Source organism: Nocardioides pinisoli, from assembly GCF_024199985.1.
In the GTDB taxonomy this organism is placed as follows: domain Bacteria; phylum Actinomycetota; class Actinomycetes; order Propionibacteriales; family Nocardioidaceae; genus Nocardioides; species Nocardioides pinisoli.
In genome coordinates this window covers 507515-618147 of sequence record NZ_JANARS010000002.1, presented here as the reverse complement: position 1 = coordinate 618147, position 110633 = coordinate 507515, and the positions used below count along the sequence as shown (strand labels likewise).

The 110633-nt window shown below is 72.7% G+C and carries 116 protein-coding genes, 1 tRNA gene and 1 riboswitch (1 of these 118 cut by a window edge); of the genes, 39 read left to right on the top strand and 78 right to left on the bottom strand.

What is annotated here, in order from left to right:
• Window positions 1-352 precede the first annotated feature (352 nt).
• Genes NCI01_RS07095 through argC form a run of 9 tightly spaced genes read right to left on the bottom strand, consistent with a single transcriptional unit; the run spans window position 353 to window position 9607 of the window.
• Complete coding sequence (locus tag NCI01_RS07095) at window positions 353-919, bottom strand: DNA-3-methyladenine glycosylase (protein ID WP_254180763.1); 567 nt, start codon at window positions 917-919, stop codon at window positions 353-355.
• Complete coding sequence (gene argH, locus NCI01_RS07090) at window positions 903-2360, bottom strand: argininosuccinate lyase (protein ID WP_254180762.1); 1458 nt, start codon at window positions 2358-2360, stop codon at window positions 903-905. The genes NCI01_RS07095 and argH overlap by 17 nt, the downstream gene beginning before the upstream one ends.
• Window positions 2360-3790: an argininosuccinate synthase gene (gene argG, locus NCI01_RS07085; RefSeq protein WP_254180761.1), complete on the bottom strand. Its 1431-nt coding sequence runs from the start codon at window positions 3788-3790 to the stop codon at window positions 2360-2362. Before argG ends, argH begins: the two co-directional genes overlap by 1 nt.
• Window positions 3787-4380, bottom strand: a complete 594-nt coding sequence (locus NCI01_RS07080; protein WP_254180760.1) for an arginine repressor — start codon at window positions 4378-4380, stop codon at window positions 3787-3789. The genes argG and NCI01_RS07080 overlap by 4 nt, the downstream gene beginning before the upstream one ends.
• Window positions 4356-5282 carry an ornithine carbamoyltransferase gene (gene argF, locus NCI01_RS07075; protein WP_254180759.1) on the bottom strand — a complete coding sequence of 309 codons (927 nt, stop codon included), beginning with the start codon at window positions 5280-5282 and terminating at the stop codon, window positions 4356-4358. Before argF ends, NCI01_RS07080 begins: the two co-directional genes overlap by 25 nt.
• Entirely contained in the window at window positions 5279-6472 is a 1194-nt protein-coding gene (locus tag NCI01_RS07070; RefSeq protein WP_254180758.1) for an acetylornithine transaminase, read from the bottom strand. Before NCI01_RS07070 ends, argF begins: the two co-directional genes overlap by 4 nt.
• The gene (gene argB / locus NCI01_RS07065; RefSeq protein WP_254180757.1) at window positions 6469-7434 is read right to left on the bottom strand and encodes an acetylglutamate kinase; all 966 of its coding nucleotides are present in this window, start codon (window positions 7432-7434) and stop codon (window positions 6469-6471) included. The genes NCI01_RS07070 and argB overlap by 4 nt, the downstream gene beginning before the upstream one ends.
• Window positions 7431-8582 (bottom strand): bifunctional glutamate N-acetyltransferase/amino-acid acetyltransferase ArgJ, encoded by a 1152-nt coding sequence (gene argJ, locus NCI01_RS07060; RefSeq protein WP_254180756.1) that lies wholly within the window; start codon window positions 8580-8582, stop codon window positions 7431-7433. The genes argB and argJ overlap by 4 nt, the downstream gene beginning before the upstream one ends.
• Window positions 8579-9607, bottom strand: coding sequence for an N-acetyl-gamma-glutamyl-phosphate reductase (argC, locus tag NCI01_RS07055; protein ID WP_254180755.1), 1029 nt, complete (start codon window positions 9605-9607; stop codon window positions 8579-8581). Before argC ends, argJ begins: the two co-directional genes overlap by 4 nt.
• A 92-nt stretch (window positions 9608-9699) precedes the next feature.
• On the opposite strand from argC, the gene NCI01_RS07050 reads away from it, so the two are divergent.
• Complete coding sequence (locus NCI01_RS07050; protein ID WP_254180754.1) at window positions 9700-10515, top strand: maleylpyruvate isomerase N-terminal domain-containing protein; 816 nt, start codon at window positions 9700-9702, stop codon at window positions 10513-10515.
• Window positions 10516-10610: 95 nt separating this feature from the next.
• Here the strand turns inward: NCI01_RS07050 and pheT are convergent, their stop codons facing one another.
• From pheT to NCI01_RS07015, 7 genes are all read right to left on the bottom strand, one after another.
• Window positions 10611-13097 carry a phenylalanine--tRNA ligase subunit beta gene (gene pheT / locus NCI01_RS07045; RefSeq protein WP_254180753.1) on the bottom strand — a complete coding sequence of 829 codons (2487 nt, stop codon included), beginning with the start codon at window positions 13095-13097 and terminating at the stop codon, window positions 10611-10613.
• 16 nt (window positions 13098-13113) lie between these two features.
• On the bottom strand, window positions 13114-14211 hold the full coding sequence (pheS, locus tag NCI01_RS07040) for a phenylalanine--tRNA ligase subunit alpha (RefSeq protein WP_254180752.1): 1098 nt from the start codon (window positions 14209-14211) through the stop codon (window positions 13114-13116).
• A 152-nt stretch (window positions 14212-14363) separates the two neighbouring features.
• Complete coding sequence (locus tag NCI01_RS07035) at window positions 14364-16982, bottom strand: DUF4153 domain-containing protein (RefSeq protein WP_254180751.1); 2619 nt, start codon at window positions 16980-16982, stop codon at window positions 14364-14366.
• On the bottom strand, window positions 16979-17701 hold the full coding sequence (locus NCI01_RS07030; protein WP_254180750.1) for a response regulator transcription factor: 723 nt from the start codon (window positions 17699-17701) through the stop codon (window positions 16979-16981). Before NCI01_RS07030 ends, NCI01_RS07035 begins: the two co-directional genes overlap by 4 nt.
• Window positions 17702-17774: 73 nt before the next feature.
• The gene (locus tag NCI01_RS07025; RefSeq protein ID WP_254180749.1) at window positions 17775-18860 is read right to left on the bottom strand and encodes a sensor histidine kinase; all 1086 of its coding nucleotides are present in this window, start codon (window positions 18858-18860) and stop codon (window positions 17775-17777) included.
• 23 nt (window positions 18861-18883) lie between these two features.
• Window positions 18884-19162, bottom strand: a complete 279-nt coding sequence (locus NCI01_RS07020; RefSeq protein WP_254180748.1) for a DUF4031 domain-containing protein — start codon at window positions 19160-19162, stop codon at window positions 18884-18886.
• A gap of 86 nt (window positions 19163-19248) precedes the next feature.
• Window positions 19249-20367, bottom strand: a complete 1119-nt coding sequence (locus tag NCI01_RS07015) for an epoxide hydrolase family protein (RefSeq protein WP_254180747.1) — start codon at window positions 20365-20367, stop codon at window positions 19249-19251.
• Window positions 20368-20438: 71 nt separating this feature from the next.
• Between NCI01_RS07015 and NCI01_RS07010 the strand changes: the two genes are divergently transcribed.
• Complete coding sequence (locus NCI01_RS07010; protein WP_302181752.1) at window positions 20439-21434, top strand: helix-turn-helix transcriptional regulator; 996 nt, start codon at window positions 20439-20441, stop codon at window positions 21432-21434.
• Window positions 21435-21437: 3 nt separating this feature from the next.
• Here NCI01_RS07010 and NCI01_RS07005 read toward each other — a convergent pair whose 3' ends face one another.
• The 5 genes from NCI01_RS07005 to NCI01_RS06985 all read right to left on the bottom strand — a co-directional run bounded on the left by NCI01_RS07005 (window position 21438) and on the right by NCI01_RS06985 (window position 24574).
• Window positions 21438-22217, bottom strand: coding sequence for a TrmH family RNA methyltransferase (locus tag NCI01_RS07005; RefSeq protein WP_254180746.1), 780 nt, complete (start codon window positions 22215-22217; stop codon window positions 21438-21440).
• Window positions 22218-22222: 5 nt separating this feature from the next.
• The gene (gene rplT / locus NCI01_RS07000) at window positions 22223-22609 is read right to left on the bottom strand and encodes a 50S ribosomal protein L20 (protein WP_090971165.1); all 387 of its coding nucleotides are present in this window, start codon (window positions 22607-22609) and stop codon (window positions 22223-22225) included.
• A 74-nt stretch (window positions 22610-22683) separates the two neighbouring features.
• Window positions 22684-22896, bottom strand: coding sequence for a large ribosomal subunit protein bL35 (locus tag NCI01_RS06995; RefSeq protein WP_056606600.1), 213 nt, complete (start codon window positions 22894-22896; stop codon window positions 22684-22686).
• Window positions 22897-23026: 130 nt separating this feature from the next.
• Complete coding sequence (gene infC, locus NCI01_RS06990) at window positions 23027-23692, bottom strand: translation initiation factor IF-3 (protein ID WP_308213197.1); 666 nt, start codon at window positions 23690-23692, stop codon at window positions 23027-23029.
• Between the two features lie 315 nt (window positions 23693-24007).
• Window positions 24008-24574 carry an SseB family protein gene (locus tag NCI01_RS06985; RefSeq protein WP_254180745.1) on the bottom strand — a complete coding sequence of 189 codons (567 nt, stop codon included), beginning with the start codon at window positions 24572-24574 and terminating at the stop codon, window positions 24008-24010.
• A gap of 67 nt (window positions 24575-24641) precedes the next feature.
• Between NCI01_RS06985 and NCI01_RS06980 the strand changes: the two genes are divergently transcribed.
• The 4 genes from NCI01_RS06980 to NCI01_RS06965 all read left to right on the top strand — a co-directional run bounded on the left by NCI01_RS06980 (window position 24642) and on the right by NCI01_RS06965 (window position 27837).
• Window positions 24642-25097 (top strand): hypothetical protein, encoded by a 456-nt coding sequence (locus tag NCI01_RS06980; protein WP_254180744.1) that lies wholly within the window; start codon window positions 24642-24644, stop codon window positions 25095-25097.
• Window positions 25094-26311 (top strand): amino acid deaminase/aldolase, encoded by a 1218-nt coding sequence (locus NCI01_RS06975; protein WP_254180743.1) that lies wholly within the window; start codon window positions 25094-25096, stop codon window positions 26309-26311. Before NCI01_RS06980 ends, NCI01_RS06975 begins: the two co-directional genes overlap by 4 nt.
• Entirely contained in the window at window positions 26301-26867 is a 567-nt protein-coding gene (locus tag NCI01_RS06970; RefSeq protein WP_254180742.1) for a nucleoside/nucleotide kinase family protein, read from the top strand. Before NCI01_RS06975 ends, NCI01_RS06970 begins: the two co-directional genes overlap by 11 nt.
• A 64-nt stretch (window positions 26868-26931) precedes the next feature.
• The gene (locus NCI01_RS06965) at window positions 26932-27837 is read left to right on the top strand and encodes an aldose 1-epimerase family protein (protein WP_254180741.1); all 906 of its coding nucleotides are present in this window, start codon (window positions 26932-26934) and stop codon (window positions 27835-27837) included.
• 31 nt (window positions 27838-27868) lie between these two features.
• Here the strand turns inward: NCI01_RS06965 and NCI01_RS06960 are convergent, their stop codons facing one another.
• From NCI01_RS06960 to NCI01_RS06945, 4 genes are read right to left on the bottom strand one after another with little or no spacing between them, the layout of a single operon-like run.
• Entirely contained in the window at window positions 27869-29161 is a 1293-nt protein-coding gene (locus NCI01_RS06960; RefSeq protein WP_254180740.1) for an esterase-like activity of phytase family protein, read from the bottom strand.
• Window positions 29162-29221: 60 nt separating this feature from the next.
• Window positions 29222-29692: a PH domain-containing protein gene (locus NCI01_RS06955; protein ID WP_254180739.1), complete on the bottom strand. Its 471-nt coding sequence runs from the start codon at window positions 29690-29692 to the stop codon at window positions 29222-29224.
• Window positions 29676-30521, bottom strand: coding sequence for an ATP phosphoribosyltransferase (gene hisG, locus NCI01_RS06950; protein WP_254180738.1), 846 nt, complete (start codon window positions 30519-30521; stop codon window positions 29676-29678). The genes NCI01_RS06955 and hisG overlap by 17 nt, the downstream gene beginning before the upstream one ends.
• 16 nt (window positions 30522-30537) lie before the next feature.
• Entirely contained in the window at window positions 30538-30801 is a 264-nt protein-coding gene (locus NCI01_RS06945) for a phosphoribosyl-ATP diphosphatase (protein WP_254180737.1), read from the bottom strand.
• Between the two features lie 107 nt (window positions 30802-30908).
• On the opposite strand from NCI01_RS06945, the gene NCI01_RS06940 reads away from it, so the two are divergent.
• Complete coding sequence (locus NCI01_RS06940; RefSeq protein ID WP_254180736.1) at window positions 30909-31205, top strand: DUF3072 domain-containing protein; 297 nt, start codon at window positions 30909-30911, stop codon at window positions 31203-31205.
• Here the strand turns inward: NCI01_RS06940 and ribH are convergent.
• The 6 genes from ribH to NCI01_RS06910 all read right to left on the bottom strand — a co-directional run bounded on the left by ribH (window position 31202) and on the right by NCI01_RS06910 (window position 37076).
• Complete coding sequence (gene ribH, locus NCI01_RS06935) at window positions 31202-31681, bottom strand: 6,7-dimethyl-8-ribityllumazine synthase (RefSeq protein WP_254180735.1); 480 nt, start codon at window positions 31679-31681, stop codon at window positions 31202-31204. The two genes, NCI01_RS06940 and ribH, sit on opposite strands and share 4 nt — an antisense overlap.
• The gene (locus NCI01_RS06930) at window positions 31678-33015 is read right to left on the bottom strand and encodes a bifunctional 3,4-dihydroxy-2-butanone-4-phosphate synthase/GTP cyclohydrolase II (RefSeq protein WP_254180734.1); all 1338 of its coding nucleotides are present in this window, start codon (window positions 33013-33015) and stop codon (window positions 31678-31680) included. Before NCI01_RS06930 ends, ribH begins: the two co-directional genes overlap by 4 nt.
• Complete coding sequence (gene pnuC / locus NCI01_RS06925) at window positions 33012-33713, bottom strand: nicotinamide riboside transporter PnuC (protein WP_254180733.1); 702 nt, start codon at window positions 33711-33713, stop codon at window positions 33012-33014. Before pnuC ends, NCI01_RS06930 begins: the two co-directional genes overlap by 4 nt.
• Window positions 33710-34369 (bottom strand): riboflavin synthase, encoded by a 660-nt coding sequence (locus tag NCI01_RS06920; RefSeq protein ID WP_254180732.1) that lies wholly within the window; start codon window positions 34367-34369, stop codon window positions 33710-33712. The genes pnuC and NCI01_RS06920 overlap by 4 nt, the downstream gene beginning before the upstream one ends.
• A complete protein-coding gene (ribD, locus tag NCI01_RS06915) occupies window positions 34370-35431 on the bottom strand; it encodes a bifunctional diaminohydroxyphosphoribosylaminopyrimidine deaminase/5-amino-6-(5-phosphoribosylamino)uracil reductase RibD (protein ID WP_254180731.1) in 1062 nt (353 codons plus the stop codon).
• 85 nt (window positions 35432-35516) lie between these two features.
• A riboswitch (FMN riboswitch) is annotated at window positions 35517-35646 on the bottom strand.
• An 86-nt stretch (window positions 35647-35732) separates the two neighbouring features.
• Window positions 35733-37076 (bottom strand): M20/M25/M40 family metallo-hydrolase, encoded by a 1344-nt coding sequence (locus tag NCI01_RS06910; RefSeq protein WP_254180730.1) that lies wholly within the window; start codon window positions 37074-37076, stop codon window positions 35733-35735.
• A gap of 80 nt (window positions 37077-37156) precedes the next feature.
• Between NCI01_RS06910 and NCI01_RS06905 the strand changes: the two genes are divergently transcribed.
• Window positions 37157-37242 (top strand) — tRNA-Leu (locus NCI01_RS06905).
• 405 nt (window positions 37243-37647) lie between these two features.
• Window positions 37648-38730, top strand: coding sequence for a matrixin family metalloprotease (locus NCI01_RS22650; protein ID WP_254180729.1), 1083 nt, complete (start codon window positions 37648-37650; stop codon window positions 38728-38730).
• Between the two features lie 54 nt (window positions 38731-38784).
• Here NCI01_RS22650 and NCI01_RS06895 read toward each other — a convergent pair whose 3' ends face one another.
• The 3 genes from NCI01_RS06895 to NCI01_RS06885 form a co-directional block, all read right to left on the bottom strand.
• Complete coding sequence (locus NCI01_RS06895) at window positions 38785-39240, bottom strand: VanZ family protein (RefSeq protein ID WP_254180728.1); 456 nt, start codon at window positions 39238-39240, stop codon at window positions 38785-38787.
• Between the two features lie 28 nt (window positions 39241-39268).
• Window positions 39269-40201 (bottom strand): universal stress protein, encoded by a 933-nt coding sequence (locus tag NCI01_RS06890; RefSeq protein ID WP_254180727.1) that lies wholly within the window; start codon window positions 40199-40201, stop codon window positions 39269-39271.
• A gap of 120 nt (window positions 40202-40321) precedes the next feature.
• On the bottom strand, window positions 40322-41719 hold the full coding sequence (locus tag NCI01_RS06885; protein ID WP_254180726.1) for an MBL fold metallo-hydrolase RNA specificity domain-containing protein: 1398 nt from the start codon (window positions 41717-41719) through the stop codon (window positions 40322-40324).
• Window positions 41720-41895: 176 nt separating this feature from the next.
• Between NCI01_RS06885 and NCI01_RS06880 the strand changes: the two genes are divergently transcribed.
• From NCI01_RS06880 to NCI01_RS06850, 7 genes are all read left to right on the top strand, one after another.
• Window positions 41896-42873 (top strand): Acg family FMN-binding oxidoreductase, encoded by a 978-nt coding sequence (locus NCI01_RS06880; protein WP_254180725.1) that lies wholly within the window; start codon window positions 41896-41898, stop codon window positions 42871-42873.
• Between the two features lie 24 nt (window positions 42874-42897).
• Window positions 42898-44538, top strand: a complete 1641-nt coding sequence (locus tag NCI01_RS06875; RefSeq protein ID WP_254180724.1) for a bifunctional 3'-5' exonuclease/DNA polymerase — start codon at window positions 42898-42900, stop codon at window positions 44536-44538.
• 95 nt (window positions 44539-44633) lie between these two features.
• Window positions 44634-45965 (top strand): hypothetical protein, encoded by a 1332-nt coding sequence (locus NCI01_RS06870; RefSeq protein WP_254180723.1) that lies wholly within the window; start codon window positions 44634-44636, stop codon window positions 45963-45965.
• On the top strand, window positions 45962-46474 hold the full coding sequence (locus NCI01_RS06865) for a flavodoxin family protein (RefSeq protein ID WP_254180722.1): 513 nt from the start codon (window positions 45962-45964) through the stop codon (window positions 46472-46474). The genes NCI01_RS06870 and NCI01_RS06865 overlap by 4 nt, the downstream gene beginning before the upstream one ends.
• An 82-nt stretch (window positions 46475-46556) precedes the next feature.
• Complete coding sequence (locus tag NCI01_RS06860) at window positions 46557-48344, top strand: BCCT family transporter (RefSeq protein ID WP_254180721.1); 1788 nt, start codon at window positions 46557-46559, stop codon at window positions 48342-48344.
• Window positions 48345-48369: 25 nt separating this feature from the next.
• Window positions 48370-48951, top strand: coding sequence for a LysR substrate-binding domain-containing protein (locus NCI01_RS06855; protein WP_254180720.1), 582 nt, complete (start codon window positions 48370-48372; stop codon window positions 48949-48951).
• A 34-nt stretch (window positions 48952-48985) separates the two neighbouring features.
• Window positions 48986-50053 carry an NAD-dependent epimerase/dehydratase family protein gene (locus tag NCI01_RS06850; protein ID WP_254180719.1) on the top strand — a complete coding sequence of 356 codons (1068 nt, stop codon included), beginning with the start codon at window positions 48986-48988 and terminating at the stop codon, window positions 50051-50053.
• On the opposite strand, the gene NCI01_RS06845 is transcribed toward NCI01_RS06850, so the two are convergent.
• The 9 genes from NCI01_RS06845 to NCI01_RS06805 all read right to left on the bottom strand — a co-directional run bounded on the left by NCI01_RS06845 (window position 50031) and on the right by NCI01_RS06805 (window position 58440).
• Window positions 50031-50879, bottom strand: a complete 849-nt coding sequence (locus tag NCI01_RS06845) for a hypothetical protein (protein ID WP_254180718.1) — start codon at window positions 50877-50879, stop codon at window positions 50031-50033. The genes NCI01_RS06850 and NCI01_RS06845 overlap by 23 nt on opposite strands.
• Entirely contained in the window at window positions 50876-51028 is a 153-nt protein-coding gene (locus NCI01_RS06840; protein ID WP_254180717.1) for a hypothetical protein, read from the bottom strand. The genes NCI01_RS06845 and NCI01_RS06840 overlap by 4 nt, the downstream gene beginning before the upstream one ends.
• Window positions 51029-51065: 37 nt before the next feature.
• Window positions 51066-51593: a P-loop nucleotide/nucleoside kinase family protein gene (locus tag NCI01_RS06835; protein ID WP_254180716.1), complete on the bottom strand. Its 528-nt coding sequence runs from the start codon at window positions 51591-51593 to the stop codon at window positions 51066-51068.
• A 191-nt stretch (window positions 51594-51784) separates the two neighbouring features.
• Entirely contained in the window at window positions 51785-53266 is a 1482-nt protein-coding gene (locus tag NCI01_RS06830) for an HNH endonuclease signature motif containing protein (RefSeq protein ID WP_254180715.1), read from the bottom strand.
• Window positions 53267-53691: 425 nt separating this feature from the next.
• The gene (locus tag NCI01_RS06825) at window positions 53692-54240 is read right to left on the bottom strand and encodes a nucleosidase (RefSeq protein ID WP_254180714.1); all 549 of its coding nucleotides are present in this window, start codon (window positions 54238-54240) and stop codon (window positions 53692-53694) included.
• Complete coding sequence (locus NCI01_RS06820) at window positions 54233-54904, bottom strand: sulfotransferase (RefSeq protein ID WP_254180713.1); 672 nt, start codon at window positions 54902-54904, stop codon at window positions 54233-54235. The genes NCI01_RS06825 and NCI01_RS06820 overlap by 8 nt, the downstream gene beginning before the upstream one ends.
• A complete protein-coding gene (locus tag NCI01_RS06815; protein WP_254180712.1) occupies window positions 54901-56337 on the bottom strand; it encodes a GuaB1 family IMP dehydrogenase-related protein in 1437 nt (478 codons plus the stop codon). The genes NCI01_RS06820 and NCI01_RS06815 overlap by 4 nt, the downstream gene beginning before the upstream one ends.
• An 11-nt stretch (window positions 56338-56348) precedes the next feature.
• The gene (locus tag NCI01_RS06810; protein WP_254180711.1) at window positions 56349-56966 is read right to left on the bottom strand and encodes a hypothetical protein; all 618 of its coding nucleotides are present in this window, start codon (window positions 56964-56966) and stop codon (window positions 56349-56351) included.
• 34 nt (window positions 56967-57000) lie between these two features.
• A complete protein-coding gene (locus tag NCI01_RS06805; RefSeq protein ID WP_254180710.1) occupies window positions 57001-58440 on the bottom strand; it encodes a pyridoxal phosphate-dependent decarboxylase family protein in 1440 nt (479 codons plus the stop codon).
• Window positions 58441-58537: 97 nt separating this feature from the next.
• On the opposite strand from NCI01_RS06805, the gene NCI01_RS06800 reads away from it, so the two are divergent.
• Entirely contained in the window at window positions 58538-58825 is a 288-nt protein-coding gene (locus NCI01_RS06800) for a YiaA/YiaB family inner membrane protein (protein ID WP_254180709.1), read from the top strand.
• Between the two features lie 103 nt (window positions 58826-58928).
• Here the strand turns inward: NCI01_RS06800 and NCI01_RS06795 are convergent, their stop codons facing one another.
• Together NCI01_RS06795 and NCI01_RS06790 are read right to left on the bottom strand one after the other, a co-directional pair.
• Window positions 58929-60140: an acyl-CoA dehydrogenase family protein gene (locus NCI01_RS06795; RefSeq protein WP_254180708.1), complete on the bottom strand. Its 1212-nt coding sequence runs from the start codon at window positions 60138-60140 to the stop codon at window positions 58929-58931.
• Window positions 60140-61507, bottom strand: a complete 1368-nt coding sequence (locus tag NCI01_RS06790; RefSeq protein ID WP_254180707.1) for an acyl-CoA dehydrogenase family protein — start codon at window positions 61505-61507, stop codon at window positions 60140-60142. Before NCI01_RS06790 ends, NCI01_RS06795 begins: the two co-directional genes overlap by 1 nt.
• A gap of 86 nt (window positions 61508-61593) precedes the next feature.
• Between NCI01_RS06790 and def the strand changes: the two genes are divergently transcribed.
• Genes def through NCI01_RS06775 form a run of 3 tightly spaced genes read left to right on the top strand, consistent with a single transcriptional unit; the run spans window position 61594 to window position 63666 of the window.
• A complete protein-coding gene (def, locus tag NCI01_RS06785; protein WP_254180706.1) occupies window positions 61594-62244 on the top strand; it encodes a peptide deformylase in 651 nt (216 codons plus the stop codon).
• Window positions 62245-62250: 6 nt separating this feature from the next.
• The gene (locus NCI01_RS06780) at window positions 62251-63045 is read left to right on the top strand and encodes a TrmH family RNA methyltransferase (RefSeq protein ID WP_254180705.1); all 795 of its coding nucleotides are present in this window, start codon (window positions 62251-62253) and stop codon (window positions 63043-63045) included.
• Between the two features lie 15 nt (window positions 63046-63060).
• Entirely contained in the window at window positions 63061-63666 is a 606-nt protein-coding gene (locus NCI01_RS06775; RefSeq protein ID WP_254180704.1) for a DedA family protein, read from the top strand.
• A gap of 4 nt (window positions 63667-63670) precedes the next feature.
• Here the strand turns inward: NCI01_RS06775 and NCI01_RS06770 are convergent, their stop codons facing one another.
• Window positions 63671-64465, bottom strand: coding sequence for a TrmH family RNA methyltransferase (locus NCI01_RS06770; RefSeq protein ID WP_254180784.1), 795 nt, complete (start codon window positions 64463-64465; stop codon window positions 63671-63673).
• A 55-nt stretch (window positions 64466-64520) separates the two neighbouring features.
• Entirely contained in the window at window positions 64521-65756 is a 1236-nt protein-coding gene (gene cobA / locus NCI01_RS06765; RefSeq protein WP_254180703.1) for a uroporphyrinogen-III C-methyltransferase, read from the bottom strand.
• A gap of 49 nt (window positions 65757-65805) precedes the next feature.
• On the opposite strand from cobA, the gene NCI01_RS06760 reads away from it, so the two are divergent.
• The 5 genes from NCI01_RS06760 (at window position 65806) to NCI01_RS06740 (ending at window position 69866) form a co-directional block, all read left to right on the top strand.
• Window positions 65806-66327 carry a YbhB/YbcL family Raf kinase inhibitor-like protein gene (locus tag NCI01_RS06760; RefSeq protein WP_254180702.1) on the top strand — a complete coding sequence of 174 codons (522 nt, stop codon included), beginning with the start codon at window positions 65806-65808 and terminating at the stop codon, window positions 66325-66327.
• A gap of 330 nt (window positions 66328-66657) precedes the next feature.
• Window positions 66658-67170, top strand: coding sequence for a CAP domain-containing protein (locus NCI01_RS06755; RefSeq protein ID WP_254180701.1), 513 nt, complete (start codon window positions 66658-66660; stop codon window positions 67168-67170).
• Window positions 67171-67253: 83 nt separating this feature from the next.
• Window positions 67254-68051: an ABC transporter permease gene (locus NCI01_RS06750; RefSeq protein WP_254180700.1), complete on the top strand. Its 798-nt coding sequence runs from the start codon at window positions 67254-67256 to the stop codon at window positions 68049-68051.
• Complete coding sequence (locus NCI01_RS06745) at window positions 68044-68856, top strand: ABC transporter permease (protein ID WP_254180699.1); 813 nt, start codon at window positions 68044-68046, stop codon at window positions 68854-68856. Before NCI01_RS06750 ends, NCI01_RS06745 begins: the two co-directional genes overlap by 8 nt.
• A gap of 5 nt (window positions 68857-68861) precedes the next feature.
• Window positions 68862-69866, top strand: a complete 1005-nt coding sequence (locus NCI01_RS06740; RefSeq protein WP_254180698.1) for an ABC transporter ATP-binding protein — start codon at window positions 68862-68864, stop codon at window positions 69864-69866.
• Here the strand turns inward: NCI01_RS06740 and NCI01_RS22645 are convergent.
• Window positions 69863-71014, bottom strand: a complete 1152-nt coding sequence (locus NCI01_RS22645) for a PP2C family protein-serine/threonine phosphatase (RefSeq protein ID WP_254180697.1) — start codon at window positions 71012-71014, stop codon at window positions 69863-69865. The two genes, NCI01_RS06740 and NCI01_RS22645, sit on opposite strands and share 4 nt — an antisense overlap.
• Before the next feature lie 76 nt (window positions 71015-71090).
• On the opposite strand from NCI01_RS22645, the gene NCI01_RS06730 reads away from it, so the two are divergent.
• Window positions 71091-72083 carry an alpha/beta hydrolase gene (locus tag NCI01_RS06730; protein ID WP_254180696.1) on the top strand — a complete coding sequence of 331 codons (993 nt, stop codon included), beginning with the start codon at window positions 71091-71093 and terminating at the stop codon, window positions 72081-72083.
• A gap of 13 nt (window positions 72084-72096) precedes the next feature.
• Here the strand turns inward: NCI01_RS06730 and NCI01_RS06725 are convergent, their stop codons facing one another.
• From NCI01_RS06725 to NCI01_RS06710, 4 genes are read right to left on the bottom strand one after another with little or no spacing between them, the layout of a single operon-like run.
• Window positions 72097-72858 carry a sulfite exporter TauE/SafE family protein gene (locus NCI01_RS06725; RefSeq protein ID WP_254180695.1) on the bottom strand — a complete coding sequence of 254 codons (762 nt, stop codon included), beginning with the start codon at window positions 72856-72858 and terminating at the stop codon, window positions 72097-72099.
• Between the two features lie 10 nt (window positions 72859-72868).
• Complete coding sequence (locus tag NCI01_RS06720) at window positions 72869-74017, bottom strand: SPFH domain-containing protein (protein ID WP_254180694.1); 1149 nt, start codon at window positions 74015-74017, stop codon at window positions 72869-72871.
• Window positions 74018-74056: 39 nt separating this feature from the next.
• Window positions 74057-74518 carry an NfeD family protein gene (locus tag NCI01_RS06715; protein ID WP_254180693.1) on the bottom strand — a complete coding sequence of 154 codons (462 nt, stop codon included), beginning with the start codon at window positions 74516-74518 and terminating at the stop codon, window positions 74057-74059.
• Window positions 74519-74547: 29 nt separating this feature from the next.
• On the bottom strand, window positions 74548-75354 hold the full coding sequence (locus NCI01_RS06710; protein ID WP_254180692.1) for an ABC transporter ATP-binding protein: 807 nt from the start codon (window positions 75352-75354) through the stop codon (window positions 74548-74550).
• A 77-nt stretch (window positions 75355-75431) separates the two neighbouring features.
• Here NCI01_RS06710 and NCI01_RS06705 point away from each other — a divergent pair, with 77 nt between their 5' ends.
• Entirely contained in the window at window positions 75432-76145 is a 714-nt protein-coding gene (locus NCI01_RS06705) for an Rv1486c family protein (protein WP_254180691.1), read from the top strand.
• A 174-nt stretch (window positions 76146-76319) separates the two neighbouring features.
• Window positions 76320-77537, top strand: coding sequence for a phosphoserine phosphatase SerB (gene serB, locus NCI01_RS06700; protein ID WP_254180690.1), 1218 nt, complete (start codon window positions 76320-76322; stop codon window positions 77535-77537).
• Here serB and NCI01_RS06695 read toward each other — a convergent pair.
• Together NCI01_RS06695 and NCI01_RS06690 are read right to left on the bottom strand one after the other, a co-directional pair.
• Entirely contained in the window at window positions 77527-78318 is a 792-nt protein-coding gene (locus tag NCI01_RS06695) for a putative protein N(5)-glutamine methyltransferase (RefSeq protein ID WP_254180689.1), read from the bottom strand. The genes serB and NCI01_RS06695 overlap by 11 nt on opposite strands.
• Window positions 78315-78860: a SixA phosphatase family protein gene (locus tag NCI01_RS06690; RefSeq protein WP_254180688.1), complete on the bottom strand. Its 546-nt coding sequence runs from the start codon at window positions 78858-78860 to the stop codon at window positions 78315-78317. Before NCI01_RS06690 ends, NCI01_RS06695 begins: the two co-directional genes overlap by 4 nt.
• Before the next feature lie 33 nt (window positions 78861-78893).
• On the opposite strand from NCI01_RS06690, the gene NCI01_RS06685 reads away from it, so the two are divergent.
• From NCI01_RS06685 to NCI01_RS06675, 3 genes are read left to right on the top strand one after another with little or no spacing between them, the layout of a single operon-like run.
• A complete protein-coding gene (locus NCI01_RS06685) occupies window positions 78894-79874 on the top strand; it encodes a cyanophycinase (RefSeq protein ID WP_254180687.1) in 981 nt (326 codons plus the stop codon).
• Complete coding sequence (cphA, locus tag NCI01_RS06680) at window positions 79871-82648, top strand: cyanophycin synthetase (protein ID WP_254180686.1); 2778 nt, start codon at window positions 79871-79873, stop codon at window positions 82646-82648. The genes NCI01_RS06685 and cphA overlap by 4 nt, the downstream gene beginning before the upstream one ends.
• Before the next feature lie 11 nt (window positions 82649-82659).
• Window positions 82660-83025, top strand: coding sequence for a cupin domain-containing protein (locus NCI01_RS06675; protein ID WP_254180685.1), 366 nt, complete (start codon window positions 82660-82662; stop codon window positions 83023-83025).
• Between the two features lie 13 nt (window positions 83026-83038).
• Here the strand turns inward: NCI01_RS06675 and NCI01_RS06670 are convergent, their stop codons facing one another.
• From NCI01_RS06670 to NCI01_RS06650, 5 genes are read right to left on the bottom strand one after another with little or no spacing between them, the layout of a single operon-like run.
• The gene (locus NCI01_RS06670) at window positions 83039-83689 is read right to left on the bottom strand and encodes a class I SAM-dependent methyltransferase (RefSeq protein WP_254180684.1); all 651 of its coding nucleotides are present in this window, start codon (window positions 83687-83689) and stop codon (window positions 83039-83041) included.
• Complete coding sequence (locus NCI01_RS06665) at window positions 83686-85386, bottom strand: Mur ligase family protein (protein WP_254180683.1); 1701 nt, start codon at window positions 85384-85386, stop codon at window positions 83686-83688. Before NCI01_RS06665 ends, NCI01_RS06670 begins: the two co-directional genes overlap by 4 nt.
• Window positions 85387-85417: 31 nt before the next feature.
• On the bottom strand, window positions 85418-86188 hold the full coding sequence (gene fabI, locus NCI01_RS06660; protein ID WP_254180682.1) for an enoyl-ACP reductase FabI: 771 nt from the start codon (window positions 86186-86188) through the stop codon (window positions 85418-85420).
• Window positions 86189-86232: 44 nt separating this feature from the next.
• On the bottom strand, window positions 86233-86970 hold the full coding sequence (gene fabG / locus NCI01_RS06655; protein WP_254180681.1) for a 3-oxoacyl-[acyl-carrier-protein] reductase: 738 nt from the start codon (window positions 86968-86970) through the stop codon (window positions 86233-86235).
• A gap of 45 nt (window positions 86971-87015) precedes the next feature.
• Window positions 87016-87228, bottom strand: coding sequence for a dodecin (locus NCI01_RS06650; protein WP_254180680.1), 213 nt, complete (start codon window positions 87226-87228; stop codon window positions 87016-87018).
• Window positions 87229-87303: 75 nt separating this feature from the next.
• Between NCI01_RS06650 and NCI01_RS06645 the strand changes: the two genes are divergently transcribed.
• Entirely contained in the window at window positions 87304-87594 is a 291-nt protein-coding gene (locus tag NCI01_RS06645) for a DUF3099 domain-containing protein (RefSeq protein ID WP_254180679.1), read from the top strand.
• 207 nt (window positions 87595-87801) lie between these two features.
• Window positions 87802-88005: an acetone carboxylase gene (locus NCI01_RS06640; RefSeq protein WP_254180678.1), complete on the top strand. Its 204-nt coding sequence runs from the start codon at window positions 87802-87804 to the stop codon at window positions 88003-88005.
• A gap of 30 nt (window positions 88006-88035) precedes the next feature.
• Here the strand turns inward: NCI01_RS06640 and moaA are convergent, their stop codons facing one another.
• Window positions 88036-89025: a GTP 3',8-cyclase MoaA gene (gene moaA / locus NCI01_RS06635; protein ID WP_254180677.1), complete on the bottom strand. Its 990-nt coding sequence runs from the start codon at window positions 89023-89025 to the stop codon at window positions 88036-88038.
• Between the two features lie 70 nt (window positions 89026-89095).
• Here moaA and NCI01_RS06630 point away from each other — a divergent pair, with 70 nt between their 5' ends.
• Complete coding sequence (locus NCI01_RS06630; protein WP_254180676.1) at window positions 89096-89992, top strand: SURF1 family cytochrome oxidase biogenesis protein; 897 nt, start codon at window positions 89096-89098, stop codon at window positions 89990-89992.
• Here the strand turns inward: NCI01_RS06630 and NCI01_RS06625 are convergent.
• The 4 genes from NCI01_RS06625 to NCI01_RS06610 form a co-directional block, all read right to left on the bottom strand.
• Window positions 89936-90706, bottom strand: coding sequence for an SDR family oxidoreductase (locus NCI01_RS06625; RefSeq protein WP_254180675.1), 771 nt, complete (start codon window positions 90704-90706; stop codon window positions 89936-89938). The two genes, NCI01_RS06630 and NCI01_RS06625, sit on opposite strands and share 57 nt — an antisense overlap.
• A gap of 111 nt (window positions 90707-90817) precedes the next feature.
• Window positions 90818-92707 (bottom strand): ABC transporter ATP-binding protein, encoded by a 1890-nt coding sequence (locus NCI01_RS06620; RefSeq protein WP_254180674.1) that lies wholly within the window; start codon window positions 92705-92707, stop codon window positions 90818-90820.
• A gap of 92 nt (window positions 92708-92799) precedes the next feature.
• A complete protein-coding gene (locus NCI01_RS06615) occupies window positions 92800-93585 on the bottom strand; it encodes an enoyl-CoA hydratase/isomerase family protein (RefSeq protein WP_254180673.1) in 786 nt (261 codons plus the stop codon).
• A gap of 28 nt (window positions 93586-93613) precedes the next feature.
• The gene (locus tag NCI01_RS06610; protein WP_254180672.1) at window positions 93614-95212 is read right to left on the bottom strand and encodes an ABC-F family ATP-binding cassette domain-containing protein; all 1599 of its coding nucleotides are present in this window, start codon (window positions 95210-95212) and stop codon (window positions 93614-93616) included.
• Between the two features lie 111 nt (window positions 95213-95323).
• Here NCI01_RS06610 and ypfJ point away from each other — a divergent pair, with 111 nt between their 5' ends.
• A complete protein-coding gene (ypfJ, locus tag NCI01_RS06605; RefSeq protein ID WP_254180671.1) occupies window positions 95324-96244 on the top strand; it encodes a KPN_02809 family neutral zinc metallopeptidase in 921 nt (306 codons plus the stop codon).
• Between the two features lie 19 nt (window positions 96245-96263).
• On the opposite strand, the gene NCI01_RS06600 is transcribed toward ypfJ, so the two are convergent.
• The 3 genes from NCI01_RS06600 to NCI01_RS06590 all read right to left on the bottom strand — a co-directional run bounded on the left by NCI01_RS06600 (window position 96264) and on the right by NCI01_RS06590 (window position 99063).
• Window positions 96264-97193 (bottom strand): aminoglycoside phosphotransferase family protein, encoded by a 930-nt coding sequence (locus NCI01_RS06600; RefSeq protein WP_254180670.1) that lies wholly within the window; start codon window positions 97191-97193, stop codon window positions 96264-96266.
• A 246-nt stretch (window positions 97194-97439) separates the two neighbouring features.
• Window positions 97440-98045, bottom strand: coding sequence for an acVLRF1 family peptidyl-tRNA hydrolase (locus tag NCI01_RS06595; protein ID WP_254180669.1), 606 nt, complete (start codon window positions 98043-98045; stop codon window positions 97440-97442).
• 43 nt (window positions 98046-98088) lie between these two features.
• Complete coding sequence (locus NCI01_RS06590; protein WP_254180668.1) at window positions 98089-99063, bottom strand: AraC family transcriptional regulator; 975 nt, start codon at window positions 99061-99063, stop codon at window positions 98089-98091.
• A 128-nt stretch (window positions 99064-99191) separates the two neighbouring features.
• Between NCI01_RS06590 and NCI01_RS06585 the strand changes: the two genes are divergently transcribed.
• Window positions 99192-99842 (top strand): NAD(P)-dependent oxidoreductase, encoded by a 651-nt coding sequence (locus tag NCI01_RS06585; RefSeq protein WP_254180667.1) that lies wholly within the window; start codon window positions 99192-99194, stop codon window positions 99840-99842.
• A 6-nt stretch (window positions 99843-99848) separates the two neighbouring features.
• On the opposite strand, the gene NCI01_RS06580 is transcribed toward NCI01_RS06585, so the two are convergent.
• From NCI01_RS06580 to NCI01_RS22640, 3 genes are all read right to left on the bottom strand, one after another.
• Window positions 99849-100394 carry an NYN domain-containing protein gene (locus NCI01_RS06580; RefSeq protein WP_254180666.1) on the bottom strand — a complete coding sequence of 182 codons (546 nt, stop codon included), beginning with the start codon at window positions 100392-100394 and terminating at the stop codon, window positions 99849-99851.
• Window positions 100395-100490: 96 nt separating this feature from the next.
• A complete protein-coding gene (locus NCI01_RS06575) occupies window positions 100491-100889 on the bottom strand; it encodes an ASCH domain-containing protein (RefSeq protein WP_254180665.1) in 399 nt (132 codons plus the stop codon).
• A gap of 17 nt (window positions 100890-100906) precedes the next feature.
• Complete coding sequence (locus NCI01_RS22640; protein ID WP_254180664.1) at window positions 100907-101689, bottom strand: aminoglycoside adenylyltransferase domain-containing protein; 783 nt, start codon at window positions 101687-101689, stop codon at window positions 100907-100909.
• 120 nt (window positions 101690-101809) lie between these two features.
• Here NCI01_RS22640 and NCI01_RS06565 point away from each other — a divergent pair, with 120 nt between their 5' ends.
• The gene (locus tag NCI01_RS06565; protein ID WP_254180663.1) at window positions 101810-102775 is read left to right on the top strand and encodes an SMP-30/gluconolactonase/LRE family protein; all 966 of its coding nucleotides are present in this window, start codon (window positions 101810-101812) and stop codon (window positions 102773-102775) included.
• 118 nt (window positions 102776-102893) lie between these two features.
• Here the strand turns inward: NCI01_RS06565 and NCI01_RS06560 are convergent, their stop codons facing one another.
• The 8 genes from NCI01_RS06560 to NCI01_RS06525 all read right to left on the bottom strand — a co-directional run bounded on the left by NCI01_RS06560 (window position 102894) and on the right by NCI01_RS06525 (window position 109557).
• The gene (locus tag NCI01_RS06560) at window positions 102894-103277 is read right to left on the bottom strand and encodes a metal-sulfur cluster assembly factor (RefSeq protein ID WP_302181619.1); all 384 of its coding nucleotides are present in this window, start codon (window positions 103275-103277) and stop codon (window positions 102894-102896) included.
• Window positions 103274-103741: a Fe-S cluster assembly sulfur transfer protein SufU gene (gene sufU / locus NCI01_RS06555; RefSeq protein ID WP_254180662.1), complete on the bottom strand. Its 468-nt coding sequence runs from the start codon at window positions 103739-103741 to the stop codon at window positions 103274-103276. The genes NCI01_RS06560 and sufU overlap by 4 nt, the downstream gene beginning before the upstream one ends.
• A gap of 1 nt (window position 103742) precedes the next feature.
• Window positions 103743-104978 carry a cysteine desulfurase gene (locus NCI01_RS06550; protein WP_254180661.1) on the bottom strand — a complete coding sequence of 412 codons (1236 nt, stop codon included), beginning with the start codon at window positions 104976-104978 and terminating at the stop codon, window positions 103743-103745.
• 100 nt (window positions 104979-105078) lie between these two features.
• On the bottom strand, window positions 105079-105837 hold the full coding sequence (sufC, locus tag NCI01_RS06545; protein WP_254180660.1) for a Fe-S cluster assembly ATPase SufC: 759 nt from the start codon (window positions 105835-105837) through the stop codon (window positions 105079-105081).
• The gene (locus tag NCI01_RS06540) at window positions 105834-106169 is read right to left on the bottom strand and encodes a non-heme iron oxygenase ferredoxin subunit (protein WP_254180659.1); all 336 of its coding nucleotides are present in this window, start codon (window positions 106167-106169) and stop codon (window positions 105834-105836) included. Before NCI01_RS06540 ends, sufC begins: the two co-directional genes overlap by 4 nt.
• Complete coding sequence (gene sufD / locus NCI01_RS06535) at window positions 106169-107392, bottom strand: Fe-S cluster assembly protein SufD (protein ID WP_254180658.1); 1224 nt, start codon at window positions 107390-107392, stop codon at window positions 106169-106171. Before sufD ends, NCI01_RS06540 begins: the two co-directional genes overlap by 1 nt.
• Before the next feature lie 48 nt (window positions 107393-107440).
• Window positions 107441-108859, bottom strand: coding sequence for a Fe-S cluster assembly protein SufB (sufB, locus tag NCI01_RS06530; protein ID WP_254180657.1), 1419 nt, complete (start codon window positions 108857-108859; stop codon window positions 107441-107443).
• A complete protein-coding gene (locus tag NCI01_RS06525; protein ID WP_254180656.1) occupies window positions 108856-109557 on the bottom strand; it encodes a helix-turn-helix transcriptional regulator in 702 nt (233 codons plus the stop codon). The genes sufB and NCI01_RS06525 overlap by 4 nt, the downstream gene beginning before the upstream one ends.
• A 123-nt stretch (window positions 109558-109680) precedes the next feature.
• Between NCI01_RS06525 and NCI01_RS06520 the strand changes: the two genes are divergently transcribed.
• Window positions 109681-110574: a lysylphosphatidylglycerol synthase domain-containing protein gene (locus tag NCI01_RS06520; protein ID WP_254180655.1), complete on the top strand. Its 894-nt coding sequence runs from the start codon at window positions 109681-109683 to the stop codon at window positions 110572-110574.
• A gap of 50 nt (window positions 110575-110624) precedes the next feature.
• Window positions 110625-110633, top strand: partial view of a phosphatase PAP2 family protein gene (locus NCI01_RS06515; protein WP_254180654.1) — the 5' portion only. Its footprint extends 714 nt past the window's final position; only the first 9 of its 723 coding nucleotides appear in the window; it begins with the start codon at window positions 110625-110627; its stop codon lies beyond the right edge, outside the window.

Genomic DNA, 110633 nt, shown 5'->3' with positions numbered 1-110633 from the left:
CCGCGACACCAACAACCCCACACCCAAAAAAGGCGCAGAACAAGTTGACGTCAACGGGGCATAACAAACTAATTCGTCGACTAATCAAACACACTGTTGAGTTCTCAAGTATCAGACGCACCCGTTCCTCACCGACTGAGTCGGCTTGGTCGCGGGGCAACCTGCAGAAACTTACCGGGCGCTCCGTCCCGCGTCAAACTGTGCGGTTCGTCGTGCTTCGGTGGTCGCAGCTGGTCTCCTACTCAGCTGGCCTTCTGGCCAGGAGCGGCGCCGCTTGCGGCGACAGGTGAAACATTAGACGACGTTCGGCCGCCATGACAAACCGGGGGGCCACCTCACGCATAACCGCAGGTCAGCGGCCTGCGCGGCGTCTCGGGGCGGCCGGGCGGTAGGTGCTGACAGTGGGGTCGTCAGTGATCCAGAACCGCCACGGGCGGTCCGCTGCGAGCCGCAACCCCACCCTCGGCCCGGTGCTGACGTCGCTCACCGTGTCCCCCGCGACCAGGTCGGGTCGCGTCCCGTTGTGCGACAGGTCGATGCCGAGCACCCGGCACAGCCGCGCGGGACCGCGCGCCAGGTCGCGGTCGCTGCTGGCGGGGCGGCGCTCGCGTGCGACGTCGTGCCCGGCCACCACCTCGCCCGCACGGAGCAGGACGGCGCCCGGGTCCCCCTCGGGACCGGTCACCAGGTTGGCGCAGAAGTGCATGCCGTAGACGAAGTAGACGTACAGGCGCCCGGGTGGACCGAACATCACCGCGTTGCGCGCGGTCTGGCCCCGGTGGGCGTGGGAGCCGGGGTCGCGCGGGCCGGCGTACGCCTCCACCTCGGTGAGCCGGACGGAGACGCCGCCGTGGGTCAGCACGGCGCCGAGAAGACGGGGCGCGACCTCGAGCGGGTCGCCCTCAGCCCAGGCGGTCACGGTGGCCGGTGGTCGCCGCGACCACCTCGTCGAGCTGCTCGCGGACCCGAACAGGAGCGGTCCCCCCGCGACCGGAGCGGGACGCCACCGAGCCGGGCACGGTCAGCACCGACCGCACCTGCGGCGTCAGGGACGGCGAGATGGCGGCGAGCTGGTCGTCGGTGAGGTCGGGCAGGTCGCAGCCGAGCTCCTCGCAACGGCGTACGCACGCGCCGGCGAGCTCGTGCGCATCACGGAAGGGGACGCCCTCGCGCACCAGCCACTCGGCGACGTCGGTCGCGAGCGAGAAGCCCTGCGGCGCCAGCTCGGCCATGCGGGCGCCGTTGAAGGTCAGCGTCGCGACCATCCCGGTCATCGCGGGCAGGAGCACCTCGAGCGTGCGGACCGAGTCGAAGACCGGCTCCTTGTCCTCCTGCAGGTCACGGTTGTAGGCGAGCGGGAGGCCCTTGAGGGTCGCCATCAGTCCGGACAGGTTGCCGATCAGGCGACCCGACTTGCCGCGCGCGAGCTCGGGGATGTCGGGGTTCTTCTTCTGCGGCATGATGCTCGACCCGGTCGACCAGGAGTCGTGCAGCGTCGCGAAGTCGAACTCCCGGGTCGTCCAGAGGATGACCTCCTCGGCGAGGCGGGACAGGTCGACGCCCACCTGGGCGGTCACGAACGCGAACTCGGCGGCGAAGTCGCGCGCCGACGTGCCGTCGATGGAGTTGGCCGACGAGCCGGTGAACCCCAGCTCCGCCGCGACCGCCTCCGGGTCGAGGCCGAGCGTCTGCCCGGCCAGGGCGCCCGAGCCGTAGGGCGAGTCGCCGGCCACGCGTGCGTCCCAGTCGCGCAGCCGGTCGACGTCGCGCAGCAGCGGCCAGGCGTGCGCCAGCAGGTGGTGCGCGAGCAGCACCGGCTGGGCGTGCTGGAGGTGGGTGCGTCCGGGCATGACCGTCTCGGCGCCCGGGGCGAGGTGCTCCCCCGCCTGGGCGGCCAGGACGTCGACCAGGTCGAGGACGAGTCCCGAGATGGTGCGGGCGTGGTCGCGGAGGTAGGCACGGAAGAGCGTGGCCACCTGGTCGTTGCGGGACCGTCCGGCACGCAGGCGCCCGCCGACCTCGGGGCCGACCTCCTCGAGCAGCAGCCGCTCGAGGGCGCCGTGGACGTCCTCGTCGGTGGGCGCCGGGTGCAGGTCGCCAGCGTCGTAGCGCTCCCCCAGCACCGCCAGCCCCCGCAGCAGCTCGGCGTGGTCGGCGTCGCTGAGCAGCCCGGCGCGGTGCAGGGCGTTGGCGTGCGCCCGTGAGCCGGCCAGGTCGTACGGCGTCAGCTGCCAGTCGAAGTGCGTCGACCGCGACAGCTCTTGGAGCTCGGGCGACGGCCCGCTCGCGAAGCGGCCTCCCCACAGCGAGCCCTCGTTGGTCGTGCCGCCGCTCGCCGGTGTGCCGGTCAGGTCAGCCATCAGTCGGTCCCGAACTCCATCGCTGCGTGCTCCAGGGCGGACTCGTCGGCCGCCTGGGCCGCCGGGTTGTCAGTGATCTTGTCGTAGCCGCCGGCCTCGATGGCACCGTAGAGGGTGCCGTTCTCGACGAGCACCTGGCCCTGGTCGAGCGGCTGGGCGGCGTAGAGCTCGAGCTTGGCGCGCGAGTCGGCGATGTCGAGGTTGCGCATGGTGAGCTGGCCGATCCGGTCCGTGGGGCCGAAGGCGGCGTTGTCGGTGCGCTCCATCGACAGCTTGTCCGGGTGGTACGAGAACGCGGGGCCGTCCGTGCGCAGGACCGAGTAGTCCTCACCGCGCCGCAGCCGCAGCGTCACCTCACCGGTGACCAGCGAGGCGATCCAGCGCTGGATCGACTCGCGGATCATCAGCGCCTGGGGGTCGAGCCACCGGCCCTCGTAGAGCAGGCGACCGAGCTTGCGGCCCTCGTTGTGGTACTGCGCGACGGTGTCCTCGTTGTGGATGGCGTTGACGAGTCGCTCGTAGGCGATGAAGAGCAACGCCATCGCGGGGGCCTCGTAGATGCCGCGCGACTTGGCCTCGATGATGCGGTTCTCGATCTGGTCGGACATGCCCAGCCCGTGGCGCCCACCGATCGCGTTGGCCTCGTGGACCAGCGCGACGGGGTCGTCGTGGTGGACGCCGTTGATGGCGACGGGGCGGCCCTGGTCGAAGCGGATGGTGACGTCCTCGGTCTCGATCGCGACGGACGGGTCCCAGAACTTCACGCCCATGATCGGGTCGACCGTCTCGAGCGAGACGTCGAGGTGCTCGAGGGTCTTCGCCTCGTGGGTGGCGCCCCAGATGTTGGCGTCGGTGGAGTAGGCCTTCTCCTGGCTGTCGCGGTAGGGCAGGCCGTGCTCGGTCAGCCACGCGCTCATCTCGTTGCGGCCGCCGAGCTCGGTGACGAAGTCGGCGTCCAGCCACGGCTTGTAGATGCGCAGGTCGGGGTTGGCGAGCAGGCCGTAGCGGTAGAACCGCTCGATGTCGTTGCCCTTGAAGGTCGAGCCGTCGCCCCAGATGTTGACGTCGTCCTCGTGCATGGCACGCACGAGCATCGTCCCGGTGACCGCGCGGCCGAGCGGCGTCGTATTGAAGTAGACCCGGCCCCCGGAGCGGATGTGGAACGCGCCGCAGGCCAGGGCGGCGAGGCCCTCCTCGACCAGCTGGGTCTTGCAGTCCACGGCGCGCGCGAGCTCGGCGCCGTACTGCAGGGCACGCGACGGCACGCCGGAGATGTCGGGCTCGTCGTACTGACCGATGTCGGCGGTGTAGGTGCACGGGACCGCTCCCTTGTCGCGCATCCAGGCGACGGCGACCGAGGTGTCGAGGCCGCCGGAGAACGCGATGCCGACGCGCTCGCCGACCGGGAGGGAGGTGAGGACCTTGCTCACAGGGAGTCCTTTGCAGAGGTGGGGGTGGGTGCCGAGGGGCTGGGGTTGTTGCCGGGGCTGTGCCGGAAGTCGTTGGCGAGGTCGAGGAACCGCTGGGCGAGCGCGTCGCCTCCGGCGGGGTCGCGTCCGATGACGAGCAGGGTGTCGTCGCCGGCGATGGTGCCGAGGATGTCACCGAGGTCGGCCTTGTCGAAGGCGCTGGCGAGGAACTGGGCCGCGCCGGGCGGCGTACGCAGCACGACGAGGTTGGCGCTCGCCTCGGCGCTCACCAGCAGCTCGGCGCAGAGACGGGCGAGGCGGTCGCGGCCGGCGGCGCTCTCGCGCGGGGCCGAGACGCTGCGGTCGCCTCCCTCCCCCGGCACGGCGTAGACCAGGGCACCGTCGGCGTTGCGCACCTTGACGGCGTCGAGCTCGACGAGGTCGCGGCTCAGCGTGGCCTGGGTGACGCGGACGCCGAGGTCGGCCAGCAGGTCGGCCAGCTCGGTCTGCGAGCGCACCGGGTGGGTGGTCACGATGTCGATGATCCGCTGGTGGCGCGCGCTCTTGGTCAGCGGCGACACGGCGCTCATGGTGAGCGCTCCAGCAGCCATGTCAGCACCGCCTTCTGCGCGTGCCGCCGGTTCTCGGCCTCGTCCCAGACGACCGAGTGCGGGCCCTCGATGACCTCCTCGGAGATCTCCTTGCCCCGGTAGGCCGGCAGGCAGTGCAGGACGATGGCGTCGGCCGCGGCGTGGGCGAGCAGGTCGTCGGTCACACCGTAGGGCGGGAAGATGCGTAGCCGCTCCTCCGACTCCTCCTCGCGGCCCATGCTGACCCACGAGTCGGTGACCACGACGTCGACCCCCGTGGCCGCCTCGACCGGGTCGGCGGTCAGGTCGATCGACCCGCCGGTGTCCTGCGCGAGCTCGCGGGCCCGGGCCACCACGTGCGCGTCCGGCATGAAGCCGTCGGGGGCGCCGACGACGACGTGCAGGCCGGCAGAGGCCCCGGCGAGGACCCACGAGTTGCCCATGTTGCAGGCGCCGTCCCCGACGAAGGCGACCCGCAGCCCGGCCAGCCTGCCCTTGTGCTCGCGCACGGTCTGGAGGTCGGCCAGCAGCTGGCAGGGGTGGAACTCGTCGGTCAGCGCGTTGAGCACCGGGACACCGGCGTACGCCGCCATCGTGACGACGTCGGCCTGGTGGGCGGTGCGCCAGACGACCGCCGCAGCCTGGCGCCCCAGGATGCGCGCCACGTCCTCGACGCCCTCGCGCGACCCCATGGCGGCGAGCCCGCCGTCGACGGTCATCGGGTTGCCGCCGAGCTCGGCGATCCCAGCAGCGAAGGAGACCTGCGTGCGCAGCGTCGGGCGGTCGAAGACCAGCGCGACGGTCCGGGGACCCGCCAGCGGCTTGTGGTCGAACGGCTCGGCCTTCATCCGGTCGGCCAGGTCGAGGACCTCGAGCAGCTCGGCCGGCGACAGGTCGTCGTCGCGGAGGAAGTGACGGGTCATCGGCTGGACTCCTGTGCAGCGGTGCGAGCGGTCTCGAGGATGGCGGGCAGGGCGGCGGCGAGGGCGTCGAGGTCGGCGGCGGTGACCACGAGTGGTGGGACGAACCTCAGCCGGGTGGGGCCGGTCGCGTTGAGGATGAAGCCGGCGTCGCGTCCGGCCGCCACGGCCTGCGGGGCGTAGGGACCGTCGAGCTCCGCACCCAGCATGAGCCCGGCGCCGCTCACCTCGCGGACGCCTGCCTGCGCGCGCAGGACGGCCTCGAGCTGGGCACCCCGGGCGACCGCGGCGTCCATGAGCCCGTCGCTCTCGATCGTGTCGAGGACCGCGAGCGCGGCCGCCGTCGCGACCGGGTTGCCGCCGAAGGTGGTGCCGTGGTTGCCGGGCTGCAGCAACGTCGCCGCCGCTCCCCCGGCGACCGTCGCCCCGACGGGGATGCCTCCGCCGAGGCCCTTGGCCAGGGTGACGACGTCAGGCCGCACCCCCTCGAGCAGCTGGTGGGCGAACCACGCGCCGGTGCGCGCGATGCCCGTCTGCACCTCGTCGAGCCACAGCAGCGCACCGTGGTCGTGGGCGATGCGCTGGGCGGCGGACAGGTAGTCGGCGGACGGCACGACGACGCCGGCCTCGCCCTGGATCGGCTCCAGCACGACCGCGGCGACGGTGTCGTCGACCGCAGCCTCGAGCGCGGCCACGTCGTCGTAGGGCACGAAGGTGACGTCGCCGGGGAGCGGCTCGAACGGCTCGCGGTAGGCGGCCTTGGAGGTCAGCGCGAGGGCGCCCATCGTGCGGCCGTGGAAGGACCCCTCGGCGGCGACGAGACGGGTGCGGCCGGTGCGCCGGGTGAGCTTGAGCGCGGCCTCGTTGGCCTCGGCGCCGGAGTTGCTGAAGAACACGCGGGCGTCGTCGGACCAGCCGAGCAGGCCGACGAGCCGCTCGGCCAGGGCCACCTGCGGCTCGGTGGCGAAGAAGTTGGAGACGTGGCCCAGCGTGCGCAGCTGGGTGGTCACGGCCTCCACGAGGGCGGGGTGGGCGTGGCCGAGGGCGTTGACGGCGATGCCGCCGAGCAGGTCGACGTACTCCTTGCCGTCGGTGTCCCACACGTGGGCGCCCTCACCGCGGGCGAGGGCGAGCGCGGGTGGGCCGAAGGTGTTCATGACCGCGCCGGCGTAGCGGTCCCGGACGTCGTTCATGCGTCCTCCTCGCTCGGGTAGGGCTTGCGCATCCGCGTCGCGACGCCGGGCAGCACCTGGGTGCCGACGCCCTCGTCGGTGAAGATCTCGAGCAGCACCGAGTGGGGCTCGCGGCCGTCGACGACCGTCGCCCGCGGCACGCCACCGGTGACCGCCTCGTAGCAGGCACGCATCTTGGGGACCATGCCCGCGTCGAGGGACGGCAGCATCTCGCCGAGCGCCTCCGGGCTGATCTCCTGGATGAGGTCGTCGGAGTTGCCGTAGTCGCGGTAGAGGCCCTCCACGTCGGTGAGGACCAGCAGCTTCTCGGCTCCCAGGGCGACCGCGAGCGCCGCGGCGGCGGTGTCGGCGTTGACGTTGTGGACCACGCCGTCGACGTCGGGCGCCACCGAGCTGACGACGGGCACCCGGCCGGCCTGGATCAGGTCGAGGACGGCCTCGGGCCGCACGCGGGCCACCTCGCCGACGAGGCCGAGGTCGACCTCCTCGCCGTCGACGACCGTGTTGGTCGGCTCGGCGGTGAAGAGGCCGGCGTCCTCGCCGGAGAGCCCGACCGCGAGCGCGCCGTGCTGGTTGATGAGCCCGACGAGCTCGCGCTGCACCTGCCCGACGAGCACCATGCGGACGACGTCCATCGCCTCGGGGGTGGTCACCCGGAGCCCGCCCCGGAACTCGGACTCGATGCCGAGCTTGTCGAGCATCCGGGAGATCTGCGGGCCGCCGCCGTGCACGACGACGGGCTTGAAACCCGCGAAGCGGAGGAAGGCGATGTCCTCGGCGAACGCCACCTTGAGCGAGTCGTCGGTCATCGCGTTGCCGCCGTACTTCACCACGATGGTGCGCCCGTGGTAGCGCTTGAGCCACGGCAGCGCCGCGGCCAGGGTGCGGGCCTTGGCCGGGTCGGGGCGGCGCGGGTTCTGGACGGTGTCCGGGCCGGTCGGGGGGCTGGTCTGTTCGCTCATGAGCTGTAGGCGCTGTTCTCGTGGACGTAGGCGTGGGTGAGGTCGTTGGTCCAGACGGTGGCACGCGCGTCGCCGGACTTGAGGTCGATGGTCACGCTCACCTCGCGGCCGGTGAGGTCGACACCGGCCGGGTCCTCGGCTGGCGTGGACTGCCGGCACACCCAGACGCCGTTCATCGCGACGTCGAGGTCGGCGGGGTCGAACTGCGCCTGCGTGGTGCCGATGGAGGCGAGCACGCGCCCCCAGTTGGGGTCGTTGCCGAAGACCGCGGCCTTGAAGAGGTTGCTGCGCGCGACGCTCCGGCTCACCTCGACCGCCTCCTCCTCCGTCGCCGCGTGGACGGTGGTGATCGCGATCTCGTGGTCGGCGCCCTCGGCGTCCTTGAGCAGCTGCATCGCGAGGTCGGTGCAGGCCTGGGTCAGCGCGGCGGTGAAGTCCTCCGGGGTGGGCGTGATGCCGCTGGCACCGCTCGCCATGACCGTGACGGTGTCGTTGGTGGACATGCAACCGTCGGAGTCGAGCCGGTCGAAGCTGACCCTGGTCGCGGCGCGCAGGGCGGCGTCGAGGTCGGCGGCGGGGACGACGGCGTCGGTGGTGAGGACGACGAGCATGGTGGCCAGCTGCGGGGCCAGCATGCCCGCGCCCTTGGCCATCCCGCCGATGGACCAGCCGGCACCCTCCACGACCGTGTTCTTGCTGACCGAGTCGGTGGTCATGATGGCCTCGGCCGCGTGGGCGCCCCCATCGGCAGAGAGCGCAGAGGTGGCGGCCTCGACGCCGGCGAGGAGGTCGTCGCGGTCGTTGGCGAGGCCGATGAGGCCGGTCGAGCAGACGACCACGTCGATGGCACCGATGCCGAGGCCCTCGGCGACCTTCTCGGCGACCGCGTGGGTGGTCTGGAAGCCGTCGGGGCCGGTGTAGCAGTTGGCGCCGCCGGAGTTGAGGACGACCGCCTTGACGGTGCCGTCCTTCACGACCTCCTGGCTCCAGAGCACCGGGTTGGCCTTGCAGCGGTTGGCCGTGAACACGGTCGCGGAGTCGAAGGTGGGGCCCTCGTTGACGACGAGGGCGAGGTCCTTGCCGCCGCTGGACTTGAGTCCGGCCGCGACGCCGGCGGCGGTGAAGCCGTGGGGGTGGGTGACTGTCATGGTGCGAGTCCGATCGTGGTGAGCCCGGCGGCCTCGTCGAGACCCAGGGCGAGGTTCATGCACTGGACGGCGGCGCCGGCGGTGCCCTTGGCCAGGTTGTCGACCACGGCCACCGCCACCAGTCGTCGTACGCGCTCGTCGACCGCGACCTGCACCTGCACCGCGTTGGAGCCGAGCACGGACTGGGTCTGCGGCCACTGGCCCTCGGGGAGGAGGTGCACGAACGGCTCGGTGTCGTACGCCGTCGCGTAGGCGTCGCGGACCTGCGCCGGGGCGACCCCGTCGAGCAGGGGCGCCTGGACCGTGGCGAGGATGCCGCGCGACATCGGGACCAGCAGCGGCGTGAAGCCCACCTTCACGGGGGCGCCGGCGACGCCGCTGAGGTTCTGCACGATCTCCGGCGTGTGCCGGTGCGTGCCGCCCACGCCGTAGGCGCTCGCGTTGCCCATCACCTCGCTGCCGAGGAGGTGGGGCTTGGCGGCCTTGCCGGCACCGCTCGTGCCCGATGCCGCGACGACCGTGACGTCGGGCTCGACGAGCCCGGCGGCGAGGGCCGGCGCCACCGCGAGGGTCGAGACGGTCGGGTAGCACCCGGGCACGGCGATCCGCCGGGCACCGCGCAGCAGGTCGCGCTGGCCGGGCAGCTCGGGGAGCCCGTAGGGCCACGAGCCGGCGTGCTCGCCGCCGTAGAACGCCTGCCACTCCCCCGGGTCGGTGAGCCGGAAGTCGGCACCGCAGTCGATGACGACGGTGTCGTCGCCGAGCGCCTGGGCGATCGCGGCCGACTGGCCGTGCGGCAGGCCGAGGACCACCACGTCGTGCCCGGCCAGGGTGTCGACCGTGGTGTCGGCCAGGACGCGGTCGGCGAGCGGCAGCAGGTGCGGCTGGAGGGCGCCGAGCCGCTCCCCCGCGTTGGAGCCCGCGGTCAGCGTGCCGACCTCGACCTCCGGGTGCGCCAGGAGGAGGCGCAGGACCTCACCACCGGCGTACCCACTGGCTCCGGCGACGGCGACTGTTGCAGGCATGTGCATGACTATACATTACTTTGCATGTCCTCCCGCACGGAGGTCGCACAAATGCGGCGCGCGGCGTCGGTCGCCTCCCCTACGGTGCACGGGTGAGCCCACACCACACCGTGATGTCCCCCGACGCCTACCTCGAGCACCTGCGTGCCGAATCCGCCCGCTCCCGCGAGGTGCTCGCCGGGTGCGACCCGTCATCCCGCGTGCCTGCGTGTCCCGACTGGGACGCCTCCGACCTGCTGTGGCACCTCGCCACGGTGCAGCGGTGGTGGACCGAGGTGCTGACGGCCCGGCCCGTCCGGCCGGAGGAGATCGACCCGCCCCGCCCCGAGTCCTACGACGACCTGCTGCGCACCTACGACGAGTGGTCGGCCGGCCTGGCCGCCGCGCTCGAGGGCGCAGACCCCCGGGAGGAGGCCTGGACCTGGTCGGACGACCACACCGTCGGGTTCATCCTGCGCCGACAGGCCCACGAGGCACTGGTGCACCGCGTCGACGCCGAGCAGGCCGCCGGGCTCGCGAGCGAGGTCGACGCACGGCTGGCGACCGACGGGGTGCACGAGTGCCTCGACGTGATGTACGGCGGCATGCCGCCCTGGGGGTCGTGGGAGCCCGGGGACGGCACCGTGCGGGTCGACGTCACCGACACCGGCGAGTCGTTCTGGCTGCGGTTCGGGGTCTTCGCGGGCACCGATCCGGACAGCGGCACGACCTATGCCGAGGAGGAGGACTTCCACGTGGTCCCGGCGCCGGACGACACCGAGGTCGAACCCGACGTCGTCGTCGACGGGCCCGCGGCGGCGCTCGACCTGTGGCTGTGGAACCGCTCCGACGACACCCGGGTCTCGGTCGCCGGGGACCGCGGCGTCCTCGAGAGGTTCACCGCGGTCGTGGCGTCGCCGATCAACTGAGGACAACCGGTCGAGGCCTCGGAGCGTCTGCACGCGCACTGGGCCTTGAGTCTCCTGGAGACTCAAGGCCCAGTGTCGGCATGGACGGGCGCGGGTCAGGCGCGTTGCACGGCGCCGGTGCGCTGGGCGGCGAGGGCGACCGCTGCGTCACGCGCGGCCGCCGCCTCGCCCTCCTTGAGCGTCCGGTCGGGAGCGCGGAAGCGCAGGGCGTAGGCGAGCGACTTCTTCCCCTCACCGACCTGGTCGCCGGTGTAGACGTCGAAGAGCCGGATCGACTCCAGCAGCTCGCCGGCCCCCTCACGCAGGGCGGCTTCCACGTCCGCAGCCGGCACCGAGGCGTCGACGACCAGCGCGACGTCCTCCTTGGCGACCGGGAAGGACGAGAAGGTCGGCGCCGTGCGCAGGTGCACCGCCCGTGCGATCAGCAGGTCGAGGTCGACCTCCGCGGCGACGGTGCGCTTGGGGAGGCCGAAGGCCTGGCACACCTTCGGGTGGACCTCACCGGCGTGGCCGACGACCTCACCGTCCACGGACAGCTCGGCGCAGCGGCCCGGGTGCCACGGCGCGAGCTCCACGGCTGAGGCGCTGACCTCGAGCCCGAGAGCGGCGGCCACGGCTCGTACGGCCTCGACGGCGTCGGCCCACGAGAACGGACGGGCCTCGCCCCACCAGCCGCCGGACACCGCGTCACCGGTGCCCACCAGGGCGAGGTGGAGGGGCTGGGCGGGCAGGGCGGCGTCGAGGGCCTCGAGCTCGGCCTCGGTCGGGCGCCGGTCGACCGGGAGGATCGGAGCCGGTCCGGCGTGGCGCGGCAGCGTCACCGTGCCGGTCTCGAAGATCGCGACGTCCGTGGTGCCGTGGCCGACGTTCTTGCCCGCCGCGCGCAGAAGGCCTGGCAGGAGCGTGGAGGTCATGAACCCGGCCTCGGCGCTGAGCGGGTTGGACAGGCGCAGCAGGTCGCGGCGCGGGTCGTCGGCCGCGAGGCCCAGCGCGTCGAGGTCGGCCTCACCCACGAACGGGAAGCTCACCACCTCGACGTAGCCCTCGCCGGCGAGGGTGCGGCCGACCCAGCGCCGCAGCTGCTGCGGTCGGGTCAGGCCGCGCCCCGACGGGGGCGTCGGCAGGACCGACGGCACCTTGTCGTAGCCGACGAGCCGGACGACCTCCTCGGAGAAGTCCTGCGCGTCGGTCAGGTCCGGACGCCACGGGGGCGGGGTCACCGACAGCGTCCCCGAACCGGTGACCTCGCAGCCCACCGCGCGCAGGCACTCCACCGACTGCTCCTCGGTGATCGGCATGCCGGAGACCCGGGCGGCCAGGTCGCCCGCGACGGCGACGACGGGCATCTCGGGCGGGCTGCCCACGACGGTCACGCCGGGGTGGGCCGTGCCGCCGCCGTGCTCGACGAGGAGCTCCACGACCCGGTCGGCCGCGGCCTCGCAGATCGTCGGGTCGACCCCGCGCTCGTTGCGCTTGCCCGCCTCCGAGGTGATCCGGTGACGCCGGCCGGTGCGGAACATCGACACCGCGTCCCAGTGGGCCGCCTCGACCAGGATCGACGTGGTGCTGTCGGAGATCTCGGTCGTCTCCCCGCCCATCACGCCGCCGAGACCGATGATCCCGGAGTCGTCGGTGACGACGAGGTCGCCGGGGTCGAGGATGCGGGCGGTCCCGTCGAGGGTGGTGAGCTTCTCGCGCTCGCGCGCACGGCGTACGACGATCGCGCCCTGCAGCTTGTCGGCGTCGTAGCCGTGGATCGGCCGGCCGGTCTCGAGCATCACGTAGTTGGTGACGTCGACGGCCAGCGAGATGGGCCGCATGCCGGCGGCCGTGATGCGCCGGACCATGAAGTCCGGCGTGGGGGCCGCGGGGTCGAAGCCGTCGACGCGCCGGGCCACGAACACCGGACACCCCTCGGCGTCCTCCACGACGACCGGGTGGCCCTCGTCGTTGGCGGCCGGGGTGTCGCGCAGCGCCGGGTCGCGGAAGCCGCTCGCGCCCTCGACGGAGACCAGCACCTCGCGGGCGATGCCGCGCAGGGACAGCGCGTAGGCCCGGTCGGGGTTGACCTCGAACTCGATGGTCTCCTCGTCGAGGCCGAGCACGGGACGCACGTCCTGGCCGGGCTCACCGGCGTCGGGCGGCAGGACGATGATGCCGTCGTGGTCGTCGCCGAGACCGAGCTCGCGGGCCGAGCAGATCATGCCGGCGGACAGGTGCCCGTAGGTCTTGCGGGCGCCGATCTCGAACCCGCCGGGCAGCACGCCGCCCGGCAGCACGGTGACGACGAGGTCGCCCGGCTCGAAGTTGTGGGCCCCGCAGACGATGCCCTGCGGCTCGCCGGTCCCGTTGGCGTCACCCACGTCGACGGTGCACCAGTTGATGGTCTTGCCGTTCTTCTGCGGCTCGGGCTCCTTCGTGAGCACGCGGCCGATGACCAGCGGGCCGGTGATGTCGCGGCCGGGGCTGACGATGGCCTCGAGCTTGAGGCCGGTCAGCGTGAGCCGGTCGGTGATCTCCTCGGTGGTGGTGCCGTCAGGTACGTCGACGAGGTCCAGGATCCAGGACAGGGGTGCCTTCATCGCTCGTTCTCCCCTCTCAGATCTCGGTGCCGAACGCGCTGCTGAACCGGACGTCGCCCTCGAAGAGCGGACGCAGGTCCTCCAGGTCGTGGCGGAACATGAACGACCGGTCGATGCCCATCCCGAAGGCGAAGCCGCTGTAGACCTCGGGGTCGACGCCGCAGGCCACCAGGACGCGCGGGTTGACCACGCCGCAGCCGCCCCACTCGATCCAGCCCTCGCCGCGGCAGGTGCGGCACGAGGCGGAGTCGACACCGCGGCAGACGAAGCAGCGCACGTCCACCTCGGCCGAGGGCTCGGTGAACGGGAAGTAGGACGGGCGGAACCGCGTGGTGATCCCGTCGCCGAACAGCTGCGAGGCGAAGTGGTCGAGCGTGCCCTTGAGGTGCGCCATGGTGATGCCCTCGTCGACCACGAGGCCCTCGACCTGGTGGAACATCGGCGAGTGCGTGGCGTCGTACTCGTCGGTGCGGAACACCCGACCCGGGCAGACCACGTAGATGGGTGGCGTGCGGGTGAGCATCGTGCGCGCCTGCACGGGCGAGGTCTGGGTGCGGAGCACGACGTGGTCCTCGGCCGGCTCGGTCCAGAAGGTGTCCTGCATGGTGCGCGCCGGGTGGTCGGGACCGAGGTTGAGGGCGTCGAAGTTGAGCCACTCGGCCTCGACGACCGGCCCCTCGGCGACCTCGTAGCCCATCGCCACGAACAGGTCGGCGATCAGCTCGGACTGCAGGGTCAGCGGGTGCCGGCCTCCGCGGCGGCGGCGCGTCGTCGGCAACGAGACGTCGACGGTCTCCTCGGCCAGCATCCGCTCCTCGTGCTCGGCCTCGAGCACGGTCTGCCGGGCGGCGAGGGCCTGGTTGACGGCACCGCGGGCCTGACCGACGCGCTGGCCGGCCTCCTTGCGCGCCTGGGGCGGCAGGGCACCGATCTCGCGGTTGGCCAGGGCCAGGGGCGAGCGGTCGCCGGCGTGGTCGATCCGGACCTGCTTGAGGGCGTCGAGGTCGGCGGCGTCGGCGATCGCGGCGAGCGCCGCCTCACGCATCGCCTCGACCTGGTCGGCCTTGAGCGGGGTCACTTCGACGGGGTCGTAGTCGGTGTTGGGGCCGGACATGGCTCCCTTTCTTGCTGCAGCGGGTCGCCGCAGAGTCTAGAAGTGGATGAGCGTCGGGTCGGACGGGGACTCCCCGGACCCGGTGACGTCAGCTGCCCGACGGACCAGGTCCGGGGCGGAGAAATCGCAGGCTCGTGTCCACGACGGTGACTCTACTCGTCGTAGGCGGCCCAGGCGCCACTGCATTCCGGGCCGAGGCCGACCGACACCGGGCCTGCAGGACTCGGCCCCGGCTCGAGGCCGACCCTGGTCAGCGCGTCCTCGGCGCGGGAGCGCGAGAGGTTCCAGGCGCGCGGGTCGTCGAGGACCTCGGACGTCATCGTCTCGTAGGGCAGGTCCGACAGCACGCAACGGGCGACGTCGGCAGGCAGCCGCTCGGCGATCACCGGGGCCGCGTCGGCCGACAAGGTCTGCAGGTAGGACAGGTCCAGCTTGCCCGTGGCGTCGTAGCGGTCGAGGTTGCGCCCGGCCACCCACGCCTCGGGGTTGATCGCGGCCAGACCGACGAGTGCGACGGCTCCCGAGACCAGCGCGATGCGCGGGAGCCAGGCGCCCCGCCGGGCGACGCCGGCCACCATGATCGCCAGCACCACGAACCCGAGCCAGCCCTCGAACACGTCGACGAAGAGCCGCAGGGTCGTGAAGCCGTAGGCGTCCTGGTAGACCGACATCCCGCGCAGCGCGGACGCGACGACCAGCAGCGTGAGCACGCAGAGCAGGCCGAGCGAGCCGAGGAGCCACCGGCGGTCCGCGGCGTCGTCACCGGCCCTCCGCGCGGCGATCCACACGACCAGCACCGTCAGCGCCGTGGCGAGGGTGAGCTGGCCGAAGCCCTGGTGGACGTAGTCGGCATAGGTGAGGCCGGTCGTGGTCTCGATGTAGTCGCGGCCCCCGACCAGGGCCCGCGCCTGCGCGGCGATGAAGGCGATGAACACTGCGTCGACGACGAGCACCGGGACCAGCCACTCGAAGCGGTTGGCCAGCGCCGACGGACGCCGCCCGCCGAGCACCTCGACGTCGGCTGGGTTGAGCGCGAGGTAGGCGGCCCCCAGGGTCGCGGCGAAGCCGAAGCAGGCCAGGAACGCCCGTCCGACGAGGTCGTTGAAGGTCAGGTTGGGCACGAGCTGGTCGACCCAGGACCCGAAGACGGGGTTCGCGCTGGCGAAGATCGTGCCGAAGACCCCGAGGCCCAGCAGTGACCAGGCCGTCGTACGCACCACGGCGGGCGTGCGCGAGCCGGTGCCGGCGAGCCGCAGGGAGCGCCCGAACCACGGCAGGCCCCGCAGCGAGGCGAGCGGCCATGCGATGCCGGACAGCAGGATGCCCGGCATCGTGCGGGCGCCGGTGACGCCGCAGAGGAACACCGCTGCGGCGACGACGAGGCCGAGCATCTGCACCCACCACGCGTCGAGCAGGGTCATCGGGAGCACGAGCAGCACCGCCAGCACGGCGCACAGCAGCGTCCACGGCTCGCGTCGCCGGCGGGCCGTGGCCAGCGCGGCCGCACCGCAGGTCAGGGCGACCAGCGTCCAGGTGATGCCGACCGCGGTGAACGACAGGGCGATCCCGGCGACGAGTCCGGCGACCGCCGCGGCGGCCACCGTCCGGAGCCCGTGCGGACCACCGCGGTCCGGCCAGAACCGGCCGAACAGGCCGTCCAGCCCGGACTGGGGGGCGGCGGCGACCACCGGCGACGACGTCGCGGCGGGCGCCGGTGGTGCGGCCGGGGTGGACGCCGGCGCCGAGGGACCTTGCACGGCGGACGGGGCCGCGGCCGGCGCCGTACGGCCGGCGTCTCCGGGGACCTCCAGCCGCAGGCGGGCGCCGTGCCCCGTCTCGGGGTCGAGGAAGCGCAGCGTGCCGCCGTGGAGCTGCGCCACCCACCGGGCCACGGCGAGGCCGAGGCCGGTGCCGCCCGCCCCGTCGGTGCCGAAGCGCTCGAAGACCCGCTCGCGGTCCTCGGGGGCCACTCCCCCGCCGGCGTCGACGACCTCGAGCCACCACGAGCCGTCGGTGCTCCCGGCGGCGACCCGCACGGACGTCTCGGCGGGCGCGTGCCGCGCCGCGTTGTCCACCACGTTGACGAGGAGCTGGCGCAGCCGGGCCGGGTCGCCAGCCACGACGAGGTCGTCGTCGACGTCGATCGCGACGGCGCCGGCGCTGCCGGCGGCACGCACCTGGGCGACCGAGTCCTCGACGAGTGCCCGCAGCGCCACGTCCTGGCGGTCGAGGTCGACCACACCGGCCTCGAGCCGGGAGAGCTGCAGCAGGTCCTCGACGAGTCGGCCCAGCCGTTGCGCCTCCTCGAGCGCGGCGCCGAGGTGCTCCGGGTCGGCCGGCACCACCTCGTCGGCGAGGTTCTCGAGCAGCGCGGTCATGGCGGTGAGCGGCGTACGCAGCTCGTGGGAGACCGTGGCGATGAGGTCGCGGCGCTCCCGGTCGACCGTCGCGAGGTCCTCGGCCATCCGGTTGAAGGCAGCGGCGAGCTGGCCGACCTCGTCGGTCGCGGACGTCCGCACGCGCCCGGTGTAGTCACCGCGCGCCATCGCCCGCGACACCTCGGTCATCCGCCGCAGCGGGGCCACCATGCCGGCCGCGAGCAGCTGCGTCACCCCGAGCGCGAGGGCGACGCTCACCGGCAGCACGAGCAGCGCCGGGACGTCGGCGGCCGAGCCGAGCAGCGTGAGCAGGACCGCGGTCACGACCGACGCGACCACCAGCAGGCCGAGCTTGGCCTTGAGGCTGGAGACGTTGTCGAGCCAGGCACTCACCGGTGGTCCTCCAGGGCGTAGCCGACGCCGTGCACGGTGCGGATGCGCGAGGCACCCACCTTGCTGCGCAGGGCCTTGACGTGGCTGTCCACCGTGCGGGTCGCGCTCGCGCTGGCCCAGGCGTCACCCCAGTCCCAGACCTCGCGCAGGAGCCGCTCGCGGCTCAGGACCTGCCCGGGCGCCCGGGCCAGGCACAGCAGCAGGTCGAACTCGGTCGGGGTGAGGTGGACGGGCTCCCCGTCGACCGTGGTGCGCCGGGCTCCGGGGTCGAGGCGTACGCCGTCCACCTCGATCGTGGCGGGACGCTCGTCGGCCAGCGCCGCCGCCCGCTCCACGCGTCGCAGCAGCGCGGCCACGCGGGCGACCACCTCTCGCATGGAGAACGGCTTGGTGAGGTAGTCGTCGGCCCCGACCCCGAGGCCCACCAGCACGTCGGCCTCGTCGTCGCGGGCGGTGAGCATCAGCACCGGCACGGGACGCGCGGCCTGGATGCGGCGGCACACCTCGAGACCGTCGAACCCGGGGAGCATCACGTCCAGCAGGACGACGTCGGGACGCACCTCCGCGGCCCTCTCGACCGCGGTGGGCCCGTCGAAGGCCTGCTCGACGGTGTAGCCCTCGGCGCGCAGCCGCTGGGCGAGGGCGTCGTTGATGGTGCGCTCGTCCTCCACCACCAGGGCGGTCCTGGGCCTGGCTGCGGACGTCGGGCGTGAGGTCATGCCACGACCCTAGGAGCGCGGGTGGGTCGGAGGCGGGGACGACTCGTGAAGGTTGTGTGGAGGTCGGCCCTCGTCACTCCGGACGCATGTCCTCCCGCGGCCAGTCGACCATGACGCGAGCGCCTCCGCCGGGCGCGTCGTCGATGGTGACCCAGCCTCCGTGCGCCCGCGAGAGGCCGCCGACGATGTACATGCCCAGCCCGCTGCCGCCGGAGTCGCCGGTGGTCCAGAACTTGGTGAAGACGCGCCGGCGGAGCTCAGCGGGGATGCCCTCGCCCTCGTCGTCCACGGTGATGCGGACCCCGTCGAGGGCGTCGGAGACGGCCAGCCGGACCCGCACCTGGCCCTGGCCGTGCCGGACGGCGTTCTCGACGAGGTTGGTGACGACCTGGGTGAACTTGTCGGGGTCGGCGAACACCTCGGGCAGGTCGGGGTCGACCTCGAGACTGATGCCGCGTGCGGTGCCTGCCTCGATGGAGTCGACGACCCGGCGCACGAGCACCTCCGCGGAGACCTCGCGCGGGTAGAGCTGCAGCCGACCGGTGTCGATCCGCGCCACGTCGAGGAGCTCGGCGATGAGCCGGGCGAGCCGGTCGGCGTCGGCGTTGACCGTGGTGAGCATCAGCTTGCGCTGGTCGTCGGTGAGCTTGTCCCAGCGGTTGAGCAGCGCCTGCACGAAGCCCTTGACCCCGGTCAGCGGCGAGCGCAGCTCGTGCGCGACCGTGGCGACGAGGTCGGAGCGCTCGCGGTCGAGCCGCGCCCGCCCCCGGCCGCTGCGCAGGCCGACCGCGATCCCGATGACGCGGCCGAAGGGCTGCTCGCGCACCAGCCTCGCGGTCGTCAGGACCTCGTCGCCGGAGGCGTTGAGCCACGACTGCTCGGGCACGCCGCGGGTGATCGAGATGGCGTCGAAGGGCCGGTTGACGTCGAGCCAGGTCCGACCGTCCTGGTCGAGCAGCCGGAGCACGTCGGGCAGGGGAAGGCCGAGCGCCTGTTCGGCGTCGACACCCAGCAGTGCGGCGCCCTGGGCGTTGAGGATCGTCACCACGCCGTCGCGACTGGCGCCGAGGATGCCGTCGGGGTAGAAGTCGGCGAGCGTGCGCAGCCGGCTCGGGCGGGCGGAGTCCACCCGGTGGCGCGGGGCGTAGTCGTCTGGCACGACCCGAACCCTAGTCGGAGCGCCTACCGGTCGGACCGGTTCCGCGCCGCCGCCTTGGGGCAGCGCAGACCGGCGGCGCGCAGCGCCACGACGAGCTCGCGCGACGACACCGGGACGGCCCCGGCGGCGACCAGCGCGTCGTAGGCGTCCGCGGGGACGTCGTAGTGGTCGCGGTCCCACCCGCGAGGCGGGACGCCGTGGGCGGCGGCGAAGGCGTGGACCTCCTCGTAGGAGGTGTCGCTGGCCAGGTGCGACCAGAGCCGGTCCCAGCGCGGCACGGCCGGCGGATCGATGAGGATCATCGCCGCCGAGCCTAGGGCATGCGGACGTGCCGCAGCGGCGTGCGACCGGAGGGGTCGTACGCCGCTGGACAGGTGGACGGGTCGGCTCAGGCGTAGAACTCCCGGATCGCTCCGGCGAGGTCCTCCGGCACCTCCATCGCGGCGAAGTGCCCACCGCGCGGGTGCTCGGTCCACGAGACGATGTCGGTGTTGTCGCGCTCGGCGAAGGGGCGCATCGACCGGAAGTCGTCGGCGAACACCGCGACCCCGATCCGGCCCTCGTTGACCCGGGCCTCGCCGTCCCGGTCGGCGTGGTAGACCCGCGCGGCGCCGGCGCTGCTGTTGGTGAACCAGTAGAGGCTGACCTGCGTGAGCACCTGGTCGCGGGTCAGCAGGCTTGTGCCCGTGCCGAAGTTCTCGAACAGCTCGTTGTAGGCGAGCTGGCCCACCGGCGAGTCGCTGAGGGCCGCCGCGATGGTCTGGGGACGCGACGCGTTCATCGCGGCGAAGCCGTTGACGGTCTGGAACCAGCCGGCGAACTCCAGCGCGCCGTAGTCGGCCGGGGTCATCTGCTCGGACTCTGCCGGGTCACCGGACGGGAAGGAGAACAGCTGCAGGACGTGCGCTCCGCGGAACCCCTCGGGCGCGAGCATGGCCAGCTCGCGGGAGACGATCGCACCGTTGTCGGACCCGTGGGCGCCGTACGACTCGTAGCCGAGGCCGCGCATCAGGGTGTCCCACGTCCGCGCGATCCGCCGGGAGTCCCACGCCCCGTCGGCGAGGGGCTGGCTCCAGCCGACGCCGGGGACCGACGGGATCACCAGGTGGAAGTCGTCGGTCAGGTGCGGCACCAGGTCGAGGAAGTCGACGAACGACCCGGGGTAGGTGTGGAGCAGGAGGAGGGGCGTGGCGTCCTCGGCGGCGGAGCGCACGTGCACGAAGTGGACGGTCTGGCCGTCGATCTCGGTGAGGAACTGCGGGTAGGCGTTCATCCGCTCCTCCTGCGCGCGCCAGTCGAAGTCGTTGCTCCAGTGCGCGACCATCTCGCGCAGGTAGGTCACGGGTGCGCCGGCCGACCAGTCGTCGGTGCCGGCCGTGTCGGCCGGCTCGGCGGCGAACCGGGTGCGCGCCAGGCGCTGCTGGAGGTCGTCGACGGCGTCCTGGGGGACGGCCACGGTGAAGGGGCGGAGGTCGAGGGTCTGGGTCTGGCTCTGGTGAGTGGTCATGCCGGTACGGTAGGAAGGGTTCCGGCACGGTTCGCTCCGCTACTCACGCCCGGTCCGACACATTCTCCCGACTGCCTGCAAGGTGTGCGATCCCGCTCCAGACGTCCTCCCGGCTCCTCGCCCTGCTGGGTCTGCTCCAGGCGCGCGCGGTCGTCCCGGCCGCGGACCTGGCGTCCCGGCTCGGCGTGGGCGAGCGCACCGTCCGCAAGGACGTCGAGCGGCTCCGAGAGCTCGGCTATCCGATCGATGCCGTGCGCGGACCGTCCGGCGGCTACCGGTTCGGCGACCACGGACGCCTCCCTCCCCTGCTGCTGGAGGCCGACGAGGCGGTCGCGGTCGCCGTCGGACTGGGCTCCGCCGCCTCGGTGCGGGGCCTCGAGGAGCCGAGCGCGCTGGCGATGGCCAAGCTCGAGCAGGTGCTGCCCGACCGGCTGCGACGCCGGGTGCGCGCCCTCCACGAGAGCACCGACGTGGGTCCGGCCAACACCGCCACCAACGTCGAGGCGCCGGTCGTCGACGTGGGGCTGCTCGCCGACCTGGCGGCCGCGATCCGCGACCACGAGGGCCTGCGCCTGCGGCACCGTCCCGGCGGCGACGTCGACGCCGAGGAGCGGGTGGAGGCCGATCCCTACCGTCTGGTGAGCTGGCAGGAGCGGTGGTACGTCGTCGCCCGCCGCCGCGACGACCGCAGCTGGCGGGCCTACCGCGCGGACTGGATCGAGCTGCGGACGCCGGGCGCCGGGCGCTTCGTGCCCGAGCCGATGGAAGGTGGCGACTACTCGGCGTTCGTGCTGCGCGACGTGGCGTTCTCGGGCTGGTCGGTGCACTGCCGCATCGCGGTGGACGCCCCCGCCGAGGAGGTCCTGCGCCGGATCAACCCGACGGTCGGCGTCGTGGAGACCGTCGACGAGGAGCACAGCGTCCTGGTCACCGGCGCGGACAGCGTCGAGATGGTCGCCGTGTGGATCGGCATGCTCGGCCTCGACTTCCACGTCGACTCCCCGCCGGAGCTGGTCGCGCACGTCGCGACCCTCGCCACGAGGTACGCCGGCGCGCTCCCCCGCTGAACGTCAGGCGCGCTGGGCGCGTGCGCTGGCGTAGAGGCAGACCGCGGCAGCGGTGGAGAGGTTGAGGCTCTCGGCGCGCCCGTGGATCGGGATCGCGACGCGGTGGTCGGCGAGGGCGGCGAGCTCGTCGGGCAGCCCCCAGGCCTCGTTGCCGAAGAGCCAGGCGGTCGGGCCGCTGAGGTGGGCGTCGAACAGGTCGACCTCGCCGGCGCCGTCGGCCGCGAGCACGGTGAGCCCGCGCGCCTGGGCGGCGCGGACCACGACCGCGGGGTCGGCCTCGACCGCGAACGGCAGGTGGAACAGGCTGCCCACGGTGCTGCGCACCGTCTTGGGGTTGTAGGCGTCGACCGAGCTGCCGGCGAGCACGACGGCGTCGGCACCGGCGGCGTCGGCCGTCCGGATCACGTTGCCGGCGTTGCCGGGGTCGCGCACGTCGGCGCAGATCGCCAGCAGCCGTGCGGAGACGTCGAGGACCCGGTCGAGCGGGGCGTCGATGTGGCGGCACAGGGCCACCAGCCCGGCGGGCGACACCGAGTCGGACAGCGACGCGAGGGCCCGGTCGTCCACCAGCGTGACGGTGGCACCCGCCAGCAGGTCGGCGTGCTGCTCGAGCGCGAGGGGCGTCGCGAAGACCTCCACGACGCAACCGTCGACGGCGAGCGCGCCCTCGACGGCCTTCGGGCCGTCGGCAAGGAAGAGCCGCCGCTCGGTGCGCACCGAGCGGCGGCTCAGCTTGCGAGCCTCCTTGACGCGGGTGTTCCCCACCGTCAGCGGAGTGCTCATGTTGCTCAGGCGGAGACCTTGGGCGCGTTGACGTCCTCGGGCAGCGCGGCCTTGGCGGCCTCGACGAGCGCGGCGAAGGCCGGCGCGTCGTTGACGGCGAGCTCGGCCAGGATCTTGCGGTCGACCTCGATGCCGGCCAGGCCGAGGCCCTGGATGAAGCGGTTGTAGGTCATGCCGTTGGCGCGGGCGGCCGCGTTGATGCGCTGGATCCACAGCTTGCGGAAGTTGCCCTTGTTCTTGCGCCGGTCGTTGTAGCTGTAGACCAGGGAGTGGGTGACCTGCTCCTTGGCCTTGCGGTAGAGGCGCGAGCGCTGGCCGCGGTAACCGCTGGCGCGCTCGAGGGTGGTACGACGCTTCTTCTGGGCGTTCACTGCGCGCTTGACGCGTGCCATGGTGCTACTCCTTGTTGCAGGGGAAAGTCAGACGGACGGCGGCCGAGCCACCGGGGTGGTGCGGTGGATCAGGCTCAGATGCCGAGCATCTTCTTGGCGCGCGAGACGTCGCCCTTCTCGAGCTCGACCATGCCGGCGTTGCGGCGGTGCTTCTTGCGGCTGCCCGTGGTCGGCGCGGAGGCGAACGCGGCGCCGGACTTGCGGCCGGCCTGCAGGCGCATGATCTTGCCCGAGCCGGTCACCTTGAAGCGCTTCTTCGCGCCCGAGTGGGTCTTGTTCTTCGGCATGTCTGCCTCAACTTCCTTAGTGCGTGGTGCGGGGTTCGTGGGGGGTCTTCACAGACCCGGCTGAGGTTGGTCGCAACGACTTCGTCGCCGCATGCTCGAGCGAGGCTCTCGCTCCGCTCGAGCCTTGCTCTCAGGCCTCGATCTCAGGATCGAGGTTCTCGGAGCGGCGACGCTCCTTCTTCTGCGCGACCGGTCCGGCGGCGTGGGCTGCCTCGCGCTCGGCGTCCTCCTCGGCCTTGCGGTCCGCGCGCGCCTGCTCCTTGCTGGCGCGGGCGGCGTCGGCGTCGATCTTGGCGTCGGCCTTCTTCTTGTGCGGGCCGAGGACCATCGTCATGTTGCGGCCGTCCTGCTTGGGCGAGGACTCGACGAAGCCGAGCTCCTGGACGTCCTCGGCCAGCTTCTGGAGCAGGCGGAAGCCCAGCTCGGGGCGGTGCTGCTCGCGGCCGCGGAACATGATCGTGATCTTGACCTTGTCACCGGCACCCAGGAACCGCACGACGTGACCCTTCTTGGTCTCGTAGTCGTGCTTGTCGATCTTGGGACGAAGCTTCATCTCCTTGATGATCACGTTCGTCTGGTTGCGACGCGACTCGCGGGCCTTCTGGGCGTTCTCGTACTTGAACTTGCCGTAGTCCATGAGCTTGCAGACCGGGGGGCGTCCCTGGGGAGCGATCTCGACGAGGTCGAGGTCGGCCTCCACGGCCAGCTTGAGTGCCTGGTCGGTCGGCACGATGCCAACGGTCTCGCCGTTGGGTCCTACGAGCCGGACCTCGGGTACGCGGATCCGGTCGTTGATGCGCAGCTCGGTGCTGATGGGTCCTCCAGTGGTTCGGGTGGGTGGGAGTCCCTGCCTCGCCGGTCACTCGGGCCGAAATGGACAATGGCTCCCGCTGTTGCCAAGCGGGAGCCAGTCACGACACGTCCCCTGACGGGGAGCTGAGGTGTCCACGCCCGTCTCGCGACGGTCGTGGCTCTGGACCGGGACCCGACGATCTGTGGTGCTGGGCGATCGGTGCGGGTGGGAGACGGGTGGTGCGTGCCTCCGCTTGGCGGGATCGATGACACCGTGAAGCGTGGTGTCACTGATCGGTCAACACAAGAGGTTAGCGGATCATTCCGCCGACGGGCCAATCCAGCCGTGACCACCCGAGCCGTCGCCGATGGCGACCAGTCGCCAGCCTGCTGCCAGCCGGGTGAGGTCGTCTCCGTCGACGACGTACGTCACGGGGCCGGCGAGGTCGACGAGCAGGGCCTCCGCGCCGTCCTGGATCGCCGCGGTCGCCGCCGTCGCGGCTGGCACGGGCACCGGGCGCGCCCCGGGGTCCCACCGTGCCATCGAGGCGATGGAGGTGAAGGCCAGCAGGCCCTTGCTGCCGTCAGCAGCCTGGACGAGGACGGCCGCCATGTCGGAGGTCTTGTCGTGGGCCAGTCCGCGCTCGTCGACCTCCACCTCGCCGAGCACCGCGACCACCGGCACCAGCAGCCGGGCGTCCTGCAGGAGAGCGAGCACCGTGCCCGAGGTCGCGGCGCCTGCCGCGTGGTCGACCAGCGCGCGGGCCAGCCGCGGGTCGGCGGCACCCGCGTCGTCGGCGAACCCCGGGTCGGGGATCGTGCGCTCCAGCGGCTGGAGCGCGGCGTCGTCCACCGGGTCGGGGCGAGGGGTGTCGTCGTGGGCCACGGACCCATCCTCCCGCAGGCGCCTCGGGTCCCGTGGGGGGCGTGGTCCGCTGTGGGAGTCTGGAGTCGTGGAAGGGACTACCTGGGCAGCACTGACCGCAGCGCTCACCGTCGCGGGGGCCATCTGGACATGGATCGCGTTCCGCCGGCGGGGGTCGGCCAACGGGCTGCGCGCACTGGGCTTCACGCTGCTCCCGGCGGCGGCCTGGCTGACGGGGACGCTCGAGATGGTCGTCGAGATCGCGGGCTCGGTCACCGACTGGGCGACCAGCCTCGTCTTCGACGTGCGCACGTGGGTCGGCGTCGGGCTGGCCGGGCTGGCCGTCGTGCTGTGGGTGGTCAGCGGCATCATCCGCGACCGCCAGCTGGCCCGTGGCCAGGCCGCGGGCGAGGGCCGCAAGGCCGGCGGGCGCGGCGCCCTGCCGGAGGCCTCCTCCACCCGGACCGGACCCACCTCGCGCCCGGCCGTGGACGACGAGATGGCCGACATCGAGGCGCTGCTGCGCAAGCGGGGCATCGAGTGACCGACCGGCTCGTCGACCGCAACCGCCTGTGGTCACGGCTCGACGCCGCGGTGTCCAGCCTCCCCGAGCCGCCGGCCACGCCGATCGCGGTGGTCGACCTCGACGCCTTCGACGCGAACGCGGCCGACCTCGTGCGTCGCGCGGGTGGCAAGCCGCTCCGGGTGGCGTCGAAGTCCCTGCGCGTGCCCGCGCTGCTCGAGCGGGCGCTGGCGCACGACGGGTTCGCAGGCGTGCTGGCCTACACCCTCGCCGAGGCGCTGTGGCTGCACGAGACCGGCATTAGCGACGACGTCCTCGTCGCCTACCCCACGGTCGACGTGGCGGCGCTGCGACGGCTGACCTCGTCGCCCTCGGCAGCAGCCGCGATCACCCTCATGGTGGACGACCCGGCCCACCTCGACGTCGTGGACTCGACGCGCTCCTCACGGGCCGTGCCGGTGCGGGTCGCGCTCGACGTCGACGCCGGGCTCCGCCTCGGCGGCCAGCACATCGGCCCCAAGCGCTCGCCGCTCTTCGACACCGGCGACGTCGTCGCTCTGGCGCGGCAGGTGGTCTCCCGCGACGGGTTCCGTCTCGTCGGCGTGATGACCTACGAGGGCCAGGTGGCCGGCGTGCAGGACTCCGTCCCCGACCAGCGCGCCCGGTCCCACGTCGTACGACGGCTCAAGCGGGCCTCGATGGCACAGCTGGAGGTGCGCCGTCGCGAGATCGCCGAGGCGCTCTCCGAGGTGGTGACGCTCGAGCTCTGGAACGGCGGCGGGTCGGGGTCGGTCGAGGCCACGGCCGCCGACGCGGTGGTCACCGAGATCGCTGCCGGGTCGGGCCTGCTGGTGCCGGGCATCTTCGACCACTACGCGTCGTTCGAGCCCCGCCCGGCGGCGTACTTCGGGCTCCGGGTGACCCGCAAGCCCACGCCGGACATGGCCACCGTCCACGGCGGTGGCCTCATCGCCAGCGGAGCGACCGGTGCGGACCGCTCCCCCGTCCCGTGGGCGCCACCAGGGCTGCACCTGACGGGCCTCGAGGGGGCCGGCGAGGTGCAGACCCCGCTGACCGGCCATCCGGCGGCGCTGCTGCGGATCGGCGACCTGGTGTGGTTCCGCCACGCCAAGTCGGGCGAGCTCTTCGAGCACGTCCGCGACGTGCACCTCGTGCGCGGGGAGACGGTCGTCGACGTGGTGCCGTCCTACCGTGGCTGCGACCGTGCCTTCTGAGGCTCCGCCCGACCCGCACGTCGTCGCCGGTGAGGTCGCCCGCCGGGTGCTGGCCGCTCCCCCGACCCTCGGGACCGGGCGACTGGTGTGCATCGACGGCCCCGCCGGGTCCGGCAAGACCACGCTGGCCGCCGCGATCGCCGACGTCGCGCCCGAGGCGCACGTCGTCCACTGCGACGAGCTCCTGCAGGGGTGGCGTGGGCTCCCCGGCCTCGCCCGCACGGTCGAGACCTTCCTCGAGCCGCTGGCTCGCGGTGAGCAGGGTCGGTGGACGCGCTGGGACTGGGCCGCCGACGCCTGGGCCGAGTCCCACCCCGTGGAGGCAGGCGGCCTGCTCGTGCTGGAGGGGGTCGGCTGCTGGTCACCGGCCGTCGCCCCCCTCGTCGGCGCGCTGGTGTGGGTCGAGGCGGAGTCGTCGCTGCGACTGCGTCGCGGCATGGCGCGCGACGGGGAGCAGATGCGTCCGCAGTGGGAGCAGTGGCGGCTCGACGAGGACGTGCTGTTCGCCCGGTTGGGCACGCGGTCCCACGCCGACCGGGTCGTCGTGACCGGCTGAGCCACCGGCCAACGCACTCGGGGGTCCGGCTCGCGCGGGGCGGGTGGTGTCTAGGGTGACCGCCATGGTGCTTCCCAGTGGCGACCAGTACGAGATCTCGGCAGCGGGCTACACCGCGGTCGTCACCGAGGGCGGGGCGGCGCTGCGGGTGCTCCGGCACCACGGGCGGGACCTGGTGCACGGCTTCGACGAGACCGCGATGTCGACGGGCGGGCGCGGCCAGCTGCTGGTGCCGTGGCCCAACCGGATCCGCGACGGTCGCTACTCCTTCGGCGGGCACGACCTCCAGCTGGGCCTCACGGACCCGCGCACCGGCAACGCCTCGCACGGCCTCGCCCGGTGGGCACCGTGGACGGTGGAGGAGCACACGGCCACGTCGGTCTCGCTGGTGCACCGCCTCATGGCGCAGACCGGCTACCCGTGGGCGCTCGACCTCCATGTGCTCTACGACCTGTCCGCGGAAGGCCTCGTCGTCACGCAGACCGCGACCAACCTCGCGTCCGAGCCCGCCCCCTACGCGAGCGGGGCGCATCCCTACCTCCGCGTCGGCGATGCGATCGAGGACCTCGAGCTGACGCTGCCCGCGAGGGCCCGGCTGGTGCTGGACGAGCGCCAGCTGCCCACCGGCGTCGAGCCCGTGCCCGACGACCTCGACTTCACCTCCGGACGCCGCATCGGTGACGCGGTGCTCGACCACGGCTTCGGGGACCTGCAGCACGTCGAGGGGCGGGCTCGGGTGACGCTGGCCGACCCGGCGGGCGGGCGCGGCGTCGCGCTCTGGGTGGACGAGCACCACCGCTGGCTGCAGGTCTTCACCCCACCCGCCGACGGGCCGCGTCCCGCGGTGGCGGTGGAGCCGATGACGGCACCGGCCGATGCGTTCAACTCCGGCACAGACCTCGTCACGCTCGCACCGGCCGGTGCCACCGGCGACGAGCTGTCGGTGCAGTGGGGCATCCACGCGCTCTGAGCGTGCCCCGCGCCGCCCGGCGCGACCGTGGTCAGCCCCTGGGGAGGAGCCTGCGGTCGACGCGAAGCGGCTCGGGCAGGGCGATCTCGAGGTACTCGTTCTGGTCGGGCGTCGTCGCCGAGCGTCCACCTGCCGCCGGGAAGTTGTTGTCGTTCATCACCGCCAGGGTGCGCGCGTCGAGGACCTCGACGTCCTCGATGGTGAAGAACGGGAACGTGAACGGGTCGCCGTAGGGCGACAGGCCGTCCGGGTCGGCGACGTCCATCAGGTCGACGAGGAGCCGCTTCCCGACCCATCCGTCCCCGTCGCGGTCACGCAGGTCGACGAGGTAGAGGCGCTTGAACACGGCCGTGGCACCCTGCCCGTTGTCCCGCTCGATGACGATCGCCTCGTGCTGGTTGACCTGGATGAAGTCGCCGAGCGCGTGGGCGGGGCTCTCCATGCGGTAGCGGAGGAACCCGTCCGTGAAGGCTCCCTTGCGGACGGTGTAGATGCGCAGGGCGTCCGCAAGGCCGGCGGCCTTGTCCTCGTCGGTCGCGCCCTCGAGCATCGGGCGCAGCACCTTGCCGTTCGGGCTGATCGCCATGCCCTCGAAGCCCTTGCTGTTCGCGAGGTTGGGCGTGCCGCTGCCGAGCGTGGGGTTGGCCGGGCTGCGCACGCCCGGCGTCGGGATCGGGGCCTCGAGCAACCGGCCGCGGGCGTCGAAGTGGAGGACGTAGGGCCCGAGCTCCTCCCCCACCCACAGCGTGCCGTCGGGGGCGACCTGCAGCGACTCGGGGTCGAAGTCCCAGCCGGTGAGCCTCCGGTCGGGCGCCGGGCAGGTGTAGCCCGCGGGGAGCGTCGGCGCCGCCGCACACCCGCCGTCGCGCCAGGTCGTCCAGGGGATCAGGCGGTCGGGGTCGCTGAAGGTCAGCACCGTGCCGTCGTACGTCGTCTCGCGGGCGCCGCCGCCCTCCGGGGTGATGCGGTGCACCGCGAGGAGGAAGTCCGCGCTGTTGGCCTTGCTGCCGAACCCGTTGTCCGACAGGACGAGGTAGGAGCCGTCGGCGAGCGCGTGGGTGCCGGAGAAGCCTTGCACGGGCTGGCCGGGGTAGGGCGCGGGGACCTCCGCGCTGCCGGTGGTCCAGTGCCCGCTGGGCTCGCTGCCGGGGACGTAGGTCGTCGCAGGCAGGACGGACCAGGCCGCGAGCACGGGGGCGTCGGGACCGCCCGGGCGCTCCGGCTTCGCGCCGTGTGCGGCGGATGGCGCGAGGGTGGCCGACGGGGCGAGGGTGGCGGCGGCGAGGAGGGCGGCGAGCGCCCGGGCGCGGTGTCCGAGGGTCATGTCGCCGAGCCAAGCCACCGCGGGTGACCAGCAGGCGACGCGGGGCCGACGGCAGGGTGGCTAGTGGTCGCCGGGTCCGTCGCGGTCGATCAGCGCGCGCAGCTGGCGTACGCCGTCGCGCGCGACCTTGCCGTCGGAGCCTTGGAAGGCCATCGCGGAGATCGTCGTGCCGTCGGCCAGGTCGAGCGTCGCCCACGGGGCACCGGCCGGCAGGTGGACGCCGAGCACCTGCTCCCACTCCAGGCGCCGGGTGCGGAACCCGTTGACCACCACGAGCGCCGACCGCTCGGCGGTCACCCGGGCGCGGCCGAGCGCCCAGCCGATGACCGCGAACCCGCCGCCCATCACGACCAGCGTGATCCGCTGGAGGATGTTGAACTTGGCACGCGTCTCGTCGTCGAAGCCGAACCACGCGGCCGCGCACACGACGAGCAGCATCAGCCCGAAGCCGACCACCGCGAACCGGACGCCCATCGGCCGCCAGGTGTGCGGCAGGACCGGCGGGGCCGGGCGCTCAGAGGCGGCAGGCATGGATGTCGGTGAGGAGGATGGCGCGCGCGCCGATCGACCAGAGCTCGTCCATCAGGCGCTGCGACCCGGCCCGCGGCACCATGACGCGCACGGCCACCCACCCGGCCTTGCCGAGCGGGGAGATGGTGGGACCCTCGCGGCCCGGGGCCAGCTCGGTCGCGCGCTCGAGGTGCGCCTCCTTGATGTCGTAGTCCATCATCACGAAGCTGCGGGCCACGAGGACGCCCTCGATGCGGCGGCGGAAGATCTCGAAGTCCTCGGAGACCTCACCGCCTCGCGTGATGAGCACGGCCTGCGAGTCGAGGATCACCTCGCCGAACGTCTCGAGCCCGGCGGCGCGCAGGGTCGACCCGGTCTCCACGACGTCGGCGATGACATCGGCGACGCCGAGCTGGATGCTCGTCTCGACGGCCCCGTCGAGGCGGGTGACGGACGCCTCGATGCCGTGGCGGAAGAGGTAGTCCTCGACCACGCCGACGTAGGACGTCGCGACGCGCAGGCCGTCGAGGTCCTGCAGCGAGGAGTAGCGCCCGGCGGGACCGGCGAAGTGGAAGCGCGAGCGGCCGAAGCCGAGGTTCATGACCTCCTCGGCCTTGGCGCCGGAGTCGAGCAGCAGGTCGCGCCCGGTGATGCCGACGTCGAGGGTGCCCTCGCCGACGTAGAGCGCGATGTCGCGCGGGCGGAGGTAGAAGAACTCGACGTCGTTCTCGGTGTCGACGAGCGCGAGCTCCTTGGAGTCGCTGCGCTGGCGGTAGCCCGACTCGCGGAGGATGTCGGTGGCGGCCTGGGACAGCGACCCCTTGTTGGGGACGGCGATGCGGAGGGTCATGGCTGGCTCACTGGGGTCACAGGTGGGCGTAGACGTCGTCGAGGGTCAGTCCGGAGGCGAGCATGAGCACCTGCGCGTGGTAGAGCAGCTGGCTGATCTCCAGCGCCGTCGCGTCCTTGCCCTCGTGCTCGGCGGCCATCCAGGACTCGGCGGCCTCCTCGAGCAGCTTCTTGCCGATGGCATGGACGCCGGCGTCGAGCTGCTTCACGGTGCCGGACCCCTCGGGCCGTTGCTCCGCCTTGGCGGAGAGCTCTGCCCACAGCTCCTCGAACGTCTTCACGAGGGGCAAGCCTAGGCGCTGGCACGCGCGGTGCCGCCCACGGGGCCCGCGGACGGACCACCCGTCGGTGTGGTTGCGCTGTCGGCGATGCGGGCTACAGTCGCAGCATGAGTGAATCGAACACGTCTTCGAACGACGAGACCCGTCCCGACACCACAGACGCCACCGGCCCCGGCGGCACCGGCGATGCCGGCCAGGAGGTCCTGGGCGGGCCCCAGGGCGACTCGACGCGCAAGGACCCCGAGGAGTGGGTCACCGGCGACGAGCCCATGACCGGCGCCCAGCGCAGCTATCTCGACACCCTCGCCCGCGAGGCGGGCGAGCAGCTGCCGGCCGACCTGACCAAGGCCGAGGCCTCTGAGCACATCGACCGGCTGCAGGCGGCGAGCGACCGGACCAGCTAGCCCGCGCGCACCGCCCGCACCACGCGGGCGGTGTCGAGCGCGGCGGCCGTCGCCTCCCAGCCCTTGTCCTCGGCGGAGCCCTCGAGGCCGGCGCGGTCGAGCGCCTGCTCCTCGGTGTCGCAAGTGAGCACCCCGAAGCCGACCGGCATCGCGTGGTCGACGCTGACCTGGGTGAGCCCGTCGGTCGCGGCGGAGCAGACGTAGTCGAAGTGCGGCGTGCCGCCGCGGATCACGACACCGAGCGCCACCACGGCGTCGTAGCCCTCCCGGGCGAGTGCAGCCGCGACCACGGGCAGCTCGAACGTCCCGGGCACCCGGATGACCTCGGGCTCGCTGATGCCGTACGCCGCCAGTGCGCGCTCGGCGCCGGCGACCAGGCCGTCCATCACCTGGGTGTGCCAGCTCGCGGCGACGACCGCGACCTTCAGCTCGCTCGCGTCGTAGGGCTGCGAGGTGGGGGCGCCGGCGCCGCTCATGCTGTCTCTCCTTGCTTCTGGGGGTGCTGGTCGGGGTGCTGCTCGGGGTGCTCGGACTGGTGGTCGATCGCCACCGGGGGCAGCTCGACCTCGGGCACGTCGACCGGCGGCAGGTGGTGCCCCATCCGCTCGGCCTTCGTGCGGAGGTAGGCCTGGTTGTGCTCGGTCGGACGGATGCTGAGCGGGACCCGCTCGGCCACGTGGATGCCGAAGTCCTCGAGGCTGGCGGTCTTGTCCGGGTTGTTGGTCATCAGGCGCACCGACTCGATGCCGAGGTCGCGCAGCACCTGGGTCGCCGTGCCGTAGTGGCGGGCGTCGGCGGGCAGGCCGAGGTCGAGGTTGGCGTCGACGGTGTCACGGCCGCCGTCCTGGAGCTGGTAGGCCTGCAGCTTGGCGACCAGGCCGATGCCGCGACCCTCGTGGCCGCGGAGGTAGACCACCACTCCCCTGCCCTCGGCGACGATCGCCCGCAGCGCCTCGTCGAGCTGGGGTCCGCAGTCGCAGCGCTCGCTGCCGAAGACGTCGCCGGTGAGGCACTCGCTGTGCACGCGCGTCAGCACCGGCTCGCCCTTCCGGACGGCCTCCGCGATGTCGCCGTAGGCCAGCGCGACGTGCTCGCTGTCGTCGATGGTGATGCGGTAGCCGTAGGCGGTGAACTCGCCGTGCCGGGTGGGGAGGCGGGTCTGCGCGACGCGCTCGACGTGACGCTCGTGACGCCGGCGGAACCGCACGAGGTCCTCGATGGAGATCATCGCGAGGCCGTGCTCGTCGGCGAACGCGCGCAGCTCCGGGGCGCGCTTCATCGTCCCGTCGTCGTTGACGACCTCCACCAGCACGCCGGCGGGCGTCAGTCCCGCCAGCCGGGCGAGGTCGACGGCGGCCTCGGTGTGTCCGCGGCGCACCAGCACCCCGCCCTCGCGGTAGCGCAGCGGGAACACGTGGCCGGGACGGGTGAGCTCCCACGGCTCGGTGGCGGAGTCGGCCAGCGTCCGCGCCGTGCGGGCCCGGTCGGCGGCGCTGATCCCGGTGCTCACGCCGTCGCGGGCGTCGACCGAGATCGTGTAGGCCGTGCGCAGCTTGTCCTTGTTGTGCGGGGTCATCAGCGGGATCTCGAGCCGCTCGAGCATGTCGCCCGGCATCGGCACGCAGATGACGCCGCTGGAGTGGCGGATGGTGAAGGCCATCAGCTCCGGCGTCGCCTTCGCCGCGGCGAAGATGATGTCGCCCTCGTTCTCCCGGTCCTCGTCGTCGACGACCACGACCGCCTTGCCGGCGGCGATGTCGGCGACCGCCTGTTCCACGGAATCGAGCCGCACGCGGTCCTCGGTGCTCACGCCGACACCGCCTCGGTGCTGGGCTCGGCGTCCGTCGCGTCGACGACGGTGCGGCTGGCCCGGAGCCAGACGACGAAGCCGATCACCACGAAGACGGCGTAGAAGAGGTACATCCCCGCCGTCGGGTAGTAGCCGGCCTGGATCAAGGTGGTGACGCCGACGACGTCCACGAGGATCCAGATGAGCCAGAACTCCACCCAGCCGCGGGCCATGCCGTAGGTCGCGAGCATCGAGCCGGCGAGGATCCACGCCTCGGTGGTCGGGCCCCAGGAGCCGAGCACCTGGGTCAGCAGGACGTACGCCGCTGCGTAGCCGACGACGCCGAGGACGAGCAGCTGGAGGCGCTCGGAGCCCGTCGCCCAGCGCGGCGCGATGGCACCGCCGTCGGACGCCCCGCCGGCGCGGCGCAGGTGCGTCCAGCGCCACCAGCCGTAGAGGGACACCGCGGCGAAGAAGACCTGGCGGCCGGCCTGGCCCCAGAGCGGCTCGTCGATCTGGCCGGAGAGCTCACCGGTGGCGAAGACGGTGAAGAGCAGGATGTTGCCGACCAGGCCGATCGGCCAGGCCCAGACGAGGCGCCGCATGCCGAGGATCGCGCTGGCGAGGCCGAACAGGTTGCCGATCACCTCGCGGGCGCCGAGCTCGCCGCCGGGCACCGGGATCTCGCCGTGGATGAGCCATTCGAGCAGGTCCATCATTCTTCCTCGTCGTGAGAGTGGGGGTGGTGGGAGTGGGGGTGGGGGTGGGCGCCGGCGGGGGCCGGGGCGTAGGCGCCGAGCAGCTTCTCGACGTGCTTGGCGATGACGTCGGCCTCGAGGTTGACCAGGTCGCCGACGCGGCGGCTGCCGAGCGTCGTACGGGCGAGGGTCTCCGGGATGAGGCTGACGGTGAAGCTGTCCTCGCGGGCCTCGACGACCGTGAGGCTGACACCGTCGACGGTGATCGAGCCCTTGTCGACGAGGTAGCGGTCGAGGTCGCCGGGCAGGGAGATCTCGACGACGTCCCAGTGCTCGCTGGGCGTGCGGGAGAGCACCTCGCCCACGCCGTCGACGTGGCCCTGGACGATGTGGCCGCCCAGGCGCTTGTCGACGGTCACGGCGCGCTCGAGGTTGACCCGGTCACCCGGGGCGACGCCGCGCAGCGAGGTCTTGTCGAGCGTCTCCTGCATGAGGTCGGCGGTCCACCGCCCCTCGCCGAGCTCGGACACCGTCAGGCAGCAGCCGTTGACGGAGATGGAGTCACCCAGCCCCGTGCCCTCGAGCACGGTGTCGGCCGCGACGGTGAGCCGGATGGCGTCACCCTGGTCGACCACCTCCGCGACGGTGCCGAGCTCCTCGACGATCCCGGTGAACATTCAGTGCCTCCTGCTGGACAGGGTCGGTGGGTGGGGGGTCATGGTCAGGCGGACGTTGGTGTCCTCGCCGTCGTGGCCGGTCAGGACGTGCACGTCGGTGACGCGCAGGTGCCGGGCGTCGGCGATGGTGGTGATGCCGAGGTCGGCGACGGCGCTGGTGCCGGCGCCCAGCAGCATCGGGGCGACGTAGGCGACGACCTCATCGACGAGGCCGGCGGCGAGGAAGGCGCGCGCGAGTGTCGGGCCGCCCTCGAGGAACACGTACTGGCGGTCCATCGCGAACAGCTGCTCGAGCGCCTCGCGCGGCTCCCGGGTGCGCAGGCGCACGGTGTCGGCGCGGTCGTTGAGCACCCGGCGGTCGCTGCGCAGCTCGCGCAGGCCCATCACGGCGCGCAGCGGCTGGAACGGGACCGGGTCGTCGAGCTCGTCGCGCACGGTCAGCTCGGGGTCGTCGACCTCGACGGTGTTGGTCCCGACGAGCATGGTGTCGCACAGGCCCCGGAGGCGGTGGGTGTCGAGACGGGCGGCACGGCTGGAGACCCAGCGGCTGGTGCCGTCGGCGGCGGCGCTGCGGCCGTCGAGGGTGGTGGCGAACTTCCAGGTGACGAACGGGCGTCGGTGCTCCATCGCGAAGCTCCAGACCCGGTTGACGGCACCGGCCTCGTCGGCGAGCAGGCCACCGACGACCTCGACGCCCGCCTCGCGCAGCCGGTCGGCGCCACCCCGGGCGACCGGGTTGGGGTCGGCCTGGGCGAACACGACACGGCGTACGCCCGCGGCCACGAGCGCCTCGCTGCACGGCCCGGTGCGCCCGGTGTGGTTGCACGGCTCGAGCGTCACGACCGCCGTGGTGCCGCGCGCGGCCTCGCCGGCCGACGCGAGCGCGTCGACCTCGGCGTGCGCCGACCCCGCGCCGCGGTGGAAGCCCTCCGCGACCGTCGTGCCGTCGGCGGCGAGCAGCACGCAGCCGACGCGCGGGTTGGGACCGAGGGGGACGCCCGGCGTCGCGGCGAGGTGCAGCGCGCGCCGCATGGCGCCGCTCTCTGCCTCGCTGGTCGTCATCTCCGCCTCCGGGTCCGGGTGGGACTCAGGGGGGCGGGCGACGGGGCACGCTCCCCGCGGGACGCGAGGATGGCGTGCGAGCCGTCAGCGTGCACTTCTCATCCGGACTGTGACCGTCGGTCCAGGAGTTCCACCTGGTCAACCGGCCACTGGCTGTGGTCGGGTCGCGGACTGTGACCGCCGGTGCGGAGTTCCACCGCCCCCAGAGCACGCAAGCTCTTCGTGGACGCAACCATGCCACAGCGCGCGCCATTCCCTCACCAGGGTCCACCGGTGACGTGCGCGACACCTACCCGAGGGTCTAGACCTGGTCGAGGAAGCGGTCGAAGACCCGCGCCCCGAACTCGAGCGCGTCGACCGGCACGCGCTCGTCGACGCCGTGGAAGAGCGCGGTGAAGTCGAGGTCGGCGGGCAGCCGCAGCGGAGCGAAGCCGTAGGAGCGCATGCCGAGCTTGCGGAAGTGCTTGGCGTCGGTGCCGCCGCTCATCGTGTAGGGCGCCACGAGCGCGTCGGGGTCCTCGGCCATGAGGCTGCGCGTCATCGCGTCGACCAGGTCGCCGTCGTAGGGGGTCTCCCACGGCTGCTGGTGGGACTCGAAGCCGATCTCGACGCCGTCGCCGGCGAGCTCGCGCAGGGTCGCGAAGAACTCGTCCTCGTAGCCGGGCAGGAAGCGCCCGTCGACGGTGGCCTGCGCGTCGGTGGGGATGACGTTGGTCTTGTAGCCGGCCCGCAGCATCGTCGGGTTGGCGGTGTTGCGGATGACCGCGCCGAGCATCCGGGCGGCGTCGCCGAACTCCTCGACGAGCGCCTCCGCGTTGTCGGGCGTCGCCTCCGTGCCGGCGAGCTCGGCGACGGTGGCCAGCAGCACCTCCATGGTCGGGGTGAGTCGCACGGGCCACTGGTGGGCGCCGATGCGGGCGACGGCACCGGCGAGCCGGGTGACGGCGTTGTCGTCGTTGATCATCGACCCGTGCCCGGCCCGCCCACGGGCGGTGAGGCGCATCCACGCCATGCCCTTCTCGGCGGCCTCGATCAGGTAGACCCGCCGCCCGCGCACGGTCGCCGAGAAGCCACCGACCTCGCCGACGGCCTCCGTGCAGTCAGCGAGCCAGTCGGCGTGCTGGTCGACGAGGATCCCGGCCCCGTGGTGGCCGCCCGCCTCCTCGTCGGCGGTGAAGCAGAGCACCACCTCGCGGTCGGGCGCCGCGTCCGCCGCCGCCCGCGCCCGTACGACGCTGAGCAGCATGGCGTCGAAGTCCTTCATGTCGACCGCGCCGCGGCCCCAGACCTGACCGTCCTTGATCTCACCGGCGAACGGGTCGACCTGCCAGTCGGACGCCTCGGCCGGTACGACGTCGAGGTGCCCGTGCAGCAGCAACGGCGCCCGGCCGTCGCCGCCGCCCCAGCGCGCCAGGACGTTGGCCCGACCGGGCCGCCCCTCGATGATCTCGGCGTCGATGCCGACCTCGTCGAGCAGCGCGGCGACGTGCTCGGCCGCCTTGCGCTCCCCCGGTCCGTCGTCCGTGCCGTAGTTGGAGGTGTCGATGCCGATGAGCTCCTGGCAGAGCTGGACGACCTCCTTCGCGGGGTCGTACGAACGGTCCTGCGAGCTGACTGCCGAGGGGTCAGTGGGCACCTGTTCCATGCCGTCCATCCTGCCCCACGAGCGAGCACCAACCCCGATTCGTCGGCGGCGAAGTGCCTTGCTACTCTTCTCCAGCACTCGTCCGGGTGGCGGAATTGGCAGACGCGCTAGCTTGAGGTGCTAGTGCCCGTATTAGGGCGTGGGGGTTCAAGTCCCCCCTCGGACACAGAGGAACAGACGAGCCCCAGGCCACCGGCCTGGGGCTTCGTCGTTCCAGCGGCACCTCTCGGCGGCGACGCACACCGCGACCGGACGATGCGTTTCCCTGCGCAGGCCCTGGCACCTGGGGTAGAACTCGGCTCGACGATCGCGACCGACGTGATCGCTGGAGTGGGGGTTGGGCTTGCCTGCGCGCGCCGAGGGCGGAGCTCCGTCCGAGCATCCGAGGTCGATCCGCACACGGACTCCGTCGCGCCGCCGTGCCGGGGTGGTCGCGATGTCTCGGCCCGCCCTCCTGGCCTGCGCTGTCGCCGTGGCCACGACGCCGTTCGTCGTCTCGGTTCCCGGCCTTCCGAGCGCCGAGGGTGCCTTGTCTGTGGCGCTCGATGCCACGCGAGCGCCAGGCGTCGTCGTGAAGGCTCCTGGGACGGTCACGACCGGCGGCCAGATCAAGGTCCGCGGACGCATCCCGACGAGCCGGGCCGGGGCGCGCCGCAGGACGATCGTGACCTACAGGAGCGCAGGCGCTCGCAGGTGGAGGTCCGGCGACACCGGATGGACGAACCGTCGCGGGGAGTTCACCCTGAGCATCACCGCTCCCGCGCAGGCCGGGCTGCTCTCGGTCCGCGTCGCCTCGCCTCGACTGGGTCGGCTCGAGGCGGTCAGACGCACCCTGGCGGTGTCGGTCATCGCGCCGACCACGACGCCGACGCCGACGCCGGCCGCCACACCCACCGCGACGCCCACCGCGACACCCACAGCCACACCCACCGTCACGCCCACCGTCACGCCCACCGTCACGCCGACCTCGTCTCCGACGGACACCCCGACCGTGGCGCCCACCCCGAGCGACGAGCCCACCGTCGAGCCGACCCCGACCGGGCCACTGGGCGACCCGGACGACTGGACCTACATCGGTTCCGGCGACTCGATGCGCTGGGACGCGTGCCAGACCATCACCTGGTCCTACGACGCGACCGCCCAGCCCTACCCGGGAGCGGAGGCCGACATGACGAAGGCGTTCGCCATGATCGCCGAGAAGACCGGGCACTCCTTCTCCCGCGTTCCGCTCGGCGACGCCGCGTTCACCGTCGACTGGTCGAACCCCGACGAGGACGTCAGGCTCGCCGGGAGCGTGGTGGGGATCGGCGGTCCGACGACTCGAAGGATCGACCCGGCGCTCAACAACGGGACGCAGCGCGCGATCGTCGGCGGCATGGTCGTCCTCGACGCGAGCCACGCCTCCGTGCCGGGCGGCTTCGGGCACTCCGGATGGGGGCAGGTCATGCTGCACGAGATCGGTCACGCCACCGGCCTGGGCCACGCCTCGGGGCGCGAGCAGGTCATGGCCCCGGTGGCGACCATCTACAACACCGTCTTCGGCGCGGGCGACCTCACCGGCCTGGCCGAGGTGGGCACGAGCAAGGGCTGCCTCCAGATGGACCCCTACGGCCGCGCCGCCGACCGCGACACGACCGTCACCTGGATGGAGTGAGATCGGACGAGCCCCGGCCACCGGCCTGGGGCTTCGTCGTCGTCGGAGCCCGTGTCAGGCGGGGCGGGTCCGCTCGCGTCGGCGCCGCAGCGTGGCGGGGAGCGTCAGGACGATCGCCAGGGCGATGCCGACGAACATGCCGATCGAGTTGGCGGCCACGTCCCGGGGGTCGGAGACCCGGCCGGGGATCTCGCGCTGCACGCTCTCGATCATCGAGGTGAGCACGATGCCGGCAGCGAGCGCGACCAGCCACAGCCGCGAGCCCACGAGGAGCAGCAGGAACATCCCGAGCGGGACGAAGAGCCCGATGTTGGCGAGGAACTCGATGCGCTCGATGCTCAGCCGGCTGGTCAGAGGGTCGAGGTCGGGATAGCGCTCGAGGCGGGCCAGGACGCGGCCCGCCAGTCCGGCGTAGTCGGGCTGCTCCTGCGCCGGCGTCAGCGTCACCAGGCCGACGAAGCCCAGGTAGAGCAGGGTCAGCAGGCTGAGGAAGGGGTGGCGGTGCAGCACCCCGCCATCATCCGGGTGCGACCTGAGGTCACGTCTGCGGGGCGACCTCGTCAGCGCTGAGGTCCCAGTCCTCGACCGCCGGGTCGGCCGCGTCGACCGGCACCACCATCACCGGGCACAGCGACGACCTCAGGACCGCGCGCGCGAGCGAGCCGAGGTGCTCGGGGATCCAGCCGCGGGCCCCGCGCCGGCCGATGACGACGAGGGAGGCGTTGCGCGAGTCGTCGACCAGGACGTCGGCCGGCCACTGGTGCCGCACCTCGACCTCGACCGGGACAGCCGGCCAGGCGTCGCGGTGGTCCGCGACGGCCGCGGCCAGCAGCCGCTTCTGCTGCTCGCGCCACTCGGCGTTCACCCGGTGGGTGATGATGTCGTCGTAGGCGGCGTCGAGGCGCCACGCGTGGACCACCCGGAGCGGGGCGCCGGTGCGATCGGCCCACGTGAACGCCGTCTCGAGCACCGGCCGCGGCACCCCGGCCTCGTGGACCCCGACCACCACCTCGGCCGTGGCGCCCGGAGGGGGCTCCCAGCCGGCCGGCACCGACACCAGGGGGCAGTGGCACCGGGCGGCGGCACCGTTGGTGGTGGACCCCACGAAGAGGTGCTCGAGCGCAGTCGACGTGCGGTGCTGCACGACGACGAGCCGGGCGTCGCGGCTGAGCTCGACCAGCACCTGCGCGGGGACTCCGGTGACCGCCACGGTGTCGTGCGCGACCGGCCCGCCGACGAGCTCCTCGAGCTCCTCGGCGACGTCGGCCACGATCCGCCGGGCCACCTCGATCGCCTCGTCGGGCGTGACCACGAGTCCGGGCACGGTCGGCAGCGACACCCGACCGACGTGCACCAGCACCACGCGTACGCCCTCGCGCCGCGCGTGCTCGACGGCGAAGCGCAGTGCCGAGGTCTCGCGTCCGCGTCCGGTGACGCCGACGACGACAGCCCCCCAGGTCCTGGTGTCCATGGTGTCCCTCCCTGTGGTCTCACCTCCACGGTGCTCCTCGGCGGGCGCGGCGGATCAGGGCCAGAGGTCCTCCGCGCGGCCGCACCAGTCCCCTCCTCGCGACCGTGGCGGCGGGCCGGGTTAGTCGACCAGCACCCGCTCGCCGTAGGAGGGCACCACGGCGGTCCAGCCGAGCTCCTCCGACACCCGCCGCGCCAGCGCGGCCGACGCGCGCGGCTCACCGTGCACGACGTAGACGGTGCGCGGGGGGACCGCGGCCCGGCTGAGCCAGTCGACGGTCTCGTGCGCGTCCGCGTGGACCGAGAAGTCGGTGACGGAGACGACCTCCGCGCGCACCGGCACGTAGTGCCCGTGGATCTTCACCTGCCGCGCGCCCTCGGCGAGCTGGCGCCCGCGCGTGCCCTCGGCCTGGTAGCCGGTGAGCACGACGCAGTTGCGGCGGTCGGGCAGCTGGTGGGCGAGGTGGTGGACGACGCGACCGCCGGTCGCCATCCCCGACGCGGAGATGACGATGCTGGGCGTACGCGGCCTGTTGAGCCGCATCGACCCCTCGACGTCGTGGACGGCGTGCACGTCAGGCCCGTCGAGGTCGGCGAGGAGGTCACGCGCCTCCGCACGGACCTGGGGACCGCCACGCGAGGCGGCACGGCGGTAGCAGTCCAGCGCGGCGAGGGCCATCGGGCTGTCGACGAAGATCGGCACGTCCGGGATGTCGCCCCGTTCCATCAGCCGGCGCAGCTCGACGAGGACGAGCTCGGTGCGGTCCACGGCGAACGCCGGCACCAGCACGGTCCCGCCGCGCGCGATCGTGCGGCTGACCGCCTCGGCCAGGAGCGTCGGGTCCGGAGGCGGGTGCTGCCGGTCGCCGTATGTCGACTCCAGCACGAGGGTGTCCGCCCGGGGCGGGTCGGCCGGAGGGCGCAGGAGGGGGTGGTGCGGTCGGCCGAGGTCGCCGCTGAAGGCCACCCGGTGACCCGCCACGTGCAGCGCCGCCGTGGCGGAGCCCAGGATGTGGCCCGCCGATCGGAGGGTGAGGCCGACCCCGGGTGCGAGCTCGAGCGGGTCATCGAGGTCCACCGGCTCGATGAGCTGGAGTGCCTGCTCCACGTCGTGGTCGTCGTACAGCGGGAGGGCGGGGTGGTGCCGCGAGAAGCCGGCGGCGTTGGCGTAGCGCGCGTCCTCCTGCTGCAGGTGCGCGCTGTCGCGCAGCACGATGGCCGCCAGCTCGGCCGTCTCCGCGGTGCACGTCACCCGGCCCTGGAAGCCGTCCTTGACCAGCCGGGGCAGGTAGCCGGTGTGGTCGAGGTGGGCGTGGGTCAGCACCACGTGGTCGATGCCCGCCGGGTCGACCGGGAAGGACTCCCAGTTGCGCCGGCGGTGGACCGCCAGGCCCTGGTAGAGGCCGGCGTCGACGAGCACCCGCGCACCCCCGGTCTCGAGCAGGAACCGGCTGCCGGTGACGGTGTCGACCGCGCCCAGGAACGTGAGGGCGGCGTTGGGGTCGCCCGCGGCCCTCATGGCGGGGTCCTCATGGCACGTTCCTCATGGCACGGTCCTCATGGCTCGACGCTAGGAGTCACGGGGTGCGGGTCGGCAGAGCCCGACGACCCCGGCCGCGCGGGACCAACGGCACTGACGACCGGCTCCGGGCGCACGCAGACTCGGATGAGGAGCACACCCCCAAGGAGCCGGCCATGACCACCACCCGCCTCGTCCCCGTGGAGACGCTGCACAAGATCGTGGAGATCGCCACGCGCGCCCCCAGCGTGCACAACACCCAGCCCTGGCGCTGGCGCGGCGGGTCGCAGATGCTCGAGCTCTTCGCCGACCCCTCCCGCCAGCTCCGCGAGACCGACCCCGACGGCCGCAACCTCACCCTCAGCTGCGGAGCAGCCCTGCACCACGCCCAGGTCGCCGCGGAGGCGCTGGGCTGGGAGACCCAGGTCTCCCGCCACCCCGACCCGGCGCAGCCCGAGCTGCTGGCCCGCCTCGTGCTCTCCCCCGGGCCGCCGCCCGCGACGGCCGAGGATACGCTGGCGGCCCTCGACCGGCGTTGCACGGACCGGCGTCGCTTCACCGCGTGGCCGGTGCCGGAGGAACGACAGGCCCACCTCGCGCGGCTCGCCAACCACTGGGGCGCCCGGGCCGTCGCCCTCACCGACGAGTCCGAGCGGTTCATCGCCGAGCGCCTCGTCCGCACGGCCCACCGGGTGCAGTCGGCGGACGCCGCAGCGCAGGCGGAGCAGGCGGCCTGGCGGCACCGCGGCGTCGAGGACGGCGTGCCGGCGGACGCCCTACCCGGAGCGGCCGACCTCGTGGGCGCCCATCGCAACCGCTTCGAGGGCGCCGGGGACGACACGTCGGATCCCGACCTGGAGGCGTCCGACGGCCTCCTGGTCTTCTTCGACACTCGCGACGACGCAGCGGCCTGGCTGCGCGCGGGCGAGGGGCTCGGCGCCATGTGGCTCGCCGCCACGACGGGGGGCCTGGCCCTGGTGCCGCTGAGCCAGGTGATCGAGGTCCCTGAGACGCGCGCCGCGTTCCAGACCGAGGTGCTCGGCAGCCTGGCCCACCCGCTCCTGCTCGTCAGGGTCGGATGGCGATCGACGAGCCGGCCGCCGCCGGCCCGCACCCCGCGCCGCCCCGTGTCGGAGGTGCTCGAGCTGGCGTGACGGGCGTCGGGGAGGCTGTCCCCCATGACGCGCGTGCACCTGTCCCGGCTGCCGGGCGATCGCGTCCTGGTGGTCGAGGGCGGTGCCGGCCGGGACCTCGCGCTCGCCGACCTGCCGGCCTACGTGGCCGGGCGCGAGGCGGACGCCCCCCGGTGGGTGTGGGACGACACCGCGCGCTGGTGTCCTCCGCTCCTGGCCGCCGGGGTGCGGGTGGCGCGGTGCCACGACCTCCGCCTGTCCCGGCGCCTGCTGTCGCGCGCTCCCGCCGTCGACCACGCGCTGCTGGAGGGCGAGGACGCGGACCTGTGGGACCGCCTCGGGCCGGCGGCGACCGTCAGCGAGCCCGTCCTCTTCAGCGGGCACGACGCGCTGGAGCACCTGCGGGCCGACGTCGAGGACGCGCGCCAGCTGGCGGCCATCGACGCCTCGCCCGAGGCGGCGCGGCTGCGGCTGCTCGTCGCCGCCGAGTCGGCCGGCGCCCTCGCCGCCGCCGAGATGACGCACGCGGGAGTGCCGTGGAGCGTCGACGTCCACGAGGCGCTGCTGACCGAGCGGCTCGGGCCGCGCCCACCCCGGGGCGCCCGGCCGCGGCTGCTGGCGGAGTGCGCGGACGACGTACGTCGGCTGCTGGGTGCCCCCGGCCTGAACCCCGACTCCCAACCCGAGCTGCTCGCCGCGCTGCGCCGGGCCGGCATCGAGGTCACCGACACCCGGGCGTCCACCCTGCGTGCCGTCGACCACCCCGCCGTCGAGCCGCTCCTGCGCTACAGGTCGCTGGCGCACCTGTTCTCGACCAACGGCTGGGCCTGGATCGACGAGTGGGTGCACGACGGTCGCTTCCGCCCGGTCTACCAGCCTGCCGGCTCGGCGACGGGTCGGTGGTCGTCCAACGGTGGCGGCGCGCTGTCGTTCCCGGTGCAGGTGCGCTCGGCGGCCGTGGCGGACGAGGGCTGGGTGTTCGTCGTCGCCGACGTGGCCCAGCTCGAGCCGCGGGTGCTCGCCGGGATGAGCGGCGACCGCGCCCTCGCTCGCGCCGCGCGTGGCGCCGACCTCTACCAGGGGATGGTGGAGGCCGGGGCCGTCGCGACCCGCCAGCATGCCAAGCTCGGCCTGCTCGGAGCGATGTACGGCGCCACGAGCGGCGAGAGCGGACGGATGGTCGCCGAGCTGACCCGGCGCTACCCCCAGGCGTTCGGGCTCGTCGAGGAGGCCGCCCGCGCCGGCGAGCAGGGCCGGGTGGTGCGGACGCTGCTCGGGCGCGGCAGTCCCCCGCTCGGCGGGTCCTGGGACGAGTCGCCGGACGCGCCCCCGGCTGACCTCGACGTCCTCGACCGGCGTCGGCGTTCCGTCGGCCGGTTCACCCGCAACTTCGTGGTGCAGGGCACCGGCGCGGAGTGGGCGCTGTGCTGGATCGCCGACCTGCGCAACCGGCTCTGGCGGCTCGGCGACGAGGGCCCCGTCGAGTCCCGGCCGCACCTGGTCTTCTTCCTCCACGACGAGGTGGTGGTGCACGCCCCCGCCGGGCTCGCCGACGCCGTGGCCAGCGAGGTGACCGAGGCGGCGACCACCGCTGGCCGGCTGCTGTTCCGCGAGCTGCCGATCGACTTCCCCCTCAACGTCTCGGTGGTGCGCTCCTACGCCGAGGCCGGCAAGCCGGGGACCTAGGTCCCCGGCCACGACGACCTTCGCCCCTGACCGTCCACGGCACGGCGGACGGAGCCTTGAGGTGGAGCCTCGAGCCGGACGACGGAGGAGCACCGGTGACCACGACGCTGCAGTCGCGCACGATCCCCGGCACCGTGCCGCGTGCCTCCGCGCGTGCTTCCGGCCTACGTCGCTTCGTCGGCGGCTTCTACCTCGTGATGGGCGGCATCAACGCGGGCATCGTGGCCGCGGACCCCGAGACCTACCGGACCTTCGCCGACGGGTCCTTCTGGCCGTTCGTCGCCGACACCTGGCGGTCCGTCGTGATGGCCCACCCGACTGCCTGGATCCTCGCCCTGGCCGCGGGAGAGGTGGCACTCGGGATCCTCCTGCTCCGCGGCGGCCCGGCGGCCAAGGTCGGCTGGGTCGGGGTGATCGCCTTCCACGTCCTCCTGATGGCCTTCGGCTTCGGCTTCTGGCTGTGGAGCGTGCCCGCGCTCCTGCTGCTCGTGCCGGTGGCGCGCGCGGACTGGCCCGCGCTGAGCGGCCCGGCGACCGCGACCTCCCCACCTGCCACCCCACCTGTCACCCGGACGCGGCCCAATCCGTCTGCACCTGCCGTGCGCACGTCGAGCACCATCACCACCCGCGTGGCGACGTGGGTGCTCGCGACCGCCGTGGTCGGCGCCTCGCTCTACGGCCTCCTCGCCGAGACGCCGTACCGGTCGCTGCCGGAGGCCACCGTCGTGTCGGCACGGGCCCAGGACGCGTGCAGCATCGCTGTGGCCGCCCTCCTGATACTCCTCGTCCGCCCCGGGGTGCACTCCACCGCCGCCCACCTCGCCCGGCTGGGCCTGCTCGCCTACCTGCTCTACAGCTACCTGATCTACGTCACCGGCGTGCCGATGAACCGGGTCTTCCTCCTCTACGTGCTGATCGTCAGCCTGTCCGGCGCTGGCCTGCTCGGCGGACTCCGGGGTCTCCTCGACGATCCGCCGAGCACCACTGCCTCGCCCCGGCTCATCCGGACCACCGGCTGGGTCCTCGTCGTCACCGCGGTGCTGTTCGCCGGGCTGTGGCTCTCGACGCTGGTCCCGTACGCACTGGGCGGGAGCCCGCCCGAGCCCGAGGGCGTCGGCGGCACGCCCTACCCCGTCTTCGTCCTCGACCTCGCGGTCGTGCTGCCCGCGATCGCCGCCGTGGGGGTCCTCCTGCTGCGCAGGCGCCCCGAGGGCGGTCCGCTGGCTGCGGTGGCACTGCTCAAGATCCTCACCCTGTTCACCGCGCTGTGGGCCGGTCCCGTCCTCGCCCTCGCGACCGACGCCGACGTGCACCTGGGCCCGGACGCGGTGCCCAGCCTCCTGCTGCTCGCGGCGAGCGCCTGGCTCACCAGCGTGTGGCTCCGGTCCTTCAGTCCCGTCACCCCGCACGAGAGGAGCACGTCATGACCGCACTCGTGGTCCACGAGTCCCACTGGGGCAACACCCGGGCGGTCGCCCACGCGATCGCCGACGGCCTGGCCGAGAGCGACGGAGGACCGGTGCAGGTCGTCGACGTCGCGGCGGCGCCGTCGCCGCTGCCCGACGAGGTGGACCTCGTCGTGGTCGGCGGCCCGACCCACGCCTTCTCGATGAGCCGGCCCACGACCCGTCGCGGCGCCCACGACCAGGGCGCCGAGCCCGGCCACGAGGACCGCGGCATCCGCGAGTGGCTCGACACGCTGCCCGCCGGTGACGGCTCACGCCCCGTGGCGACCTTCGACACACGCGCCGACCAGGTGCGCCGGCTTCCCGGCTCGGCGGCCCGTGCCGCCGCGCGGTTCGTCGCGCACCACCGGCTCGGCCGGATGGTGGCGACGGAGTCGTTCTACGTGGAGGACTCCCCCGGACCGCTCGTCGACGGCGAGCTGGAGCGGGCGCGCGCCTGGGGCCGGGAGCTGGCCTCGCAGCGCGGCTGATGGCTGTGGGGATCGTCTCAGTTTGAGTCGGGGGGCATACTCCCGGTTTGCGCCCCGTGCCGTTCTTTGGTCTGGTCGTCGGATGGCCACCGGAATCGAACACCCCCGAGACCTGCCCACACCCGACCTCGTCGACGACCCCCACCCCGCCCTCGACGCCGCCATCGAGCCCTCCGGGCACCGGGAGACCGGCCTCGACAAGCTCGTCTTCGGAGTGACCGCGGTCGTCAGCCTCGCCTTCCTCGTCTGGGGCTTCCTCTCCACCGACAGCCTGGCCGAGGCCTCCGGCACCGGCCTCGGGTGGACGATGGAGAACACGGGCTGGCTCTTCGTGCTCACCTCGAGCGCCTTCGTCGTCTTCGTGATCTGGCTGGCGCTGGGCAAGTTCGGCAACATCCCGCTCGGTCGTGACGACGAGGACCCGGAGTTCCGCACCATCTCGTGGGTGGCCATGATGTTCAGCGCCGGCATGGGCATCGGGCTCATGTTCTACGGCGTGAGCGAGCCGATCACCCACTTCGTGACGCCTCCGCCGGGCACCGGGGAGGCCGGCAACGCGGCCGCCGCGGAGCACGCGATGGCGACCACGATGTTCCACTGGACCCTGCACCCGTGGGCGATCTACGCCGTCGTCGGGCTCGCCGTCGCGTACGGCGTCTACCGCAAGGGCCGTCTCCAGCTGATCAGCTCGGCCTTCGAGCCGCTCCTCGGCCACCACGCCCACGGTCTGGGCGGCAAGGCGATCGACATGTTCGCCATCTTCGCCACGCTCTTCGGCTCCGCGACCTCGCTGGGCCTCGGCGCCCTGCAGATCGAGTCCGGCCTGCAGATCGTCGCCGGGCTCGGCGACACGGGCAACGGCGTGCTCGTCGGCATCATCGCCGTGCTCACCGCCGCCTTCGTGCTCTCCGCCGTCTCCGGCGTGGCCAAGGGCATCCAGTGGCTGTCCAACATCAACATGGTCCTCGCCGTGGCGCTGGCCCTGTTCGTGTTCATCGTCGGCCCCACCGTCTTCATCCTCAACCTGGTGCCCACCTCGATCGGCAGCTACGTCGCCGACCTGCCGATGATGGCCGCCCGCACGGCCGCCGAGGGTGACGAGGTCAGCACCTGGCTCTCGTCATGGACGGTCTTCTACTGGGCCTGGTGGCTGTCCTGGACGCCGTTCGTCGGCATGTTCATCGCCCGCATCTCGCGCGGTCGCACCATCCGCCAGTTCGTGACCGGCGTGCTCCTCGTGCCGAGCCTCATCAGCGTCGTGTGGTTCTGCATCTTCGGCGGCGCGGCCATCGACCTGCAGGAGAAGGGCACTGACATCGCGGGCGCCGGCGGGCTGGAGAACCAGCTCTTCAGCACCCTCGAGGCCTACCCGCTCGCCACGGTGTCGAGCATCGTCGTCATGGTCCTCGTCGGCATCTTCTTCGTCTCCGGCGCCGATGCCGCCTCCATCGTGATGGGCTCGCTCTCCGAGCGCGGCACGATCCACCCCAGCCGCCCGACCGTCATCTTCTGGGGTGTCGCCACCGGTGCCGTCGCCGCGGTGATGCTGCTCGTCGGCGGGGCCGACGCGCTCAGCGGCCTGCAGACGATCACGGTGATCGCCGCACTCCCCTTCGTGCTCGTCATGATCGGGCTGGCGGTGGCGCTGGTGAAGGACCTGGCCCAGGACCCGCTGGTCGTGCGCCGCAAGTACGCCATCGAGGCCGTCGAGGCCGCGGTCATCACCGGTGTCACCGAGCACGGCGACGACTTCGTGCTCTCGGTCGAGAAGGGCGAGGTCGAGAAGGGCGAGGTCGAGAAGGGCGAGGTCGAGAAGGGCGAGGTCGAGAAGGGCGAGGTCGACGCCGACGTCGCCGGTCCGCGCGCCTGACCCGCGTCCCTCTAGGGTCGGGGCCATGACCGACTCCCTGCGCATCGGCTTCGTCACCGGCGCGACGCCCGACAAGTGGGCCCGCCACTGGCGCGACCGCCGGCGCGAGCGCCTGGAGCTCGTGCCGGTGACGGAGGCCGAGCAGCTCGACGGCGTGCGCGACGGCAGCCTCGACATGGCGCTCGTGCGGCTCCCGGTCGACCGCGACGGACTGCACTGCGTCCGGCTCTACGACGAGCTCCAGGTGGCCGTGGCCTCGCGCGACCACGTGCTCGCTGCTGCGGACGACGAGGTCACGACCGCCGACCTGGTCGACGAGCAGCTCGTGCGCCCGCACCCCAGCGGGTGGACGCCCATTGCCGACCAGCTCGACTGGCCGCCGATGACGGAGCAGGAGGCGATCGAGACGGTCGCGGCCGGCACCGGCGTCGTCGTCGTACCGATGTCGGTGGCCAGGCTGCACCAGCGCAAGGACGTCGTCACCCGTGTCGTCACCGACCTCGATCCCACGACGATCGCGCTGGTCTGGCTCGTCGACCGGGACGACGACGTGACGCAGGCGTTCGTCGGCGTCACCAAGGGGCGTACGGCCAACACCTCGCGCTGAGTCTGCGCATCGCGTGACGGGGTACAGGTCGCGCATGCGCATCGTCATCACCGGGGCCAGCGGCAACGTCGGCTCCGCCCTGGTCCGCCGTCTCGCCCGCGACGACAGCCACGAGCTCGTCGGAGTCGTCCGGCGCCCGCCCGCGCCCGACGGGTCCTTCCCCGCGATGGAGTGGTCGGCCCTCGACCTCACCGACGACGCGGCCGCGCCCGGTCTGGAGGCGGCATGTGAGGGAGCTGATGCGGTCGTGCACCTCGCGTGGGGCTTCCAGCCGTCGCACCGCGAGGACCAGCTCCGCGAGCTGGGCGTCGGCGGCACGGCCCGTGTCATCGACGCCGTCGTGGCGACGGGCGTGCCGCACCTCGTGCACATGTCGTCGGTGGGCGCCTACTCCCCCAAGCGCGACGACGCCCCCGTGGACGAGGCCTGGCCGACCGCGGGCGTGCCGACGTCGATGTACAGCCGGCACAAGGCCGCTGCCGAGCGCCTCCTCGACGCACTCGAGGTCGATGCTCCCCAGGTCGTCGTGACCCGGATGCGTCCCGGCATCATCGGCCAGCGGGCCGCCGGCAGCGCCCTGCTGCGCTACGGACTCCCCGCACTGGTGCCGGCCGGGGTGCTGCGCCACCTGCCCGTTCTGCCGATCGACTCCGGGCTGGTCATCCCGATGGTGCACGCCGACGACGTCGCCGACGCGCTCGTGCAGGTGCTGGAATCCCGGGCTCCGGGTGCGTTCAACCTCGCCGCCGAGCCCCCGGTCACCGCGCAGGACGTGGCCGACGTGCTCCACGCACGACTCGTCCACGTCCCGTCCGCCGCGGTCCGCGCCGCCGTGTCGGCCAGCTGGCACGCGCGGGTGCAGCCGCTCGACCCCGGATGGATCGACCTGGGCTACGCCGTGCCCCTGATCGACACCGGCCGGGCGCGCAGCGAGCTGGGCTGGACGCCGTCGACCGACGCCACGTCGGTCCTGGCCGAGATGCTGGCCGGCATGCAGGACGCCGCCTCGAACGGTACGCCGGTCCTCCGGCCGCGGTCGGTCGCCGGGGGTCTGGTGCGGGCGCTGCGTCGGGGTCCGGTCAGCAGTCGCCGGAGGCCGTGAGCGCCACCCGGGTGGCGGCGGGGACGAACCCGGCCGCAGCGAGCCGGGCCGCCTCGCGCTCGTCGCCAGCCGCTGCCAGGACCGTGACGTGCCGTGCGTGGCGTCGAGCCTCGGCCACCGCCGCGCCGAACGCGGCCTCGACGTGGTCGCTGTCGCCTCCCGGGGCGTAGCACGCGCCCATCCGCACCGTGTCGGCCAGGACGCGGCTGCGGCTGCACATCGCGACCGGCTCCCCGTCGACCTCCCACAGCACGAGCGCGCCGGTGTCGAGCGGGTCCTCGACGACGTACGACCGGTCGCTGGGGTCACCGGGCAGGCCGGCCATCAACCGGTCGAACCACCCGTGCAGCAACGTCCGGTCCTCCGGGCCGGCGATGCGGGCGCGACCGGCGCCGTTCGGCACGGGTGGCGGCTCGTCGAGCACGTGCACCGTGAATGCTGCCCGCCGGGAAAGCCGGTGCCCGACCGTCGCCCACGCGGCGACCGCCTCGTCGGCGAGGACGTCGGGCACGCCCAGGCCGTCCGGGCGTGGCAGCACCGCCGCCAGCGCGTGGACGGCCGGGCGGGGCATCCGGGTCATGAGCGGGCTGTGCCGCGGCGCCTGGACGTACGCCCCGCGGACCGTGCCGTCCTCGGCCGCCCACCAGCCGCAGGCCAGGCCGTCCGCGGTGGGCGCGGTCGCGAGGAGGTGGGCGACCTCCGCGAGCAGCGGAGCGTTCTCCAACGGGTGCTCAGCGAGCCAGGGCCCGGCCCGGTGCCACAGCTCGGCCGCGTCGCTCGTCAGGCGCCACTCCTCGGACGCCTCACGCGGCGACGAGGTCGTCAAGGTTCGACGACGGACGCCATCACCATGACGCCCACCAGCAGCAGGAGGAGGGGAAGCAGCACCCAGAAGTACTCGGTGTCGATCCACTTCTTCTTCTCGTCCGGGTCCCACGGGCCCTGGGAACGGTCACTGCCGGGGTTGTGGAACATGGCTCCACCCTCGCACAGCGCGGACGCCCGTGCCCGGCTACTCGCTCTGTGCGAGCCGGGCCGATGTCCCGAGCAGCTCGCGGCAGGACGCCGCGACCTCCCGCACGTCGACCGGTCCGGACGTGTCGACGTCGAGGACCTGTCCCAGGCCCAAGGGCGGCACCTCTCGTCCCCAGAGCTCGGAATGCGACCGGAGGCCGTCGAGGTGGCGCGGGTCCCTGGTGCGGCTCCGGTAGCGGTCCTCGGCGGTCGCCAGCGGCACGTGGCACCGCACCTCGACGATCGGTCCGGGGAGCGCTCGAGCCGGCTGCTCCGAGTAGGCGTACCAGGTGCTGTCGATCACCGCGGCCGGACAACCGCGCGCGGCGGCCAGCACGGCGAGCACCGCCGCCCGACCCAAGCGGTGGGACTGCTCCACGTCGGACGGGACACCGAGGGCGTCCATCAGCGCCTCCTTGACGACGTCCTTGCACAGCAGCGGTACGCCGAGCTCCGTCGCGAGCGCGCGCGACAGCGTGGACTTGCCGGACCCGGGCCAGCCCCCGACGAGCACGTAGCCACGCATGGTCCGAGCCTGTCACAGGCAGCTGTTGCGGCTCGAGGACGCGGGGCCCCAGCCGGCTGTTGGTGTCTTCGGCGCCGGCTCTTGCTCGCGGGACGTCGCTGCTGCGGTGGGTGCAGGCGTTGGCGTTGGATCCGGCTCCCGGACGTGCCTGCGGCCCCGCTACCTGGTGGGTGGCGGGGTGTGGGGCGGGGTCATCGTCGGCGGGGTCGCGGGATGCCGGGTGGATCCGGCGGGCCGGTCGGGTCGATGCGTTCGGTGCCGGTGTGGTCGCGTCGGTAGCCGTGCCCGTGGGGGCTGGTCCACTCGAAGACCCCTGGCGCGACCATCTCGTAGCGCCAGGCCGAGTGCGTCTTCAACCGGTGGTGGAACCGGCACAGGCAGGCCAGGTTCCACGTGGCGGTAGGTCCGGGTTGGGGTCGGCCTTCGGCTTCGGCGTCGGGGTCGTGCGGGATGACGTGGTCGATGTCGGCTCGCCGCGCGGGTCGCGTGCACCAGGGGAAGACGCAGGTGCGGTCGCGGAGGATGACCTGCTCGCGCAGCTTGTCCGGGACCGCGTACGCGGGTGTCGAGAGGTCGGCGTTGAGGTCGATGACGGGCTTGATGGTGACCTTGGTCCGGGAGTCGGCACACCACGACTTGATCTGGTCGAGCAGCACCAGCCGCTGCCCTTCCTCGAGCCGTCCGGTGGGACCGAACACCGTCAACAGGCCGTCCAGGTTGGCGTCGAAGTGGACGTGCAGCACGACCTCCCGCGCAGCCGGCAAGCGCTGCGGGTCGGCGCCCGTGTCGCTGTCGGTGCTGGTGTCGGGGTCCGTGCTGGTGTCGGTGGTCTTGGCCGCGGTGCCGGTGCCTTGGGTGTGGAGGTCGAGGGCGGTCTGGGTGCGGGCCAGGTCCCCGAGGGCCTTGGCCCGGCGGACGTTCAGCGACTCCGTGGACCCCAGCGCCTTCAACGTGGCCGCACCGTGGGCCAGGGCGCGGTCGACGTCGAGAGCGTCGGCGATGCCGAGCTCGGCCTCCATCCGCATCGTGCCGGCGTAGTGGACGTCCTGGGTGTCGATGCTGGCGTGGCGGGGGTCGACGTAGAGCCAGCCGTCCTCCGGGTCCGCAGTCGGGTCCGGCTCGGCGAGGTCGTAGCGTTTGATGGCTTCGGCGACGAGCCGGTCGAGCTGGGCGGGGCCGACCTTCCCGGCCACGGCCGCGACCTGGACGTCGACGAACCCGACCGCCTCCCGCGTCAGCGCAGGTGTGGAGTGGATGGTGGTCTCGGCCACCGCGCGGGCCCGCCACGCCGGCACGGCCCCGGCGTGCACCTGCGCCCACAGGCGGGGCAGGCGGTGGCGCAGCTCGAGGGCGTGGCCGATGAGCTTCTTCGCCGCCGTCGTCGACACCCCGAGGACGCTGCCGAGCTCGGCCACGCAGAACTCCGCCACCAGCGGGCACCCCTCACCGGCGATGGGTTCCTCGTGCTCCCGGCCGCCGGCAGGGATCGAGAACACGGCCGCGTCGTGGATCGACTCCGGCGGGTGCAAGTCCGCCCACTGCGCGGCCAGGACGAGCTGGTCGGCTGCTGCCCGCTCCTCGTCACGGCGCCGGTCGCGGATCGCAGCCAGCAGGTCGGAGGCGGCGAGGTCCTGCACCTCACCTGCTCCGGACCCTGCCAGCGCTTCGATCATGTGTTCGATTCTACGCTCGGCCACCGACAACGACCCCCGATGGCGGGCAGGACTGTGGACGGTTGCTCACCGACCTGGACTGGTCTCGTGACGGGACTTCGTCCCTCCTCAACCAGAGGGTGTGGGGTCTCGATACGCCCGCTCGTTCCTCGCGGGCTACTCGACCAACGAGGGTGGGCGGGCGCCACCAGCGGGGTTGCGGGTTTCGGGGCGGGACTTCGTCCCTCATCAACCAGAGGGTGTGCTGGGTCTCGATACGCCCGCTCGTTCCTCGCGGGCTACTCGACCAACGAGGGTGGGCGGGCGCCACCAGCGGGGTTGCGGGTTTCGTGACGGGTCTTCGTCCCATCCCCAGCGAAGGGACGAGGTCACATCTCTCACGGGCTACTCGACCAGCGAGGGGCGGGAGCTGGCAGACCACAGGCTCACACGTTCGCGCGGAGCCACTCCCCGAGCGCGAGGGCGGAGGCCTCGACCATCGCCGTCCAGTCGAGGGCGGACTCGTCGGCCGCGTCGGAGACGTGCTTGACGAGCCGCACGGGCACGCCGGCCTCGCGCGCGGCCCACGCGACGGCGTAGCCCTCCATGTCGACGAGGTGGGCGCGCTCGGCGAGGGCGTCGCGGACGGCGGGGTCGGTGACGAAGACGTCGCCGGTCGCGAGGACCACGTCGGACTCGCCCACGTCAAGGCGCTCCTGCGGGTCGTAGCCCAGGGCCCGGACGAGGTCGGCGCTGATGTCGTGGTTGAGCACCGTGCCGGGCTCGAACAGGCCGGTCAGGCCGGGACGCAGCGCCCCGGCGGTGCCGATGTTGAGGACGGTGAGGCCGGCGAGGTCGTCGTACGACGCCAGGGTGCGGGCCGTCGTCGCAGCGGCGGCGGTCTTGCCGAGCCCCGTGATGACCAACGGCAGGTCGGCGGGCACGTGCGCGGCCTCGGCCGCGGTGGCGGAGACCACCAGGTAGCGCTCAGCCACGGTGCTTGCCGCGCCGCGAGTGGGGGGTGGCGAGCACGGACTCGACGCGGTTCTGGTCGTAGGCCTCGCCCAGCCAGTCGAAGAGGCCGCGCAGCACCTCCGGGTCGGCCACGTAGTCGTCGTAGTGGACGCGGTAGGCGGCGTCCCCGAGGCCGGCGACCGTGCCGAGGATCTTGTCCTCGATCGCCCGCACCTGGGCCAGCGGGTCGTCCTTGTGCGTCCAGTAGTTGCTGGCCGCGACGTCCTCGAGGTTGCGGGTGTTGACGACGAAGCGCGCACCCGGGAACACCTGCCGCAGGAAGTCGACGTAGTCGGGCAGGTCGTCGTCGTACCAGCGGATCTCCTTGTAGCCGGTGACCCTGGTGTCGTGCTCGGGGCGCAGCAGGGTCGCCTCGGCGAGCGCGCGGATGTGCTGGAGCGAGGCCACCTCGGGGAACGCCTCGATCCCGAACCACGGGTGCGTCGGCTGGCTGGCGCGGGCGGGGTCGACGCGCGCCCGCTCGGTGAGCCCGCTGCGGTGGAAGTCGTAGAGGTGCCGCATGGCGTGGCGGTTCTCCCCGCGCAGCAGCCACCCCGGGATCGAGTTGAGGATGCCCATCAGCAGCGTCGACCCGGACCTGCCGTAGGTCATCACGAAGACGTGGTCGAGCTCGCGCACGGTCACCACGACTTCTCGAGCGGACGGCCCTCGTGGAAGCCGGCGGCGGACTGGACGCCCACGAGCGCGCGCTCGTGGAGCTGCGCGAGGTCGGCGGCGCCGGCGTAGGTGCAGGCCGACCGCACGCCGGAGCAGATCTGGTCGATGAGGTCCTCCACGCCCGGGCGGTCGGGGTCGAGGTACATCCGCGAGGACGAGATGCCCTCCTCGTAGAGGCCCTTGCGGGCGCGGTCGTACGACGACTCGCCGGAGGTGCGATTGGCGACGGCGCGGGCGGAGGCCATGCCGAAGGACACCTTGAACGGGCGACCGTCGGCGTCGAGCATCAGGTCGCCGGGCGACTCGTGGGTGCCGGCGAACCACGAGCCGATCATCACCGACGAGGCGCCTGCGGCCAGCGCCAGCGCGACGTCGCGCGGGTGTCGTACTCCCCCGTCGGCCCACACGTGCTTGCCGAGCTCGCGCGCGGCGGTGGCGCACTCCAGGACCGCGGAGAACTGCGGTCGGCCGACGCCCGTCATCATCCGGGTGGTGCACATCGCGCCGGGCCCGACGCCGACCTTGACGATGTCGGCGCCGGCCTCGATGAGCGCGCGCGTGCCCTCGGCCGAGACGACGTTGCCGGCCGCGACAGGTACAGCGGGCGAAAGCGCGCGCACGGCCTGGAGGGCCTGGACCATCCGGTCCTGATGGCCGTGGGCGGTGTCGACGACCAGGCAGTCGATGCCCGCGTCGAGCAGCTCGGCCGCCCGGTCCGCGACCTCGCCGTTGACGCCGACGGCCGCGGCGATCCGCAGGCCGCCGGACGGGTCGACGGCGGGCGTGTAGAGGGTGGCCCGCAGGGCTCCGAGCCGGGTCAGCACGCCGACGAGCTCGCCGGTCGCGGAGACCGCGACGGCCACCGTCGCCTTGGCCCGCTCGATGGCGTCGTAGACCTCGCGCGGGTCGGCGTCGGCCTGGACGGTGACGACGTCCTCGTTCATCACGGTCTGCACCTGCGCGAACCGGTCGACCTCCGCGCAGTCGGCCTCCGAGACGACCCCGACCGGCCGCCCGTCCCGCACCACCACGGCCGCCTTGTGCGCCCGCTTGGGGATCAGGGAGAGCGCCTCGGCCACCGTCTGGTCTGGACGCAGCTCGATGGGCGTGTCGAAGACCCGGTGGCGCTGCTTGACCCACCGCACGACGTCGGTGACCACGGGGATCGGGATGTCCTGCGGGATGACCGTGATGCCGCCGCGCCGGGCGACCGTCTCGGCCATCCGCCGGCCCGCGATGGCCGTCATGTTGGAGACGACCAGCGGCAGCGTCGCGCCCGTGCCGTCGTCGGTGGCGAGGTCGACGTCGTAGCGGCTCGCGACCGAGGAGGAGCGCGGGACCATGAAGACGTCGTCGTAGGTCAGGTCGTGGGGCGGCGTCGCGCCGTCGAGGAACTGCACGTGTCTGGACTCTACGCGCCCGGCAGGTGCTTCGGTCGCAGCCCGACGTCCGCGAGCTCGAGCACCGCCAGACGTCGTACGACGTCGGGGTCCCGCTGGCGCCAGGCGCCCGCCGGGTCGTCGCTCACCCTGGCCAGCACGTGCATCGGCTGGTGGGCCAGCGCGCGCAGCGCGAAGAGGTCGAGGTCCTCCGAGGCGTCGATGAACCGCGCGCCGGCCGTCGCCTCCCGGATGAAGCGCCACCGGATCGGCAGGTGGATCGCCGACACGATGAGGATCGGGATCAGCGCCACCGAGAGTCCGAGCAGCAGCGCGAGCCTCTCGACGGCGTCGACGGTGTCGCGCCCGGCCGCGGCGAGCCCGTCGGAGGCGTCCGCCGCCCTGTCGAACGGCACCGCCAGCTCGTCGCCCACCAGTGGGGCCTCGCCGAGCCGGCCGCCGGCGTCGCGCAGCTGCTCGGCCATCGACGTCGCCGCCGAGTCGGTCTGGCGCGCGGGCGCCGCCAGCTGCTCGGTGCCGTCGTGGACGGCCATGCCGATCCAGACCCAGAGCACCAGCCACGCGACGAACAGGAGGTCGGCGAGCACCTGCAGCGTGCGGCGGAGCGGCGTGTCGGCGAAGAGCTTCATACGTCCCACCCTGCCACCCCGGATCGGGGTGGGGTCAGGCCTGCGCGGCCGCCGCCTCCTGCAGCGCGCGCCAGGTGCGGTCGACGTCGGCCCGGGTGGTGCGCCAGCTGCCGACGGCGAGCCGGATCGCGGTCCGTCCCTCGACCGTGGTGTGCGAGAGGTAGGCCTCACCGGAGGCGTTGACGGCCTCCATCGCGGCCATCGTCTGCTCGTCCCCGGCGGCCAGGCGGAAGACCACCAGCGAGAGCGACGGCTCGGTGACCATCTCGAAGCGGTCGTCGGCGGCGACCAGCTCGGCGACGTGCTCGGCGAGCGCGATGCCGCTGCGGATGTGCGCCTGGAGTCCGTCGATCCCGTAGGTGCGCAGCACCGCCCACAGCTTGATCGCCCGGAACCGCCGACCGAGCTGGGGGTGCCAGTCGCGGTAGTCGACGACCTCCCCGGACTCGGTGGCCGCGTTGCGCAGGTACTCCGGGAGGATCGACAGCGCCCCCGTCAGCGCGGCCCGGTCGCGCACCCAGAAGGTGCTGCAGTCGAAGGTCGTCAGCAGCCACTTGTGCGGGTTGGTGACGAACGAGTCGGCGGACTCCACGCCTGCCAGGTGGCCACGGTGCTCGGGGCAGACGGCGGCGACGCCCGCCCAGGCCGCGTCGACGTGCACCCACGCGTCGTGGCCGCGCGCGACCTCGGCCGCGGCGGCGATGTCGTCCATCGCGCCGGTCGACGTGCTGCCGGCCGCGAGGTGCACCATCACCGGTCGCAGCCCGGCCGCGACGTCGTCGGCGATCGCCGCGCGCAGGGCGGCGACGTCCATCGCCTGGGTCGCCGGGTCGACCGCGATCGTGCGGACGGCGTCCTCGCCGAGGCCGGCCATCATCGCCGCCTTGACCAGCGACGAGTGGGCCTGCGTGGACCCGTAGACCCGCCAGTCGGCGTCACCCACGCCGTGGCGTCGTACGTCGCCGCCGCTGGCGCGGTGCAGCGCGGACAACAGGGCCGTGAAGGTGGCCGTCGAGGCGGTGTCCTGGATGACGCCGCCGCCCGGACCGTCGCTGCGGAAGGTGTCCGGGAGCCCGAGCGCCTCGGCGAACCAGTCCAGCACGGCCTGCTCGACCTCGGTCACCGCCGGGCTCGTCGCCCAGATCATCCCCTGCGCGCCGATGCCGCTCGAGAGGAGGTCGCCGAGGATCGCGGCCGGCGAGGAGTTGGCCGGGAAGTAGGCGAAGAACCGCGGGTGCTGCCAGTGCGTGAGCCCCGGCACGACGACGCGGTCGAGGTCGGCGAGCACGGCGTCGAACGACTCCCCCGTCTCGGGCGCCGACGCGGGCAGGAGACGTCGTACGTCGCCGGGGGCGACCTGGGCGCGGACGGGCAGGTCGTCGAGCGAGGCCCAGTAGTCGGCGATCCAGTCGATGGCGGCATGCCCGTGGCGGCGGAACTCCTCGGGCGTCATGTGGGCTGGCTGGTCTGGCATGGGCCGAACGTACTCGGAGCGGTTGAGCACGCGTACTCAGCCCGGATCGGGTAGTCCAGCGGCTCCGGCGACGCCTCCCGAGGACGACGGTTGACCCATGGCCTCCACGACTCCCACCAAGAACACCAACGCCTTCTTCCTGCAGGCCGGCGTCTCCTTCGCCGTCGCGCTGCTGACCATGATCTTCGCGATCTTCTACCTGCCGGTCGACCCCTGGATCCGCGCCTTCCTCGGCCTCGGGACCATGTTCCTCACGACGTCGAGCTTCACCCTCGCCAAGTGCGTCCGCGACGCCCAGGAGGACAGCTACGTGGTCTCCCGCATCGACCAGGCCCGCGTCGACAGGATCCTCGCCGAGCACGACCCCTTCACGTCCGTCTCCTGACCTCCCCCCTTCCTCGCGCTACACACAGCCGACCGGGCGCTTCCTCGCGCTACGAACGACTGACCGGGCGCTTCCTCGCGGTACACCGCGAGGAAGCGCCCGGTCAGCGGAGCTCGGAGCTGGTCAGCCCCAGCACCCGGCGGGCGACGATCAGCTGCTGGATCTGCTGGGTGCCCTCGAAGATGTCGAGGATCTTGGAGTCGCGGGCCCACTTCTCCAGCAGCTCCGACTCGCTGTAGCCGAGGGTGCCGCACAGCTGGACGCACGACAGCGTCACGTCGGAGCCGACGCGTCCGGCCTTCGCCTTCGCCATCGACGCCTCGAGCGAGTTGGGCTTGCGGTTGTCGGCCATCCACGCCGCCTGCATCATCAGCAGCCTGGCGCCCTCCCAGTCGGCCTCGAGCCGCAGGAACGTCGCCGCGGCCGCGGACTGCGACTGCGCGGGCCGGTCGTAGTCGATGACCACCCCCGCCTGCTCGAGCAGGTCGCGGGTCAGGTCGAGCGAGGCGCGCGCACAGCCGACGGCCATCGCGGCGACGAGGGGGCGGGTGTTGTCGAAGGTGGCCATCGCCCCGGCGAAGCCCGACTTCGTGTCGATCTCGGGCGAGCCCAGGAGGTCCTCGGCCGGCACCCGGCAGTCGGTGAAGGTGATCGCCGCGGTGTCGGAGGCGCGGATGCCGAGCTTGTGCTCGAGCCGCTCCACCTTCAGCCCGGGGTTGTCCTTGCGCACCAGGAAGGACTTGATGGCGGCGCGCCCGAGGTCCTTGTCGAGCGTCGCCCACACCACCACCGAGTCGGCGCGCCCGCCGGAGGTGACGTAGATCTTCTCGCCGTTGATGACGTAGTCGTCGCCGTCCTTGACCGCCGTGGTGGTGATGTTGGCGGAGTCGGACCCGGTGCCGGGCTCGGTGATCGCCATCGCCGCCCACGTGCCCTTCCAGCGCTCGAGCTGCTCCTCGTCGGCGACCGAGGCGATCGCGGAGTTGCCGAGGCCCTGGCGCGGCATCGACAGCAGCAGCGCGGTGTCGCCCCAGCACATCTCGGCGACGGAGAGCACCGAGGCCAGGTTGGTGCCGTTGCGGACGGTGCCGTCGTCGGCGGAGGAGTCGCGTCGTACGCCACCCGCGCCGGCGCCGCTGGTCGCCCCGGTCTCGGACACGCCGTCGATGAGCGCGGCGAGCATGTCGAGCTCCTTGGGGTAGGCGTGCTCCGCGCGGTCGTACTTGCGCGAGATCGGCCGGAGCATGTTCATCGCCAGCTGGTGGGCCTGGTCGACGAGCGTCGCGTGCTTCCTGGGGGTCTCGAGGTTGATCATCAGAGCAGCACCGCACCTTCCATCACGCCGACGGCCCGCAGGTCGCGGTACCACCGCTCGACCGGGTGTTCCTTGACGAAGCCGTGGCCGCCGAGCAGCTGGACGCCATCGAGGCCGATCCGCATGCCCTTCTCGGCGCAGAGCTGACGGGCGAGCCCGACCTCGCGGGCGACGTCCTCGCCACGGGCGGCGCGCGAGGCGGCCCGCCAGGTGAGCAGGCGCATCGCCTGCACCTCGATGGCCATGTCGGCGACCATGAAGGCCACCGACTGGCGGTGGCTGATCGGCTCCCCGAACGCCTCACGCTCGTTGACGTAGGGCAGCACGTAGTCGAGCACGGCCTGCGCGGTGCCGACCGCGAGCGCGCACCACGCGAGCCGGGAGAGGCGTACGCACTCGGCGTGGGCGGTGCCGTCGGTGTCGCCGAGCAACGCGTCGGCACCGACCCGCACCCCGGTGAGGTGCAGCCGCGACAGCCCGGCAGCCCGCACGCCCATCGACGGGTCGGCCTCGACCTCGAGCCCGTCGGCCCCCGACTCGACGATGAACAGAGCCGGCGTGCCGTCGAGCGTCGCGGTCACCACGAACAGCTCGGCGTCGGCGCCGCGGACGACCGCGGACTTCACGCCGTCGAGGACGAAGCCGTCGCCGTCGCGCCGGGCCGTGGTCGCCGGCTCGAAGGGGTCGAAGAGCACCCGGGGCTCGGCGACCGCCAGAGCGGCGACGAGCGCGTCCGACCCGGCGCCGGTGAAGGCGGGCAGGTAGGTCTGCTGCTGCGCGTCGGTGCCCCACAGGCCGATGGCGGTGGCGACGGCCCCCGGAGCGAGGGCGGCGACGGCGAGCCCCATGTCGCCGTGCGCCAGCGCCTCGGCGACGAGGGCGCCGGCCATGGCGGACCGCTCCTCCAAGATGCCACCCAGCTGCTCGGGGACGCCGAGGACGGGCAGCCCCACGTCCTGGCCGGCGGCCAGGACCTCCGCGGGCGGCGCGCACGCCTCGTCGGCGGCGGACGCTGCGGGCCGGAGCACCTCGGCGGCGAGCTCGCGGACGACCTCGAGGAGCATCTGCTCGTCGTCGGTGGGTGTGAGGTCGAAGACGCCGCGCGACGGGGCGCTCGCGGGTCGTGCCCCCGCGGTCCTCCGGCCCCCGCGGGCGAACGTGCGGCCGGCGACCGTGGCCACCCGGAAGCCGTTGCGGGTGGTCGTGTAGACCACCTGCTCCGCCTGCTTGCGCAGGCCCACCCGGTCGATGAGCTCGCTCTGCGCCAGCCGGTTGACCGCGGCGACGGCGAGACCGATCGCGTCGCGGGTCTCCCGCGACGACAACCCGTGCCGGCCCCCGGGCCGTAGGCTGCTGATGAAGGACATGGCCCCAATGTAACTGCGAGTTACAACCACGGCCAGCACCCCGCCACCCTACGGGCGCCGCTCCCCCCGCTGGCTAGGATCCCGGCATGCCCGACGAGCAGCCGACCGACGACCAGACCGGCACCGACCCCGGGGTCCGGGCGCCCCACGGTCCCCTCCCGGAGGGCGGCACGGTCCGCCCGATCACCCGCTGGGGCACGCCGGTGATGCACCGCCCGCAGGCCGCGGTGACGTCGTACGACGACGCGCTCGCCGCGCTGGCCGCCGACATGGTGGCCACGATGTACGCCGCCGAGGGGGTCGGGCTGGCCGCCTGCCAGGTCGGCGAGGACGTGGCGATGTTCGTCTTCGACTGCCCCGACGACGAGGGCGTGCGCACCGTGGGCGTGGTCTGCAACCCCGTCCTCACCCTCCCCGAGGGCAAGGACCGCCGTCTCGAGGACGACGACGAGGGCTGCCTGTCCTTCCCCGGCTCCTTCGAGCCGTGCCCCCGCCCCGACTGGGCGCGCGTCGACGGCCAGGGACTCGACGGCGAGCCGGTCTCGTTCGAGGGTGACGGCCTGCTCGCGCGCTGCCTGCAGCACGAGACCGACCACACCCTCGGCACCGTCTTCGGCGACCGCCTCTCGGCGAAGGCGCGCAAGCGTCTCGGCAAGAAGCACGACGCGGCCGCCGAGGACTACCCGCTCTCGTGGCCGGCCGACGCAGCCGACCCCGCCGAGACCGCCGCCGGCTGACGCGCGATGAACGACCTTCGCATCACCCGGGAGAACGCGCGCTTCCAGCAGTGGGAGGCGCTGCTGACCAACCGCTCCAAGCGGCACCGCAACCGTGAGTTCCTCGTCCAGGGCGTCCGCCCCATCACCCGGGCCGTCGAGGAGAGGTGGACGGTGCGCGCCCTGCTGCGCGCCGACGGCGCCACCTCGACCTGGTCCGACGCCCTCTGGTCGACGACCGACGCCGAGCGGGTGCTGCTCTCGCCCGACCTGCACGCCCGCCTCAGCGGTCGCGAGGAGGGGGCCGAGCTGGTGGCGGTCGTCGAGATGCCCGAGGACGGGGTCACCCGCCTCGAGGAGCCCCGTCGCCCGCACGGCCCGGTCGTGGTCTTCGACCGCCCGACGAGTCCCGGCAACATCGGCACGCTCGCCCGCTCGGCCGACGCCTTCGGCGCCTCCGCCCTCGTGGTCACCGGCCATGCCGCCGACCCCTACGACCCGCAGTCGGTGCGCGCCAGCACGGGCTCGCTCTTCGCGCTGACGGTGCTCCGGGTGCCCGGCCCCGGGCCGGTCGTCGAGCACGCCCACGCCCACGGCTACCGCATCGTCGGCACCGACGAGGCGGGAACCGCCCTCGCCGACGTCGACCTGACCGGCCGGCTCGTGGTCGTCGTGGGCAACGAGACGCACGGACTGTCCTCGGGGTGGCGGGCCGCGTGCGACGAGGTCGTCTCCATCCCGATGGTGGGCACCGCCTCGTCCCTCAACGCTGCCGTGGCCGGCTCGATCGTGCTCCACGACGCGCTGCGCCGGCGCGGCTGACGGGCGTCGTACGACATGGAAGCAGTGCTCGACTGGGTCGTGCTCGTCATGCGCACGGTCGGATCCCCCGGCGTCGGCCTCGCCACCGCCCTCGAGACGGTGTTCCCGCCCGTCCCGAGCGAGCTGGTGCTGCCGCTGGCGGGCTACACCGCGAGCCAGGGCTACTACAGCCTGGCCGCCGCGATCGCGTGGGCCACGGCCGGCTCGCTCCTCGGAGCCCTCGTCCTCTACTGGCTCGGCGCGGCCTGGGGGCTGGAGCGCATCTGCGCGCTGGCCGACCGCATCCCGCTGATGCACGCGCACGACGTCCGCCGGGCGGTGGCCTGGTTCGGCCGGCACGGGCGCACGGCGGTGTTCGTCGGGCGGCTCGTGCCGGGCGTCCGCAGCCTGATCTCGATCCCAGCGGGGATCGACCGGATGCCGCTCCTCCGCTTCTGCGTCTTCACGACCGCGGGCAGCCTGGTCTGGAACTCGGCGCTGATCCTGGCCGGCTACGAGCTCGGCGCGCAGTGGCACGTGGTCGAGGGGTACGTCGGCCCGGTCAGCAACGTCGTCTACGTGCTGCTCGGCGTCGCCGTGGCCGTTGTGGCCGCGCGACGGCTGCGGCACCGCCTGTCCTGACGGGTCAGCGACGGGCCGCGGCGTAGCAGGCGACGGCACTCGCCGCCGCGACGTTGAGGGAGTCGATGCCGGCCGCCATCGGGATGACCGCGCGGCGATCGGCCGAGGTCTCCCAGCGCGACGACAGGCCGTGTCCCTCCGAGCCGAGCACCAGCGCGAGGCGGTCGACCCCGGCGACGGCCTCCTCGATGGGGACCGAGTCGGCGCCGAGGGTCAGCGCGATCGTCGTGAAGCCGCGTCGGGACAGGTCCGGCAGGGCGTCGTACCAGTCGGGCAGCCGGGTCCACGGCGTGGAGAACACCGCTCCCATGCCGACCTTGATCGAGCGGCGGTAGAGCGGGTCCGCGCACCGCGGCGCCAGCAGCACGGCGTCGAAGCCCAGCGCGGCGCCCGAGCGGAAGACGGCACCGACGTTGGTGTGGTCGACCAGGTCCTCGAGGACCAGGACCGAGCGCGCCCCGTGGAGCACCTCGTCCACGGGCGGCAGCGGCCGCCTGCGCAGGGAAGCCAGCGCACCGCGGTGGACGTGGAAGCCGGTGACCTGCTCGATCAGCGCCTCGGACAGGACGTAGCAGGGCGCGGGGCTGCGGGCGAGCACGTCGTCGAGCCCGTCGAGCCAGCGCGGCGCCATCAGGAAGGACCGCGCCTCGTGGCCGGCCTCCACGGCGCGCCGCACCACCTTCTCCCCCTCGGCGAGGAACAACCCGTGCTCGGCCTCGAGGCTCTTGCGCAGCTCGACGTCGCGCAGGTCGCGGTAGTCGGCCAGGCGTGGGTCGTCGGGGTCGTCGAGCTCGACCACCTCGCCCGCCCCGCTGGCCTCGGAGATCGCTCCGGTCTCGGGGGTCGGGTCGGGGTCAGCCACACCCGTAGTGTGCCGGACGGGCCACGGCGACGACCTCGCCCACCACGATGATCGCGGGCGGGACGACGCGCTGGGTGACGAGGTCGTCGGCGAGCCCGCCGAGGGTGCTCAGGACCGTGCGCTCGGTCGGCATGGTGCCGTCGACAATCACGGCGACCGGCGTCGCGGCGTCGCGACCGCCAGCGAGCAGGGCGTCCGCGATCGCCGGCGCGTTGTCGACGGCCATCAGCAGCACGAGCGTCCCCCGCAGGCCGGCGACCGCCTCCCACACGACGAGCGACTCCGGGTGGCCCGGCGGCAGGTGGCCGGAGATGACGGTGAACTCGTGGGCGATGCCGCGGTGGGTGACCGGGATGCCGACCCGGGCGGGGACGGCGATGGCAGAGCTGAGACCGGGCACGACGGTGACCGGCACGTCGGCGGCGGCGCACGCGAGCAGCTCCTCGTAGCCACGACCGAAGACGAAGTTGTCGCCGCCCTTGAAGCGCACGACGCGCTTGCCGGCCCGCGCCCGGTCGACGATCACCTCGTTGATGGTCTGCTGGGACGCCGAGCGTCCACGGGGCAGCTTGGCGACGTCGATCAGCTCGACGTGGGGCCCGAGCTCGTCGAGCAGCTCGCGTGGCGCCAGCCGGTCCGCCACGACCACGTCGGCGGTCGCGAGCGCGTGCCGGGCCGCGACGGTGACCAGCTCCGGCTCTCCCGGGCCGCCACCCACGAGGACGACCCCGGGGCTGCGGTCGAGCGCGTCGGAGGCCGTGAGGTGCCCGTCGCGCAGGGCGGTCACGATGTCGTCGCGCAGCGCCGCCGACTTGCGCGGCTCCCGGTTGCCGAGCACCCCGACCGTCACCGTCCCGTGGTGGCCGACAGCCGGAGTCCAGGCGGTGCCGCCGAGGGCGTCGTCGGCGCGGACGCAGAAGGTGTGACGGGCGTCGGCGGCGGCCACCACGCGCGCGTTGACGACCGGGTCGTCGGTCGCGGCGACGACGTACCACGCGCCGTCGAGGTCCGACTCGGTGAACTCGCGCAGCACCAGGGTCAGCTCGCCCGCGAGCCCCTCGAGCGCCGGCGTCACCTCGAGGCTGACGACGGTCACGTCGGCACCGGCGCCGAGGAGGCCCGAGACGCGTCGCTGCGCGACGTGCCCACCGCCCACGACCACGACCTTGCGACCGGTGAGCACCAGCCCCGCCAGGTAGGGATGGGGGTCGGCACCGCGGTCGGTCATGACTCGATTGTCCCTTCCGGGCTCGCGGTCGGGTGGCTACGTTCGAGGAATGAGCATCGAGCGACCCGTGGCCCCCAATCCCTACGACTACCTCCCGGCGACCGCGTCTTTCACCGTCACGAGCGACGACGTCACCGACGGCGCCCCGCTCAAGGACGACCAGGTGGCCGCCCTCGGCAACACCTCGCCGCAGCTGAGCTGGTCGGGCGCGCCGGAGGGCACCCAGTCCTACGTGGTGACCTGCTTCGACCCCGACGCGCCGACCCCGAGCGGCTTCTGGCACTGGTGCCTGGTCGACATCCCCGCCGACGTCACCTCGCTCGACACCGGGGCGGCCTCGAAGGACCTGCCGGGCAACGCGTTCCACGTCCGCAACGACGGCGGCGAGGCCGGGTTCATGGGAGCGGCGCCGCCCGAGGGCGACCACCCGCACCGCTACTTCTTCGTCGTGCACGCGGTCAAGGACCCCAGCCTGGGCGTCGACGCCGACGCCTCCAACGCCGTCGTCTCCTTCAACCTGGCCTTCAAGACGCTCGGTCGCGCGATCCTGCACGGCACCTACCAGCACTGAGGCGAGCGGCGCGCGCGCCGCTCCTGCCCCATCCGTCACTTTCGCCCCATCAACCTCACGAGACCCGTGATCTGGACCGGCAGGTCCAGACCACGGGTCTCTTTTTTCGTCGTTTCGTCACGCACGAACGATCAAGGCGCTTTCATCTCTTCTGGACGATTTCACCGATGAACTTGCCAAGAATTGATGATTCGAGGCGCATACGCACCGGGAAGACCGCCCGAACTCGACAGACACACGGCTCGTCCTTAGGGTCAATCTCTGTTTCCCAAAGATTCCATCAAGATGCACCACCCCTGCACCGCGGATCCCACCCCCGGAGGACACCCCGTGCCGCACCCCCGCAGCCTTGCGCGCCTGGCCGCCCCGGTCCTCGCCGGCGCCCTGCTCGCCGGCGTACCCGCAGCAGCTGAGGCCGCGACGTGGTCCGTGCCCCGGGCCACCACCGCCGTGGCCGCCAGCGCGAGCAGCGACCAGCTCGAGGACGTCCTGATGGTCCGCATCAACCAGGCCCGTGCCTCGCACGGCCTGCCCAGGATCGGGAGCTTCGACGTGTGCACCGACCAGCTGGCCGAGCGGTGGGGTGACCGGATCGCCCGCACCGGGGTGCTCGAGCACCGCGACCAGCGCGAGGTCATCCGCAAGTGCGACAACTCCTGGGCCGGGGAGACGCTCGTCCGGGGCACCGACCTGAGCCCGGACACCATGGTCGAGCTGTGGCTCGACTCCCCCGGCCACCGGGAGATCCTGCTGAGCCCGCGCGCCAAGCGCGCCGGCGTCGCGATCACCCGCGACTCCCAGGGCCGCACGATCGGTGTGGTCAACCTGGTCCGCCACGGCTGAGGTGCGCGACACCCCACTCGTGTGAGACGATCCCCGGCCCCTCGTGGGTGCTCGGGGATCGTCGTCGTGTGAGGGGGAGCAGGGTGGTGCACGTCGCCGTCGCGACCCGCGCGTTCCGCCGCTACTCCACCTACCGGGCCGCGACTCTGGCCGGGATCTTCACCAACTCGGTGTTCGGCGTCATCTACTCCTTCGCCTACCTCGCGCTGTGGAGTGCCAACCCCACCGCCGGCGGCTACGACGCCCAGGACGCGGTCACCTACGTCTGGCTCGGCCAGGCCCTGCTGATGACGATCGCGCTCTGGGGCGGCGGCGCCACCGACGACCTCGCCGAGCGGATCCGCACCGGCGACGTGGCGATCGACCTGTACCGGCCGGTCGGCATCGTCGGGTGGTACCTCGCCAGCGACCTCGGCCGGGCGGCGTACCACCTCCTCACCAGGGGGGTCGGACCCACGCTCATCGGCTTCCTCGTCTTCCACATCTCGCTCCCCTCCTCACCCCTGACCGCGCTCGCCTTCGCGGTGTCGCTGGTGCTCGCCGTCGTGGTGAGCTTCGCGATCCGGTTCCTCGTCGCGAGCAGCGCCTTCTGGCTGCTCGACCAGTCCGGCGTGAAGGTGATGAGCGGGGCGTTCGCCATCTTCTTCAGCGGGATGATGCTTCCCCTCGTGCTCTTCCCGGGCTGGCTGGGGACGCTCGCCCGCGCGCTGCCGTGGGCGTCGTACGTCCAGGTCCCCGCCGACGTCTGGCTCGGCAAGCACACCGGCGTCGACCTGCTCGCCGCCCTCGGCTTCCAGGTGCTGTGGGCCGTCGTCCTGCTCGTCGCCTGCCAGGGCGTGCTGCGCCTGGCCACGCGCAAGGTGGTGGTCCAGGGTGGCTGAGGCCGGCGCAGCGCTCCACCTGCGCTCCTACTTCCAGATCGCCTGGCTGTGGATCCGTGCGGCCTGGCAGTACCCCACGTCGTTCGTGCTGCTCGCGCTCGGCAACGGGCTGATCACCGGCCTCGACTTCGTCGGGCTGTGGATCATGTTCGCCCACCTCGACGACCTGAAGGGCTTCACGCTCCACGAGGTCGCGCTGCTCTACGGCAGCGCCTCTCTCGCCCTGGCCGTCGCCGACACCGCCATCGGCAGCGTCGAGCGCATCGGCACCTACATCCGCACCGGACGCCTCGACCAGATGCTGACCAAGCCGGTGCCGCTGCTCGTGCAGGTCTGCGCCGACCAGTTCACCCTGCGGCGGCTGGGGCGGCTCACCCAGGCGGCCGTCGTGTTCGGGTGGGCCTGCACCTACGTCGACTGGACGCCGCTGCGCGTGCTGGTCGCCGTGTCGATGCTCCTCAGCGGCGGACTCGTGTTCTTCGGGCTCTTCGTCGGCTTCTCCTGCGTCCAGTTCTGGACCACCGACGCCACGGAGTTCGCCAATGCCTTCACGTACGGCGGCGCGACGGTCACCCAGTACCCGCTCAACATCTTCCCGCGCGAGGTGCTCGTCGGGCTGACGTTCGTGATCCCGGTCGCCTTCGTCAACTGGTATCCCTGCCTCTACCTCCTGGGCCGGTCCGACCCGGCCGGGATGCCCGAGGCGTTCCAGTTCGCCTCACCGCTCGCGGGCGTGCTGACCATGGCCGCCGCCCTGCTCGTGTGGCGCTCCGGCGTCCGCCACTACACCTCCACGGGGAGCTGACACCCATGTCCGTCACGGGATCCGTCCGATCCGCCCAGGCGCCGCTCATCGACGTGCGCGACCTCGAGCGCACCTTCGACGTACGCCGCCGGGTCGACGGCGGTCGCCGCCGGGTCCGCGACTCCGTGCTGGCCGTCCACGACCTGACGTTCTCCGTCCAGGCGGGCGAGATGGTGGGCTACATCGGTCCCAACGGCGCCGGGAAGTCGACGACCATCAAGATGCTCACCGGGATCCTGGTGCCGACCGGAGGGCACGTCAGCGTCGCCGGCCTGGACCCCAGCCGCGACCGGGTCGAGCTCGCCCGGCGGATCGGGGTGGTCTTCGGCCAGCGCTCGACCCTGTGGTGGGACCTGCCGCTGCGCGACTCCTTCGACCTGCTGCAGAAGATGTACCGCATCTCCCCCGCGCGCTACCGCGACAACCTCGGCCGGTTCGTCGAGCTGCTCGACCTCGGCGACCAGCTCGACACCCCCGTGCGCCAGCTCAGCCTCGGCCAGCGGATGCGCGGCGACATCACCGCGGCGCTGCTGCACGACCCCGAGGTGCTCTACCTCGACGAGCCGACCATCGGCCTCGACGTCGTGAGCAAGGGCCGGCTGCGCGAGTTCCTCCGCGCCCTCAACGACGAGCGCGGCACCACCTTGCTGCTCACGACCCACGACCTGCAGGACATCGAGGCGCTCTGCGACCGCGTCATCGTCATCGACCACGGGACGTCGGTCTACGACGGCCCGCTCGCCGGGCTGCACGTCGAGGGCGGCTCGTCGCGCACCCTCGTCGTCGACCTCGTCGACGAGGCGCCGCCCGTCGAGGTGCCCGGGGCGACCGTCCGCCGGGTCGAGGGACCGCGCCAGTGGTTGTCGTTCCCCGCCGACGCGAGCGCCGCGCCGATCGTGGCCGCGGTCGCGGCGTCGTACGACGTGGCGGACCTGTCCATCCAGGAGCCCGACATCGAGGACGTCATCCGCGAGCTCTACTCCCGCGGCGCACCCGAGCCCCTCGGCTAGCCGCCGAGACCGCGCATGCGCTCGGAGTCGCGCTCGGGCGAGGAGAGTGCCTGGCGCTCCAGCACGAGCATCGCGCGGTCGTCGTCGCCGCGCGGCACCTTCTTGAGCACCCGCTTGGGCATCCCGGTGAAGCCACGCGCGTCGACGGCCTTGAGCGCCTCGTGCCGGAGCCACTCGATGCCGGCGTCGAGGTCCTTGTCGGCCGACTCGATGACGCCGTCGGTGTAGAACATCAGCGCCTCCCCCGGGCGCAGCCGTCCCGTGCTCGGGGTGAACTCGGCCTCGTCGACGACGCCGAGCGCCATGCCGCGCGCGTTGTCGACCGACCAGCCGCGCTGGCCGAGGTGCCAGTGGAGGGCCGGCGGGTGGCCGGCACTGGTGATCGTGTAGTCGCCGGTGACGAGGTCGACCTTGATGTGCACGGCCGTCGCCAGGGACTCGTCGGACTCCTGGCGGAGCAGGAAGTGGTTGGCCGCCGCCATCAGCTCGGCCGGGGGCAGGGCGCCGATCAGGCCCCCGAGGGCGCCGGCGAACTGCAGCGCCTGCGGGCCGACGGAGGTGCCCTTGCCGCACACGTCGACCAGCGCCATCTCCAGCCACCGGTCGTCGCGGAGGTCGGCGACCAGGAAGTCACCCGCATAGCTCGGACCGTTGGCGGTGATCGTGGCCGACTCGGAGCGCCACCCGGTGGGCAGCGCCGGGACGACACCCTGGCGCTGCAGCCGGTCGCGCAGCTGGGTCAGCACCGCCTCGCTCAGCGCCATCGGCAGCCCGGAGCGCTGCCGGCTGGACTGGTAGACCGCCAGCAGGACGCCGACGGCGAGGATCACCAGCGCGGCCTTGCGGCTCGGGGTGGCGAAGCCGGTCTCCACCGAGGTCCAGTAGGCAGCCGTCCCCAGCACCGCGATCAGGAGCAGCAGCGGCACGAAGCGCAGCAGCATGAGGCCGAGCATGAGGAAGAGGAACCACAGGGCGACCGGGACGATGACCTGGGCCAGCACGCCGATGGCCACCGCGACGCCGACGAACGTCACGAGCACCAGCAGGAGGAACGCCTGGCTGCCCCGTGAGCCGGTGCGCCAGCCGGCCACGCGCTGCTGGACGTAGGACGTGATGCCGCGCGCCACTGACCCCAACGCGTTCGACACGGCCAAAGGCTAGGGCTCGACAGACGTTCCCCGAGGGCGAACCGGGAAAGTCAGCGCCGCTCGATAGGCTCGCCCCATGCCTCTGGTCCCGCTGCAGGCCGACGTCCTCGGACCTGACTTCCGGGTGGAGACGATCTCCCTCCCGCCCGATCCCGAGGGGCCCGTCGTCGCGACGCTCGTGACGTTGACCCCCGACAGCCCCAACGGCCGTGCCGTGCTGCACGTCCACGGCTTCGCCGACTACTTCTTCCACACCGAGTACGCCCGGTGGTGGGCCGACCGCGGCTACACGTTCTACGCGCTCGACCTCCGCAAGTACGGACGCTCGCTGCGCGACCACCAGACCCCGCACTACGTCGCCGACCTGGGTGAGTACTTCGCCGAGATCGACCTGGCGTGGTGGCGGATCACCCAGCGCGACGGGCACAGCGGGGTGATCGCCTCGGGTCACTCGACCGGCGGCCTGACGGTCCCGCTCTGGGTGCGCGAGCGCCGGCCGCCCGAGCTGACGGCGATGGTGCTCAACTCCCCCTGGTTCGACATGCAGGGGGCGGCGTGGCTACGCAGCCCGGCGACCCGGCTCGCGATCGAGCGGCTGGGCACCAGCCGGCCGATGCAGGAGATCCCGCGCCGGGTCAGCGACGTCTACGGCCGCTCGCTCCACCGCGAGCACGGCGGCGAGTGGGACTACGACCTGACCTGGAAGCCGCTGGAGTCGCGCCCCGTCTACGTCGGGTGGCTGCGCGCCGTACGCCGCGGGCACGCGCTGCTGCACGCCGGCCTCGACATCGACGACCCCACGCTGGTGCTCTCCTCGGCGAAGTCGTTCTTCGGCGAGCAGACCGACGAGACGGCGTCGACCCACGACATCGTGCTCGACGTGGAGCAGATCCGGCACTGGGCCTCGTCCGTCGGGCGCCACGTCACCTCGATCGCGATCGAGGGGGCCATTCACGACGTCGTGCTGTCGCGCCCGCCCGTCCGCGCGCGGGCCTACGACGTCCTCGACACCTGGCTCGAGGCCTGGGTGGAGAAGCCTGCCGCCTCGCCCGCCGCCCCCTCGAACTAGCCGCGCCGGGGCGTCAGGTGAGGAGCACCGCGAGTGCGACGACCCCGACGCCGGCGATGACGGCGCGGAGCAGGACCGGCGGCAGGCGCCGACCCACCCCGGCGCCGATCTGCCCGCCGACCACCGACCCCAGCGCGATGAGTCCGGCGACGACCCAGTCGATGTCGGCGACGGCGATGAAGACGAGCGCGGCGACTGCGTTGACGATGAGGGCGAGGACGTTCTTGGTGGCCGTGTGGCGTTGCATCGAGTCGGCGACGCCGATCCCGAGGACCGCCATCAGCAGGACGCCCTGGGCCGCGCCGAAGTAGCCGCCGTAGACGCCGGTGGCGGCGACCGCGGGCCACACCCACCACACGCCGTGGTCGGGGATGCCGCCCCGCGACTCGGCGCGGGCGGCGACCGAGCGCTGGATCCGCGGCCCCAGGAGGACGAGCACCACCCCGAGCGCGATCAGCACGGGGACGATGGCGTCGAAGGCGGACGAGGGCAGCTCCAGCAGGAGCAGCGCGCCGGCGACACCGCCGATCAGCGACGCCGACCCCAGCCGCAGGACACGGGCCCGCTGACCGGCCAGCTCGCGGCGGTAGCCGAAGACACCGGACATGCTTCCGGGGACGAGCCCCACGGTGTTGCTGACGTTGGCGGTCACGGGAGGTACGCCGAACGCGAGGAGGGTCGGGAACGTGATCAGCGTCCCCGACCCCACCACGGTGTTGATGGTGCCGGCCGCCACTCCTGCGAGGGCGATCAGCACCCCTTCGAGTGGACTCATGCGTCAGGACTCACTGGCCGGCAGGTGCTCCCGGGTCCGTGGGGTCGGTGCCCGCCGGGTCGGTGGCGGTCGCCGCGGGGTCGATGGACCGTGCGGTCCTGCCGGGGTTGGCCGCGCTCTCGGCCGCGGCGATCGCCTGCTGCACGGCCTCGCTGGTCGCTCGGGTCTCCGGGTCGTCGGACCCGCGCGGCAGCTGCGGCTCGGAGGGCCCCATGTCCACGCGCTTGCGCGGCGACGCGTCCTTGGGGATGCCGGCGATCTCGTGGATCGAGGAGCCGAGGCCCTCCATCGCCTTGGTGATCTCCGAGGGGATGACCCACACCTTGTTGGCGCTGCCCTCGGCGATCTTCGGCATCATCTGGAGGTACTGGTAGGCCAGCAGCGACTGGTCGGGCTGGCCGTCGTGGATCGCCTGGAAGACCGTCTGGATGGCCTGGCCCTCACCCTGCGCGCGCAGGATCGCGGCCTCGCGGTCGGCCTGGGCACGCAGGATCTGCGACTCGCGGTCACCCTCGGCGTTGAGGATCTGCGACTGCTTGTTGCCCTCGGCGGTGAGGATCGCGGACTGCCGCTGGCCCTCGGCGCTCAGGATGAGCGCACGCTTGTCGCGGTCGGCGCGCATCTGCTTCTCCATCGCGTCCTTGATCGACGGCGGCGGGTCGATGCCCTTGATCTCGACGCGGTTGACGCGGATGCCCCACTTGCCGGTCGCCTCGTCCAGCACGCCACGCAGGCCGTTGTTGATCTCCTCGCGGGAGGTCAGCGTCTGCTCGAGGTCCATGCCACCGACGATGTTGCGCAGCGTGGTCATCGTGAGCTGCTCGACGGCCTGGATGTAGTTGGCGATCTCGTAGGTGGCCGCCACCGGGTCGGTGACCTGGAAGTAGATGACGGTGTCGATCGACACCACCAGGTTGTCCTCGGTGATCACCGGCTGGGGCGGGAAGCTCACCACCTGCTCACGCAGGTCGATGAGGTAGCGCACCCTGTCGATGAACGGCACGACGATATTGAGTCCTGCCGGCAGCGTCCCCTTGTACTTGCCGAAGCGCTCGACGATGCCCGCGCGTGCCTGGGGCACGATGCGGACCGTCTTGGCGAGCATGACGACGACGAACAGGGCGACGAGCAGGAACAGGACCAGTAGAGCAGTCCCCATGGGTTCCCCCGATTCTTGTGTGTTGCGGTGGCTTGCGGGTCAGGGCTCGAGCGTGCCGACCGGGTGGACGTAGGCGGTCGCACCCTTGATCTCGAAGATCTCGACCGTCTCGCCCGGTGCGATCGTGAGGTGCTCGTCGTAGGGCAGCGCCGACCAGACCTCGCCAGCGACCTTGATGCGGCCCGGCGCCAGGCCGGTGATCTCCTGGGTGACCAGGCCGCGCGTGCCGACCAGCTTGCCGTGGCCGAGCGCCAGCTCGGGGCCGCTGTGCAGGCGCTTGACGAAGGCGGGACGGACGAAGGCCACCATCGCGATGGAGGCGCCGAGCGCCGCGAGGACCTGCACGACGACCGGCAGGCCCAGGAGGGCGGCGACCATGCCGATCACGGCGCCGGCGGCGAGCATCGCGAGGATCAGGTCGAGGCTGAACATCTCCGCGACACCCAGCACGATGGAGAGACCGAGCCAGGTCTCCCAGAGGTGGTCGCGGATCCAGTCCATGGCCCGAGCCTATCGACTACGTCGTGACGTCAGGCGGGAGCGACGCGCACGTGAGGCCGTCTGCGTGCGGCGAAGCGGTCGTCGGCGCGGGTGAGCACCAGCGGCATCCCGAAGGTCGCTGACAGCGACTCGGCGGTGACGACGTCGTCGACCGGGCCGGAGTCGACCACGCGGCCGTCGCGCAGCAGGAGGGCGTGGGTAAAGCCGGGCGGGATCTCCTCGACGTGGTGGGAGACCAGCACGGTCGCGGGCGAGTCGGGGTCGAGCGCCAGCCGGGACAGCGTCGCGACCAGGTCCTCGCGTCCGCCGAGGTCGAGCCCCGCCGCGGGCTCGTCGAGCAGCAGCAGCTCGGGGTCGGTCATCAGCGCTCGCGCGACCTGCACCCGCTTGCGCTCCCCCTCGCTCAGGGTGCCGAAGGTGCGCTCCGCCAGGTGGCCGGCCCCCACCTCGGCGAGCAGGTCGGCGGCCCGGTCGTGGTCGAGGTCGGCGTACTCCTCGCGCCAGCGCCCCAGCACCCCGTAGGAGGCGGAGACCACCACGTCCTTGACCAGCTCCGAGCGCGGGATGCGGTCGGCGAGCGCGGCGCTGGTGAGGCCGATGCGCGGACGCAGCTCGAAGACGTCGGTGGTGCCGAGCACCTCGTCGAGGATGCCGGCGACACCCGACGTCGGGTGCAGCTGCGCGGCGGCCACCTGCAGCAGCGTCGTCTTGCCGGCCCCGTTGGGCCCGAGGACCACCCAGCGCTCGTCGTCCTCGACCAGCCAGCTGACGTCGTCGAGCAGCAGCGACCGGCCCCGGCGCACCGTGACCCCTGCGAGCTCGATGACGGCGACCATGGTCCTCACCCTATCCAGCACCACCGGCACGTCCGGCCCTGACACGACGGGGCGGGACGACGGGTAACCTCGCCGCGATGTCACGCGCGCCCCTCGCCCTCCCCCACTCGGCGACCCTCGCCTGGTGGCTGACCGCGTGGCTGCGCGGGCACGAGCAGACCGACCACGTCCTCGACGCGCTGGCCGACGACACCCACCTGCTGGAGGGCGGCTCGACGCTCGACCTCCTGGTGCGTGCGCGGGGCACCGGGGCGTCGTACGCCGGGCTGGCGCTGCCGGTCGACGGCGACCCGCTGGGCCTGGGCGGGCCACGCGACTTCAACAGCGCGGCGCTCGAGGCCGGCCAGGCCGTCGTGGTCGGCGAGCTCGGCCTGGTGCCGGAGGAGCAGGGCGAGACGGTGCAGTGGCGGCCCCTCGACGCCGCGCGCCGCCAGCTCCCGGACGTCGGGGAGGCCGACCGCACGCTGCGCGCCGCGCTCCTCGGCGCGGCCGGCGACCTGGCCGACCTCGATGTCGCGCGGTGGCGACCGGAGGCCGCCGACGCCCTGATGAACCTCCACCACCGTCCCGCCCTGGACGCCCCGCTGGGCACCCCGCCGCGGTGCGTCGACCTGGCCGCGCGCGGCCTGCAGGCGTGGGCCATCGTCGACCTCGCGCTCGTCGACGACGGCGGGGCGCTGTCGTCCTTCGAGGCGGAGCGCCGCCGCGACCTGCTCCAGCCCCTCGGCCGGGCGGCTCGGCGCGCGATCGTGGCGGCGTGCTCGCCCGAGGTGTGGCCGGAGGGTCAGTAGCCGGTCAGGCGCCGTACTGGCCGGTGCCGTAGGCCGGCGGGGGCGGGTAGCCACCGGCGACGTCGGACGGACCGGTCTTGGGGTTGGGGCCGTAGGCGTTGTCGGCGACGGACCCGACCGCCCAGCGGACCCGGGAGCGCGCGCCACGTCTGCGGGGCTAGCCTTCGTCACACGATGGAAGACGAGCCGAAGACCCTCCTGGTCACCCTCACGGGCAAGGACCGGCCTGGCGTCACCTCAGCGATCTTCGCCGCGCTCTCCGGCGCCGGTGTCGAGGTCCTCGACATCGAGCAGATCGTGCTGCGGCGGCGGCTGGTGCTCGGCATCCTGGTGACCGCGCCGCGCGACTGGAAGAAGCTGCGCGACCTGATCGAGCGCACCGCCACCGACCTCGACATGAGCGTCGAGGTGGACCGCGGCGCCGGCGACAACCGGAGCCGGCGCGGCGAGCGCTCGCACATCACGATCATCGGCAGCCCGCTGAAGGCCTCGGCGATGGCCGCCATCGCGGGCCGGATCGCCGACTCCGGCGCCAACATCGACAAGATCGAGCGGATGGCCCGCTACCCGGTCACGGCGATCGAGCTGCACGTGTCGGGCGCGCCGGCCGACACGCTGCGCCCCCTCCTGTCGGTCGAGGCGGTCAAGCAGGGCATCGACCTCGCCGTCCAGCGCGACTCCCTGCACCGTCGCGGCATCCGGCTGATCGTCATGGACGTCGACTCCACGCTCATCCAGGGCGAGGTGATCGAGATGCTCGCCGCGCACGCCGGGCAGGAGGCGGAGGTCGCCCGGGTGACCGAGGCCGCGATGCGCGGCGAGCTCGACTTCGAGGCGTCCCTGCGCGAGCGCGTCGCCCTGCTCGAGGGTGTCCCGGAGTCGGCCCTCGACGAGGTCTACGACTCGATCGTCCTCGCTCCAGGCGCCCGCACGATGGTCCGCACCTTGCGGCGGCTGGGCTACCGCTTCGCGATCGTGTCCGGCGGCTTCACCCAGATCACCGACCGCCTCGCCGCCGACCTCGGCATCCACTTCGCCCGGGCCAACGAGCTCGAGGTCGTCGACGGCCGGCTCACCGGGCGCATCGTGGGCGACGTCGTCGACCGGGCGGGCAAGGCGGCGGCGCTGCGCGAGTTCGCCGGCGAGGTCGGCGTACCCCTCGACGCGGTGATCGCCATCGGCGACGGTGCCAACGACCTCGACATGCTCAACGCCGCCGGGCTCGGCATCGCCTACAACGCCAAGCCGATGGTCCGCGACGCCGCCGACACGGCGGTCAACGTGCCCTACCTCGACGCGATCCTCTACTTGCTGGGGATCTCGCGCGAGCAGATCGAGGAGGCCGACGCCGAGGTCGGCATCACGACGCCCGCGCCGCCGCTCACCGGCTGACGCCGTCGCCGGGACGTACGCCGACCGCGACGCACCCGCCGACCTCGGCGTCGGTCTCGACGTACGTCGTCAGCCCGGCCGCGGCCATCGCGACGGCCGTCAGCCCGGACTGGGCGGGGCTCGTCTCGATGAGCAGCACTCCCCCGGGCGCGAGCCAGTGGGGGGCGTCCCGGGCGAGCCGACGGTGCAGGTCGACACCGTCGGGGCCGCCGTCGAGGGCGGTCCGGGGCTCGTGGTCGCGCGCCTCGGCGGGCATGGCGGCGAGGCGCCCGGTCGGCACGTAGGGGGCGTTGGCGGCCAGCACCGCGACCCCGCCGGCGAGCCCGGCCGGGAGCGCGTCGTAGAGGTCACCGAGGTGGAGCGCGGCGTGCGGGGCGTTGGACGCCGCGCACGCGAGGGCGGTCTCGTCCAGGTCGCACGCGTGCACCTCGGCGCGGCTCGCGTCCAGGCAGGCTGCGACCGGGGCGACCCCGCAGCACATCTCGACCACGACCGGCGTCCCGTCCGCTGCCGGAGCGGAGGCGGTCCGCGCCGCGGCCAGCCGGGCGAGCAGCTCGGTGCGGCGACGCGGCACGAAGACGCCGGGGGCGACGACCAGCCGGCGCCCGAGGAAGCCGACCCAGCCGAGCACCGTCTCCAGCGGCTCGCCGGCGACGCGGCGCGCGAGCATCCGCTCGAGGTGGTCGACCGACGACGCGGCCTCGACGAGCAGCGCTGCCTCGTCCTCGGCCCACACGCAGCCGGCGGCGCGGAGCCGCGCCACGACCTGCGGATCGCTCACGCAGCCCCGACGTGGAAGGCCTCGAGCCGGGCGGTCCCGGGGGCGAGGTCGGCCCACTCGTGCTCGACGGCGAAGACGGCGACGGCCGAGGTCGGGAAGCCGCGCGTCAGCATGGAGGTCGTCGCCTCGGTGTCGCCCTCGCCGTCGTCGACGAGCTCGGCGAGCGAGCCCACCGCCGGGTTGTGACCGATGACGAGCAGCGTCCGGACGTCGGGAGCGGTCTCGCGGACCAGGTCGAAGGTCGAGTCGGTGCCGGCGGCGTAGAGCGCGTCGGAGAGGACCGCCACGTCCTCGTCCCACCCGGCGCCGGCGGCGACCTGTGTCCACGTCTGCTGCGTGCGGAGGGCGTCGGAGACGAGAGCGGCGTCGGGCTCGATGCCGTGGTCGCGCATCCACCGACCGGCCGCCTCCGCGTCGCCCAGGCCGCGGTCTGCCAGCGCCCGCGCGTGGTCGGTGCTGGCGCTGTGCTCGGCCTTGGCGTGGCGCATGACCACGAGCCTGCGCGGAGCCGTGCCGGAGTCCTCCCTCACTGACTGCTGCATTCCCTCACCCTTCCAGCCGCTAGCCTGCCTGTCATGCCCAGGGGACCACTCATGATCATCGGGGGTGCCGAGGACAAGGTGCGCAAGCCCACCATCCTCAAGCACTTCGTCGCCCTGAGCGGCGGCCGGGACGCGCGCATCGCCGTGATCCCGACTGCTTCGTCACTCGGACGCGAGGTCGTGGACGTCTACGACGCGCTGTTCACGAAGTTCGGCGCGGCCGGCGTGGACGCCGTACGCCCCGAGTCGCGGGAGGAGGCGCACGACCCGGTGCTGGTGAAGGCGCTGGACGAGGCGACCGGGATCTTCATGACCGGCGGCAACCAGCTCAAGCTGTCGTCCATCGTGTGCGGCACGCCCGTGGGCGACGCGATCCGGCGGGCCCACGAGCGCGGCGCGGTCGTCGCCGGCACCTCGGCGGGCGCCAGCATCCAGTCGTCCCACATGGTCGCCTTCGGCGTCGGTGGGTCCACCCCCAAGCAGCGGATGACCCAGGTGGCCGGCGGGCTCGGCCTGGTCGGCACCGCCGTGATCGACCAGCACTTCGACCAGCGCAACCGCTACGGCCGGCTGCTCATGATCGTGGCGCAGAGCCCGCAGCTGCTGGGCATCGGCGTCGACGAGGACACCTGCGGCCTGGTGGAGGACGTCGACGGGGAGCAGGTCCTCCGGGTGATCGGCAAGGGCGCGGTGACGATCTTCGACGGCACGCGCATGGTCTCCAACGCCCACGAGGCGACCCGCTCCTCGCCCCTGCTGGCCAGCGGCGTCGTGTTCCACACGCTGCCCGAGGGCACCGTCTTCAACCTCGCCACCCGAGCGCTCGTGCCGCAGGAGCCGTCGATCCAGCCCGAGGACGCCGACGAGCTGGCCGAGGCCAGCCGCGACCTGCGCCAGCTCGCACGCGACATCGCCGCCGCCGACGCGACGCCCGCCGCCATCCGCAGACGGCTCAAGCTGCGCCGCGGCTCGTCCCCCCAGACCCCCGACCCCGACCAGGGAGCAGATGCATGAGCGAGCGGCCCACACCGGACCTGGAGATCGTCGAGACGCGGGTCTACCGCGGTGCCAACGTCTGGTCCTACGACAAGTCGATCCACCTCGTCGTGGACCTGGGCTCGCTCGAGCAGTTCCCCAGCAACACCATCCCCGGCTTCACCGACGACCTGGTCGCGATGCTGCCCGGCCTGCGGGAGCACTCCTGCTCGCGCGGGCGCCGCGGCGGCTTCCTCGAGCGCCTCAACGAGGGCACGTGGCTGGGCCACGTCGCCGAGCACGCCGCACTGGCGCTCCAGCAGCTCGTCGGCCACGACATCCGGCGCGGCAAGACCCGGCAGGTCAAGGGCCAGCCCGGTCGCTACAACATCATCTACGGCTACATCGAGGAGAACGTTGGGCTCACCGCCGGCCGGCTCGCCGTCCGGCTGGTCAACCACCTCGTCGAGGGCGACCCCGACTTCGACTGGGAGACCGAGCGCGACGACTTCATCCGTCGCGCCGAGCGCACCGCCTTCGGCCCGTCCACGCAGGCGATCGTCGACGAGGCGGTGTCCCGCGACATCCCGTGGATCCGGCTCAACCAGTACTCGCTCGTCCAGCTGGGACAGGGGGTCCACGCCAAGCGGATCCGCGCCACCATGACGTCCGAGACGTCGTCCATCGCGGTCGACATCGCCTCCGACAAGGACCTCACCACCAAGCTGCTCGGCGCCGCGGGGCTGCCGGTCCCCAAGCAGGAGTCGGTCCGCAGCGAGGACGGCGCCGTCGCGGCCGCGCGCCGCATCGGCTACCCGGTCGTGCTCAAGCCGCTCGACGGCAACCACGGCCGCGGGGTGTGCCTCGACCTGCAGGACGACGACGACGTACGCGCCGCGTTCCCGGTCGCGCACGGACAGTCGCGGCGTGGCAACGTCATCGTCGAGTCCTTCATCACCGGCAAGGACTACCGCTGCCTCATCATCGACGGCCGCATGGTGGCGATCGCCGAGCGCGTGCCCGCGTCGGTGACCGGTGACGGGACGTCGACGGTGCAGCAGCTCGTCGACCTGACCAACGCCGACCCGCGCCGCGGCGTCGGCCACGAGAAGGTGCTCACCCGGATCAAGGTCGACGAGGCCGCCATCGAGGTGCTGGCCGACCAGGGGCACACGCTCGACTCCGTGCCCGCCGAGGGCGAGATGGTCAAGCTCGCGCTGACCGGCAACATGTCCACCGGCGGCATCTCCATCGACCGCACCTTCGAGGCCCACCCGGAGAACGTCGAGATCGCCGAGGAGGCCGCCCGGATGGTCGGCCTCGACATCGCCGGCATCGACTTCATCTGCCCCGACATCACCGAGCCGGTCCGCGAGGCGGGCGGCGCGATCTGCGAGGTCAACGCCGCTCCCGGCTTCCGGATGCACACGCACCCGACGATCGGCGAGCCGCAGTTCATCGCCAAGCCCGTGGTCGACATGCTCTTCCCGCCCGGCGCGACGTCGCGGATCCCGATCGTGGCGGTCACCGGCACCAACGGCAAGACGACGACCAGCCGGATGATCAGCCACATCTTCAAGGGCATGGGGCGCAAGGTCGGCATGACCTCGACCGACGGCGTCGTCATCGACGAGCGCCTGCTGATCCGCGCGGACGCGTCCGGGCCCCGGTCGGCGCGGATGGTCCTGCAGAACCCGCGCGTCGACTTCGCGGTATTCGAGGTCGCGCGGGGCGGCATCCTGCGCGAGGGCCTCGGCTACGAGCGCAACGACGTCGCCGTCGTCCTCAACGTGCAGCCGGACCACCTCGGGCTGCGCGGCATCGACACCGTCGAGCAGCTCGCCGACGTGAAGGCGGTGATCGTCGAGGCGGTGCCGCGCGACGGCCACGCCGTGCTCAACGCCGACGACCCGCAGGTGCGTGAGATGCGCCGCAAGTGCTCGGGCCAGGTCGTGTGGTTCTCCATGGAGGAGCCCGGCAGCGAGGTGCGCGACATGATCGATGCGCACTGCCGCCGCGGCGGCAAGGCGATCGTGCTCAACCCGAGTGACCGCGGCGAGATGATGGTCGTGCTCCACGGTCGCCGTGAGATGCAGCTGGCGTGGACCCACCTGCTGCCTGCGACCTTCAGCGGCCGGGCACGGATGAACGTCCAGAACGCGCTCGCCGCCGCAGCGGCCGCCTTCGCCGCCGGCGCCCCGCTCCACGACATCCGGCAGGGCCTGCGCACCTTCTCGACCAACTACTACCTCTCCCCCGGCCGGCTCAACGAGGTCGAGGTCAACGGCGTCAACGTCATCGTCGACTACTGCCACAACGCGCCCGGGATGAAGATGCTGGGCGACTTCGTGGACCGCGTGGGCGAGTCGCTCGAGTCCTCGCACGACCTCGCCCGCCCCTCGCGGATCGGCATCATCGCGACCGCCGGCGATCGCCGCGACCAGGACATGGTCGAGCTCGGCCACATCGCCGCCCAGCACTTCGACGTGTGCATCGTCCGCGAGGACGTGGCGCTGCGCGGGCGCGAGCGCGGGGCAACCGCCCAGCTCGTGCTCGACGGCGTACGCGCCGCCATGGCCGACGGCGCCCGCTGCAAGCAGGCCGAGCTCGTGCTGGAGGAGATCGAGGCCGTGCGCCACGCGATGAGCCGCGCCAACCGCGGTGACCTCGTCGTGGTGTGCGTCGACAAGCACGCGGAGGTGATGGCCGAGCTGGAGAACTGGTCCGACGTGGCCCAGGCCGGCTCGACCACCAACCCCGACGCGCCCTCGGCCGACCCGGACTACGTCCCGCCGCCGGCCACCGACTCGTGAGGACGGCCTGAGTGCGCCTCCTCGACCTCGCCGACCTGCCCCACCGTCCGATCGAGGCCCACGGGAGTCGTGGCTTCTCGGTCGGCGCCTTCGGGATCAGCGCCGACGCCCACCTGATCGCCATCGCCCTCGCGCCCGGCGGCACCATCGGCCGGCACCCGGCACCGGGTCGTCAGCTCATGGTCGTGCTGTCGGGCGAGGCGGAGGTGAGCGGCGCCGAGGGGACCGTACGCCGCCTCGGTCCCGGACAGGCCGCCGTGTGGGAGCCCGGTGAGCCGCACGAGACGCGCTCGCCGGCGGGCATGACGGGCTTGATCGTCGAGGGTGACCTCGATGTCGGCGCTCCCGGCGAGCAGGTCGACCCGGGCGACACCTGACCGCCCCGCCGGCCTACCCGCCCCCGGGCGGAAGGCGCCAGACGACGACCTCGTAGGTCGCGCCGCTGCCGTCGCCCCCGCGCTCGAAGGCCACTGCCTCGGTCGCGGCGACGCGCACGAGCCCGTACGACGCCGCGCGCCGCTCGAGCTCCGCGCGGGGGTGGCGCCGCACGAGCTGCGAGCCGCTCACCACGCTCACCGGCGACGACTGCACGGACCCGTCGTCCAGCAGCGGCTCGTGGCTCACCACCAGGTGCCCGCCCGGCGCGAGCCGCGAGGCGGCCAGGCGCACCACCTCGAACAGGTCGGCCACCAGCTCGAGGAAGCCGATGGCGGCGACGAGGTCCCACTCCTCGTCGGCCGCGCGCAGGAAGGACTCGGCGTCGGCGACGACGGTCTCGACGGCCGGGACCTTGTCGCGGGCTCGCTCGAGCATCCTCGCCGACGGGTCGACGAGGGTGAGGGCGGCGGCCGGGAACAGGTCCCGCAGCACGACCGCTGTCTGCCCGGTCCCCGCGCCGAGGTCCAGGACCCGCGCCGGCGCGAGACCGAGCGGGACGAGCAGGTCCCGGGCGCGGCCGTTGGCGGACCAGCCGTTGCCGGCGGTCATCTCGTCGTAGGTCGGCGCGAGGGCGTCGTAGACCTCCGTCCAGCCAGCGCTCACGCCTGTGCCGCCCGCACCTTCTCGGCCAGGACGTCCGGGCTGTCGGGCGTGCCGCCGTGGGAGGCGATCCAGTCGTAGGCCTCCTGCCGCTCGGCGTGGCACATCAGGCCGACCACGTCGCCGGGCTCGGCGCGCCCGACCAGCGCGGCCAGGCAGCCGACCTCGGTGGGGAAGGTGTCGATGTCGGTGACGCCGACGCGGGCGGCGCCGGCCCGGAGCAGGGCGTCGATCTCGTCCATCGTGCGCCCGCGCAGGTACCACTCCTTGTGGCCGATCGCCACGACGTCGCTGCCCTTGGCGCCGATCTCGCCGAGGGCGTCGATCAGCTCGTCGGTGCGGTCGCCCACGGCGCCGAGGCCGAGCAGCAGGCGCGCACCGGGGCGACGTACACCCGCCATGATCTCGAGCAGCGCCTCGAGCCCGGCCTCGTTGTGGGCGAGGTCCATCACGACCGACACGCACTGCCCGTTGCGGGAAGGCAGCGAGAAGAAGTTCATCCGGCCCGGGTTGTGCTCGGCGTCGGGGCGGAACGACGTGAGGCCCGCGACGACGGCGTCGCGGGGCAGGCCGATCGCGAGGGCGGCGGAGGCGGCGGCGAGGGCGTTCTCGATGTTGAAGCGCGACAGCCCGGCGAGCGTCATCGGGACGTCGACGAGCTCGACCAGCGGGTCGGGGTCGGCCCCGGGCGAGAGGACGGTGATCCACCCGTCGATCACGGTGGTGGCCCGGCCGCCGTCGGTGAGCACCTCGCGCACCGCCGGCGAGTCGGGGTCGCGGCTGAAGATCCACGGCTGCGCGACGACGACGCTGCGCATGGCCAGCACCCGCGGGTCGTCGCCGTTGAGCACCGCCCAGCCGTCCTTGCGGGTGATCCGGGGGACGACGGACTTCACCTCGGCGAGCTGGTCGACGGTGTCGATGCCCTGGAGGCCGAGGTGGTCGGCGGTCACGTTGGTCACCACCGAGACGTCGTTGCGGGTGATGCCGATGCCCTTGAGCAGGATGCCGCCGCGGGCGGTCTCGGTGACGGCGAGCTGGACCCCGTCGAGCCCGAGCGCGCGGGCGGCGCCGGAGGGCCCGGAGTAGTCGCCGGCCTCGACCAGCACGCCGTCGCGGTAGATGCCGTCGGTGTTGGACCAGCCGACCACCAGCCCGCTCGTGCGTGCGATGTGGGCGATCATCCGGCTGGTCGTGGTCTTGCCGTTGGTGCCGGTCACCGCGACGACGGGGATGGCCGGGGTGATCGTCGTCGGACGGTCGCCCCGGGGCGCGGCGGCCACCTCGGCCGCGGCGGCGCTGACCGCCGCCTCGACGTCGGGTGCCGGCAGCGCGTCGAGCGCGTGCGCGACCGCCTCGCCGAGCGCTCGGGCGCGTCCGCGGTGGCGCCACGGGAAGGCCACGACGACGACGTCGGGGTCGGCCGTGGGGCGGACCCGCACGGCGAGGCGGCGCGTGCCCGCCTCCCCCGCGATCGCCCGGACGAGCCGCTCCACCGCGCGCAGGGCGAACCGCTGCCGGAACCCCGAGCCGGGCGCCCCTGGCCGCGTCGTGCGCAGCCCGATGCGGCGCGCGAACCGCAGGACGGTCTCGTCGCTCGCCTCGGTGATCGTCGAGACGTCGAGGGTGAGCTTCACCGCGGCGCGCGGGAAGTAGAGGTTGGGGCCTTCGAGGATGCGCAGCTCGACGAGTGAGGTCACGCGGGGAAACTACCGAACCGGCAGCGCGTGCCTACAGGCCCATCGCGTGGAAGCCGCCGTCGACGTGCACGATCTCCCCGGTGGTGGCGGGGAAGAAGTCGCTCAGCAGGGCGACGACGGCCTGCGCGGTCGGCCTGTGGTCGGACTCGTCCCACCCGAGCGGCGCGCGGTCCTTCCACGCCGACTCGAGGTCCTCGAACCCCGGGATGGCCTTCGCCGCGAGGGTCTTCAGCGGGCCGGCCGAGACGAGGTTGCAGCGGATGCCGTCCGGGCCGAGGTCGCGGGCGACGTAGCGCGAGGTGTTCTCCAGCGCTGCCTTGGCGACGCCCATCCAGTCGTAGGCCGGCCACGCCGTGGTGGCGTCGAAGGTGAGCCCGACGATGGACGAGCCGCGCGAGAGCAGCGGCCGGGTGGCGACGGCCAGCGACTTCAGCGAGTACGCCGACACCTGCACGGCCTGCGCCACGTCGTCCCACGGGCCGTCCATGAACTTCCCGCCGAGCAGCGTCTCGGGGTTGCCGTAGGCGATGGAGTGCACGACGCCGTCGAGGCCGTCGACGTGCTCGCGGACCTGGTCGGCGAGACCCGCGAGGTGTCCCTCGTCGGTCACGTCGAGCTCGAGCACCGGCGCCTCCTGCGGCAGCCGCTTGGCGATCCGCCTCGTGATGCCGAGTGCGCGGCCGAAGTTGGAGATCAGCACCGTGGCGCCCTGCTCCTGGGCGACCTTCGCCGTCGCGAAGCCGATGGAGCTGTCCATCGTGACGCCGGCGACGAGGATGCGCTTTCCGTCGAGGATTCCCATGTCGTTGGACCTTTCGTCAGTGCTCGTGTCGCGCGGGTGGAGGGTCAGTGGCCCATGCCGAGGCCGCCGTCGACCGGGATCACGGCACCGGTGACGTAGGAAGCCCCGTCGGAGGCGAGCCAGGTGACCGCCGAGGCGACCTCGGCCGTCGAGGCGTAGCGACCCAGCGGCACCTGCGTCTTGATGGCGTTCTTCTGGTCGTCGGTGAGGACGTCGGTCATGTCGGTCTCGACGAAGCCCGGCGCGACGACGTTGGTCGTGATCGACCGGCTCCCGAGCTCACGCGCCAGCGACCGGGCCAGGCCGACGAGCCCGGACTTCGAGGCGGCGTAGTTGACCTGCCCGGCGGAGCCGAGCAGTCCGACGACCGAGGAGATGAGGATGATCCGGCCGCGGCGCAGGCGCAGCATGCCCTTGGCGGCTCGCTTGGTCAGCCGGAAGGTGCCGGTCAGGTTGGTGTCGATGACCGAGGACCAGTCGTCCTCGCTCATCCGGAGCAGGAGCGTGTCCTTGGTGATGCCCGCGTTGGCGACGAGGACCTCGACCGGGCCGTGGGCCTCCTCGACCTGGGCGAAGGCGGCGTCGACCTGGGCGGCGTCGGTGATGTCGCAGCGCACGTCGAGCGCGCCCTCGGGAGCGCCGCCGTTGCGGGTGGTGACCGCGACCTTGTCGCCCTGGGCGATGAACGCCTCGGCGATGGCGCGGCCGATGCCCCGGTTGCCTCCGGTCACCAGGACCGATCGGGGCGCGGGCGGGGTGCTGGATCCGGGAATCTCGCTCACGCTCCCGACGCTAGTGATTACCGCTCGGTACGAGGAAACCCGTGGTCACTCGTCCTCGAGGCGGAAGCCCACCTTCATCCCGACCTGGAAGTGCTCGACGGCCCCGTCCTTGGCCTGGCCGCGGACCTGGGTGACCTCGAACCAGTCGATGTGGCGGAGCGTCTGCCCGGCCCGCTGGATGCCGTTGCGGATCGCCTGGTCGATGCCGTCGGGCGAGGTCCCGACGATCTCGGTCACGCGATAGGTGCGGTTGGTCATGGTTCCTCCTGGTGGCGCTGTGCGGACCGTCACTGGCCCGTGGATCTGCGAGCCTAGCGACGTAGACTCGAACGCATGGCCAAGTCCGATGCCGTGCGCATCACCACGGCTCGCAGCAGCGCCGCCGACGACATGCGGTCGCGACAGCGTCGCTACGCCATCTCCATGACGATCCGGCTCGTGTGCTTCATCGCCGCGGTGGTCGCCTGGCCGGGCGTGCTGAGCTGGGTCTTCGCCGCCGCGGCGGTCTTCGTCCCGCTCTTCGCGGTGGTCGCAGCCAACGCCGGGGACCAGCGCGACGACGGGTTCAGCCTGCCGGGCAACGCCGGCGCTCACGAACTGACGGCACGCGACGGTGAAGACTGAGGAAACACGACACGACCTAGGTGTGTCGAAAGTTTGGTTTTCACCCAGTCCCATGGAATGATCTTCACCGCGAGCGCAGCATCCCCCGTCTGCGTCAGCGACCGAAGTGCCGGACAGCTTCCCCCCGTGGCTGTCCGGCACTTCTCATGTCCGGGCCCGACGCCCCCCCTGCCGGGGGCGCCGGGGCCGCCTGCCGGAAGGACGACCATGGAGCTCGACCGTGACATCTGCTCGGCCAAGGGCTGCCAGGCCGACGCCGTGTGGGACCTCCGGTGGAACAACCCGAAGATCCACACGCCCGAGCGCCGCAAGTCCTGGCTCGCCTGCGACGAGCACCGGGCCTCGCTGTCCGACTTCCTCGGCGCGCGCGGCTTCCTGAAGGACGTCGTGCCGCACTCGCGGGCGGACTGACCGACGCTGACCGACGCCGACCGACGCCGCCTACCCGCCGATGGCGGACATGGGGCGGTCGGGCTGGAGGAACGTCACGTCGTCGATGCCGTGGCCGGCACGCTTGCCGAGCATCGCGATGACCCAGCGCTCGGCGATCTCCTCGTCGCCGGCGCCGGAGCGCAGCGACGTGCGGAGGTCGGACTCCTCGCGGGCGAACAGGCAGTTGCGCACCTGGCCGTCGGCGGTGAGCCGCACGCGGTCGCAGTCGCCGCAGAACGGGCGGGTGACGGAGGCGATGATCCCGACCGTGGCCGGTCCCCCGTCGACGTCGAAGAGCTCGGCGGGCGCGCTCCCGCGGGGTGCGCCGTGCGGCGTCAGGGTGAACTCGGCGGCGAGCGCCTCGTGGATCTCGTCCGCGGTGACCATGCTGGCCCGGCTCCAGTCGTGCTGCGCGTCGAGCGGCATCTGCTCGATGAACCGCAGCTCGTAGCCGTGGTCGATGCTCCACCGGAGCAGCTCGGCGGCCTGGTCGTCGTTGGTGCCGCGCAGCAGCACGGCGTTGAGCTTGATGGGTCCGAGCCCGGCGGCCTGGGCTGCCTCGAGGCCCGCGACGACGTCCGCTAGCCGGTCGCGACGCGTGATGGTGGCGAAGGTCTCCGGGCGCACCGAGTCGATGCTCGCGTTGATCCGGTCGAGCCCCGCGTCGGCGAGGGCCTGGGCGGTGCGCGAGAGCCCCAGCGCGTTGGTGGTCAGCGAGGTCTCGACGCCGAGCGCGTGCGTGCGGGCCACGATGTCGACCAGTCCCCGGCGCAGCAGCGGCTCGCCGCCGGTGAACCGCACCTCGCGGATGCCGAGCCGCTCCACGCCGATCGTGATCAGCCGGACGACCTCGTCGTCGGTCAGCGTCTGCTCCGTGGGCAGCCAGTCGAGGCCCTCGGCGGGCATGCAGTAGTTGCACCGGAGGTTGCACCGGTCGGTGAGCGAGACCCGGAGGTCCGTGGCCACGCGGCCGAAGCGGTCTGCCAGAGGTGTCGTCACGATCACAAGTCTAGCGACGGGGGCCGCACCGGGCGCCGGACGCTCAGGACGAGCCGGATAACCTCGCAGCGTGCACAAGCTGCGGTTCCTGGTCTCGCGCCGCTGGATCGCCTTCGCGCTCGTGGTCGTCTTCCTCGCCTGGGTCGCGTGGCGGCTCGGCGAGTGGCAGTTCCACCGGCTCGCCGACCGCCAGGAGCGCAACGAGATCATCCAGCGCAACGAGGAGGCCGGCGCCGACCCGGTCACGGCCGTCCTCGCGCCCGGCCGGCCGGTCGAGGCGGCCGACGAGTGGCGCATCGTGGAGGCCACCGGGACCTACGCCGTCGAGGACACGGTGATCGTGCGCTACCGCACCCGCGAGGGCGCGGCCGGGGTCGACGTGGTCGTCCCGCTCGAGCTCGACGACGGCACGAGCCTGCTGGTCGACCGCGGCTGGTTCGCCACCGACAACCGCGGCGCGTCCACCGAGGACGTGCCCGCTCCCCCGGAGGGCGAGGTCGACGTCACCGGCTGGGTGCGCCGTGACGCGGAGGGCGACAGCACCGCGGTCACCGACCAGTCCACCCGCGCCATCGACAGCCGACGCATCGGCGACGCGCTCGGCCGCGAGGTGCTCGGCGGCTGGGTCGACCTGCGCTCGGAGTCGCCCGAGCCCGCCACGCCGCTGGAGCCGGTCGAGCTCCCCGAGCTCGACAACGGCCCGCACTTCTTCTACGGCCTCCAGTGGTGGTTCTTCGGCGCCCTGGCGATCTTCGGCTTCTTCTACCTCATCTACGACGAGTGGCGCGGGGGCCGCGGCCCGTGGGGCAGCAAGGACGCCCCGGCGCCCGAGCCCACGCGCACCGGCGGGCCCGAGCCTGCGCGGGTGCGACGGCGTACGTGGCGCGAGCGGCTCGACCCGGGTGACGACTCAGAGGGCGCGGAGGAGTCCGCCGTCGACCGGGAGCATCACGCCCGTCAGGAATGACGCGGCCGGCGACAGCATGAAGGCAGCGACGGCGCCGAACTCCTCCGGGGCTCCGTAGCGGCCGAGCGGGATCGACGCCTCGGCGGCACGCCGGGCTGCCTCGGGATCACCGGTCGAGGCGTCGAGCTCCGCGACCCGCTCGGTGGCGATCCGGCCCGGCAGGAGGCCGTTGACCCGCACGCCCCTCGGCCCCAGCTCGTCGGCCAAGGTCTTGGCCACCATCGCGAGGCCCGGGCGCAGGCCGTTGGAGATCGCCATCTCGGGCAGCGGAGCCCGCACGCTCGAGGACAGCACCAGGCCGAGCGAGCCGCCCGCGGGCAGCGCGGCGCCGATCTCGCGCGCGAGACGTACGGCGCCGAGGAAGACCGCCTCGAACGCCGCGCTCCACTGGTCGTCGGAGATGTCGGCGACCGGTCCCTTCGGCGGACCACCGACGCTGATCAGGGCTCCGTCGGTGCGCCCGAAGGCGTCCTGGGCGGCCCCGAGCAGGCGGCGCGGGGTCTCGCGCTCGGCGTTGTCCGCCACGACGCCCACCGCGACCCGACGCCCCGCGACCGCGTCGAGCGCTGCTGTTGCCGCGTCGAGTGACTCCTGCGACCGTCCGGACAGCACGACCCGAGCACCCTCCGCGACCAGCGCCTCGGCGCTCGCCCGGCCGAGCCCGCGGGACCCGCCGGTGACGATGAAGACTCGGTCCTTCAGCTGCAGGTCCATGTCCCGACCCTAACCGGCAGCGACGGAGTCGCGGCCGGCGTGGGCCGGGAGGTCGAGTGCCGGCGCGACCGAGGCACGGGGTCGCGATGCGGCGTGTCGAGATCCGCGACCCTAGCCGGGCACGGGCTCCGAGCGCTCCGCGCGGAACTGCGTGGCGTGGAGGGTGGCGTAGAGGCCGCCGGCGGCGAGCAGCTCGGCGTGGGTGCCCTGCTGCACGACGCGGCCGTCGTCGAGGACGAGGATCAGGTCGGCGTTGCGGACGGTGGAGAGCCGGTGCGCGATGACCAGCGACGTGCGCCCCTCGAGGGCGGCGTCGAGGGCCTGCTGGACCGCGGCCTCGGACTCGCTGTCCAGGTGGGCGGTGGCCTCGTCGAGGACGACGATCGCGGGCGCCTTGAGGAGCAGGCGGGCGATCGCGAGCCGCTGCCGCTCGCCCCCGCTGAGCCGGTAGCCCCGGTCACCGACGACCGTGTCGAGGCCGTCGGGCAGCGACCGGACGAGGGACGCGATCTGCGCGGCCTCGAGGGCGGCCCAGACGTCGGCCTCCGACGCGGCGGGGCGGGCGTAGAGCAGGTTGGCGCGGATCGTGTCGTGAAACATGTGGGCGTCCTGGGTGACGTAGCCGACCACGTCCTCCAGCGACTGCAGCGTGACGTCCCGTACGTCGTGCCCGCCGACGCGCACCGCTCCGGACTCGACGTCGTAGAGCCGGGCGACGAGGTGGGTGACCGTCGTCTTGCCGGCCCCGGACGGGCCGACGAGGGCGACCATCTGACCCGGCTCCGCCGTGAACGTGACCTCGTGGAGCACCTGGCCGGTGTCGCGCGACTCGGTGCGTGCGACGGTCTCGAGCGAGGCGAGGGAGATCTCGTCGGCGCGCGGGTAGGTGAACGCGACGTGGTCGAACTCCAGGCGCGAGGCCGACGGGGCGAGCGCAATGGCGTCGGGCTTCTCCTGGATCAGGGACGGCAGGTCGAGCACCTCGAAGACGCGGTCGAAGCTGACCAAGGCGGTCATCACGTCGATGCGCACGTTGGAGAGGCCCTGGAGCGGCCCGAGCAGGCGGGTCAGCAGGACGCCGAGCGCGACGATGGTGCCGACCGACAGGTCGCCGCGGATGGCCAGCCAGCCGCCGATGCCGTAGACCAGCGCGGTCGCCAGCGACGGCACGAGCGTCATCGCGGCGAAGAAGATGCGGGTGAGCAGCGAGATGCGCACGCCGAGGTCGCGCACGACCGCGGCCTTCTCGGCGTAGGCGACGTCCTCGGACTCGCGGCGGCCGAAGAGCTTGAGGAGCATCGCGCCGCCGACGTTGAAGCGCTCGGTCATGGCGTTGCCGAGGTCGGCGTTGCCGTCCATCTGCTGCCGCGAGAGGTCGGCCAGGCGGTTGCCGACGAGGCGCGAGGCGATCAGGAGGATCGGGAAGAGCGCGACGCACAGCAGCGTGACCGGCCAGCTGAGGAAGAGCATCGTCACGCCCACGACGACGGCGGCGATGATGTTGGAGACGGTGCCCTGGAGCGTGGAGGTGAACGCCCGCTGGGCGCCGATCACGTCGTTGTTGAGACGGCTGACCAGGGCGCCGGTCTGGGTGCGGGTGAAGAACGCCAGCGACTGGCGCTGGACGTGGGCGAACACCTGGGTGCGCAGGTCGTAGATCAGTCCCTCGCCGATCCGGCTCGACAGCCAGCCCGTGATGAGGCCGAAGCCGGCGTCGAGGACGGCCACCACCGCCACGAGGACGGCCAGCCACACGACGAGCGAGGTGTCGCCGGCGCCGACCGCGTCGTCGATGATCGCCTTGAGCAGGAGCGGCGGGACCACGACGAGCGCCGCGTCGACCACCGTGACCACGAGGAACGCGGCGATCAGCCGCCGGTGCGGACGCGCGAAGCCGAGCACCCGGCGCAGCGTGCGGCGCTCGATCTTGTTGTCGACGACGCTTCGGTCACTGCGCAGGTGCCGCCACGGGGGGCCACCCAGGCCCGTTCCCATCGACATGCCCACTCCTCCTGAGGTCCACCACCGTGAACTCCCGGCGGAGTGTCATTGTCCCTCGCGCCACCGACGCCGCGCGCGGCGGCGTCGTCGTGTCAGCCCGCGAAGGCCGCCGCGACGGCGCGGAAACGGCGTACCTGCGCCTCCCGCTCGAGGCGCCGCTGCTCGTCGAGGTCGCGGTCGGCCGCGCCCTGGAGCAGGGTCTTCGTCTCGCTGACCACGCCCGCCATGGGCGCGACGAGCGCGGCGGCGAGGTCGGCCACCGCGGCGTCGAGGTCAGCGGCCGGCACGCACGCGGTGGCCAGGCCGATGCGTGCGGCCTCCTCCCCCGTCACGACGCGCGCGGTCGCGCAGATCTCGAGAGCCCGGGCGTAGCCCACGTGCTCGACGAGCGGCTTGGTGCCGGTGAGGTCGGGGACCAGGCCGAGTGCCGACTCCTTCATGGAGAGCTTCGCGTCGTCGGCGACCACGCGCAGGTCGCACGACAGCGCGAGCTGGAAGCCGGCGCCGATCGCGTGGCCGCGCACCTTGGCGATCGACACGAAGCGTGGGTCGCGCAGCCAGGTGAAGCCGCGCTGGAACTCCTCGATCCGGGCCGACGCCTCCTCGTCGCTCAGGGCCAGCAGTGCCAGCACCGTGCCCTCGCCCGCGTGGGCCGGGTCGAGCATCGCGCGGTCGAGGCCGGCCGAGAACGTGTCGCCCTCCCCCGTCACCACCACGACGCGTACGTCGTCGGGCAGGCTCGCGCCGAGCTCGGCGAGTGCCAGCCACATCGCCGGGGTCTGGGCGTTGCGGACCTCGGGTCGGTCGAGGGTGACGGTCGCGACCGGGCCCTCGATCTCGAGGCGGAGGCCGACGGCGGCGAGGTCTGCGGGAGTCATGGAGCGAGGTTACTACCCGCGAGTAACCTCAGGCGAGCGACACCAGGTCGGCGTACTCGTCGCTCCACAGGTCCTCGTCGCCGTCGGGCAGGAGCAGCACCCGGTCGGGCGAGAGCGCACGCACCGCACCCTCGTCGTGGGTGACGAGGATGATCGCTCCGGTGTAGCTCCGGATCGCGTGGAGCACCTCCTCGCGGGAGGCGGGGTCGAGGTTGTTGGTCGGCTCGTCGAGCAGCAGCACGTTGGCGCTCGAGACCACCAGGATCGCGAGCGCGAGCCGGGTCTTCTCCCCCCCGGACAGCACGCCGGCGGGCTTGTGGGCGTCGTCACCGGAGAAGAGGAACGACCCGAGCACGGAGCGGGCCTGGGTGTCGGTGAGCTCGGGTGCCGCGCTGTGCATGTTCTCCAGCACGGTCCGGTTGACGTCGAGAGTCTCGTGCTCCTGGGCGTAGTAGCCCATCTTGAGCCCGTAGCCCGGCACGACCTCGCCCGTGTCGGGCTTGTCGACACCCGCCAGGATCCGCAGCATCGTCGTCTTGCCGGCTCCGTTGAGGCCGAGGATCACCACGCGGCTCCCCCGGTCGATCGCGAGGTCGACGGCGGTGAAGACCTCGAGCGAGCCGTAGGACTTGGACAGCTCGGTGCCCATGAGCGGCGTCTTGCCGCACGGCGCGGGCTCGGGGAACGCGATCCGCGCGACCTTGTCGGCCTGGCGCTCGGTCTCGATGCCGGCCATCATCTTCTCGGCGCGCTTGAGCATCGACTGCGCGGCCTGCGCCTTGGTGGCCTTGGCCCGCATCTTGTTGGCCTGGTCGGTGAGCACCTTGGCCTTGTTCTCGGCGTTCTGGCGCTCGCGCTTGCGGCGCTTCTCGTCGTCCTCGCGCTGGGTGAGGTAGTTGTGCCAGCCCATGTTGTAGATGTCGATGACGGCGCGGTTGGCGTCGAGGTGGAAGACCTTGTTGACCGTCGCCTCGAGCAGCGCGTTGTCGTGGCTGATGACCACGAAGCCGCCGCGGTGCGCCTTGAGGAAGTCGCGCAGCCAGATGATCGAGTCGGCGTCGAGGTGGTTGGTCGGCTCGTCGAGCAGCATGATCTCGGCGCCGGAGAACAGGATGCGCGCGAGCTCGACGCGACGGCGCTGGCCACCGGAGAGCGTGCCGATGGGCTGGGCGAGGAGCCGCTCCTCGATGCCGAGGGCGGCGGCCATCTGCGCGGCCTCGGACTCGGCGGCGTAGCCGCCACCGGCGTGCAGCTCGGCGTCGGCGCGGGTCCACCGCTTCATGCCGCGCTCGTGGACCTTCGGGTCCTCGCTCGCCATGTCGACCTCGGCCTCGCGCAGTCGTCGTACGACGTCGTCGAGGCCGCGCGCCGACAGGATCCGGTCGCGGGCGATCACCTCGGGGTCGCCGACCCGGGGGTCCTGTGGGAGGTAGCCGACGTCGCCGCTGCGCAGGACCTGTCCCGAGGCAGGCTGGCCCTCGCCGGCGAGGATGCGGGTGAGGGTCGTCTTGCCGGCTCCGTTGCGCCCCACGAGGCCGACCTTGTCGCCTGCGGCGATGCGGAAGGTGACGTCCTCCATGAGGAGCCGCGCGCCGGCTCTGACCTCGAGCTTCTGGGCGGTGATCATCTCGGACGACATCCTACGAAGGGGTGGAGGCGAGAGCCCCATCGGCGACGCAGGCGCTAGTGTGCGCAGAGGTCGAATCGACCGTCATGACCTGCGGAAAGGCAACGTCACATGCGCTTCAACCCGAAGGCCGACATCAGCGGAGGCCGGGTCAGCGACGCGGGCCGCGGCGGAGGTGGCGGAGGCGGCATGCGCATGCCGCTGCCGGGTGGCACGCGTGCCGGTGGCGGCATCGGCGGCATCCTGATCATCATCCTGTTCGTCGTCCTGACCCAGTGCGTGGGCGGCGGTGGCGGCGGGACGGGCATCGACCCGAGCAGCCAGGGCGGCACCCCGGCGGGCATCGAGCAGGACAGCGAGCGCTACGCCAACTGCCGCACCGGCGCCGACGCCAACGAGGACGCCGACTGCGCCCGCAAGGCGGTGCTGCTCTCGCTCGAGCAGTACTGGGGGGCCACCCTGCCCGAGCAGGCGAGCGCCGAGCTCGCGCCGGCGCAGACCATCACCTTCAGCGGCGGCGTCAACACCGGCTGCGGGCAGGCGACCTCCCAGGTCGGGCCGTTCTACTGCCCGGCCGACCGGCAGATCTACCTCGACACGACCTTCTTCGCCGACGTGCTGGAGGGCCAGCTCGGCGGCCAGGGCGGCGACTTCGTCGAGCCCTACGTGCTCGCGCACGAGTACGGCCACCACATCCAGAACCTGATGGGCACGATGGGGCAGGTGCGCACGCAGCAGGGCGCCGACTCCGACGCCGTACGACTCGAGCTGCAGGCCGACTGCTACGCCGGCATGTGGACCGCCCACGCCGAGGACAGCGAGCTGATCACCCTCGACGACGGCGACATCGCGGAGGCCCTCGACTCCGCGAAGGCCGTCGGCGACGACCGGATCCAGCAGAAGTCGGGTCAGGGCGTCGATCCTGAGGGCTGGACCCACGGCTCGTCGGAGCAGCGGATGGCGTGGTTCACCCGTGGCTACAAGGAGGGCACCCTCGAGGCCTGCGACACCTTCTCCGCCTCGTCGCTCTGACGCGCAGCCGCACAGCCGGTCAGCCGTCGCTGAGCAGCGCCTCGATCTGGCCGACCTGGCGCTGCATCGAGCGGATGTAGGGCGCGACGCTGGGGTGGCGGAACTTGCCGGCGAGGGCGCCCTCGCCGTCCGCGACCCGCGCCAGCGCCCAGTCGAGCCGGGTCAGGGCGGTGTAGACGGCCATCACCCGGGCGCCGGTCGCCACGTCGGCGGCGTCCGCGAGGCCGGCGGGCAGCGCGGCGACGTAGGCCTCCACGAGGTGCTCGACGTCCTCGCGGGTCGCCAGCGACAGGTAGCCGAGGTCGGCGCCGACCGGCCCCCGGCCGAGGTGCGCCCAGTCGATCGCCACGGCGCCCTCGCCGTGCCTGCCGGGGATGTTGGCCGCCGACGGGTCACCGTGCTGCGCCACCTGCGGGAGGGCGTCGCAGCGGTCGAGCCACGCCGCGCGACGCGACCACAGGTGGTCGGCGATGTCGGACACGGGCGTACGGGCCAGGGTGCGCCAGCCCCCGCGCCTCTCGACGAGCCGGAGCCTGCTCCGCAGCTGGTCGCGCGCCAGCCAGGCGTGCTCACCCAGGTCGACGGCGGCGAAGCGGCCGAGGCAGGCGGCCAGCCACAGGCCGGGAGGGTCGCAGGGCTCGACGCGCTCGTGGACCAGGGTGATGCCCTCCTCGTCCTCGTCGACGCGGACCACGGGCGCCTCGCGCAGGCCCGGCGCCTCGGCGACGACCCCGCTCAGCGCGACGTCGGCGGCTCGCCTCCAGTAGTTCACGTCGCCCGGCGCCAGCACGCCCGGGAGGTCGCGGGGGTCGGGGGCCTGCAGCCGCTTGACGACCACGTCGCGGCCCTGGTGGGTCGCCGACCAGAGGCCGACGGTCGCGGGCCCCGACCCCGGCAGCCGCTGCCACCCCGGCTCCGGCTGCCAGCCCGTCGCGGTGGACCCGTCCATGCGCGTGAACCTAGCGCACGCGGTGTCAGGGGTTGGCGACCTCGCCGTGAGCTCGCGCGGAGCCTCCGCCACCTACGAGGCGAGGGCGGAGCTGCTGGCCAGTCGCCCGCCAGGCGACCCGGCGCGCCCTCGTCCGTCCGGGGGGTAGTCAAGGGTGAGGTGGACCGGGACGGGCCCGTAAAGGGACAGATGGCCCTTAATTACCCCGGCAGTCGCCCGCGGTCGGCGAACGGAAGATCGACGCCCTCAGGCGTTGACGACGTCCACGACGATCGCTTGCGCATCGGCGACGGCGCGGTCGAGGACGGCGCGCCGCGGGTCGGGCACGGGCAGCCACGGGTCGACCACCGTGACCGACGACAGGCGCGGGTCCTCGAGGACGGCGTCGACCGCGGCGTGGTCGCCGCCGGTCACCACGAGGCGGACGCCACCCAGGATGCGGGCGGCGTGGTCGGCCGCCGCCTCGTAGGCCTGCCGCGCCTGGTTGTCGCGTCGGCGCGCGAAGCGCTGCTGGCTCTGACCCCCGGCCTTCGTGCGTCCCTGCACGTGCCGCTGACCGACCTTGTGCTCGACGAGCGCCTGCCCCCCCATGCGGGCGACGGCGAACCCGCCCTTACGCACGAGCAGCACGCCCCACTCCCCCGGCGCCACGGCGGCCGCGGCGAAGTCGCCGGCCTCCGCCGGGCCGTCGTACGCCGTCGCGAACGGCAGGCGTGCGGTGAAGTGGGACCCGTCCTCGGCCTCGCCGCGCAGCGAGCCGCCCGAGACCGCCAGCGCCGCGCCACCGTGGCCGGTCGTGAAGTTGTCGACCCACCGCTCCCAGCGGGCGGCGGGGACCAGGACGGAGGGCACGACCGCACGCTAGCGGGTCGATTGGGCGCCGTGACCGTGCCGGTCACTGGTGCGCGCGAACGGGGTCCGGTGCGACGAGGCCCTCCGGCAGGACGATCACGGCGGCGTCGCGGCGCGCGTAGGCGCCCGGGGTCATCCGGTGCGCGCGCCGGAACGCCCGGTTGAAGGCCGCCTCGGACCGGTAGCCCACCCGCTCGGCCACCCGGGCCAGCGGCAGCTCGCGCTCGCGCACCATGCGGGCCGCGAGGTCCATCCGCCACGAGGTCACGTAGGCCATCGGCGGCTCGTCGAGCACGGCACGGAAGCGGTCGGCGAACGCCGAGCGGGACATGCCCGCCTCGGCCGCCAGGGACGCGAGCGTCCACGGCGCGGCCGGGTCGGCGTGGAAGGCCGCCAGCGCGCGCCCCACCTGCGGGTCACGCAAGCCCGCCACCCACCCGCTCCCGTGCGCCCCGGACTCCAGCCAGGACCGCACCACCTGTACGACGAGGACGTCCGCGAGCCGGGCCGTCACCACGTCGCTGCCGGGCCGCGGACGGCGCGACTCCCGTCCGATGACGTCGAACGCCGCACGCATCCAGGCGGCGTCGTCGCCGTGGCCGGCCCGCAGCACCGGCGGGAGGCTGCGCAGCAGTCGTGCGACGCCCAGGCCGCTGAAGCTCACGGCGCCGCAGACCACCTCGCTCCGGGCCCCGGGCCCGGGGATGCTCAGCCGCTCGTAGCGCTCGCGCAGCTCGACGCGGGGCAGGTCGAACAGGGGCGTGGCGGCGCTGCCGGGGGCGTCGAGGATCGTGTGGCCGGCGCCGGTCGGGACGAGCACCATGTCACCGGCCACCAGGCGCGTCGTCGTCCCGGCGGCCTCGAGCACCAGCTCGCCCTCGGTGACGAGGTGGAAGACCACGGTGCCCGGGAGGGGCGGGATCTCGATGCCCCACGGTGCGGCGAGCTCGGACACGGCGTAGAAGACGCCGCTCATGCCGAAGTCGGTGAGGGTCTCGGACAGCACGTCGCGCTCCACCCGTCGAGTGTCGCGCGAACCGGACGAACGAGCAAGAGCGCCGGTGATACCGGCATTGATCGTCCAGCGAGCAAGCACGAGTCTGGAGACAGCCCGGACCAGACCGGGCCCGACCTCAGGAGGAAGACATGAAGGTTCTCGTGGTGGGAGCGAGCCGGGGCACCGGCGCCGAGCTGGTCGCCGAGCTGGTGGAGCGGGGTCACCTCGTGACCGCGTTCTCCCGCAGCCCCGGCGACCACGGCGCGGACGTGCGCACCGTGACCGGCGACGTGCTGGACGCCGACGCACTGGGCAAGGCGATGGTCGGGCAGGACGCCGTCGCCGTCACCCTCGGCATCCCCGACAACCCGTTCCTGGTCCGCCTGACCCGCCGGGCGAGCTCACGGCTCGACGTCCGGTCGGCCGGCACGCGGGCGGTGCTCGACGCGATGCACCAGCACGGCGTCCGCCGGCTCGTGGTGCAGTCGACCTATGGCATCGGCGACACCTACCGCCACCTCCCGCTCGCGCTGAAGGCCTTCTTCACCCTCGCGATCCGGCCCCAGGTCGACGACCACGAGCGGCAGGAGCAGATGGTGCGCGACAGCGGGCTCGCGTGGACGATCGTCCGCCCGACCGTGCTGCACGACGACGCGACCGCCGAGCCGGCGTACGTCGGCACGGACGACGCGGCGCCGACGATGAAGGTGTCGCGCCGCCAGGTCGCCCGCGCCGAGGCCGACGCCCTGGAGGACGGGCGGTCCGGCCGCGTCCTCACTGTGACGGCCCGCGCCGCGTGACCAGCCTCAGAGGAAGTCGAGCGGGTCGAACTCGTCGATCGGGATGACCCGCACGCGCGGCAGGGGCGTGTTGAAGGCCCCGAGGTCGTACTCGAGGTCGAAGATCCGCAGGCCGGGCAGGGTGCGGAACTGCGAGTTGACGAACTCGGTGAACCCGATGACGCCGACCTGGCGGCTGCCGTCACAGAGCGCGGAGACCTGGTCGACGAAGTCGCCGTCGTGGCTGACGAGCACCACGTCGGCAGGCCGGTGGACGAGCGCCTCGGCCGTGCGCTGGATGGCGATGTCGACCACCTTGCCCTCACCGCTCAGCGGAATGGGCTTGAAGCCGATCGCGAGCAGCGCCTGGACGAAGCTCGTCGGGAGCTCGGTGCTGGCGGCGAGGAAGAACAGGCCGGTGACGTCCTGGTCGAAGGCCCGCTCGGCCCACTCGAGGAGCCGGTCCCAGCGCGGCCGCTCCTCCGGACGCGGACGCCGTCCCAGGATCGAGGTGCCCAGGGTGGCGTCGATGTTCTCCCCGTCGACGAGGAGGTAGGTCATCCGCTCAGCCATGCGAGGACTCTCCCACACGCCGTGGCGAGGTCCGGGGTCCCCGCGGCGTCGTCCGGGGGAGCGAAGCGGAGGAGAAGAACGTCGTGGGGTGGTCTCTCAGGCCTGGTAGACGACCTCGAACGACTCGGTCACGTCGTCACCGGTGACAGTCACGTCGCTGACCTCGATCAGCGCACGTGGCCGGCCGGAGCCGTCGCAGAGGATGGACAGCACACCGGCCCGCGGGAGGTCACCGGCGTAGTCCGCGACGGTGGCGGTGGTGCTCCCCCGCTCCTCGGCGAGCACCGTGTCGACGAAGGCGTCGGACTCCTCCGCCGAGTCGCCGAAGGCCCACGCCGGGGGCGGCACGGACTCCAGCGTCGTCGGCCCGAAGTAGGTCGGCGCGGCGTTGAGCTTGGCGTGGAAGCGGGCGAGGTCCCAGAAGACGCGCAGCTCCTCGTGGTCGAAGTCGATCTCGCTCAACTCGACGGCGCTGGGCTCGACCTCGGGATCCATGAGCGAAGGGTAGCCAGTCACGCCACAGCCGCGACGTACGCCGCGAACTCGCGCGCCGCTTCCATCGACCCGGGACGCGGCGGCGCCTGCGGGTCCAGGCCGAGGTCGCGGTCGGCGAGCACCTGCTGCAGCAGCGGCCGCCACGAGGGCTCGCCGTGCACCATCACCCACCGCAGCGCGTCACGCTTGCTGGCGACCTCGCCCGTGCGGATCGTGTAGAGGCTGCGGCTGGCCTGCACGACGAGGTAGCGCTGGCACCACGCGATCGTCGGTGGGCACCAGCCGAGGACGTCGTCGACCAGCGTCGCGAGGCCGGCCCGCGCGGTGTCGCGCAGAACGTCGCCGGGGACCGGGTCCATCAGCTCCACCGGGCACGGTCCGACCAGGGTGATGCCGTGCTCCCGCAGGACCCAGCGGGTCCACGGCTGGTTGCAGTGCTCCGACCACGACATGACGTCCGAGCCATGGTCGACGTGGAGCCACTCCCGGCCGAGTCCCGTCACCGACCGGAGGTCCCCGGCGACGGCGTACGAGCCCTCGAGGTGCCCGAACCAGAAGCCGTCGCGGCGCGGCAGCTCGGCGTGGAGGCGCCGCAGCGCGCCCTCCTGCTCGGCGTCGGGTCGCTCGCGCACCACGACGAGGAAGTCGCAGTCGCTGTGGATGTCGCCGGCGCCGAGGGCGAACGAGCCCTGGAGGTAGGCGCCGACGAACGACTCGCCCAGCGCGTCCTGGGCGCCGGTGACGAGGTCGTGGAGCACGCCGTTGAGCTCGGCGTAGCGGGTGGGGTGGGGGTTGAGCACGGATGGAGTGTGCGCCTGCACGGGCGTCGCCGCCACGGATTAATCGGCCCCACTGAGCGACCTCTGGTCCGGTTGCCGTCGCCGGGCTACGGTCGGGAGTCCCACCCACTCGGAGGTCCCATGCGCCGCTCCACCGTCTCCAGTGCCGCCGCTGTCCTCGCCCTGACGCTGCTGCCGGGCGTGTCACCCACCACCGCCGGCGCCGCTCCCCCGGGCGACCGCCCGTTCCCTTCCCGGATCGAGCTGCCGGACGGCTTCCAGCCCGAGGGCATCGCCCTCGGCCCCGGTCCCACCGCCTGGTTCGGCTCGCGGGTCGACGGCGACATCTACGAGGTGTCGCTCCGCACCGGCGAGGGGACGGTCATCAGCCAGGGTCCCGGCACCCCGTCGGTCGGCATGAAGTCCGACCGCCAGGGCCGCCTCTTCGTCGCCGGCGGCACCTCGGGCACCGCCCGGGTCGTCGACACCGAGACGGGCGACGTGCTGCTCGACCAGGCGCTCACCACCGGCACCAGCTTCGTCAACGACGTCGTGCTGACCCGCGGTGCTGCCTGGTTCACCGACTCCTCGAAGGCGCAGCTCTACCGCCTCGACCGCGAGCCCGGCGGGGCTCCGGCCGCCGCGGTCACCACCGTCCCGCTGACCGGCGAGTGGGTGCAGGGCACCGGCTTCGGCGCCAACGGCATCAGCACCACGCCCACCGGGCGGGCCCTGCTCGTGGTCAACTCGACGACCGGCCTGCTCTACCGCGTCGACCCCGCCACCGGTGAGGCGACCGAGGTCGACCTGGGCGGCGCGTCGCTCACGGCGGGTGACGGCATGCTCCGGCACGGACGCACGCTCTACGTCGTACGCAACCGGCTCAACGAGATCGCCGTCATCGAGCTGTCGCCCACCGGGCGGAGCGGACGGCTCGTGCGGACCATCACGGCCGGCGACCTCGACCCCTCGACGTCGTTCGACGTGCCGACCACGGTGGCCAGGTTCGGCTCGCACCTCTACCTGCCCAACGCGCGCTTCTCCACGCCGCCCACCCCGACCACCGACTACTGGGTCACGAAGGTACGGGCGCGGGCCGGCGACTGATCCGCCCGGCAGCCGAGGCGCCGGTTCCCGGTAGCTGGCCGGAAGCAGCACTCCCGCCCCCCATCGATGGGGGCGGGAGTGGTCGTACGGGGCCGTTGCCGGGCGAGGCCGGCTGCGCTCAGACGTTGAAGCCGAGCGCCCGCAGCTGCTCGCGGCCGTCGTCGGTGATCTTGTCCGGGCCCCACGGGGGCATCCAGACCCAGTTGATCGCGACGTCGCCGACGAGGCCCTCGAGGGCCGACTCGGTCTGGTCGGTGATCACGTCGGTCAGCGGGCAGGCCGCCGAGGTGAGGGTCATGTCGAGGACGGCGTTGCTGTGCTCGTCGAGGTGGACGCCGTAGACGAGGCCGAGGTCGACGACGTTGATCCCGAGCTCGGGGTCGACGACGTCCTTCATCGCCTCGGTCACGTCGTCGACGGTCACCGTCGACGTGCCGCCGCCCTGTCCTGCCTCGGGCACGTCGGGGAGGTCGCCGTGGTCGATGGCCTGGGAGTCGGTCATGAGGGGGCTCCTTCTGATTGGGCCTGGGTGGTCGCGTCCTTCCACGCCATCCAGGAGAGCAGCGCGCACTTCACGCGCGCGGGGAACTTGGCGACACCGGCGAAGGCGATGCCGTCCTCGAGGACGTCCTCGTCGGGCTCCACCTGGCCCTTGCCCTGCATGAGCTCGAGGAACGTCTGGTGGATCGTCATCGCCTCGTCGACCGGCTTGCCGATGACGAGGTCGGTCAGCACCGACGCCGAGGCCTGCGAGATCGAGCAGCCGACGCTGTCGTAGGACACGTCCTGCACGACAGCCCCGTCCGGACCGTCGGAGAGGTGGACCCGCAGGGTGACCTCGTCGCCGCAGGTGGGGTTGACGTGGTGCACCTCGGACTCGAAGGGGTCGCGCAGCCCTTTGTGGTGCGGGTTCTTGTAGTGGTCCAGGATGATGTCCTGGTAGAGCGCGTCGAGGTCGGTGCTCATCTCATCCCACCTTGAAGTAGCTGCGGGCGTGGTGGAGCGACTCGACCAGCGCGTCGATCTCGGCGGGCGTCGTGTAGAGGTAGGACGACATCCGGGTCGAGCTCTGCACGCCGAAGCGCGCGTGCGCCGGCTTCGCGCAGTGGTGACCCGCGCGGACCGCGACGCCGCGCGAGTCGAGGACCTGCGCGATGTCGTGCGGGTGTACGCCGTCGAGCTCGAACGAGATCGCCCCGCCGCGGTCGGCCGCGTCGAGCGGGCCGAGGACCGTGAGGCCCGGCACCGACTGGAGCCCCTCGAGGGCGTAGGCCGTGATCGCCTGCTCGTGGCGGTGGATGGCGTCGAGGCCGATGTGGCGGAGGTAGTCGACGGCTGCGCCGAGGCCGACCGCCTCGACGATCGGCGGGGTGCCGGCCTCGAAGCGGTGCGGCGCCTTGGCGTAGGTGGAGCGCGCCATGGTCACCGTCTCGATCATCTCGCCGCCACCGTGGAAGGGAGGCAGCTCGTTGAGGAGCTGCTCACGACCCCACAGCACGCCGATCCCGGTCGGGCCGGTCACCTTGTGACCGGTGAAGACCAGGAAGTCGCACCCCGTCGCCTGTACGTCGACCGGCAGCTGCGGCGCAGCCTGCGAGGCGTCGATGACCGAGTAGGCACCGACGGCCTTCGCCCGGGCGACCAGGTCGGTGACCGGGTTGATCGTGCCGAGCATGTTGGACACCCACGTGAAGGCGACGACCTTGGTGTGCTCGTCGACCAGCTGGTCGGCGTTGCCCATGTCGAGCCGGCCGTCGTCGGTCAGCCCGAACCACCGCAGCTCCGCCCCCGACCGCTCGCACGCGAGCTGCCACGACACGATGTTGGAGTGGTGCTCCATCTCGGTGATCACGACGTTGTCGCCGGGACCGAGCTCGATCGTGCGGGCGAGCAGGTTGAGCGCCTCCGTCGCGTTCTTGGTGAAGACCACCTCGTTGCGCGAGGAGGCGTTGAGGAAGCCCGCCACCTGGTCGCGCGCCCCCTCGTAGGCCTCCGTCGCCTCCGCGCCGAGCTGGTGCATGGCGCGCGCGATGTTGGCGTTGTGTCGCTCGAGGTGGTCGACCATCGTGTCGATGACGACCTGCGGCTTCTGCGAGGTGTTGGCGCTGTCGAGGTAGACCAGCGGCACTCCCCCCGCGAGCGTGCGCTCGAGGATCGGGAAGTCCTTGCGGATCACGTCGAGATCCGGGAGCAGTCCTTCCATTGCGTTACCTCGTTTCGGCGGTGTGAGAAGTGGTGCTGGTCAAGGCGGAGGAGCGAAGGCGACCTTTGAGCGGAGCGACGACAACGCAGCCCAGCGCCGCTTATCGCGCCGCCGACAGGTAGCGGTCGTAGCCCTCGGCCTCGAGCTGGTCGGCGAGCTCCTTGCCGCCGGACTCGGCGACCTTGCCGTCGACGAAGACGTGGACGTAGTCGGGCTCGATGTAGCGCAGGATGCGGGTGTAGTGGGTGATCAGCAGGACACCCTTGCCCTCGCGCTCACGGAAGCGGTTGACGCCCTCGGCCACGATCTTGAGCGCGTCGATGTCCAGGCCGGAGTCGGTCTCGTCGAGGACGGCGACCTTGGGGTCGAGCAGCTCGAGCTGGGCGATCTCGTGGCGCTTCTTCTCGCCGCCGGAGAAGCCCTCGTTGACGCTCCGGGTGCCGAAGCTCGGGTCGAGGTTGAGCCGCTCGAGGGCGCCGTTGACGTCCTTCACCCACGTGCGCAGCTTGGGCGCCTCGCCGTCGATCGCGGTCTTGGCGGTCCGCAGGAAGTTGGACACCGAGACGCCGGGGACCTCGACGGGGTACTGCATGGCCAGGAACAGGCCCGCGCGGGCACGCTCGTCCACGGAGAGCGACAGCACGTCCTGGCCGTCGAGCGTCACCGAGCCGCCGGTGATCGTGTACTTGGGGTGGCCGGCGATCGAGTAGGCCAGCGTCGACTTGCCGGAGCCGTTGGGCCCCATGATCGCGTGGGTCTCCCCCTCCTTGATGGTGAGGGTGACGCCCTTGAGGATCTCCTTGGGGCCGTCCTCGGTGTCGACGGTGACGTGGAGGTCGGTGATGACGAGCTTGCTCATGCGGGGGTGACTCCGTTCAGGGTGGTCTCGGTGTCGACGTACACGTCGGTGCCGCGTACCTCGACCGGGAAGGTGGCGACCGGCTCGGTCGCGGGAAGGTTGGTGGGCTTGCCGGTGCGCAGGTCGAACATCGACCCGTGCAGCCAGCACTCGACCTGGCAGTCGACGACCTCGCCCTCGCTGAGGGCGACCGCGGCGTGGCTGCACTCGTTCTGCAGCGCAAAGACCTCGTCGCCGTCGCGGGCGACCACGACCTCGAGGCTGCCGAGCGTCACCGCCAGGCCCTGGTCGGTGCTCACCTCGTCGAGCGCACAGGCGCGTTCGAACGCCATCAGTCGTCCGACCCGAACGCGGCCAGCGAGCCGACGTCCTTGAGGACGTTCTTGGCGAGCTCGGCCTCGACGGTGGTGAGCAGGCGGTCCTCGATGGAGGGCACCCCCACCTGGCGGATGAGGTCGTTGAAGAAGCCGTGCACGACCAGGCGCTGCGCCTCCTGCTCGGAGACGCCGCGCGACTGGAGGTAGAACAGCTGGTTGTCGTCGAAGCGCGCGGTGGCCGAGGCGTGGCCGGCCCCCTCGATCTCCCCGGTCTCGATCTCGAGGTTGGGGATCGAGTCGGCCTGGCAGCCGTCGGTGAGCACGAGGTTGCGGTTCTCCTCGTAGGTCTCGATGCCCTCGGCGACCTTGCGGATCAGCACGTTGCCGACCCACACGGTGTGCGCCTTCTCACCCTGCAGCGCGCCCTTGTAGACCGCGTGGGACTTGGTGCGCGGAGCGGTGTGGTCGGCGAAGATCCGGTGCTCGATGTGCTGCCCGGCGTCGGCGAAGTAGAGGCCGAGCAGCTCCGCCGAGCCGCCGGGGCCGTCGTAGGTCACGTTGGCGTCCATCCGCACCAGGTCGCCGCCGAAGGAGATCGCGGCGTGCTTGTAGGTGGCGTCTCGACCGACGCGGGCCTGGTGGTGCGAGAGGTGGACGGCGTCGTCGGCCCAGTCCTGGATCGAGACCACCGTCACGTCGGCGCCGTCACCGACAGCGATCTCGACGACTGCGGCGATCGTGGAGGACCCCGTGTGGTTGAGGACGACGATCGCCTTGCTGTGCGCGCCGAAGCGCATCGCCACGTGCCCGGCCTCGGTGACCGAGACGTCCTCGCCGTCGAGGTCGACCACGATCGGCTCGGGCACCTCGGTGTCGGCCGGCACGTCGATGAGCAGGCTGGCGGGGACCTCCGCGAGCACGCGCGCCGCCCAGCGGGTGTTGGGCACCAGGCCGGAGAGGCCGCGGAGGGCCCGGGCCTCGTCGCCGGAGACCCCCTCGATGCGCACGCCCTCGGGGGTGTTCCAGGTGCACGAGGTGGCCGAGCGCATGAACTCAGCGTCGGCGTGGAGGCCCTTGAGCCGCTTGAGCGGCGTGAAGCGCCAGATCTCCTCGCGCCCGGTCGGCACCTCGTGGTCGGCGACGTCGAAGGAGCCGGCCGGGTGCAGGTGGCTCTCCACCTTGGCGGGGGCGGGCTCCTGCTCCAGCGCGGAGCGGACGGAATCAGTGGTGACGGTCAAAGCTCTACTTTCTTCGTTCCTCGGGCGTACGGCGTGGGGCGGGGCAGGTCAGCCCACGGCCCCTTCCATCTGCAGCTCGATCAGCCGGTTGAGCTCGAGGGCGTACTCCATCGGCAGCTCCTTGGCGATCGGCTCGACGAAGCCGCGCACGATCATCGCCATCGCCTCGTCCTCCTCCATGCCTCGCGACATGAGGTAGAAGAGCTGGTCGTCGGAGACCTTCGAGACGCTCGCCTCGTGACCCATGGACACGTCGTCCTCGCGGATGTCGACGTAGGGATAGGTGTCGCTGCGGCTGATCTGGTCGACCAGGAGCGCGTCGCACAGCACGTTGGACTTGGAGCCGTAGGCCCCCTCGTTGACCTGGATCAGGCCGCGGTACGACGTACGCCCGCCGCCGCGCGCCACCGACTTGCTCAGGATCGAGCTGGAGGTGTGCGGCGCCGCGTGCACCATCTTGGCGCCGGCGTCCTGGTGCTGGCCCTCGCCGGCGAACGCGATGGACAGCGTCTCGCCCTTGGCGTGCTCGCCCATGAGGTAGACCGCGGGGTACTTCATGGTCACCTTGGAGCCGATGTTGCCGTCGACCCACTCCATGGTGGCGCCGGCCTCGCAGGTGGCGCGCTTGGTGACGAGGTTGTAGACGTTGTTGGACCAGTTCTGGATGGTCGTGTAGCGGACGCGGGCGCCCTTCTTGACGACGATCTCGACGACCGCGGAGTGCAGGGAGTCGGAGGAGTAGATCGGCGCGGTGCAGCCCTCGACGTAGTGCACGTAGGAGTCCTCGTCGGCGATGATCAGCGTCCGCTCGAACTGGCCCATGTTCTCGGTGTTGATCCGGAAGTAGGCCTGGAGCGGGATGTCGACGTGGACGCCCTTGGGGACGTAGATGAACGAGCCGCCCGACCACACCGAGGTGTTGAGCGCGGCGAACTTGTTGTCACCGACCGGGATGACGGTGCCGAAGTACTCCTTGAAGAGGTCCTCGTGCTCCTTCAGCGCGGTGTCGGTGTCGACGAAGATGACGCCCTTCTCCTCGAGGTCCTCGCGGATCGAGTGGTAGACGACCTCGGACTCGTACTGGGCGGCGACACCGGCGACGAGGCGCTGCTTCTCCGCCTCCGGGATGCCGAGCTTGTCGTAGGTGTTCTTGATGTCCTCGGGCAGCTCCTCCCACGAGGTGGCCTGCTTCTCCGAGGAGCGCACGAAGTACTTGATGTTGTCGAAGTCGATGGTCGAGAGGTCGGAGCCCCACGTCGGCATCGGCTTGCGGTGGAAGAGCTTGAGGCCCTTCAGGCGCAGGTCGAGCATCCACTGCGGCTCGGACTTCTTCGAGGAGATGTCGCGTACGACGTCCTCGTTGAGGCCGCGCGTGGCCGTGGCACCCGCGGTGTCGGAGTCGGACCAGCCGAACTCGTACTTGCCGATGCCCTTGAGCTCCGGGTTGAGTTCTTCGATGGAGGTCATGCCTTCTCCTTCTCGCTGGTCTTCGGGGTTTGGCGGATCTGGGGGATGCAGGTCGTGCAGACGCCGTCGCCGTGGGCGATGGTCGCCAACCGCTGGACGTGGGTGCCGAGCACGGAGGCGATCGCCTCGGTCTCGGCCTCGCAGAGCTGCGGGAACTCGTGGGCGACGTGGGAGACGGGGCAGTGCTGCTGGCACAGCTGCTCCCCCACGACCGGAAGCTCACGGACCGACGCGGCATAGCCGTTCTGCGTGAACACCCGGGCCAGCGCCTCGGCCGGCGTCAGCTCGGGGTCGGCCGCCACGACCGCGGCGTAGTCACGCTCGACGAACGCCACCCGGCGCCGGGCGAACTCGACGACGGCGTCCTCGCCCTGGGTCTCGGCCAGGAACCGCATCGCCTGGACGGCGAGGTCGTCGTACTGCTGGTCGAAGCTGTCGCGCCCGGCCTCGGTCAGGACGAAGACCTTCGCGGGCCGCCCGCGCCCGCGGGTGCCGTAGACCTTCTGGTCGCGCGACTCCACGACGCCCTCGTCGGCGAGGTGGTCGAGGTGGCGGCGTACGGCGGCGGGCGTGAGGTCGAGCCGGACGGCCAGCTCGGCCGCCGTCGAGGGGCCGTTCTCCAGGATCGTGCGGGCCACGCGGTCGCGCGTGGGCGCATCGCCCTCACGCTGTGCCGTCGACGTCCTCACGAATTCCACAACGACAGTGTGTCGTTAATGCTTCCCGCGATTCAAGGAAGGGTGGCCTAACTGGGACCGCCACCTACACTCGGAGGAGCCGGGACGGGGGTCCGGCACCGCACCGCACTCCCGAAGGCATCCATGGGGATCTCCGACAGCATCCGCACGTCCTGGCACCGCATCATCCACTCCCGCACCGCGCTGGTCCTCGGCGCGGTGCTCACGTTGGCCGTGCCGGCACTGACCCTCCCCTCGCTGCCGCACGTCGCGGTGTGGCCGATGCTCATCGGTCTGCTCCCGTGGGTCGTCGGCAAGTACGTCCTGTGCCCCCTGCGTTGGCACGCCCTCACCGACAGCGACCTGCGCCGCTGGTGGTTCATGCGGGCCTACGCGGAGAGCGAGCTGATGGGACTGCTCACGCCTGGCCACGTGGGGGCCGACCTGTGGCGCCTCAAGCGACTCACGGCCGCCGGGACCCCGCGGGGGACGGCGGTCGTCAGCGTCGGCACCGACCGCCTCGTGGGCGCCATCGGCCTCGCGACGTTCGTCGGCTTCGCCGGCACCGCCCTGCCGTGGCGGCTGATGCTGGGCGCCGTCGTCGTGGCCGCGCTCGCCCTGGTCGGCGTCCTCGTCGTACGCCGGGTCAGGCCCGGCTGGCTGCCCGGCCGCCCGTCGCTCCCCCGGCCGCGCCAGCTGGCCCACGGGCTGGTCCTGTCCGCCGGGTACCAGCTCTCCATCGCGGCACTGCTGGTCGGGACCATCGCCGCCACGGGCCACCAGCTCGAGCCGCTCGCCGTGCTGGGTGCCTTCGGGGCGAGCCAGCTCGCGGGGGCCGTCCCCGGGCCCAACGGGGCCAGTCCCCGGGATGCGGCCCTCGTCGCGGCCCTGGCCGCCATGGGCCTTCCGGTGGTGGCCGCGATCGCCGCCGTGGCGCTCAAGGCGGCACTCGCCTGGCTGCCGGCCCTCCTGCTGGGCGCCACCAGCCTGTTCTTCACCCGTCGCAACCACCGTCTGGCGCTGGCCGCCGCCGCCTAGCTCCGCCACCATGGAACGGGGGTGACCCCGGGGGACGGAGGTGAGCGGCGGTGACCAAG

Excerpts from the sequence above, each read along its gene's own strand:
- argH (WP_254180762.1), bottom strand. The coding sequence starts at position 2,360 with ATGGCTGACCTGACCGGCACACCGGCGAGCGGCGGCACGACCAACGAG.
- NCI01_RS07080 (WP_254180760.1), bottom strand. The coding sequence starts at position 4,380 with ATGGCTGCTGGAGCGCTCACCATGAGCGCCGTGTCGCCGCTGACCAAG.
- argF (WP_254180759.1), bottom strand. The coding sequence starts at position 5,282 with ATGACCCGTCACTTCCTCCGCGACGACGACCTGTCGCCGGCCGAGCTG.
- NCI01_RS07070 (WP_254180758.1), bottom strand. The coding sequence starts at position 6,472 with ATGAACGACGTCCGGGACCGCTACGCCGGCGCGGTCATGAACACCTTC.
- argB (WP_254180757.1), bottom strand. The coding sequence starts at position 7,434 with ATGAGCGAACAGACCAGCCCCCCGACCGGCCCGGACACCGTCCAGAAC.
- argJ (WP_254180756.1), bottom strand. The coding sequence starts at position 8,582 with ATGACAGTCACCCACCCCCACGGCTTCACCGCCGCCGGCGTCGCGGCC.
- argC (WP_254180755.1), bottom strand. The coding sequence starts at position 9,607 with ATGCCTGCAACAGTCGCCGTCGCCGGAGCCAGTGGGTACGCCGGTGGT.
- pheT (WP_254180753.1), bottom strand. The coding sequence starts at position 13,097 with ATGAAGGCACCCCTGTCCTGGATCCTGGACCTCGTCGACGTACCTGAC.
- pheS (WP_254180752.1), bottom strand. The coding sequence starts at position 14,211 with ATGTCCGGCCCCAACACCGACTACGACCCCGTCGAAGTGACCCCGCTC.
- NCI01_RS07030 (WP_254180750.1), bottom strand. The coding sequence starts at position 17,701 with ATGACCTCACGCCCGACGTCCGCAGCCAGGCCCAGGACCGCCCTGGTG.
- NCI01_RS07020 (WP_254180748.1), bottom strand. The coding sequence starts at position 19,162 with ATGATCCTCATCGATCCGCCGGCCGTGCCGCGCTGGGACCGGCTCTGG.
- NCI01_RS07015 (WP_254180747.1), bottom strand. The coding sequence starts at position 20,367 with ATGACCACTCACCAGAGCCAGACCCAGACCCTCGACCTCCGCCCCTTC.
- NCI01_RS07005 (WP_254180746.1), bottom strand. The coding sequence starts at position 22,217 with ATGAGCACTCCGCTGACGGTGGGGAACACCCGCGTCAAGGAGGCTCGC.
- rplT (WP_090971165.1), bottom strand. The coding sequence starts at position 22,609 with ATGGCACGCGTCAAGCGCGCAGTGAACGCCCAGAAGAAGCGTCGTACC.
- NCI01_RS06995 (WP_056606600.1), bottom strand. The coding sequence starts at position 22,896 with ATGCCGAAGAACAAGACCCACTCGGGCGCGAAGAAGCGCTTCAAGGTG.
- NCI01_RS06965 (WP_254180741.1), top strand. The coding sequence starts at position 26,932 with ATGGTGCTTCCCAGTGGCGACCAGTACGAGATCTCGGCAGCGGGCTAC.
- NCI01_RS06960 (WP_254180740.1), bottom strand. The coding sequence starts at position 29,161 with ATGACCCTCGGACACCGCGCCCGGGCGCTCGCCGCCCTCCTCGCCGCC.
- NCI01_RS06955 (WP_254180739.1), bottom strand. The coding sequence starts at position 29,692 with ATGCCTGCCGCCTCTGAGCGCCCGGCCCCGCCGGTCCTGCCGCACACC.
- hisG (WP_254180738.1), bottom strand. The coding sequence starts at position 30,521 with ATGACCCTCCGCATCGCCGTCCCCAACAAGGGGTCGCTGTCCCAGGCC.
- NCI01_RS06940 (WP_254180736.1), top strand. The coding sequence starts at position 30,909 with ATGAGTGAATCGAACACGTCTTCGAACGACGAGACCCGTCCCGACACC.
- ribH (WP_254180735.1), bottom strand. The coding sequence starts at position 31,681 with ATGAGCGGCGCCGGCGCCCCCACCTCGCAGCCCTACGACGCGAGCGAG.
- pnuC (WP_254180733.1), bottom strand. The coding sequence starts at position 33,713 with ATGATGGACCTGCTCGAATGGCTCATCCACGGCGAGATCCCGGTGCCC.
- NCI01_RS06920 (WP_254180732.1), bottom strand. The coding sequence starts at position 34,369 with ATGTTCACCGGGATCGTCGAGGAGCTCGGCACCGTCGCGGAGGTGGTC.
- ribD (WP_254180731.1), bottom strand. The coding sequence starts at position 35,431 with ATGACGACCAGCGAGGCAGAGAGCGGCGCCATGCGGCGCGCGCTGCAC.
- NCI01_RS06910 (WP_254180730.1), bottom strand. The coding sequence starts at position 37,076 with ATGGAACAGGTGCCCACTGACCCCTCGGCAGTCAGCTCGCAGGACCGT.
- NCI01_RS06890 (WP_254180727.1), bottom strand. The coding sequence starts at position 40,201 with ATGGACACCAGGACCTGGGGGGCTGTCGTCGTCGGCGTCACCGGACGC.
- NCI01_RS06885 (WP_254180726.1), bottom strand. The coding sequence starts at position 41,719 with ATGAGGGCCGCGGGCGACCCCAACGCCGCCCTCACGTTCCTGGGCGCG.
- NCI01_RS06880 (WP_254180725.1), top strand. The coding sequence starts at position 41,896 with ATGACCACCACCCGCCTCGTCCCCGTGGAGACGCTGCACAAGATCGTG.
- NCI01_RS06875 (WP_254180724.1), top strand. The coding sequence starts at position 42,898 with ATGACGCGCGTGCACCTGTCCCGGCTGCCGGGCGATCGCGTCCTGGTG.
- NCI01_RS06865 (WP_254180722.1), top strand. The coding sequence starts at position 45,962 with ATGACCGCACTCGTGGTCCACGAGTCCCACTGGGGCAACACCCGGGCG.
- NCI01_RS06860 (WP_254180721.1), top strand. The coding sequence starts at position 46,557 with ATGGCCACCGGAATCGAACACCCCCGAGACCTGCCCACACCCGACCTC.
- NCI01_RS06855 (WP_254180720.1), top strand. The coding sequence starts at position 48,370 with ATGACCGACTCCCTGCGCATCGGCTTCGTCACCGGCGCGACGCCCGAC.
- NCI01_RS06850 (WP_254180719.1), top strand. The coding sequence starts at position 48,986 with ATGCGCATCGTCATCACCGGGGCCAGCGGCAACGTCGGCTCCGCCCTG.
- NCI01_RS06840 (WP_254180717.1), bottom strand. The coding sequence starts at position 51,028 with ATGTTCCACAACCCCGGCAGTGACCGTTCCCAGGGCCCGTGGGACCCG.
- NCI01_RS06835 (WP_254180716.1), bottom strand. The coding sequence starts at position 51,593 with ATGCGTGGCTACGTGCTCGTCGGGGGCTGGCCCGGGTCCGGCAAGTCC.
- NCI01_RS06830 (WP_254180715.1), bottom strand. The coding sequence starts at position 53,266 with ATGATCGAAGCGCTGGCAGGGTCCGGAGCAGGTGAGGTGCAGGACCTC.
- NCI01_RS06810 (WP_254180711.1), bottom strand. The coding sequence starts at position 56,966 with ATGAAGCTCTTCGCCGACACGCCGCTCCGCCGCACGCTGCAGGTGCTC.
- NCI01_RS06805 (WP_254180710.1), bottom strand. The coding sequence starts at position 58,440 with ATGCCAGACCAGCCAGCCCACATGACGCCCGAGGAGTTCCGCCGCCAC.
- NCI01_RS06800 (WP_254180709.1), top strand. The coding sequence starts at position 58,538 with ATGGCCTCCACGACTCCCACCAAGAACACCAACGCCTTCTTCCTGCAG.
- NCI01_RS06795 (WP_254180708.1), bottom strand. The coding sequence starts at position 60,140 with ATGATCAACCTCGAGACCCCCAGGAAGCACGCGACGCTCGTCGACCAG.
- NCI01_RS06790 (WP_254180707.1), bottom strand. The coding sequence starts at position 61,507 with ATGTCCTTCATCAGCAGCCTACGGCCCGGGGGCCGGCACGGGTTGTCG.
- def (WP_254180706.1), top strand. The coding sequence starts at position 61,594 with ATGCCCGACGAGCAGCCGACCGACGACCAGACCGGCACCGACCCCGGG.
- NCI01_RS06780 (WP_254180705.1), top strand. The coding sequence starts at position 62,251 with ATGAACGACCTTCGCATCACCCGGGAGAACGCGCGCTTCCAGCAGTGG.
- NCI01_RS06775 (WP_254180704.1), top strand. The coding sequence starts at position 63,061 with ATGGAAGCAGTGCTCGACTGGGTCGTGCTCGTCATGCGCACGGTCGGA.
- cobA (WP_254180703.1), bottom strand. The coding sequence starts at position 65,756 with ATGACCGACCGCGGTGCCGACCCCCATCCCTACCTGGCGGGGCTGGTG.
- NCI01_RS06760 (WP_254180702.1), top strand. The coding sequence starts at position 65,806 with ATGAGCATCGAGCGACCCGTGGCCCCCAATCCCTACGACTACCTCCCG.
- NCI01_RS06740 (WP_254180698.1), top strand. The coding sequence starts at position 68,862 with ATGTCCGTCACGGGATCCGTCCGATCCGCCCAGGCGCCGCTCATCGAC.
- NCI01_RS06730 (WP_254180696.1), top strand. The coding sequence starts at position 71,091 with ATGCCTCTGGTCCCGCTGCAGGCCGACGTCCTCGGACCTGACTTCCGG.
- NCI01_RS06725 (WP_254180695.1), bottom strand. The coding sequence starts at position 72,858 with ATGAGTCCACTCGAAGGGGTGCTGATCGCCCTCGCAGGAGTGGCGGCC.
- NCI01_RS06720 (WP_254180694.1), bottom strand. The coding sequence starts at position 74,017 with ATGGGGACTGCTCTACTGGTCCTGTTCCTGCTCGTCGCCCTGTTCGTC.
- NCI01_RS06715 (WP_254180693.1), bottom strand. The coding sequence starts at position 74,518 with ATGGACTGGATCCGCGACCACCTCTGGGAGACCTGGCTCGGTCTCTCC.
- NCI01_RS06710 (WP_254180692.1), bottom strand. The coding sequence starts at position 75,354 with ATGGTCGCCGTCATCGAGCTCGCAGGGGTCACGGTGCGCCGGGGCCGG.
- NCI01_RS06705 (WP_254180691.1), top strand. The coding sequence starts at position 75,432 with ATGTCACGCGCGCCCCTCGCCCTCCCCCACTCGGCGACCCTCGCCTGG.
- serB (WP_254180690.1), top strand. The coding sequence starts at position 76,320 with ATGGAAGACGAGCCGAAGACCCTCCTGGTCACCCTCACGGGCAAGGAC.
- NCI01_RS06690 (WP_254180688.1), bottom strand. The coding sequence starts at position 78,860 with ATGCAGCAGTCAGTGAGGGAGGACTCCGGCACGGCTCCGCGCAGGCTC.
- NCI01_RS06685 (WP_254180687.1), top strand. The coding sequence starts at position 78,894 with ATGCCCAGGGGACCACTCATGATCATCGGGGGTGCCGAGGACAAGGTG.
- cphA (WP_254180686.1), top strand. The coding sequence starts at position 79,871 with ATGAGCGAGCGGCCCACACCGGACCTGGAGATCGTCGAGACGCGGGTC.
- fabI (WP_254180682.1), bottom strand. The coding sequence starts at position 86,188 with ATGGGAATCCTCGACGGAAAGCGCATCCTCGTCGCCGGCGTCACGATG.
- NCI01_RS06650 (WP_254180680.1), bottom strand. The coding sequence starts at position 87,228 with ATGACCAACCGCACCTATCGCGTGACCGAGATCGTCGGGACCTCGCCC.
- NCI01_RS06645 (WP_254180679.1), top strand. The coding sequence starts at position 87,304 with ATGGCCAAGTCCGATGCCGTGCGCATCACCACGGCTCGCAGCAGCGCC.
- NCI01_RS06640 (WP_254180678.1), top strand. The coding sequence starts at position 87,802 with ATGGAGCTCGACCGTGACATCTGCTCGGCCAAGGGCTGCCAGGCCGAC.
- NCI01_RS06625 (WP_254180675.1), bottom strand. The coding sequence starts at position 90,706 with ATGGACCTGCAGCTGAAGGACCGAGTCTTCATCGTCACCGGCGGGTCC.
- NCI01_RS06620 (WP_254180674.1), bottom strand. The coding sequence starts at position 92,707 with ATGTCGATGGGAACGGGCCTGGGTGGCCCCCCGTGGCGGCACCTGCGC.
- NCI01_RS06615 (WP_254180673.1), bottom strand. The coding sequence starts at position 93,585 with ATGACTCCCGCAGACCTCGCCGCCGTCGGCCTCCGCCTCGAGATCGAG.
- NCI01_RS06610 (WP_254180672.1), bottom strand. The coding sequence starts at position 95,212 with ATGATCACCGCCCAGAAGCTCGAGGTCAGAGCCGGCGCGCGGCTCCTC.
- ypfJ (WP_254180671.1), top strand. The coding sequence starts at position 95,324 with ATGCGCTTCAACCCGAAGGCCGACATCAGCGGAGGCCGGGTCAGCGAC.
- NCI01_RS06600 (WP_254180670.1), bottom strand. The coding sequence starts at position 97,193 with ATGGACGGGTCCACCGCGACGGGCTGGCAGCCGGAGCCGGGGTGGCAG.
- NCI01_RS06585 (WP_254180667.1), top strand. The coding sequence starts at position 99,192 with ATGAAGGTTCTCGTGGTGGGAGCGAGCCGGGGCACCGGCGCCGAGCTG.
- NCI01_RS06580 (WP_254180666.1), bottom strand. The coding sequence starts at position 100,394 with ATGGCTGAGCGGATGACCTACCTCCTCGTCGACGGGGAGAACATCGAC.
- NCI01_RS06575 (WP_254180665.1), bottom strand. The coding sequence starts at position 100,889 with ATGGATCCCGAGGTCGAGCCCAGCGCCGTCGAGTTGAGCGAGATCGAC.
- NCI01_RS06565 (WP_254180663.1), top strand. The coding sequence starts at position 101,810 with ATGCGCCGCTCCACCGTCTCCAGTGCCGCCGCTGTCCTCGCCCTGACG.
- NCI01_RS06560 (WP_302181619.1), bottom strand. The coding sequence starts at position 103,277 with ATGACCGACTCCCAGGCCATCGACCACGGCGACCTCCCCGACGTGCCC.
- sufU (WP_254180662.1), bottom strand. The coding sequence starts at position 103,741 with ATGAGCACCGACCTCGACGCGCTCTACCAGGACATCATCCTGGACCAC.
- NCI01_RS06550 (WP_254180661.1), bottom strand. The coding sequence starts at position 104,978 with ATGGAAGGACTGCTCCCGGATCTCGACGTGATCCGCAAGGACTTCCCG.
- sufC (WP_254180660.1), bottom strand. The coding sequence starts at position 105,837 with ATGAGCAAGCTCGTCATCACCGACCTCCACGTCACCGTCGACACCGAG.
- NCI01_RS06540 (WP_254180659.1), bottom strand. The coding sequence starts at position 106,169 with ATGGCGTTCGAACGCGCCTGTGCGCTCGACGAGGTGAGCACCGACCAG.
- sufB (WP_254180657.1), bottom strand. The coding sequence starts at position 108,859 with ATGACCTCCATCGAAGAACTCAACCCGGAGCTCAAGGGCATCGGCAAG.
- NCI01_RS06520 (WP_254180655.1), top strand. The coding sequence starts at position 109,681 with ATGGGGATCTCCGACAGCATCCGCACGTCCTGGCACCGCATCATCCAC.